Source organism: Nocardioides sp. YJ-D4, from assembly GCF_054031495.1.
The window spans coordinates 5764077-5877069 of record NZ_CM132932.1 but is presented as its reverse complement, the minus strand read 5'-3'; the positions used below and the strand labels follow the sequence as shown (position 1 = coordinate 5877069).

Sequence of the window (112993 nt, the reverse complement as noted above, 5' to 3'; positions counted from 1 at the left end):
ACCCGGGTCCGGCGAACGTGGGCCCGACGGCCGGCAGGCGGGTGAGTTCACTCTCGATGAAGCATTGGTCGACTCCTTCCGATTCAACCTCTCGAGGCAGATCGTCGGTGAGGTCCGCGGCAAGGAGATCTGGGCGATGATCAAGGCAATGGAGTCCGGCACCGGCTCGATCTCCACCACCCACGCCTCGGATGCCGTCGCAGCCGTGCGCAAGCTCGTCACCTGCGCCATGGAGGCCGGCGCCCACGTCACCCAGGAGCTCGCCACCTCGAAGCTCGCGGCAACCGTCGACCTGATCGTCCACCTCTCTCTGCACAGCGAAACCACCGACACCGGCTCCCAGCGCACGCGAAAGGTCGCCGAGATCATCGCCTTGACACCCGGCGAGCGGGAGAACGGCTACGCGACCACGCACGTGTTCACGCCCGATCGAGACGGGACCGCCATCCCGTCCGTGCTTCCCGACGAGTACAGGACCCTCGTCAGGCACGGATTCGATGTGGGTGGCTACCTCGCAGCGCAGCGGCCAGGAGAACGATCATGACGATCCAGCTCATGATCGCTGCGCTCAGCGGCGGGCTCGTCGCTGGTGGACTCGCCAAGCTGATCCCAGAGCTGCGCGGCGTCGAAGTCACCGATCGCCCGCGCCGACGTCACTTTCGAGTCCCGGCCATGTCGCGGCGTACGCGATTCCTTGCCCTCACAGGACTCGGGCTCGGACTCATCGGGGGGCTGGTGACCGGCTGGCCACTCGCCATGGTCATCGCACCGGCCGCGGCGGTGGGCCTCCCCTACCTTCTCTCCGCACCCGATGCCAAGGAGCGAATCGAACGCCTCGAAGCACTGGAGGAGTGGACCCGGTCGCTCTCCGGCGTGCTTACCGTCGGTATCGGTCTGGAACAGGCGCTGATCACCACGCTCCGCTCAACCCCGGAACCGATCTCCGACGAGGTCGCTCTCTTGGTCGCCCGGCTCCGGGCACGCTGGTCGACCGAGGACGCCATCCGCGCATTCGCCGACGACCTCGACGATGCCACCGGCGACCTGGTCGCAGGCAACCTCATCCTCGCCGCACGACGCCGGGGCGCCGGCCTGGCCAACGTGCTCGACGGCCTGGCCGAGTCGGTCGCGGCCGACGTACGCGCCCGGCGCCAGGTCGAAGCAGACCGCGCGAAACCACGCGCAACCGCTCGTTGGGTCACCATCATCAGTGCCGTCGTGCTGGTCGTGCTCGGGCTCACCGGCTCCTACATAGCGCCGTACGGAAGCCCGCTCGGGCAAGTGATTCTCGCCGTGCTTCTGACGGCGTACGTCGCCACCCTGCTGTGGATGCGCCGCATGGCCGAGGGACACAGGCTCCCGCGCATCATCGGCGCCTCCGAGAAAAGCTCTCCGCCGGCGGAACCCGCGATGCTCCGGCCGGTCCCGGGAGGCCAGTCGTGACGACCCTCATGCTCATGATGCTTGCCGGCGGACTGATGGGGTTCGGGGCTGCGATGCTTGTCATCTGGTTCATCCCGGCCGAGCCCGACCTGGCAGATGCGGTGAGGCGTCTCGCGCCCGCGCAGCGCCGAGAGCCCGACACGGGCGTTGGCACCCGATCAGGCAAGGAACGCCTAGGCGTCTGGGCGATGCGTACGCTCCCGGTCGGCGTCTGGGCACGTACCCCGACGCGTGAGCTCGCCCTCCTGCGAGTACCTCTAGCCCGGTTCTACGGAGACAAGATCGTCTACGCCGCGCTGGGCTTCGTCATCCCGATCGGGCTCGCGGCCTTCCTCGCGCTGCTCGGACTCGGGCTGCCGTTCCCGATACCGGTCATCGCCTGCATCGCCCTGGCCATCGTGATGTTCTTCGTGCCCAACTACAACGCGATCGACGACGCCAAGAAGGCGCGCCTCGAGTTCAACCGCGCGCTCGGGGCATACATCGACCTCGTCGCTCTCGAACGGACCAACGGGGCCGGCGTACGCCAGGCCATGGAAACTGCCGCCGGCGTCGGGGACTCCTGGGTCTTCACACGCATCGCCGAAGAGCTCAACCGATCCCGCTGGTCCGGACTACCGCCCTGGGACGCACTGCACACCTTGGCAACGGAGCTCGGCCTGCCCGACCTCGACGACTTCGCCGACATCATGCGCCTCTCCGGCGAGGAAGGAACCGCCACGTACGCCACCCTCCGCGCCCGCTCAGCGGCGATGCGCACCGCGATGCTGAACGACGAACTGACCGAAGCCAACGCCATCGGCGAACGCATGTCCATCCCGGGCTCCCTGCTCGGGGTGATCTTCATGGCGATCTTGCTCGCCCCATCGCTCCTCCGGATGATCCCCGGCTGAAAGGACAACCACCTCATGCTCCGCATCTACACGACCTTCACCGTCGCTTGGTTCGCACTCGGCGAGCGGCTGCTCCGCCCGCCCGGCCGCAGGGACGAGCGCGGCTCGGTCACCGTCGAGAACGTCCTCTGGGCCGTCGCCGTGATCGCGATCGTGGCCATCGTGGTCGCCGCGATCCGCGCCTATGTCACAAGCGAGTCAGGCAAGCTCAGGTAGGCCGCGATGTCGAGGCGAGGACCAGCGCGAGACGAGCGCGGTGCGGTGTCGATCGAGATGGTCGTACTGTTGCCGGCGCTCTTCGTCGTGATGTTCCTCGGTATGCAGGCCGCCCTCTACTACCACGCGCGCACGATCGCCATCGCGGCTGCGCAGGAAGGAGCTCGAGCTGCCGGCGCCACCGGAGCGACGTCCGGTGACGGCACCGCAGCGGCGTACGCCTACCTCGCTGACGCCGGTGACTCCCTCGAGTCCTCCAAGGCATCGACCGAGCGAACTGCGACGACGGCAACGGTCACCGTCCGCGGTCACGCTCTGTCGGTGATCCCTGGTTGGCGACCGGTCATCCAGCAACGCGCACGCGCCGAGGTCGAGCGCCTGACCGCACCGGTTGAGACACGATGACCACTCGAACGCGCGACGAGCGCGGTTCCGCGGCGATCGAAGCGGCGATCGGACTTCCTGCCTTCATCCTCTTCGTCGGGCTGATCATTGCCGGCGGACGCCTTGCCCTCGCCGACCAGGCGCTGCAGTCGGCTGCTGCTGACGCCGCACGAGCCGCGTCGATCGCTCGAAGCGCCAGCGAAGCGGACACCTCGGCAGGACGCGAAGCGGCGGCCAGCCTGAACAACCAGAAGCTCGACTGCCGCAGCATCCAGGTCGTCGTCGACACCAGCGGGTTCCACGTCCCAACCGGGCAGCCAGCCGACGTCACCGTCACCCTGTCCTGCCGCGTCGACCTGGCCGATCTCTCGGTCCCCGGCGTGCCCGGAAGCCGCCTGATACGGGCATCGATGACCAGCCCGATCGACACCTGGCGCGAAAGGGGCCTCCCATGAGAACGCCCTCGCCTCGCCACGACGAACGCGGCTCAGTAACCGTCTGGATGGTTACCGCAGCGTTCGCGATGAGCATCCTTGTCGGCCTCGCTGTCGATCTCGGCGGCCAGGCGCACGCCCAGCAACGAACTCACGACCTCGCCGCCCAAGCCGCACGAACCGGCGCCGAGGAAGTCCTGGCTGCACCCGCGATCGAGGGCAGGTATGCCGCCATCGACACCGCTGCGGCCGGACGAGCAGCACACGCGTACCTGGCTCGGGCAGGAGTCACCGGGACGGTGCGAGTCCGTGGCAACCACATTCAGGTGCGAGCCACGGACAGCTACAGCACTCGGTTCCTCGGCATCATCGGTATCCACTCCGTGCGGGTCCACGGAGACGCCGAAGCCGAGCTCGTGCGCAGCCTCGACGGGGTGGAGCGATGATCGCGATGCGAGTCCGCGGCCTTATTGCCTGCCTCGCCATCCTGGTTCTCCTCGTAGGTGCACCCGTCGCAATGCTCCGCCTCGGCGCTATCCCGAACCTTGATGGCTTCGCGTGGCGTGACCTCCTTCGCCAAGACAATGGCACTCTTGCGCTCCAGGTCATCACGGCCGCCGCTTGGGTCGCCTGGGCCTGGTTCACCACCGCCATCCTGCTCGAGGTAGCGGCCCAGCTTCGCGGACTCCGAACCCCACGCTTCCCCGTCCTTCCCCAAGCGACCGCCGGGCGGCTCGTCGGAGCGGCTATCGCCCTGTTCATCGCGGTACCCATCGCTGCGCCCGCCTCGACACCTGCACCCGCCGCGGCCGCACCGCCACCACCCGAGCCGCAACGGCCGACTCCGGCAGTGGCGCCGGTCGAGGCCGCCCCTGCCAGGTCGACAAGCCATTCGGCCGACCGGACCCCGACCATCACGTACACGGTGACGCGGGGCGACAGCTTGTGGCGGATCGCCGAGAGGCATCTAGGGTCCGGCACTCGATTCACCGAGATCATCGACCTCAACCCAGAGTCCCTGAGCGGAGACGCGGACTTCCTCCCGATCGGGCTGGTGCTGCGCCTCCCCGCGCCGCCGACCGCGGACAAAGACGAGGACAACGAGGCGTACGTCGTGCGCCCAGGCGACACCCTCGCCGACATCGCCGAGAAGGAACTGCATGACGAAGACCGCTACGGTGACATCTTCGAGGCCTCGCGAACGACGATCCAGCCGGACGGAACTCAGCTCACCGATCCCGACATCATCCGCCCCGGCTGGACGCTCACCATCCCCGGCCCAGAATCACCGAAGGTAGGCCCCAGGCCGACAGCTCCGCCAGAGCAGGATGGCCGGCCTCAACACCCTGCGCCGCCCAGCGGACACCGGGATCCCGTGCCGATGACACCGGCACCAGCCCCAACGGTTGACGCTCCGGACACAACACCGGAGCGCCTTGAGGAGGAGTCTGGAGACGAGCCGGACTCCTCGCCGGCATGGCTTGTCCCTGGCCTCGTAGGTGCTGGGGCAGTCTTGGCCGGCGGCCTGATGCTGGTCCTACGCCGGCACCACCGATCGCGACGTCGCTACCGCCTTCCGGGTTATGAGATCACCCCGCCGCCAGCCGAGCTCCGTCCCATCGAGAAGACCATCCGCGCCGAAGGCACGAGCACGGCCGCGCTCATCGAACGTCTCGACGCCGTGCTGCACATGCTTCCTCGAGAGGAGCATCCCCGACTGGTCGCGGCCGAGCTCGGCGACAACCGGATCAGGCTTCACCTCGCTGAGCCAGTGACGCTCCCCCATCCGTGGACCGGCGGCCCAACTGTTTGGACTGCGCCCGCCGACGCCGAGTCTCCGGACGGCAGCCGCATTGCGCCGTATCCCCTCCTCGCCTCCATCGGTCAAACCGACGATGGCCACCTCTGGCTCCTTAACCTCGAGGAACTGGGCGTCATCAACTTGACCGGTCATCGCGAACACGCGGACGCGCTCGTACGTCACCTCGCGGCCGAGCTAACCGTCACCCCGTGGTCGATGCTCGTCCAGGTGGACACCCACGGCATCGCCGGCGAACTTGCACGCATCGATCCTGATCGCCTCCGCCACCATGAAGAGACCGACTTCCTCGCGGACATCACCGCAGAGCTGGACACTGGTGGACGGCTCCCGGGCTTCGATCCTGACCGCTACCGAGCCGTTCTCCTGGCCAAGGACTCGGTCGCTGGCCGTACCGTCCCCGAAGCGATCGCCACCGACGCCGAGCGCACCGGTGCCGCGGTGATCATCCTCGACGCGCTCCCCGACCTCGACGCCGCAGCAATCACCGTCACCCGCGACGGCCACCTCAGCGTGTCCCATCCAGCACTCCAAGACGTACGCATCCGCGCCGCGGGCCTCACATCAGACGAAGCCATAGCGTGCGCCGCGATCGTCGAGGTCACCCGCGAAGCCGAGAAGTGCCCCATGCCCAGGGCACAGTCCGCGACCCACGGCATGGAGGCATTCATCGACGCCGCCGGCGCTCTACGCCCGGAGTACGTATCCCAACGCCCGTCCTCGGATCTGGAGCCAGCCGGTCAGTCCTCGCTACTTCCCGAGCCGACCAAAACGTACGTCGCCCAGTGCGCGACCACCAGTGAGGACGTGCGGGAGTTGGCCCCCATCGTCGACGCCGCAGCTCGTGAAGCCGTCAGTGCTCTGGACCCAACCCTCGACCATGACATCGCCGAGTGGCACTCCCCCGAGTCTCGCCTGCCCAAGCTCACACTCCTCGGCCCCGTCCACCTACGTGCACACGGCTCGGTGCCACCTGCTCGTCGACCCTACTTCGCCGAACTTCTGGCGTACCTCGTGCTCCACCCCGACGGCGTACGCACGGCCGAGTACCTCGAAGCCATCGGCGTCAGCCGCAGCCGTCTCACGATCGATCTGGGGAAACTGCGCAATTGGCTAGGCAAGAACCCACGCACCGGCAAGAGCCACCTCCAAGACGCGCGCAGGACCCCCGCGTCCAAACGTCTCGGCTACCCCGCCTACCAAGCCGAAGACATCCTCGTTGACCTCGATCTCTTCCGCCGGCTCCGTGCCAGAGGCGAGTCACGTGGAGCTGACGGAATCACCGACCTTCACCAGGCCCTCCGCCTCATCACGGGTGAGCCTTTCACGCAGATGCGCGAACGCGGCTGGTCCTGGCTCCTCGACGGCCAGCGCCACGACCACATCGCAGTGTCGATGATCGTCGACACTGCACACCTCGTCGTCAACCGTGCCCTGGCAGAACATGCCTATGAGTCCGCCCGCGAAGCCGCTCAGATCGCGATGAGGGCCGCGCCGTACGACGACGTCCCCCGGCTCGACCATGCCCGTGTGCTGGCCGCGACCGGACACCAGGGCCTCGCCGAACAGCAGCTCGGCGAGGACATCTTCAACCGTGATGACGGAGATGGTCCAACCGAGCCCCCGCAGCGATCCAAGCGAGTGGCCGGGTAAGGCGGCCGACACCCCACGTTGGATCCTCGAGGTTGCCCAAAGATCGAGTCCAGCAACTGCCCGAGTCTTGCGGTCGCCGACCCACCAACGCGCACGTGGTGGGCCAGCGACCCGTTCATGAGGATCGGCACTCATTCGAAAGTCCCGATCAGTTCAGCCGCACGCGCGGCGGCCTCGTCGATGGCGGCTTGGTCTGCCAAACAGACTCGGAGGCAGGATGCAGCGACGATGGCCTCGATGGGCTCGTTGATCCGATGTCCGTTTGAACGCATGCCGATCACGACCTCGACCAACTGGAGGAGCAACGTGCCGAGGAGGTCTGCGTCTGGGGTCATCGCGACCTTCGGACGGACTGCCACCACTTGAGCCCCGAGTCGTGCGTACGCAGCCCGGAGCTCATCGCGGGCGGCCCCGAACGGCTTGAATGCCTCCTTGCGTTGCACCTCCGGCAGCCGGCTGAGGACGCCCGCGTTGCGTGGTGCGGTGGCAAGGGTGCGTACGTCGAGCACGACCAGCAGGTGCAGCAGCACCTCAGGTCCGGCGTCGGACTCGGCTCCGAGGATCTCGATCTTCTCGATTCTGTCGAGCGTGGGCCGGATCGAGCGTTGGAGCAGCTCGGCCAGGATCTCTTCCTTGCCTGAGGGGAAGTGGTAGTAGATCGAGGCCTGTCTGATCCCGACGGATTCGGCGATGTCCCGGGTCGAGGTCGCGGCGAAACCCCGGCCCACGAACAAGCCTGCGGAGACATCGAGGATCTCCTCGCGCGGTTCCATCCACGGCCGCCGTTCACCCGCCATCTGGGGCAGTACGCGTGGGCGACCCGCACGACGTGCGATCAGCTCACCGCGCTGGATCGTCGAACCCTCGGTGCTCCTCATCGGGCCGCCCCAGGACTCAGCCGATAGAGACCGTCGAGGACCGCCTGCAGCAGGTCCCTGTCTTCCACCGAGACCACGAAGCTCTCGGGCTCAGGGATGCAGGACTGCCCGACGATACGTCGTGGCAAGACCGCCGCTCGGTCCGAGATCTCCGCGTCAGCCCGGATGCGGCCGAGGTGGAGAGGCATCGCGTTGCTCATGTCTGCTGACGCTAGATACGTCGGTGCACCCGACGGAACGAAGTTGCTCAAGGTTGCTTGACCTCGGAACAACAGCCGTGCAAGCCTGGGAGCCCGTCGCAACCGATTCAGGGGGACTTCACATGAGTCACGACCCGGGCAACGATGACGACCTCACCGTCTCCTTCTACTGCAAAGACCCCAACTCACAGGGCGATCAGCTCTGTGAGACGTTCTACGAGACCGACCGCGGCTCCTGGATCGTCCAGGCCAAGATCCGTGGAACAGGGGTGCGGGACCAGCTGATCGGGCTCGCACCAGACGAGACGTTCGGTGAGATGTCTGGTCGCACCGTTGACGCCTTCGTCAAGAAATACGCCAAGGAGCGCTATGGAGTTGATCTCGGCTGAGCGCCGCGCCGAGCTTCTGTTCGGGCAGCCCGCCCAGGAGATCCGAAAGCTCGAAATCCACGACCACTACGGCGTAGACCAGGCCCTCTTCGACGCTTGGCGATCAGGCGACCACGAAACGGTCACGAAGACGATGGCGGCACACCGGAACGACAGCCGGCAGCGTGAAGCCAACGGCTTCGCATACCGACGGGTCAGGATCGTCTCCGAGCCCCTGTCTGAATACCAGCGGATGGCGATCGAGATCGCGAACCCCGACGAACAGCTTCGCTGGCTCCCGCGATCCAAGGTGTCGGCGTTGCCGTTGCCCGGAAACGATTGCCTGATCCGCAACGACCTGGTCCTGTTCATCCTCCTGGACGGTGCCAACCAACAGGCCGGCACCCAACTATCGACCGACCCCGCCGTGATCGAGTTCTGTAACGACGCGTTTGAGAAGGCGTGGTCGCTGGGGACTCCGAACGGCGACTACACGGCGCCCTGACAAGCATGTCTGGCGAGCGACCGTCCGAGTCGGCGAAACGAGCCTTTGGGACCCGCCTCAAGGAACTGCGGTTGGACGCCGGACTCAGCGGCGTCGACCTGGCGCACCGCTACGGCTGGAACAAGTCCAAGGTCTCGAAGATCGAGCACGGACTCCAGAGCCCCAGCGACGCCGACATCAGAGCCTGGGCCGATGCCTGCCAGGCAGGCGAGCAGATCGCGGAGCTGATCGCGCTCAGCCGTGAGGTTGAGCAGATGTGGACCGACTACAAGCGTTCACATCGAGCAGGCATGAAGAACATCCAACTCAAGCCGACAGATCTCTTCGCCAGCTCCAAACTCATCCGCGTCTACGAGTCGCTGTTCATCTCCGGCTTCCTGCAGACGCTGGACTACGCAAAGGCCCAGTTCACGATCCATGCCAACCTGCATGGACTCCCGTTGGAAGACGTGGACGAGGCCGCCGAGAACCGCATGGACCGCAAGCGGTTCCTGGGAACGGGCCAGCCGAGGTTCGCGTTCCTCATGGAGGCCTCGGCGCTGTACAACAACACCGGTGGCGCGGAGGTGATGAATCGCCAGCTCGACTACCTCCTGGAGGCAGATGGCCTCCCGTATGTCTCGATCGGCATCTTGCCGCCTGGGCGACAACGGACGCTGTACCCCGGCGAGGGGTTCTACCTGTTCGACGACTCGCTCGTCAGGCAGGAGTTCTGGTCCGGCGCCTTCAAGACCTCGCGGCCCGAGAACGTCGCCTATTTCGTACGTGTCTTCGACGCCCTCCGCGCACAGGCCGTGTTCGGCTCCGCGGCCCACCAGGTGATCAACGAAGCGCGCCGCCACCTTGAGTGAGCGGCCCTTCTCACTTTCCGCAGGAGCATGGGTCTGACCTGCGTTAACGCCGGTTGCTCCCCCGCACGAACACCGATCAGAACCACCAACTCGGCAAGGAACTAGGTAACCGCGCCGACAACAGTCGAGGGCATGAACGACTCGACGACGCACCCATCGCCCCGAGTGGCTACCGCGTTCCGCGATGCTGCTCGTCGCAACGATCTTCCGAGCGCTGCGACCACGCTCGCGCTCGCCGGCGTACCGGTCTTTCCCTGTGTCCGTGGCGACAAGCGGCCGCTGACAGCGCACGGGTTCCACTCCGCGACGAGCGACCCACGCCAGGTGCACCGGTGGTGGTCACGGATGCCAGAGGCGAACATCGGCATACCTACGGGGGCCGTGTCGGGGTTGGTCGTGGTCGACGTCGACGTACACCGCGGTGGAGACGGCTTCCGCAGCTTCTCTCGAGTTACCGAGATGGGCATCACCAGGAGTTGGGCGTGGATGGTGCGTACGCCGTCAGGTGGCATGCACGCATACTTCGCGGCTACCCCCGGGGTCGAACAGCCTTGCTGGTCGGTCCCGTCCAGGCACATCGACTTCCGGGGTGATGGCGGCTATATCGTCGCGCCGCCGTCAGCGGTCACGAGGTCGGACGGGAGCTCGCGGCCCTACTCGCTCACGAGCTTCGGACCTCACCCTGGGACCGTCGACTCGGTCGGGCTGAACCACACCCTCGCACCACCCAGACCGCCAGCCAACCGGAACGGCCCGCCGTTGGGGATGCCTGATGCGGAGGGCTCACCCGAGCGCCTCGCTGCTTGGGTGGCGCGTCGTCCTGAGGGCGGCCGCAACCGCGGACTTTTCTGGGCCGCCTGCGTGATGGCCGAGACCGGACACGACTTCGCACTGACCTCGCAAGTGCTTGGCGACGCCGCCCAGGCCGCAGGCCTCCCGGCCACCGAAGCGTCCCGAACGATCAAGTCGGCGTACAGAACCGCCAGCAGGCTCGGACCGAACAGCGACCCTGCGAGCCGCACGGGCCCTACGACGAAGAATGAAGGAGTAGCGATATGAGCACCGAACCTGCTCAGCAAGGGGACGAGCGCGACAGCGAGCCTGCACCGCTGGCGGTGCACCGCGACCCGTCCAGGCAACTCACGGAGTCGAGGCCGACGCAGATCTCCAAGAGTGGGGTCGCGTGGGTTCGTCCCAGCGATCTCCCCACGCTGCTCGGCGGACGATTGATCGGCCGGGGTCTGGATCTCAAGGCCGATCTCGTACGCCGCGCCAACCGCCGAGCTCAACCGCTGGCGCCGCGGCCGCGCACCAGCAGGACCGCAATCGCCGACACCCAACCACCCTCGATCACACACCGCACCGAAGGGATCTCGCTATGAGCCTGGACTTCACTACGCCCGGTGGCCTCCGGATGCTCCTCACGGAGCTGCATTACGCTGAACCCGGCGCTTGGCGACACGACCCCGATGCCGCGGCGCTGATGGAGTACGCGACCGAAAAGTACGGCAGTCTCGCGACCAAGCACGGCCTTGAACCCGACGACGCCGCGTACGCAGCCTTCAACGTGCTCAGAACCGACGCCGTCCGCCATGCTCACGACCCCTGGGCGGCCACCACCCGAGCCGTGCAGGTCGCCCTCATCTACGACGAGCGCGCCAACGGACTGCTGTGCTCCACCCATCAGGCCCGTCGCGCCGAGATCTCCGCCCACCACGACGCCGAACGATTCGGCGACCACGAGACCTCGCTCCTCGACTACCACCCGGCTTTCCGGGTGCCGGCCGACCTCGACCACATCGACGAGGACGTCGAGGAACGGACAACGACGAGCGTTCATGACGCATTCGAGATGACCGTGGACCTCTTCACCGCCCTCGGCTGGCCCGAGCACGCCATCCGGCACGCGATCACCTACATCTCCTCGCGACTCATGGAGTCAGGCAACCGAGCCACGACCCATGAAGGACTCCGCAAGGACAAGCTCGCACTACGCGCACTCGACCTGACCCAGTCCAGCTGGTCGACCTTGCTCACCACCGTGCTCGGCAACCCTGGGCCCGACTACGAGCACACCCGGCATGGCCACGGTGTCTGGTACCGATTCCTCCTCGGCGAGACTCCGACCGACCTTATCGGCGAGGACGAACTGGTGCGCGCCGTCTCGACCACTGCCCCCACCGTGGATCCGCAAGCTCGCCTGGAGAAGGTCCTTGCCGATGTCTCCTGAAGCCCACACCGAGCGCGCTCTCGAGGCGATCACCGTCGGCGTACGCCACCGCCGAGACCTCGGCGATCTCGATGAGCTCGCCCACTCCATCAGCGAGATCGGCATGCTCCAACCGATCACCGTCACACCCGACGGCATCCTTGTCTGCGGCCATCGCCGCCTCGAGGCCGTACGCAGCCTCGGCTGGCGCACCATCAAGGTCTGGATCCGCTCCGGCATCTCCAACCGCCTTACCGAGCTCCTCGCCCAGCAGGACGAGAACAGCCTCCACAAGCCGCTCTCCCCCACCGAGCAAGCCGACCTCTACGCCGAGTTGAAGTCCCTTTACGCCGAGGACACCCAGCGCCGCCAAGAAGCCAGTCGCTTTGGCGGTGATGGAGAAGCCGTGAGCACCGGTGCGTCCTCGGGCGGAGACAACGGTTCCGGTGACTCACCGGAACCGCCGGCCAACACCCGCGAAGCCCGCTACCAGGCAGCCAAGACGGTCACCGGATCCGGCTCCTATCAACGGCTCGACCACATCAAGTTCCTCCAGGCCGTCGCGGCAGACTCGTTCCAACCGCCGACGGTGCGTGACTTGGCCACCGCCGAGCTTGCGGCCGTCGACGCCGGCGGCCCTGTCGAGCCCGCCTACCGAAAGGTCCAAGCAGCGATCGAGCTCGCCGCCCACCCAACCCCTGAAGGCGACAGCCTCGACCGTCTCGCGGCCGAGGCGCTCGAGCGGGTACAGCAGACCAAGGCACGGCGAGGCACTCGCACGTCACCGAAGCCGGTGGATGAGAGCGGGTCGCCAGATCTGAAACACCGCACGCTCCGCTCCTTCCTCCTCACGTGGGGGGAGCTCGAAGGCTGGTCGGCGCACTACGCCACGGATCGGCTGGCTCGCGATCTCTCTGACGCGGAGTACGCGCGGTTCGACAGCGTGATCGCGGAGTCCGTCGCCTTCCGCGATCGACTGAACGCTGCTCGCCAGGCACTCAACGAGACGGCCTGAGGAGTTCCCCCCAGGCCTCAGATCCGGGCTTGGATCACCGCATGAGTCCCGTCGGTGCGCCAACCCGGTTTGCGCGTCTCCAGGAGTCGGAGGCGATCCTCCGGGATCCCGACGGCCAGGTCGGACTTCAGTGTCCGCAATGCCACCAGAGGCGCCGGGAAGTGCTCGACAAGTTCGGCGAAGCTCGTGGTGGGTGCCCAGCGCCGGTCGCGGACAAGTCGGCGATAGTTGAGGTCGCCCTTGACGATCACGAGATGGGACCTGCTGAGTTCTGCAGCGAGGTCGTCGGGGGTGTCGTGGAAGGTCAGCGGGCTGCACCAGAAGGCATGGGCTTGGATCTCGATCCGCCCATCGGCGATGGCATCCCCGATGCGTACCGCCATGTCGGCCGCTGCACTGGGGCCGGTGCTGAGGTGGGTCAGGATCGTGAGCAGATCGTGGACGGTCGCGTCAGAGACGAAGTAGGGCTGCGGCTTCAGGTGCAGGACCACGCGTGCTGCCCGGCGTGTGGCCAAGAGACGGTCGATGAGGAGAAGGTCGGAGACGAGCTCGCGACCGGCGTTGTCTGCGATCAGGTCCACCCTCGACGCGTCGCGCTCGTCCAGATGAGCCCAGACCTCGCCTGAGTCGTCGACGACGAGCTCGTCGACCGGCGCGGCGTCAGTCGCTTGGGGCTTGGACAGCCGGAACCCGAGGTCGGCCCGGTTCCCCCACAACGAAGCGAGCAGGGCACTGCGCAGCCCATCCGCTTCGGGCGCAGCGACGACGTCCGCAACCTGGGCAAGGTCACGGACGAGCTCGGGCGAGTCGAGCTCAGCATCCTTCTGTGGCTTGAACGGGTCAACACCGGCCCAAGGACCCGCACCGAAGTATTCGGTGGCCTCCAGCAAGAGTCGGTAGAAGTACGATTCCGCCCACAGGAACGGGATCTCTAGCCACGAGCGACCGACGTACGGCGCTGCCCATTCCTCCCACGCGGCTCGGTCTGTGGAAAGCTCTGTGACAGGCGGCACGACATCCTGAATCACCTCGGCAAGCCGGTCGAGATTGCGCTGAACGGCCGGCGGATACGAGACGCTCGAACGCACGTTCGCGATCAGCTCAGGGTGTCGACGCGTCAGGACGCCGTGGCCGAAGGAGTCCGGCTCGAAGGAGTCGATCTCGTCGGCGGTTGCGTTCTCGCGGGTCCCCATGTCGGGTTCCTTCCGTGTCTGGGTCGAGGTTCTTCTCCGGAGTCTCACACCCAAGGAAACAGGATCCGCCTGCGCATGCGCGACGGCGCAGAGAGCACACCTCCCTGCAGACCACTCGGACTGCTAGGAGACTTCGATGCTCGCTCCCCACCTTCCCAAGATCGCCCACCACAAGACAGCGGTGGCGGTTGCCGTGGCCATCGCCGCGCTGTGCGGTGCGGGAACGGCGTTTGCGTTCATCGGCGATGGGACTGATGTCGAACCCCAGCCGCGGCGTCCGACTTCAGGAGATCATGCGGTCAGCTCGCCTCGTGGTGGCACCCTCGAGGACCAGGTCGCCAGGACCGCAGACCCCGACGCGTTCGCGATCTCCGTGGCACAGGTCTTGTTCGCCTGGGACACGACCGCGTCGGTGCCGCTGAACGAGTACGCCGGCCGTCTGCTCGCTGTCGCCGATCCCAGCGGCGAGGAGTCCGCCGGCCTGGCTACGGATCTGACGACGTATCTGCCGTCAGCCGAATCGTGGGAGGACCTCAAGACGTACGAGACCCGACAGTGGATCGACATCGACTCCTATGAGGTCCCTGCCGACTGGAAGAGCGCGGCAAGCGACAGCGGGTCCTCCGAGATTGCTCGCGGCACCACTGCCTACACGATCACCGGACTCCGCCGCCGCTCCGGCATCTGGCAGGGAGAGACCGCAAAGACGGTCGATGAGGTCTCCTTCACCATCTTCATGACCTGCAAGCCGACGTACGAGACCTGCCGCCTGCTTCGCCTCTCACAGCTCAACAACCCCTTGCAATGAGCGGGACAACAGATGCGCAGCGCGATCGTCGCCACCCTGCTCGTGGCCCTGCTTCTCTCCCCCGCTGCATGTCTCTCCAGCATCGCGGTGCTCGTTCGGGCAACAGCTCTTCCAGGCAGCACCTGCAGCGGTGGTCTCGAGATCGGCGACGTTCCCGATCGCCTCGCTACGCGCACGGCCGACGGCATCACCATCACCCTCGACCACACCCAGCTCACTCACGCCGCGACGATCGCCACTGTCGGCAGCCGAACCCCGGGCATCGGCCATGAGGGCGTACGAATCGCCCTCATGGCGGCCCTCACCGAGTCGAGTCTGCGAATGCTGGCCAACACCAGCGCATGGCCCGAATCCACCCGCTTCCCCAACGACGGCAACGGAGGCGACCACGACTCACTCGGCCTGTTCCAGATGCGGCCCCTCGCCGGCTGGGGCACCGTCGCCCAGCTCATGGATTCGACCTACCAGGCGCGCGCCTTCTTCGGCGGTAACAACGGCCCGAACCGTGGATCGCCGCGTGGACTGCTCGACATTCCCGGCTGGCAACAACTCCCACCAGGTGCTGCAGCCCAGGCGGTCGAGGTCTCCGCGTTCCCAGACCGGTACGCCCGCTTCGAGCCGGTCGCCGATGCGATCATCACAGCCCTCGCCCGCCGCAAGGACGATCAGCCGGCGAAGGCCGCTGAGACCAGCGCTGTCGTGTTCCCGCTCCCGAAGGGCACCTGGACCGCAACCAGTCCGTACGGCTGGCGCACCGACCCCGTCACCGGCGCCCGCTCGCAGCACACCGGCAACGACTACGCCGCACCGCTCGGCACCCCGGTCCTTGCCATCGGCGAGGGCACCGTGACTTACGCGGGCGCCCACCCCTCCGGCTACGGCCACCTCATCCTCGTCGACCACATCATCCGCGGCCGCAAGGTCACCTCCGGCTATGCCCATATGTACGGCAACGGCATCCACGTACGCGTCGGCGATCACGTCGCCGCCGGCCAGCACATCGCCGACGTCGGCTCCGACGGCAAGTCCACAGGACCTCACCTCCACTTCGAGATCCGACTCGACGACCGCTCGACCAACCCCACCGGCTGGCTCAACGGCTACAAAGGCCTTCCGGCCGCAGCCGCATCGGCGGGTGGATGCGGGGCAGTCGCGCCTGGACCTGCCAGCGCACCTGACTCCCATGTACTCCCATGAGAACCCCTTGACGACCGTGACGGTCGGTTCACTCCGAATCGACGTCTGGTACTGCGAGGATCGCCGCGACGACGACGGCGGAACGCGGCGCGCATACGGATACCGCATTGCCGACAACGACCCCGCCCACACTGCCTGCGAGCGCACCGACCTCGAGTCCGGAGTCGGATCCGACATCGACGTCCACGCAGCGCTGTCGACGCTGATCACCTTCATGACCGCCGCCGGCGAGGGATATCAGCACGCCATGACCAACCCGGGCTCCGACCCCGAGAGCATGCGCATGTTCCCCATCTGGGTGAACGAGGCGGCGTACTTGAACTCGGATGAACTGGCCATCCTCACGCTCGATTCCAACGACGTCACGATATCCCCGCCAACTGACACCGCGGGCGAACGAAGGCCTGTCCTACGGAGCACCCGGCTCGGAGGACTCGCCTAACCGTCTTCTCACCACCTGCCATGCGGTCATCAGCGATGAGATGATAGTGACACTCATCATGTCACTGTGGATAACTGTGTCATGAGTGTCGGTGCCCGCCGCTAGCGTTGTTCCAGCACGCAGCAATGGGGGGAACCACATTGATCGACTTCGACACCACCAGGCTTCCGTTCACGCTCACCGAATGGGCCGCGTTCATCGCCGCCATCGACAACGCGGCCCCGGAAGACGAATCGGACTGGATCGAGTTCAAGGCCAACCTCGACCTCCATGCCAGGACCGAGCGCCCGGTGCTGGCCAAAGCGATCGTCGCGTTCGCGAACCGCGAGGTCGCACGAGCGGCGCCACACCTTGGCGGGCACGCCGTGATCACCGTCGGGCTGGAGCCGGGTACGGTGATCGATGTTCGCATCGACCCTGCCGACCTGGCGAACTACCTCGAGCCCTACCTGGGCGACCCGGCGCCGCCGTGGTCGCCCCACTACGTCGACTACAAGGGCAAGCGCGTGCTGGTGGTCATCGTGGACGCGCCTCAGGCCGGTGATCCGATCTACTGCATCGCCAAGGCAGGGGGCGACCAGAAAAACGGAGTGCGGGCCGGCGATATATACGTACGCCATCACGGGAAGTCGGAGCTGCAGACGCCAGGCGACCTGCAGATGCTGACGGAGCGGATGCGGTCTCAGCTAGGACCCACGCTCGACCTCAATGTCTGCCCGGTGGTTGACGACGGTGTCCCTGTGGTCGACTTCCCTGCCACATGGCTGGATACCTGGATCTCTGCCGAGCGGCGCCGGCTCATGAAGCCACTCCTGCCCGAGCCCAAATCGACGCCCGATCGGTTCTCCACCCTCGGCAGGCTCGACTCCCTGTCGACGATGAGCCGTATGTCGAACTACCTGTCCGGCCTAGACATGACGAACCCGTTCGAGACGAAGCACGACGAGGACCGAACCGAGGAGGAGTACAAGGCCGAGGTCGCCCAGTACCTCGAGCGGTGCAAGAGCGCGCTCGCCCCGGTGATCGACGATCTCCGGAAGGCAGTGGCGCGACCGGTCGCGTTCAAGGCGCAGAATCTGACCGACGAGAACTTCCACCAGCTCGAGGTTCACCTGCACCTGGAGGGCGATGTCGAGGTCTTCGACGAGTCCCCGTACTTCAAAGGCCTGCACAAGTACGTGCCGGTGGAGGCAGCGCCACGGATGTGGGGCCCTTGGGTGGAGAACAAGCTGGTCCCGAACATTCCAGACATGGGTTACGCCAGGCACGAGATACCAGCCGGGGCGTTCTCCCAAGCCGGGGCGTTCCCCCAAGCAAGCCGTCGGCCGTATCCGCGGATCGTCAACGGCGGCAGCGCCGACATCACCTTTCCGCCCGTCGACCTTCGGCCCCACTCAGAATCGATGCTAGACACCGGTCTGCTCGTCGTTGCGGGTGATGACCTCGATGCCGATGTGACCTGCACCTGGTCGGCAACGGCGACGAATATCAAGGGTCGCACGACGGGATCGTTCACGATCCCGCTCTCACCGCTGCCGATCGATCTGGGGGCGTATCTCGAGTACGGATCACAGCTCAAGGTGAGCTAGGGGTCCGTGGCAGTCCTCGACTCGACACCAGACCGCCGAGACATCGGCGGGTGATGATCAGGCCGGTGCCTCGGGGCCCTGCCGGTCTAGGTGTCGGCGACGTCGAGCCGGCGGAGGATGTTGGCGAGAAGGATGACGGTGTCCGCAGCGATGCCGGCGTCGCGTCGCGTGGAGGTGTGGCGGTGCTTCACAGCCTCGGCGAACTCGGCCGTCTTGCGGACCAGGCCCCGCAGCTTCTCGTTCTCTGCACCCTCGAACTCGACCTCCACGTACCGTCCGATCCTCATATGAGTCCTGGGCACTGGAGGCACCTCTTCGCCCGGCCGAAGATGCCGGGCGGGGTCGTAGACCGTCGCGCTGAGGACTTCCATGAGAGCGATGCAGCGGCGGCCGACGTCGCTGTAATCGGCCGCGTTGGATGCGGACCGGAAGCGGACTCGGATGTCCTCGACAGCGTGATCCACAGCAGACCATCCGGTCTTGCCAGCCGGCGAGACCGGTTCCGCGGCCGCCGCGGCGAACCGCATGTCCTCGATCCGGTGGAGTTCCGCGAAGACGGGTTCGAAGAATCGTTCTAGGATCTCGCGGCGCGCCTGCCAACCGCCAGGCCCCGAGGCGTTCTGCTTGATCCAGTAGGTACGAAATCCATCGTAGTTACGCCACGGAAGATCCAGAGTGATGCCGTGTCGGGCGAGGACTGCGCGCAGCGTACGCAACGTGGCGGCGAGCTCCTCGTTGTCGAGCCGTTGGATCTCAGCCTTGGTGCCGTACTCCATCAGCTCACCGTGCACGAGCTGAGTGAGCGTGAGGGCAGTTTCAAGGTCGTCGTCGCCCGCGAGCGGCTGGGCACGCAGACGTTCGATCACATCGGTGCGCAGCTGGTCGACGTCGTTGAACCACTCGTCGCTCCGCGTCGGGGCGAACAGGTCATACAGATTCACAGGGTCCATCCTGGCGTCCCGGGGGCCGGGCCGCTCCTGATCGCCGCTGATCGCGCCCCTCCTGCCCCTGGTGCGGCGGAGCTGGCGCGGATTGTCAGTAGATGGCGATCGCGTCCAGCACCACGGCTGGACCAGTGATGTAGCCGTAGACGTCGTCCTCGGGCAGTTTGAGGCCCAAGTCGTTGCCGAGTTCTCGGACGATGTCATTGATGTTGAGCATCATGTGCCGCCGGATCAGGTACTCCCACCCGTGGAGCAACCAACGTTCGGCGGAGAGGAACCCTTCGTTGCCCTCGCTGATGAACTGAGTCACGCTTCCGAGCACCCGCAGATCGCCTTCGACCCTGTCGGCGGAGGCCGAGTCGACGAAGTGATCGGGCGCAACGCTGACGTAGACGCGCTGAGGAAGGTTGCTGCCGGTCAGCTCGACCAGGAGGGGTACCGGTACGAGGTGGTTCGACAAGTACGCATCCCTGAGCCCCTCCGCGACGCCAGGGAGATCGTCCAGGTTGAGATCCTCGATCGAAGTCATATCGAGGTCTGCACTTTCCATGGCCTGCCGAAGGATGAAGAACATCTTCCCGGCCAAGCTGGCGGCCGTGACCCGGGTGGTTCCCTCGACCTCGAGGAGGCTGTCCTTCGTCAGCACCGTGTCCGCGTCCGGGTTCGTCGTCACGTCCCCTTGGTGAACCAGCGCATCGATCACCTTGCTGGCGGTAGCCTTCTCACTGGGCTCCATCCGGTACGCCGACTGGAACTCGACATCCTGGCCAGCGTTGCCGCCGAGGCGGACTGGCCCGACGCCGACGCCGCCGGACGCCCCTCGTTTCGTGACCGTCTTCTCGACGATGTCGGCCTGCGTCGGAACCTGGATGCCGTGATACTCCGCCTGAGCCAGCAGTGACTCGCCATCGAGGTAGAGAGGGGATCGCAACGCCATAGCCGAATGCTCCCACGCGCCACCGACAGAACTGCCCAAGCGCGAAGTCGGTCAGACAGGTTTCTTACCTGCATCCCCTATGGGGCATCCGCTGAAGTCTGCGGCCACGGGGAAATGCGCGGCCCAGATCGACCAGGCCGGGGAACTCTCGCTGGTAGATCGCGGCGACCTGGTCGTTGGCGGCCGTCATGGCGAGCTACAACTGGTGCTGGTCGAGGTGCGCTCGGATCGGGCCCGAGACCTGCTGGCGCAGCGCGTGGCCTTGGCCGGCGCCGATGTTCTGAACGGCGTGGTCACTGCCGCGCCACCCGTCGCGGGTGGCGATGAACCCGAGGATGGCGTCGCGCTGCTGGCTCATGTAGTAGCGGCTGGCGGGTCGGTGCACCGACCAGAGCTGGACGAGCACCAGGAGCGGGAGCATGACGGCGCCGGCCACGGTCAGGAAGAGGCAGAAGAGCCGGCTGGCCAGCTGCCGGCGACGCGGAGGCGGCCGCCATGGAAGCGGTCTCGCTGATCGGAGCGTTCGATGAGCTCTGAAATCACCCGTGAGGTACGGCTCGAGGTCGCCTGCGACCTCGAGGACCTGGCCGGGGCCGACGGCCTCAGGCCCCACGATGTGGTCGCCGGGCCACCGCAGGGGTGGGCACGGTGGTTCGGCGACCGCAAACGACTGATCCCACTGCGAAGAAGACGGCCGGGCTGCGCCCGGAGCGACGTCACCAGCTGGTGCCAACAGCCCCACTCCCCCACCTGACGGTGGAATCCCGTGCTCCCGAGGCACCCACGATGACACGGCCGGAGAACCGGGCAAGGGCGGAACATGTCGCCTCCGGCGACCCTTGCCCGAACACTCCGGCCGCATGGGCGGCCTCTATCGGGAGCACGGGGTCCGAGTGGCCAACAGGGCCAGGAACGCCCCGGCTCGCGACCACGAGGTCACTGCCGGCAACCCAAGCGCCCGGTAGGGCCGCAACCAGTAAGGAGTGAAGAGATCATGCCGATCATCGTGTGCTTCGAAGGCCGGCTCGCGGCCGACCCCGAGCTGAACCAGACCCCCAACACCGGAACCTCTGTCGCGGAGGCTGTGGTGCTGATCAACCACGCGAAGAAGAACGGGGAGGAGTGGGTTGAGGGTGAGCCGACCCGGTTCTACCTCAAGGCGTGGAAGCGGCGAGCTGGGGCGCTCGGGTCGCTGGGCAAGGGCGCGAGCGTGGTCGTGGTCGGTCACGTAGAGACAGAGTCCTGGACCACCGACAAGGGAGATCGACGTTGGCGCGACACGGTCGTGGCCGACCACCTGGGCGAGACGGTCAAAGTTGCAGTGGCAGCCTGAACCGGAACAGTCACCTGAGAGCCGCACCTCCCCCAGGGGACCTGCGGCTCTCAAGCGATGAGGATGACCTGACCCTCAGGAGCTATTTCGCCTGCGTGAGTCCGCAGATGGTCGCGAATGGTCAAAGGTTGGTTTCCCGCTCAATAGGCTCAGGAGTTCAATTATCAAGAGAGCAGCAAGAGCCGCGAACCCTATCCCAGCAATAATGGCCGCGGGAGATACAACGGGTTCGTCAAATTCATAGAGAAACACCCCCAGATGGATGGCAGCCCCAACCCCGTATATGTACACCGTTCCCAGGCTGGCCTCAGAACTGGTTGAAATCATTCGCCATGCTTCAATCGCAGCGGAGACGAGAAGGAAGCTGACGACGACGAAGATCACGATCAGTTCGATGATTGATTCGGGCCAGCCGATCACGAGTGCCAACACAAGTGCGGTCCAGAGACGTCCTGCTAGCCCGAAGGACCTCAATAAGCGGTAGGTCCCGGTGTATGGCCATGGTTTTTCCATCATGCACGCACCGGCTTGGACTTCCACGAATATGCGAAGGTCGTCATCTTAAAGAGATACACGATCGCGTACTTTCCGTAGCGCCAGCGGAGCCAACGCTTCACATAGTAGATCGTAAATGGCTGTGTTGTCAGGTAATACTTGTACTTGAGGCGGGTCGACCAAACACCGTTATGGTATCCGTACTGGCGGTACTTTTTATGCTTCCATCGGAACCGAAATCCTAGCTTGACGGCTTCACCCAACCAGGTTCCATAGGTGTTACCGAAGTACCACTGGAGGAAGAGCGCGCTGAAGTCGCTGAACCAATTGTCGTTCAAGGCTTCAGTCCACGTCCTATAGTACTGCCTCCACCAGGACGAGTAGCCCTTTCCTAGGTATACGGACTGGGCGGTGATGAACATTCCAGATGGGTCGGTCTTGTTGATCGGGTCAGAGGGGTAAGAGTATGAGTTTTCAGTCCCGTTCAGGACGCCGTCTGGTGAAAGGAACGACCCGGTGGCGGGGTTGTAGAGGCGCGCCCCCATGAGGACGATGCCGGCAAGGGTGTCCCCACCTGCGGAGCGTTGCTGGGATCCGAGGTAGCCGTAGCGATCCGTGTTGCCCCCTGTGAGAGCACGGCCGAACTCGTCGGTCTCCGAGTACTGCGTAATTCCTGCAGTTACCGGGTCGCTCACGGACGCCACGGTGTCGCCGTGAAGGTTGGTGATCTGCCAGGTCGTGTCGGTCCCGATGACCGAGGCGATCATGCCCAGCCCGGGGACGGCGACGTTCCGTTGCGATGTCCAGGTCTGGCCTCCGTTGCTCGTGGTCGAGATGTTCGAGGGGCTGTCGCTGTCACCTGGGTACTCGTACAGTGTCCTGCTGGTCAGGGTGCCGTTAGTAGTGGCCGTGATGCTCGTGATGCGTCCGGCGGGATCGAGGACGTAGGTGCGGCCGTCGGTGCGGGTTGTCGTGGTGCCGTCTGTGGCGGTGGTTTGGACCTGCTGGGTCATGGCCTTGACCATGTCGTTCGCGCGGTAGGAGATCTGGAGAGGGCCGGTTCCGGAGCTGTCGGCATCCACGGTGGGAACGCTGAGGACTCGGGCGAGGTTGTCGTAGGTGTAGCCAGAGTTGGTGACGCGGTTCGCGCTGTCGTAGCTGCGTGTCCTCGAGTAGTCGGGATTGTCCGTTTGGCATGCTCCAGCGGGGTTGCCGGTGGCTGGGTTGTAGGAGGCGCCGGAGATTCGTTCGGAAGCTGGCGAGAAACCGTAGGTACGGGTGGTGCAACCGTTCTCTCTTGTGTCTTCGGTCTTGGTGAGATGTCCGAAGCTGTCAAAGCTGAACTTCTGGGTCGACGCGGGTGACGCATAACCGATGACTTGGCCGTCGACGTCGGTTGTGGCGGCGAACGCGGCGAGGTCGATGGGGTCGCCGTTGCTGTCCGCGCCGGTGTAGTCAACGGCCACGGCCTTGCGGGTGCCGGGGTCATAGGTATAGGACGCTGCCATGCCGTTGGGATACCGGACTTGGCTGGTGGCTCCAGCGGCGTTGTACTTGAGCTCGAGAGTGTCACTGGCAGCGCTGGTAATGCCTAGGTCGATGGACGTTGGCAAGCCACGATGCTCCCCAGGAGTTCCGTTGTAGGTAGTGGCGTAGGTGCCGGTGCCGTCGTTAAAGGTGGCGACTTGTCCGGTGGCCGTGTACGTGGTCACTGACTGGTTGTCGCCGGCGTCGGTGTAGGTCCAGGGGCGACCCCAGGTGTCGTAGGTGGTGGCGATCTGGGACGAGTCGACGGGGTTAGTTTGAGTCGCGGGGAGCCCAGAGGCTGGGTCGTGACTGATGATGGCTTCGACGGTGTCTGCTTCGGCACCGCTGCCGACAACCTGGGTCTTGGTGCTGGTCGCCCGTCCGAGCTGGTCGTATGACGTTGTCGTTGTGCGGGTCACGTTGCCGGAGGTCTCGACGCTGCTCGTAGGCAAGAGGCTGGTGTTGTAGTCGCTGTTGTAGGTAGCTGGAATGGGTGTGCCGGCGGGCTGCGCAGCTGGCGCGGTCTTGCACGCCAGGCCGTCCCACTGCGCGCGTTCGGGATGACCGGTGATGTTGCAGTCGGGATCGCTGTTGCCGCGGGTGTAGTAGGAGAACACCGTCGAGTGGGCATCGGCACCTGAACCGTCGGCGTTGGCATTTCCCCCGGGCTGGCGGGTCTCGATTTGACGACCGCTGGCGTCGCGGCGGGAGATCTCGATGTCTTGCCAGTTGCCACTCGTGGTCTGTCTCTGGACGCGGGTGGCCGTGCCGGTTTCCCAACCGTTCTCGTCACCGTTGACCAGGGCCGCGTATTCGGTGCGGGTTACTTGCTCGTCGAAGGTTCCAGTGATGTCGGGCGTCGTGGCGTGATCGCGCGTCTCGACGACGAGATCGAAGCTGGTCTTGGTTTCGGTGTAGGTGGGCTTACCGCTGCCGCCGAGGTTGGGGGCTTCGTCGTCGTAGGTGTACGTGGTGGCCGAGCGGTAGGTGCCGGTCGTGCCGTCCTTGAGGGTGGCAATGTGGGCGGGGCCGTAGCTGGCCTCGACGCGCCGGCCGTCGCCGTCTGCAGCGTCGTCGTCACCGTCGTTGTTGTAGACCGTTAGTGACGCGGCATCACGGGCGGCCGTCTGTTGGTTCTCGAGGGTGGTTTCAGCGAGCGCCACGGCACGGCCAACGGCGTCAAGGGCTTGGACGACGTTGCCGTGGTCGTCGTACCAACGGCTATCGACCAGCCATTGGGAAGTGCCGTCGGCATTGCCGTGTACGGCGGTGTTGGTGACTGCACCGGTCTCGTCGGTCCACCACATTCTTGCCCAGTCCAGGTGGCTGGTGTCGCGCGCTGGTGCGTCTGGCCCGAAGACCGCGAACGCCTTGACCGGGAGGTGGTCTTGTCCCCACTTGGCGGCTTCGCTGGCGCTCAGGTTCGGGAGGCCGGTGGTGGTCGGGGCGAGGTCGTAGAGGACAGACCAGACTGCATCGCCGGTGGCGGTGTTGGTGTCTGCGTCATAGGCGCGCTTGACAGTGGTCAGACGGCCGGTGCTGTCATAGCTGTAACGCCAGGCCTTCTGTCCGGGTGGGGTGATCTTGGACAGCAGGACTCGGCCGGCCATGGTGGTGGTGTCGTACTCGTAGTCCGTGCACAGCGGGTTCTGCGAGCCGCTGCCATCGGGGTCGGGTCCACATGCACGGGTCAACAGGCTGATCGAGTCGATGGTCGCGTAGGTGTAGGTCCCCTGGGTTTGGGTGGCGGTAGTGCCATCGGGGTTGACGGTGAGACGGTCGATCTTCGTCACCCGCTTGTTGGCCCCGGTGCCGGTGTAGGAAAGCTTCAGGCCACGGCAACCAGCCTCTTGCGTAGTGGCGGTGCATGTGGTCGAGACGCCAGCCTCGGTCTGGGCGATCCAGGTTGGGTAGGCGCCGTCGGTGTCAAAGGCGACCTCAGTTCCACCACCAGATGAGCCGTCGGGATCAGTCTCTTTCAATGCCCAACCGGCGTCGTTGGGATCGGTCGTGTCCCAGCGCCAGGTGGTGATGGGCCCGTTCTCAGGTCGGGTCAAGGTGATCGTCGCGGGACTCACAGTTGGGTCGAGGACCAGTACCGACCCGTCGTCGAGGCCTGCGGGGATGAAGGTGACCTTGCTGGTGGGGCTGGTGACGTTGGTTCCGGGGGTCTTCGCGGTGAACATCTGTGAGGAGTTTCCAGCGCTGACCAGGACGAGGGTGCCGTCTTGGGTGCGATGGTCGACGATGTCTGCGCTGGTGTCGGCTTCAGACAACAGCTGGGTAGACCAGCCCGGCCCGAATGCGGCAGGTGACCCTTCTTTGAGGGAGGCACCATCGAGCGTGGAATATGTGCGGCCCACACCGGCGGCCTTGTCGACGGCGTCGGGCTCGGCGATCGCGGCCTCGCCGGTGAACAGAGCAAGGTTGGCGCCGCCGAGTTCGGTGGTGGGGAAGTTCCCACCGAATCCGGACGGGACGAGCTCGACGCTGCGTGGGCTCGTGCAGACCTGGGAGGGCGTGCCGGAGTAGGTGAAGCAGGTCCGCAGTTCGATCATCGCCGGGCCGGTGATGAGCTTGTTATCGGTGGCGTCGCCCGGGGTGGCGTCCTGGGCGGTTGCTTCCCAGGTCAGTGCCGGCGTGGTCGAGCCGCCGTTGGCCTGGGTCACCGATCCGTCCCAGGCCGAGCCGGAGGTCGTCGAGAGGTCGTCGCCATCGATGCTGGTCCACGCGTTGTTGTTGGTGGCGTTCGGGTATCGCCACGACACTTCCGCACCCGTCGCCGATGGCGGCCCCGAGGCCTTGAGGGGGAACACGCCCGTGGAACGGGCAAGGTTGGACGGAGAGCTGAAGCCTGCCGCTCCGACGCCGAAACTGAACTCGACTGTGCGACTGTTGCCGGCTGGGTCGCTGGCGGAGACTCTCAGCGTGTGGGGGCCGTCTGCCGGGTGCCACAAGAGGCTGGCGTCACCCGTGCTATTTGCGGGCACCCACGTTCGCCCAACGCCGTCCTCAAGGACACTGTAGGACCTGATCTCGTCCGGTCCCGTGAAGTGGAACGTAGTCGGCGTACCTGGGTTATCGGTACGCCATTGGCCGTCGGTGAACGCAGCAGAGGTGACTGCGAAGGTTGGGGCGGTGACGTCGACCTTGGCGGTCGTGTTGTCTGACCATGGGCCGTAGTCGGTGCCGTCGTAGGCGCGACCTCGGACGGTGTAGCTGTGCCCCTCTACAAGCTTCCCGCTGGGGACGACTGCGCTCACGGTGGAACCGGATGCTTTGGTGCTGGACGCGGTCCACGACCAGATCGACGTGCCTGTTCCTGGAGCGCCTTCCCAGACCTCGTAGTTGCCGCGGACCTGGCCCCCATCGGGGTCTGACAGCACGGTCGACAGAGTCGGCGTTAGGGATGAGGTCAGGCCAGTCCTCGACGGCGTCACGAACAGTGCCTCAGGCTTGTTCGGGAGGCGGTTGTAGGTTACCGACAGCGTGGGGTGCAACGAGGTGGTGGCGTAGTTGGCAGACCGGTATCGGCGCCAGCTGCTGTTGACGGTCTCATTTAGCGCCATCAATCGGAGGCCGTAGTTGGCCGTGCCGTCGGCCCAGGCTTGGACCATCGAGGTCAGATTCCAGGTCACATCGGCTGCGGGGCACGATGCGCTGAAGCCGCGTGCGGTGGAACTATCGGCATACGTGGTGGTGGCGCCGTTGGGCTGGTTGCCCCAGGTCAACCCGGACAGGTCCCAGTTCGAGGTGAGTCGCGAGACGCGGATGGCGGAGCCCGTGCAGGAGCCGGAGTAGAAGTTGCGCAGCCTCAGAGTGGCCGAGGTGATCTGCTTGCCGGCCCACTGGTTGTTCCCGCCGTCGAATTTCAGGTACGACCGTGCCTTGCGGCCGCCGCTGTCGTTGGTGCCGACTCGGAGCTCTTCTGAGGTCACCTGGGAGGTGGTGTAGTCCGGTGTCTGGATCCAGGTGTCCGCGTTCGGGTCGACCGTGAACGACGGGTCAACCGTCACTGGCCCGGCGCCAGCGGCGCTCTCGAGCACTTGGGCGGGGATACCCAGACCGATCACGGACACGCCCGTGGCCTTCCCGCCCTTGGTCACCGTGCGGGCGCTGGTCTTCGCCTTGTGCACGTGCCCTTCCTCGGCCGGCTCCCCTGCTTTGGTTCTCCGCTTCGGGGCCTTCTTGCCGTGTGCCTTCAACGCCTTTGCTGCTGGGTCGAACTCGTCGGGGCCTGCGGTGGTGGCATCCCAGTACAACGGGCCGGGCGCCTGCAGCAGCGACTTGCCCTTCGCGGTCAGGATCCGGATCCCGCCGCTGTCGGTGGTGGTGGCCTCGACTGGGTCGACCTTCGAGCTCTTCTGCGCGGTCACGTCGGTGACCGTCAGGCCGAGGTCGAGATCGGTGATACTTGTTGAGACCTTAACCGCCTGGTCCTCCGTCGACCGGGCTGAAGACGACGTCGACGAGGACGTGGCGGGGGGCTCAACGGGGTTCAGAACCCACCAGTGCTCGAACCCGATCCCCGAAGCCCGGACCACTAGGTCGACGCTCCACGACTCATCGGCGACGATGTCCTTGTAGACAGCGGTGTTCTCCGAGACCACCGGCGTCCCAAACTGGACGGGCTCTCCGTCCCCGGCGCCCGCCCCTGTGCCGCCCTCCGCGAGGTCGCCGTCCAGGCCGAAGCGGAGCTCGTGCCCGCCCTGTGTCATCGAGGCGAACCAGTCGGTTCCACCGGAGGTGAAGGTCTGCTTGGCCACTGCATGGTTAGTCCGCCATCCGCCACCTGCGGCGGCGGGGATCTCGACCAGGGTCGGATCGATCAGGTTCCACCCAGCCGTACCATCGGGCTGGGCAGCGCCATCTTGCACCTGTGTCGGCTCTGAGGTCGTCTCCGAGGTCCAGGTGCCGTCTGGGTTGGCGAACACACGCTCGGACTCACTGCGTTGGGATAGGTCCTCGACCGGCACATCGGCCGTGTGTGCCGTCGACTGTGCCGAGATCGCATCCGGTCGCCCCGGTCTCTCATCTAGGTCCCCCTTTGGCAGGCCCTGCGAGGCCGCCGGCGCCTTCACCGGCGTTGCTTCCGCGGGTTGAAGTGGACCCGTGAGACTGGCGGCGACGGCAACAGAGATGAGCCCCACCAACCCAGCGCGGGACCGTAGCCATGGAGACCGAACGACACTGGAGCGGGGCGAGGACATAGGTAACTCCGATACGAGGTAGGGCGCCAGCCCAGTTGAACCAAGGCGGCGGACACCACCCGTGTTCGCCGGTTGGCAAAGATAGGGATGCGGCACCCTCCCTCGTCGCCGAATCCTTCGATGCGCTTCCTCCGAATTAGGTATGCCCGGCCGCCGCGGCGCGCTCAGCGGCGGAAGTTCTCCTTCTCTATGCGGGGCTTCCGCTCACGTTGTGGGGCCCCACCTCTCTCCCTTTCCCCGAACTGCCCGGCCAGCCCGGTGACGGGGCGATGGGGGCTTGGTGATCGCCTGGCTTGCAGGTCATGCCTGCCAGGGAGAACTGCCAGAACAGCCTCGCTGGCCGAGTGTCTGGCCGTTGACGTCTACGGAAGAAGGTCCCTGACACGCCAGGCGAGCTTGGGTATCGCGTCACTTCTTCGCTTCCTTGCCGCTGCCAGGACCGTTCTTCTGGTCGGGCCGGGCGGCGGCGAGTTCCTCGCAGTGCTGCTTGGCCGCGGCGCCACCTCGGCGCGCTGCTCGGTGAGCCCGGTGCGTACGTCCTCGATGCGCTCGGTGGCGTGCTGGCGCTCGAGCTCGACGTCGGCCTTGGCGGCGTCGCGCTCGGGCCGGGCGGTGGCCTCGGCGCTACGCAGGTCGGCGATCTGGCTCTGCAGCTGGTCGACCTGGGCGCGGGTTGAGTCGGTCACGTAAGCCGGACCCTTCGGAAGGGCGAGGACACCTCTTGTTATGTCGGCACCACCTACAAGAGGACATCCAATGGCCCACCTGGACCCGTCTACCTCCACCACCAGCGGCGTCAACGTCACGCCCAACACCAACGGTCTTCCCGGCATCGCACAGCTCCGCGAGATCGTCGGCGCGATGATGACCGTTGCCCTGATCCTCTCGGTCCTGGCACTGCTCGTCGCCGCGATCGTCTGGGCCCTGGGTGCGAACTCGAGCAACCCACATCTCGCCGGCCGAGGAAAACTCGGCGTCCTGGTTGCGCTAGGGGCCGCGATCGTCACCGGCGCCAGCGTGACCCTGATCAACTTCTTCTGGAACGTCGGACAGTCGGTGTGAGCGATGAGTCTGTGCGACGTACCCGGCATCAGCGAGGTCTGCAACACCGCCGGCGAGCAAGCCGTCAACGTGGCGACCCTGCCCTTCCAATGGCTCGCCGATGCTCTGGCTGCCACCGCGAAGGCCCTGATCGAGACGACCTGGACGGTCATCGACGACACCACGATGGTCGATCTGACCACCGGCCATTTCACCAGGATCTACAACATCGTCTTCGGCATCGCGATCGTGGTGATGCTCGGCTTCTTCCTGCTCCAGATCATGACCGGACTGATCCGCCGCGAACCCGCAGCCTTCACCCGCGCGATCCTTGGCCTGGCCAAGTCGGTCATCGGCTCCTTCCTCGCCGTCGGCCTCCTCGCCACCGCCCTCGAGATCACCGACCAGCTCGCCCGCGGCATCGTGCAAGCAGCAGGCACCAACATGGACCAGATGGGCGAAGAGATGGCCGTCCTCGCGGCGTCGGTCGGCGCGATCAGCACGAAGAACCCCAGCGTCGGGATCATCCTCACCATCATCATGGCCGGCCTCTTCATCGGCGCCACGTTTCTGGTCTGGCTCAGTCTGCTGGCTCGCAAGGCAATGCTCCTGATCGCGGTCGTGCTCGCCCCGTTCGCTCTGGCTGGCGCTTCCTGGGATCACACCCGCACTTGGGTATCCCGCTGGGCATCGTTCGTAATCGCCCTGATCCTGTCCAAGCTCGTCGTCGTGGTGATCTTCCTGCTCGCCACCAGCCAGGTCTCCGCCCCAATCGACGCCGACCTGACCAGCCTCTCCGAGCCGCTTTCCGGCGTCGTACTTCTCCTCATCGCCGGCTTCGCGCCCTACCTGACCTACAAGGCCATCAACTTCATGGGCTTCGACATGTACCACGCCATGTCCGCCGAGCAGGAGACCAAGCACGCCCTCAACCGCCCCCTCCCACTCCCTGTGCGCCAACCCCTCATGCAACCGCAGAGAGTCCTCGCCGGCGGAAGCGGAACTGGAGGTACGCCGCATCCGTCCCCGACGCCATCCGCACCAGCTGGCGGGACGACGCCAGCGGCTAGTACGCAGGGCGGATCCGCTGCCGCGACCTCTGCGACCCCAGTGGCCGCCGGAGCTGCGGCTGGACTCCATGTCGCGAAGGAGGGTGCGACCGCCGGTCCGACGGCAGGAACGTACGTCGGGGCCGCTGCGCAGAGCCAGACGGACTCTGCCCAGGCCTCCGGAACAGATCAGGGTCGCCCCGCACCTGGGGCACCTGACGCGCCGCACCCGCTGAGACCGATTCCTCACGTCGTCGACCCGACGCCGCCTACGAGCCCTCGGGCGCAGCCGTGAGCGCCGACCCAGCGCCGTACGAGCTCGCGCCGGTCCAGTTCTCCCGCCTCGCCAAGCGCGGCATCATCCTCGGCCTCTCCCTGGGCCAGCTGGTCGTACTCGGCATCGGCGTCATCACCCTCGTCATTGCGCTCTACACCACCGGCGGCGCTGGCCTCCTGCTTGCAACACCGGTCGTCGCTACCTGTGCAGCCCTCGCCTGGGGAAGCATCGGCGGACGTCGGATCGTTGCCTGGCTCCCGATCGCCGCGATCTGGATCTGGCGCACCGCCACCGGCCAACTCACCTACAAACGCCGCATCGCGCACCCACGCCCCGCAGGCACCCTCGCGCTGCCCGGCGACGCCGCCTCGCTACGCCAGTGGCACGACGAAGAGACCGCCGCAGTCATGATCCATGACCCGCACGCGGCAACGCTGACGGCGATCATCGGTGTCACCCACCCGGCATTCACCCTCCTCGACCCAGCCGAACAAGCACGGCGCGTCACCGCTTGGGGCCGCGTCCTCGCTACGACCTGCCGCTCAGGCCGCATCGCCTCTCTCCAGGTCCTCGAACGCACCCTGCCCGACTCAGGCCGAGGCCTAGCCGATTGGTGGAACAGTCACGGCGCCCGCGATGACACCTGGGCCTCGAAGACCTACTCCGAACTGATCAGCCAAGCAGGCCCAGCCGGCGAACACCACGCCACCACCATCTCTGTCGCCCTCGATATCAAGGCCGCCAGCCGAGCCATCCGCGCAGCGGGCAACGGCATCCGAGGCGCGGCAGCCGTGCTCCGCCAGGAGATGACGACACTGACCGCGGCTTTGCGCGCCGCCGAGCTCAGTCCTGGAGACTGGCTCTCCCCCGGGGAGCTGGCGCTGATCCTCCGCGCTGCCTATGACCCCGGCATCTCCTCCGCGCTCGAACGCCAAGGAGCTCTCGGCCGCGACCTCGCCTCTGCCGGTCCGGTCGCTGTCAACGAGTCCTGGGGTTCGCTACGCTCCGACTCCGCCCACCACGTGGTCCTCTGGATTAGCGAGTGGCCCAGATCTCAGGTCTACCCCGGCTTCCTCGCACCGCTCGTGCACACCACCGGGGTTCGCCGCGCGATCTCGCTCCACTACAGCCCGATACGTACGGATCTCGCCGCCCGTGACCTACGGCGCAAGAAGACCGAGTACATCTCCGACGCCACCCAACGCCAACGCATCGGCCAGATCGAAGACGCTCAGCAATCCGCCGAGTACGCCGACGTCCTCCACCAAGAAGCCGACCTCACCGCAGGCCACGGCCTCCTTCGTCTCACCGGCCTCCTCACACTTTCGGCCGCCAATGCCGACGAACTCGAGCGTGTCGTTGCTGCCGTCGAGCAGGCAGCCGTACAGGCATCGCTAGAGACACGCCGACTCTGGGGACAGCAGGCCCAAGCTCTCGCCGCTGCAGCTCTTCCGCTGTGTAGACGGATCTGACCGACACCGGCATAGGGCGGTCGGGCGAACGTTGCGACCGGCGGGGGATCGGTCGCAGAGCTCGCCCGAGCCGACGACCTTCCTACCATGCGAAGACGGCTCGAGCACGTATCCCTCTCGTCACCTGAGCGATGGGCACTCGACTCACACCGCTGTGTGGACGGCGGCGCGCACCTTCATCATGTCCGCCCATCCTCAACGGAGAAGCACGATGCCGAACAGCGACTCAAGCACCCACGCAGCCCAAGCACGCGAAAGCCTGCACCGCCTCGCCCACAGCAGCCGAAGAATCGAAGACCCCGGCGAGCTCTACGACCTGCTTGGCGACATCTCGCTCGCACTCAACTCGATGGCGCAGTCCCTCCACCAGATTGCCCGAATCCACGACCACCTCGAGCCCGGCCGCGCCCGCGTCGCAGAAAGCGCTCGCAGCGGACGAGCAACCTCATACGCAGTCTCATGGGAAGTCCACCGATCCGCCGAGATACTGACCCAGGCAGCAAGCGGCATCGACAGGGCATGTCAGAACGAGGCCCGAATCGCGTACGCACCTCCGGATCCGACGCTCAACCAACCCGTCGGCGGTGCTCGCGCCATCGCAGGAACCGGCCTCCAACGATGACCGACCGCGTCCAGTCAGCCACGCTGGTCTCCCCCGAACAGGAGTCACGCCGCGATCGCAAGCGTCGCCGCAGCCTAGCCAAGCGCCTCATTTCTGAGGACCGGACCCAGATGCGCGCACGGAGGCACTCCGAGTCTGAAGCCCTCACAGCAGAGCGCCGCGCGACGCGACCCCTACCTCGGTCCGGCGAGCCGGGCCCGGCGGCCCTACGGACTCCGGGCAGGCTCCGACTCCCCCGCCATCAGGACACCTCTGCGACCCTCGCCGGGGCGTACCCCTTTCTCACCGAAGGTGGGCTCGGTGCCGATGGGGTCTTCGTCGGCACCGACCTCTACTCCGGCTCCTCGTTCGTCTATGACCCTTGGGTCCTCTACGCCCGCGGCCTGATCACCGCCCCCAACCTCGTGCTCGCCGGCATCGTCGGTTCCGGCAAGTCCGCCCTCGCCAAGAGCCTGTACGCCCGGTCGATCCCCTTCGGACGACGCGTGTACGTCCCGGGCGATCCCAAAGGAGAACACACCCCGGTCGCAAAGGCCGTCGGAGGCCAAGCAATCGCTCTCGGGCACGGCATGCCCAACAGACTTAACCCACTCGACGAGGGCCACCGGCCCGGCGGCATGGACGACAGCCAATGGGCCATCCAGGTCGCCGCTCGACGCCGCGACCTCGTCGGCGCACTGACTGAAACCATGCTCAACCGACCGCTGACGCCACTGGAACACACCGCGATCGACACCGCTCTCGCAGCAGTCGTCCGTTCCTACGAAGTCCCCGTCCTCCCCCTCGTGGTCGACAGGCTGCTCTCCCCCGACCGCGCCGACGACCGTGACGGCCGGCTAACCGAGGACGGCCGCCTGGCGGGCCACGGTCTGCGCCGGCTCGTGGCCGGTGACCTCGCCGGACTCTTCGACGGCCCCTCGACAGTACGGTTCGACCCGACCCTCCCGATGGTCTCCCTCGACCTCTCCCGGGTCACCGAGAACTCCACCCTGATCTCGGTTCTGATGACCTGCGCCTCAGCCTGGATGGAGTCCGCCCTCCTCGATCCGAACGGCGGGCAGCGATGGGTCGTGTACGACGAGGCATGGCGACTCATGCAACACCCCGCGCTCCTGCGACGCATGGACGCGCATTGGCGCCTCGCCCGTCACTACGGCATCGCCAATATGCTGATCTTCCATAAGCTCACCGACCTCGAGAACGTTGGCGACCAAGGCTCCGCCGCTCGCGGCCTTGCCTCTTCGTTGCTCGCCAACGCTGAGACCCGCGTCGTCTACCGTCAGGAGGCCGACCAACTCGGAGCGACTGCCGAATCATTGGGACTCACCGGCACGGAACGCTCCCTACTTCCAACCCTCGGCACCGGGCAAGGCCTGTGGCGGATCAAGGACCGCTCCTTCGCGGTACAACACCAGTTGCACCCCTCCGAACTCGCCATGTACGACACCTCAGCCCGCGCAAGCGCGCTCGACACGCCCCTCCGCGAGCACGCCGGATCGCGCCACTCACCTCATGGCCATGAGCCGGCATGACGAACCCAACCTCGTCCTCGCAGACACGATTCGCCGGGCCTGCTCTGTATTGGGACGCCCCCGTTGTCGAGGCGCTCGACAGGATCGAAACTCTGGCTGGCTTCTCACCGGGCCGCGTCGAATGGGACAACTATCGATTCTGGTCCCACGGAACGCACGACGATGAGCCGCGTGTTCATCTACGCCTATCCCATCGCTACACCGCTGCATGGCATTCGGTTCGGCGTGGACGACGACCGGTTCACAGGCTCGAAGTGCTCCGATGGCCAGGCGCGTGAGCTGACGGTTCGCGAGATCGCCCGACACCTGGACGTCCCCGTCGATAGCGCCAACCAGGCGAGCGCAGCACTTGGTACGGCGCTCGCGCAAGCACTAGCCAGGTACAACCACGCACACAGCGCAGAGCCCAAGGCACGCCGAGCGCGCTCCGCGCCACGGCCGACGGCCTCCTACCCGCCCTCCACCGACCGAGTTGATGCACGTCGGCCTGACGCGATGGGCTGGTAGAGGCCACCCTTCACCAGGACCCTGAGCGGCGCGTATCGGTACCTTGAGAAGTTGATCTCCGTGAGCGTCCGGCGGTGCGCACCTCACTCACATGGCATGGAACCAGGACGACGCACCGCCAACGAGGCATTCCGACCACAAGGCGCAGGCCCGGGCGAAACGTCAGGTACAGCTTGAGGTAATGCACGAGCGGTTGGTCGGCGAGGTCGAGCGGCTGGTCACCGGCGATGACTGGCGCCGAACGCTGGAGTTCGCGACCAGATTCAGAAGCAGGAGCTTCCACAACGTCCTCCTGATCCACAAGGCACACGAAGACAACTACGCACAAGGGTTGGTAGCGACGCCGGCACCGACCTACGTCGCCGGGTTCCGCCAATGGCAGAGCCTCGGGCGATCCGTGATGAAGGGACAGCCAGGCACTCAGATCATGGCGCCAGTCAAGGTCCGGGTCGCGTCGAAGACGCCCGAAGATCCCAGCACGTGGCGGCGGCTCGCAAGTGGCGAGCAGGCCAAGCCTGGAGAGTCGACGAGATACAAGATGGCCGGTCTACGGCCGGCGTACGTCTGGGACATCTCCCAGACCGAGGGAGACCCGATTCCAGAGCCGCCCAAGCCGAAGCTGCTCGAAGGTGCTGCCCCCGACGGATTGTGGGAGGCCCTGGCCGAGCACATCACCGAGCGCGGATTCGATCTACGGCTGGTGTCGAACGCGACCGCTATCGGCGGCACGAACGGGCTGACCGACTTCATGACTCGCTCGGTCTCGGTCCGTGTGGATATGGACGACGCCGCGATGGTCCGCACACTCGCACACGAGGCCGGCCACGTACTCCTGCACAGCCCTATCGACATGCAGCAAGACGCTGCGCGACACCGCGGCATCAAGGAGGTCGAGGCCGAAGGGGTGTCGATGATGGTCACCGGGGCGCATGGGATGGACAGCAGCCAGTACACCGTCCCGTACGTGTCGACCTGGGCCTCACAGGTCCCGGGCACCGATCCAGTGCAAGTCGTCCAGGACACCGCCGCCCGGGTGCGCGGCGCGGCGGTCAGCATCCTGAACAACCTCGACACCGAGAAGGTCCCTGACGGCACACCACCAGGGCTGGATCGCAACGATCCCGCTCGCTCGCCCACCATGGTCGACCAGAGTCACCCGGCGCGAGATGCCAGCTCGGTCGAGAGCCCGGGGCTGTGATGACCGGCCGCGCGGAGACCGGTATCCCGATCGTCCTGCCGACCGTCCGGATCCAGGTCAGTGCGGACGGAGGGCTCACTGTCACCATCGACAAAGAGCCGTACGACGTCCCACTCGGGTTCGCTCGCGACCAGGTACCAGGGCTGCTCCAAGACTTGGTCAGTGACCTCGGCCCGATCCGCGTCGAGATCACCGAGTCCAACGGCGAGAAGTACATCGACATCCAGACGCCCAACGATCACAACCCAGCACCTCTCAGGCCGTCTCCGACCCAGCCTTCGACGCCCGGGATCCGCGGCCAGTTCGATTCGGGCGAGCACGTCATGGTCGCGGTCGTGGTGGCACGGCGAACCGCAGAGTCCGACGGCACCGTGGCCGTAGGCCTGCCTCCCTCGCTCCTTCAGCGATACGGCGATGGTGTGCTCCTCATCGGGCAGACCGGGGACACGCCTGCCATCTTCGTGGATGACGGCCAAGGCGCCGGTTCATGAACCCCAGTCCGCGTCCGGTCGACGACGAGCTGGTCAATGTCGGTCTCGTCGTCGTACTCGGCGGTGCTGTCGTCCTCGGGTTGCTCCGGCTGGCCGGCTCGATCGCGGCACGGATCACTGGAACCGCCAGACCCCGACACGGACTCGACGGCGCCCTGGGTGTGATCGCCGATCCTCCCGATCCAGGTGCCGCGCTCGGCTCGCCAGGTCTCTCGCCTATCGCCTACTGGCTCGTCGTCGCGACCCTCTTCACCTTCGTTGCGGCCATCGGCTGGCCAACCTGGCAGGCGCTCGGCCACGTGCGGGAGACATCGAATCGAGACGTACGTCGCGTCGACGGCGTCGCGACTCGACGCGACGTCACGCGCGTCGCCTCAGAGAGGTCACTACTCAAGCGCGCTCACAACCTCCGCCCTAGCCTCAACAAACCAGTCGCAGCCGACGTCGGGTACCCCCTCGGCCACGCCCGCGGACGCAGCATCTGGAGCTCGGTCGAGGACTCCACGCTCGTGCTCGGTCCACCGCGCTCCGGCAAGGGCCTGCACCTGGTCGTCAACGCGATCCTCGACGCACCCGGGGCGGTCGTCACCACCGCCACCCGGCCCGACAACATCACCATCACGATCGAGGCCCGTCGAGAACGCGGACCGGTCGCCATCTTCGACCCGCAACACCTCGCCGAAGGACTCCCCAGCGGCCTGCGTTGGTCGCCCGTACGTGGCTGCGAAGACCCATTCACCGCGATGATCCGCGCCACCGGGCTCGCCTCAGGTACCGGACTCTCAGCCGGCGGCGTCGAGAGCGGCGGGTTCTGGGAAGGAAAGACCCGCACCGCCCTCCAAGCACTCCTCCACGCCGCGGCCCTCGACCGGCGTACGCCCGCCGAGCTACTCTCCTGGACCCTCTCCCCCTCCGCAGCCGCCGACGCGGTGGCCATCCTTGCCGGCCGACCAGACGCCGCAACCGGGTGGGCGGAGTCACTGGACTCGATGATCGAGTCCGACCCACGTACCCGCGACTCGATCTGGATGGGCGTCTCCCTCGCCCTGGCCGCACTCGCCGACCCACGCGTCCTCGATGCCGTCAGCCCCGCTGATGACGAAGCGTTCGACCCTACGAGGTTCCTCGAGGACAACGGCACGCTCTACCTGCTCGCCACCGGAGCCGGCGCCGGCGCATCCTGGCCACTCGTTGCCGCACTCATCGAGGACCTCGTCGAGACCGCAAGACACCTCGCCGCCCGCTCCCCCGGCGCCCGCCTCGACCCACCCCTGCTCCTCGCCCTCGACGAGATCGGCAACCTCGCCCCGCTCCCATCACTCCCCACCCTGATGGCCGAAGGCGGCGGCACCGGCATCACCACGATGCCCGTCCTCCAGTCCCTCTCCCAGGCCCGAGACAGGTGGGGCGACCACGCCGCCACCGCCATCTGGGACGCCGCCATCGTCAAGGTCATCCTCGGCGGCACCGCAGCCGCCCGCGACCTCCAAGACCTCTCCACCCTCATCGGCGAACGCGATGAACAGACCGACACCATCACCATCGGCGACCACGGCTCCCGCGGACTGCAACGCTCCACCCGCCGCGTACCCATCCTCCCGCCCGACACGATCCGCACCCTCCCCTTTGGCACCGGCCTCGTCCTGCTCCGATCCACCCCGCCAATAGTCACCGACCTGCGCCCCTGGACCCGCCGCCCAGACGGCCACATGCTCGCCCAACTCCGTGCGGCGACGGAGCAACAGCTGGGACATCGCCCGCTGCCACCAGGCGGTTAAGCCGCCCTCCAGCGGGGCTTCGACCGCCTCGCCGGCGGCTTCTCCGCATCGACGGGCCACACATGCTCCGGGTTCATCCAACGCTGATAGACCCACAAGTCCTGAGTGCTCGTAGGTGATGGCTCGCTCGCCGAAATCACCAAGCACTGCCAGTCCGACTCTCTCCGGGTGCCTGGCCCGGACTCAGACGTACGCCGCCACGCCAGCACAAGCCCTGGATCACTCCTGAGCCCAAACTGACCGGACGAATCCACCCAGGCGTGTATTGGCAGCAAGCGTCGGGACGACGCCTGATTCGTGTGGTGCTTCCGTTGCTGCATGGAAGGTTTCTCGGCCGCGATCGGCCGCACATGTGCTGGGTTCATCCAATGCTGATAGACCCACAGGCCCTCACGGTTGGCCGGTGTCGTCGTTCCCGCGGAGATGACCAGACACTGCCACTCGGACTCCTTCCGGATCTTCAGCCCGGACTCAGGCCTACGCCGCCACGCCAGCAGAAGCCCCGGACCGCTGTTGAGACCGAACTGACCGGACGAGTCCACCCAGGTGTGAAACGGCGGCGTACGCGGCAAGTCGTCCTCCATATCGTTGCGAGAATCGACCCTCGAGACTGATCGTATATCGAACATGTGAGCGATCCCGATCGAGGCCTGTTGCCACTGCGTCCTGTCGACGCGCCCAAGCGGGCCCGAAGGCAGGGGCAGCCGAGCACGGTTCTCTGGCATTCGGGTGGCCGTGTGCACCTGACTTCCGAGAGCGACACCGACAAGCGGTGTCGTGCGATCGGGAGGCAGGTCATGTCGATCCCCACCCACCTCAGCCTGCACGGCTACATCGCGACCGCCCCGGAACTGACGAAGACCCGCGACCGCAGTCCACGGTTCCATGCCCGTTTCGGGGTGGAGCAGTTCCGAAAGGAACCCGACGGCTCCTTCACCAAGCTCGACTCCGTCCATGGCGACCTCATCGCGTACGACACCGCGGCCAAGCGCGCCTTCGAGCAGTTCCGCGTCGGAGACTCGTTCGTCGCCGCCGGCTACGTCAACGAGTACGAAGTAGACCGCGACGGCGAGAAGGTCCCCCGCGAGGAGTTCGTAGCGCGGAGAATCGGCCACGACCTCACCCGCACGAGCTACGAGGTCCAGTGCCGCAACACCGCTGGCGCAGCGCCGGCGCCAGTCGCAACGACCGAGGCGATCGACCACGCGCTAGGCATCTGAGGGCAGCGATGGCCACGACGTACGAAGGCGGCGCCACCAGCGAGATCCTCCGGCCGATCAACTGGAACCTACTCACCGCCGAGGAAGCCGAGAGCGAATGGCTCGACCTGAACGCCTGGGTCGACTGGCTCCGATACGCCTACGGTCTCCAACCAGCCATAGTCCCTCCCTTCTGGCATCGGCACGACGAGCTCGTCTGGGAACTCTCCGCGCTGCACACCGCCTGGCTCAACGCCTACGACCCCGAAGCACCACCAGGGGCCCCGCTTGCCTGGCACCGCGAGTTCGCCGAAGCCCGACATCGACTACGCGACTGGGTGACCACCAACGGCACCAAGCTCGACCGCGACCGACCGACCCGGCAGGCGGCCTGGCCGGGCGAACCACCGGGGGCCGCACCTATCGAGCGGGCGATCGAGAACCGGGACGCCGATTTTCAGGAGTTCGTACGCGAAGACCTCACCACGCGCCGTCGCCTCGAGGACGAGGTTGCCCACGAGCGCACCCAGGACCTCATGGATCGTCTCGGCGGGGCCAGCGACCGCTCTCAGTGGCGCTTCGGTTCGCAGCTGTCCACAGACGTCTGATTCCGCAGCGCCAATCGCAGCGGGCGCTGGGAGCGTCACCAGGAAGGCATCGCTCATTCGAAGGAGTCCGAATCATGCTTCTCGCCCACGCCATCGTCATCGCTGAGGTGCGCTCCTACATCGCTGCACTCGCCGACACCGCGACCACCGTCCTCGGCTCAGTCGCCTACGACCGCGCACTGATCTACCTCGACTCCGTCCACGGAAACTCGGTTCCGGGGCTCACTGATGTCCCTGTCGGCGATCCCCCAACCCTCTATCGGTTGGCGCTGCAGGCGGTCACCGATCTCGGAACGTTCGGCCTCGACCCACTACACATCGAGCTCGCAAACGCCTACCTCGCTGACGCATGGGCCGTCGACCAGGGCGCCGGCGAACAGGGCGTACGCGTGTTGCCCGCCTGGATCGACCCGACGGAGCCGTCGTGACTTACGGGGAGAACGGCGGCGTCATCCGCGCCGGACTGACCACGCTGTTACGCCAGCATCGTGTCCAACAGCAGCTCAGGGACAACCGCGGACTGGACACGTCCCCCGCCAGCGAGCGGCGCGAGGAGTACGGCGCGCAGATTCGTCGCTACCGACAGGGCGTCCTGACCTGGTGCCGACAAGCTGTGATCGCGGCGGATCCGTACCTCGGCTCCAACGAGTTCTTCGATCACCACCACACCAAGCGTGCCGACGCACCGTACGATCTCCTGCGGGCCAGCCTCGAGCGAGCCATCGACGCCTCGACCGCACCGCTCCCACCGCTGGAGGAGCTGAGCAGGCCCCACGAGATCGAGCTTGTGGAGTCCTGGCGACAGATAGCCGCTGCAGCAGCCATAGGCGAGCACGACTTCCATGCCGGCGCCGGCCACGGCCTGCTCGACGCCGCCCAATGTCACACCGTACTCAAGGACGTCGCCGCGGTCGTCCAAGCGCTGGTCATCCTCGACCGCCGCTACACCCGCACTCCCGGTTGGGAGAAACTCCTCAACCGCGACCGGCTCGGCTGGAGCGCCCTGGCCACCGGTCTTGAAGCCAGCATCGGCCCACCCGACTACACCGTCGACCACCGCGGTTGGCGCCCACCGCTGAGATTCATCCGCGGCCCAGCCCGCCCCGGCATCCTCGGCGTCCTCCAAGCCGAGCAGAACCTCCTCGTACGCCTCCCCGCATCAGCCGCACCGATCAACCTCCGCCTTGCGGCGTCATCCCAGATGGCCGTATCGGCAGAACTCGCGGCTCGAACCACCAACGTCGACCTCCAGCGCCGTTGGCAGACCAGAGCGGAGACATACAGGCTGATCGGGCACGCACTCCGCGACGTCCATCCGGGTCCTGCCAGCCATGGCGCCGCAGCGGCCGAAGAGTCCAACAACCTCATTGCCCGAACCGTCACCCTGCCTGCCGACCTGACGCTCGACGACAAGATGCTCGCAGCCTTCGACAAACGATTCACCGCCGTCGACGCCCGCCTAGCCGACCTCATCGAGAACGGAGTCCGAAACAACGTCATCCTCAGACGAACGAGTCTCCCTCGCATCGACACCGACAGCCCCGCACTGGTCAAACCACCACGCGGGCGCTTTGCCCCCATCGAGAAAGTTGGCGACTCCGAGCTACTTGCGATCATCGGCACTCGTCTGAGGCACGACCCAGGTTCCATCGCACCACCGTCCAACGCCGCCCGTAGTCGCGCCGACCTCTACGCCGCAATCGTTACCGAGGTTCCCTCCGGGATCAGTACACGCACGCGGACGCCGTCCGCAGCGCGCACCGAAGGTCATCCACCTTCGCTCTGATGTCGTTCGGGCCAGGCCGCGTCAGTTCGCCCACTGTGACGTGACGATCGCCAGTATGCGTTCGCCGTCTGCCGACGCCGGGGTCGAACTCAACGTCTTGCCTGCCAACTCGGGATTGACCGCGCTGGTCGAGCGCCCAGGCTCGTGGCCCGTCAGGTACCTCTCTAGTGGCTCGCCTTGGCCCGACGCCGCTCGGCGCCGTACTCTGCTCGAACATCGTCGTAGCGCTGGTCTGAGAGCGACGCCAAGTAGGAAAGTGCGTCGCCCGACCAGACGTGCGTAGCGCCATTGCTGTGCTTCCAGGCGTACATTGAGTTCTCGCGCAGAGATTCCTTCCAGCAAATCGCCTGGATGTCGTAACTCGTTAGGTCCCGCCCGTTTCGCTTCGCATTCACCTTGTTTAGCAACTCCGTTGCGCTATACGGGTGGGTCTGATTCGGATCGGTCTTCCGGACGACCACTTGGCCATCGGCCGTCGGCGACACCGCCACCACGAGGTCCGCGCTCGACATCTTCTTCACGGACTGCATGTTGATGTCGTAGACTGTTGCGACTCGCGCCATATCACCGCCCGAGTTCTCCGCAGAATCCATCAATTCGCGCAATTCATTGATGAACTCTTCGACCTCGACGACCATTGTGGCGTTACGGTCGACTCTCATGAACTGCACGGCGTCAGAAGGCGCGGTTGCGCCAAGCGGCAGCAGTTGCCACGTCATGGAGTCGGCCAGGTCCTTCTTGAACTTGGCAAGCATGAAGTCCCGATAGTTCAGCACGTTTTGCTGCAGGAAGGGATAGATCACCGCGCCCAGACCCTGCGCGTTGTAGAGATGGATGGCGCGGTCGCGGTACTCCGTGAGTGCCTTGATGTTCGCAGTCACGGGGCCACCGTCCAGGCCGGCCGGCCATAGATTGTTTGCGCTGATTCTGCCGAGGGCGTCATCGATCCCGATCGACCGGTAACGTTCGCCACGCTGTTTGGGATAGAAGATCGAGCGGTTCTTCTGCCGGAGCGTCGCCTTCAGGGCCAGCTCCCAGGCATTCACGACGAGCATCACTGTCACCTCGTCGCGGTAGGTCATCTGTGGTTTGTTGTAGACCTCTACCGCCGAGAGCATTGCTGCAAGCGAGTTGTCGGCGAGCCGCTTTATCGAAACATATGGCGCGCCCACTGTGCTAATTCCCCTCGTCGATCGGTCCCGGCCACCACACTCTGCACCTAGCCACCGACATACGTCACGATCCCGCGCCGATCATACCGAAGTCGCCGTCATGCAGTCGGCACTCGCCGGGAACGAACCCAGGTAAGTGCCGAGCACGGCGTGATCGTCAACTAGGTCGGTGCTCGGCGCCGAGAGGTAGTCCTCTGGGGCCTTGGACTGCGGCGTGCTTGGCTCGACGACTGCTTGAGCAACGTCGAACCCGCGTCCTTTGTGGTCACTGGTCCACGGACCGTACAGAATCGACCCCATGGTCACGGTGTTCGATCGCGAGTTTGTCCACGTCAGTGAAGAAGTTCAGCAGGAGTTGCGCTCGCTCGCGGAGGAGGGGGTCATCTACCAATACATGTTCCTCGAGGATGACGATCCAACTCCAACCTACGTGCGGATTCGCTTGCACCCCGCCGAAATGGTCCGCTACGTCTCAGGCGCATGGGCACACGAGCAGTTCCTCGGCGAAATCAACCGCGGACTAGCTGCCGATGTGGCATTGGATACCGTCGACGACCAAAGGATCGCGACTGAGGTGCGGCAATACAACGTCTGGGCCTCGGCTGCGGGACAGGGTTCACTTTACTGCCTCGCCGCATTTCTCGGCTCCGAGTTAGAAAACCTGCTGTGCAGCGCGATCCCAGGGCGATTCGACGTGATTGGTCGCACGTACGAGCACGACCGTCGGCATTTGTTACGCGACATCGTTGCAGCTCTGCCGGAAGCAGTGAACCACCTGAGCCGGACGGCTCGACAAGGCTTGTCCGGCTTGGAGTTCTCGGCTGAGGAGCAGGTCCGCGACCTCCTCTTCTGCATGCTGCGAGGAGTCTTCCCCGACGCGCAACTCGAAGACCCAACAGAGAAGCAGGCCGGGCGCTCGAAGCGTATCGACGTTGTTCTCCGCACTATCTCAACGGTTATCGAACTCAAGTTCGTGCGGGAGAGCAATCACGGCTCGATTGGCGACGAGCTGCGGATCGACATCGAGAGTTACCCGAGACACTCGGCTGCCAAGACTCTCTTGTGTGTCGTATGGGACCCGAACCGGGCGCTGCGCGATCGACACACCTTGGTTCACGACCTTTCAGGTCGCCGAACACGAGATGGCCGCGAGTTTGCCGTGGAGGTCATCGTCGTGCCTTGATCGAGTCCCAGGTAGCAAGGTGCGTCACACCGCCGCTTCAGGGGCAGAATCTGCACTCGAGGGGATCGCCGTCGACACGATCAGGTCCTGACCCCGGTTCGCCAAACGTGAGGCCCGCGGTTTGGCTATCGTGCGGGGATGGCTGCCGATGACACATCCGCCCTGGCGCTTGCGCTGGTAGCCGGGGGATTCTCGGCTTTCGGAGTGCTCGCGAAGATCGCTTATGACGCCGTTGTGGACCGACGGAACCGGAGGGCGCACGGGATCGAGCGATTCGCCGACGAACGCCGGGCGGCGTACGACGACTTCCTGGCTGCAGTCGAGCGCCAGCGCAGGTACGTCCATGCACTCCATGCGCTTGGGGAACGGGCTCAGGCGGGCGAGACGGAGTTGAGCGACGAGGAGCGCGGCGCGTTCCCCCTGTCTGCGATGCCGGACCTGATTGCAGCACTGGACTGTGTCCGCCGCCTGGCGCGGGGGTACACCGTCGTGACATCGGCCGAGGCCTTGGTCCGCCTATTCGGTGACATTGCCAGCGCCGAGCGCGCGGCATTGCACACTCCCGGACCCGACGACGAGATCACATGGTTCCTCCTCCAACGGTTCGTCGAGGATCGAATGAGTGAGTTCCTGCATGCCTACCGGGACGACTTGGGGCTCGGTCCGCCATCCGGAGCGCCCAAACGGTGGCCGGTCGTGGAACGCGCGCGCCCAATGCCGTTGGAGGATTCCGAGCGCGTGCTACGCGCGATCCTCAAGGCGCGGCAGCCAACTGACCCCGAGAAGGAGGAGTCGTCCTAGCTGAGGATGGAGCGCGAGGGCCTGAGGAACCCGACCCCCCATATGCATGCGACCGGCGAGCGCACCATGTCGGCACGCTCGCCTTCCCTCAGCGGCCGTTCGTCCTCCGGGAGACATCGGCCATCTGTTCGAGGGCGAGGCCGAGTTAGTTCGCATCGATGAATTCCGCGAACAACGTGATGTCCTCGGCAAGAAATCCGGTCGGCCAACCGGATCAGGAGGCTGTGCGATGGCCCGGCAATCTCCTCGTCGTGCGAACGATCCATCCGAACCTCCTGTTCGAGTCGCCGCGGCAAGGCATAAGCGAACCAGCGTCACACCGCCGCGTATGCGCGCCGGCCGCGAGGTCCGTTGATGAGTCGGCAGCGGGTTCATCTCGCAGGACGGAAACCGAGGGTTCGAGAAACCCGGCCACCCGTCTGCATGCGGCCAGCGAGCGCAACCATATCGGCACGCCCATCCTCCGCTAGTGGCCGTTCGTCCTCGGCCAAGACATCGGCCATCTGTTCGAGCGCCAGGCCGAGCTCGTTCGCGTCGATGAAATCCGCTGACCGCACATCACATTCGCCTGCACCTACGCGCCGACGCCCGCTCGAAGATCCATGGGCGTCCCCGCGCACCTGACCCATATGCCCAACTCCAAGACGATCAACATCTCTCAACGCGCGCCGCGGGTCCAGGAGAGCGCGTCGGAGGAGATGGCCTCCGACCCGTTCTTCAACACGGAGGACGCCTCCGGCTATCTCGGCGTTCCTAAGGCCACGTTGCTGACGTGGCGCGTTCGCCGGCCGGGTTACGGCCCGCGCGCGGTCAAGGCTGGCGGCCGGCTCAAGTACCGACTCTCCGAGCTCGACCGATGGCTGCGGGCCCATGAGGATTCCTTCCCAGAGGACGAGGACATCGACAACGACCCCTCGCCTCAGCCTCAGAAATCAGTCCGCACCCGTCGCCGCACCAGTCGCTTGCGAGGGGCTGCCCTGCGGGCGACTGGCCCCGACGAGGTCGCCTGAGGTCGAAAGGAGAAAAGAATGGCAAGACAACGACTGATGGTCGGCACCTACGGTGAGATCAGTTGCGTCCGGTTGAAGAACGGGTCGTGGCAGGCGCGCGCTAGATTCTGCGACGTCGATGGTGTGGTGCGTCAGTACCGCAAGAACGGTGAGACCAAGATCAAGGCGAGGGCCAACCTCAAGGCGTTCTTCGTCGACCACACCGGCACTTTCGGCGACGGCACGCTCGCGCCCGACGACACCGTTCAGAATCTTCTCGACCTCTGGTTCAAGAAGATGGAGCAGGCGGACGGCGGTCCCAGCACGGAGACCTTGGGGTACTACCGCTCGCACATCCGCTGGGTCCTGGACAGCGACAAGACCGATCAGCCGCTCGGCGCGTACCAACTCCGGCACGTACGGCCGGTGATCATCCAAGCCGCGCTGGACAGCTCGAGGGTCTCGGCTGACATGCGTAAGCGCATTCGCAGCGTCTTAGTGCGCGCCTTCGACATGGCGATCTTCCACGAGGCGATCAACGGCAATCCGGCTGCCGCTGTCCCCTCGGTCCCGGTGCCGCGGCACAAGAAGAAAGCGGTCCCTGTGGAAGATCTTGATGCCGTGCGAATGGCCATCCGCGAGTGGGCCAGTGCCGACAAGCGGAACGGACCCAAGAGCGTCGACCTGCCCGACATCGTCGAGATGCTGGTCGCCACCGGCATGCGCATCGGTGAACTGCTGGCGCTGCGTTGGTCCGACGTCGAGCTCATTGCCCCACCTGAGCGTCGCGACGACGAAGGCTGGTTCCCGTGGCTGATGGTCAACGGCCAGATCACCTCGAAGGGAAAGCGAATCGACTACGGCAAGACCGACGCAGCGATCCGCCCGATCGCGCTACCCGACTGGGCGGCGGCGCTGCTGCGGCGCCGGAAGGTTGCCCAGACGCCCAACGACCTGGACGCGGTGTTCATTACTCGGAACGGCACCTGGCACTACCCCACCAACATCCAAGGCCGCTTGCGCCACATTCGCCTGCTCGACGACTACGCCGACCTCACGGTCCTCCAGGGCGTCACGCCCCACTCTTTCCGCCGCACCGTAGCGACACAGATCGACGAGGTCTACGACGCCGAGGCCGCCATGAACCAGCTCGGCCACACCTCCAAGACGGTAACCGAGCGGCACTACATCAACCGCAAACTCGTCGTGCCCGACTACCGTTCAGCTACCGAGCGCCTCGCACCTGGCTCCGAGACAAGCGACGGCCCAGCGGCCGGGCTCTGAGAGCCCTCGGGGACCACGAACGACTCCGCGCCCCATCCCGTAGACGCGCTCAGCGACCGTCTACGGGATGTTCTGCGCGCTCCCATACCGTCGCGGCCGCGGACGCGCGCGAGGTTGCCCAGACGCTTGAGCTGGGCTCGCTTGCGAAACCGAGCCCAAAGTGAGCCTTAAGGCCCGTTCTAGGAGATCGACCGCGAAGTCTCGAATCGAATCACTGCTGTTCAGAGCCGGTTTTCGATAGCAATGCAACGCATTCGATGTGATGCGTCATCGGGAAAAGGTCGAAGGCGCGCAGCGTACGCAGCCGGTAGCCGTGCTCGGCGAAGATCGCGACGTCGCGGGCCAGCGCGGCGGGGTCGCAGGCGACGTACGCGACCTTCCGAGGCGAACGCGCGACGACGGCCTCGACGACCTTCCGGCGGGCGCCCTCGCGGGGCGGGTCGAGGACGACGAGGTCGAAGGGGCCGTCCTCGAGACGGCCCAGGACGGTGGCGACGTCGCCGGCGCTCACCTCGGCGGCGGGGACGTTGCCGACCGAGAGCGCAGAGGCGGTGGGGTCGCCCTCGACGGCGACGACGCGGCCGGTGGGGCCCACCCGGTCGGCGAGGAAGGCGGAGAAGAGGCCGACGCCGGCGTAGAGGTCCAGGACGGTGTCTCCCGGGGCGGGTGAGAGGGCGGACAGCACCGCGGAGACCAGGGCCGCGGGCGCGCCCGGATGGACCTGCCAGAAGCCGTCGGCGGAGACCTCGAAGGAGTGCTCCGCTCCCCCGACCTCCACCGTCTCGACGACCGTCCCGGCGCCCGGCTCGCGGGCGTCGGCGGTGGCGATCAGGCAGTCGTCGACGGGGATGACGTCGTGGGAGCGGTACTTCCGCATTCCTCGGCCGCCGCCCGGGGCGGTGGTGTAGCGCTGACGGGTCCGCCAGCGCAGCCCGTCCTCGTCGCCGGGGACGGCCTCGACGACCAGGCCGGCGACCAGCGGGTCCTCGGCGGACAGGCCGCCGAGGCGGACCAGCTGCTCGCGCACCACCGTCGCCTTCAGCTCGCGCTGAGCGGCCACCGAGACGTGCTGGAAGTCGCAGCCGCCGCAGAGGCCGGGACCGGCGTACGGACACGGCGGAACGACCCGTTCCGTTGCGGCCGAGACCACCGAGACGGCGTCCGCGCGCCAGAACCGGTCTCCGGCCGTGCCCTCGGTGATCTCGATGACCACCTGCTCACCGGGGAGGGCGTGGCGTACGAAGACCACCCGAGATGCGTCGTCGAGCGGGACGCGGGCGACGAAGTGGCCGCCGTGGGCGACCGGGCCGACCTCGACCTCGAAGCGCCGCCCGACGTACGACTCGCCCTTGGACGCCTTCGGACGGGTTCGACGCCCGCCCTGCGGCGCCGGCCGCCGACGCCCGCTCATCGGCGTCCGCTTCCGCGGCGCAGACCGGGCGCGAGCCAGTATTCCTCGCGCAGCTCCTCGGCACGCTCCTTGCCGGAGGCGAGCTGGTAGGGCACGGAGATGACCATGACGCCCGGGGTGAACAGCAGCCGGCCCTTGAGCCGCAGCGCCGTCTGGTTGTGGAGCAGCTGCTCCCACCAGCGGCCGACGACGTACTCGGGGATGTAGACGGCCACGACGCCACGCGGGTTGGCGTCACGGATCGCCGAGGCGTACTCGACGACGGGGCGGATCAGCTCGCGGTAGGGCGAGTGGAGCACCTTCAGCGGCATCGGCAGGTTGCGCTCATCCCACTGCTTCAGCAGCTCGGCGGTGTCGGAGTCGGAGGTCGACACCGTCACGGCCTCGAGCGCGTTGGGCCGGGTCGCCTGGGCGAAGGCCAGCGCTCGCAGCGTCGGCTTGTGGAGCTTGGAGACCAGCACGATCGCGTGGACCCGGGTCGGCATGACCTTGTCCTGCTCGTCGGCGGCCAGCTCGCGAGCGACGTTGTCGTAGTGGCGCCTGATCCCCAGCATGACCACGTAGAAGAAGCCCATCGCCAGGATCGTGATCCACGCACCGGCGAGGAACTTGGTGATCAGCACGATCACCAGCACGACCGAGGTCATCCCGAGGCCGAAGGTGTTGATCGCCCGCGAACGCTGCATCCGGCGCCGCTCGCTGGGGTCCCGCTCGGTGGCCAGGTGGCGGGTCCAGTGGCGGATCATGCCCAGCTGGCTGAGGTTGAAGGAGACGAAGACGCCGACGATGTAGAGCTGGATCAGCTTGGTGGTCTGCGCGTCGAAGATGACGATCAGGGCGATCGCCAGCACTGCCAGGAACACGATGCCGTTGCTGTAGGCGAGCCGGTCGCCGCGCGCGCCCAGGGACCGGGGCGCGAAGCCGTCCTTGGCCAGGATCGAGCCGAGCACCGGGAAGCCGTTGAAGGCGGTGTTGGCGGCCAGGACCAGGATGATGCCTGTGACGGTGATGACGAAGTAGAAGCCCGGCGGGAAGTCGGTGAACACGCCAGCCGCGATCTGGGAGATCACCGGGTGCTGCTCGTAGCCGGCCGGCACGGCGTCGCCGGCGGCGGTGCGGAGGTTGTCGAGAGCGTGCGGGTCGACGTAGCGGATGCTCATCTGGTTGGCGAGCACGATGATGCTCATCATCATCGTGATCGCGATCAGGCCGAGCAGCAGCAGCGTGGTGGCGGCGTTCTTGCTCTTCGGCCGCTGGAAGGCGGGTACGCCGTTGGAGATCGCCTCGACACCGGTCAGCGCCGCACACCCGGAGGAGAACGCGCGGGCGAGCAGGAAGATCAGCGCCACCTGGTTGAGCGTGCCCTCCCAGCCCTCCTCGGGACGGATCTGGAGCGAGGCGCTCTCCGCCTCGGGCAGGTTGCCGTTCACCAGCAGCAACAGGCCGTAGAGGCCCATCCCGAGGATGGCGAACATGAACAGGTAGGTCGGGACCGCGAAGAACGTCCCGGACTCGCGTACGCCGCGCAGGTTCATCGCGGTGAGCAGCACGATCGCGATCGAGGCGACCAGCACCTCGTGGCCGATCAGGCTGGGGATCGCGCTGGCGGCGTACTGCGCGGCGTTGGAGATCGACACCGCCACCGTCAGCACGTAGTCGACCAGCAGGGCGCTGGCCACGGTGACGCCAGCCTTGCGCCCCAGGTTGACCGTCGCGACCTCGTAGTCGCCACCGCCGCTCGGGTAGGCGTGCACCGTCTGCCGGTAGGAGGTGACCACGGTCAGCATCACCAGGGCGACGACCAGGCCGATCTTCCAGGACCAGGCGTACGCCGAGGCTCCCGCGACCGCCAGCATGATGAAGATCTCGTCGGGCGCGTAGGCCACCGAGGAGAGGGCGTCGCTGGCGAAAACGGGTAGCGCGATGCGCTTCGGCAGCAGCGTCTCGCCGAGCTGAGAGCTACGGAGCTTGCGACCGATCAGGATCCGCTTGGAGACATCACCAACACCCACAACCGCAGACGCTACGGCACATCGCCGCTTCCTCGCGCTTCCGGATCGCTACGCGCATCCGAACACGCCAACTTCGAGGGCGTACGCGACGCGCGGCCCGGGCGAGTGCAATCATGACACGGTGCACGTAGTGATCATGGGCTGTGGCCGCGTCGGCTCGACCCTGGCCAGGAGCCTCGAGGACCGCAACCACACGGTCTCGGTCATCGACCAGAACTCCGATGCGTTCCGTCGGCTGGGACCGGGCTTCAACGGCGACAAGGTCGCCGGGATGGGCTTCGACCGCGAGGTGCTGCTCAAGGCCGGCATCAAGCGCGCCGAGGCGTTCGCGGCGGTCTCCAGCGGTGACAACTCCAACATCATCTCCGCCCGGGTGGCGCGCGAGGAGTTCGGCATCCAGCAGGTCGTGGCCCGCATCTACGACCCCGGCCGCGCCGAGGTCTACCAGCGCCTCGGGATCAGCACGGTCGCGACGGTGAAGTGGACCGCCGACCAGGTGCTCCGCCGGCTGCTGCCGGCCGGCGCCGAGCCCGACTTCCGCGACATGTCGGGCAACATCCGCATCGACCAGGTCATCATGCCCGAGCCCTGGGTCGGCGAGCGGACCATCAAGTTCCAGCGCCAGTCCGGCAGCCGCATCGCCTGGATCGACCGGCTCGGCGAGGGGATCATCCCCGTCCGCGAGAGCGTCATCCAGGAGGGCGACGTGCTCCACATCGTCATGCGCGAGGAGAACACCGCGCAGGCGTACAAGACCATCAAGAACGGCCCCGAGGAAGATTAGTGGTCACTCCTGCCGCACCAGGCCCTGCTGCGCGTCGCTCGGCACGCACGCTGGCGGCGTTGCCGCCGCTCGACAGACAACCCCGGTATGCCTTCGCGGCGGCGCCTTGCCAGCGCACGCACCGAGCGACGCTCGCGACGGCCCTGGACGACAGGAGTGACCACTGATGCGCGTCGCAATCGCCGGGGCCGGAGCCGTCGGCCGGTCCATCGCACGTGAGCTGATCACCAACGGCCACGAGGTGCTCCTCATCGACAAGAACCCGGGCTCGATCAAGCCCGAGCGGGTCGCCGACGCGGAGTGGCTGCTCGCCGACGCGTGCGAGCTCTCCTCGCTCGAGGAGGCCAGGCTCGACAACTGCGACGTGGTGATCGCCGCGACCGGTGACGACAAGGCCAACCTGGTCTGCTCGCTGCTGGCCAAGACCGAGTTCGGCGTGCCGCGCACCGTGGGCCGGGTCAACCACCCCAACAACGAGTGGCTCTTCACCGAGGCCTGGGGCGTCGACGTCAACGTCTCCACCCCGCGGATCATGTCCGCGCTCGTCGAGGAGGCCGTCACCGTCGGCGACCTGGTGCGGCTGTTCACCTTCCGGCAGGGCCAGGCCAACCTGGTCGAGATCACCCTGCCTGCCGACTCCCCCTACGTCGGCAAGCCCACCGGCCTCGTGCCGTTCCCGGAGAACTGCGCACTCGTCACGCTCCTGCGCGACGGCCAGGTCTACGTGCCCACTCCCGAGCAGCCTCTCGAGCAGGGCGACGAGCTCCTCTTCGTCGTGCCCACCGAGAAGGAGGACGAGCTCGAGCGTCTGCTCGCCCCCACCGGCCACGGCGGCTGACGCCGAAGATCTCGTACGCAGCAACCCCTCGATCTCGGCAGGACAACAGTTGGCTCGCTCCCCCCTCCTCCAGACGCTTCGTCCTGTCCGGGGAAGGCTGATCGCCAGCCTGGTGCTGATGGTCGTCTCGACCGTCGCCGGGCTGGTGCCGCTGGTCGGGATCGTCGAGCTCGCCCGGATCCTGCTGCCCGCGGCGTCCGGCGCCGATGTCGATGCCGACCGCGCGTGGGTCGTGGTCTGGGTGAGCGTGGCGGCGCTGCTGGTGCGCCTGGCGACGGTGCTCGGCTCGTCGTGGCTCTCCCACGTCGCCGACCTCGACCTCTCCATCCACCTGCGCCGGCTGCTGGTCGCCCGGCTCGGCCGGGTGCCGCTGGCGTGGTTCACCGAACGCAACTCCGGCACGGTGAAGAAGGCGGTGCAGGACGACGTCGCCGCGCTGCACCACCTGGTCGCCCACTCGGTCATGGAGCTCACCGCGGCGATCACGCTGCCTGCCGTGGTGGCCTGCTATCTCTTCATCGTCTCCCCGCCGCTCGCCCTGGTCACCCTGGTCCCGCTCGCGCTCGGGCTGGTCGGGTTCCGGACCTCGATGCGGGGCGCCGCAGCGCTCTACCGTGACTACGACGCCGGACTGGCCGAGCTGGCGGCGGCCACGGTCGAGAACACCGGCGGGATCGCGGAGATCAAGACCTTCGGCGCCACCGGGCAGGCGCATCGCCGCCTGGCCGAGGTCGCCACCCGGTTCGGCGGGTTCAACCGCGCCTGGATGCGACACTCCGCCCTGGGGATGCTGCTGATGGAGCTCGCGCTGACACCGGCGCTGACCCTCATGCTCGTCCTCGGCGCCGGGGTCTGGATGCTCCGCGCGAACTGGATCACCGGGCCCGACCTGGTTCCCTTCCTCGTCCTCGGCCTGGCCATGACCGCGCCGGTCACCGTCGCCGGCTATGCCGCCCGCGAGCTGCGCGAGGCCACCGAGGCCGCCCGGCGCATCCAGCGCCTGCTGGCCGAGCCCGAGCTCCCGGAGCCGGCGGCCCCGTGCCCGGCCCCGGACTCCTCCCGGGTCGAGCTGCACGGTGTCTCCTTCGCCTACTCGCCCGGCGCGCCGCCGGTGCTCCACGACATCGACCTGGTCCTCGAACCAGGCACCGTGACCGCGCTCGTGGGCCACTCCGGCTCTGGCAAGTCGACCCTGGCCAAGCTGCTGCCCCGCTTCGCGGACCCCACCGCCGGCCGGATCACGATCGCCGGGGTGGACCTGCGCGAGATGACGAGCGCACAGCTCTACGAGCAGGTCTCCTTCGTCTTCCAGGACACCGGGCTGCTGCGTACCTCGATCCGGGACAACATCCGGCTCGCTCATCCCGAGGCACCGGACGAGGACGTACGCCGCGCGGCCGAGGCCGCGCAGATCGCGGGCCGCATCGACGAGCTCGCGCGAGGCTACGACTCGGTCGTCGGTGAGGACGCCCAGCTCTCTGGCGGCGAGCGGCAGCGGGTCGCGATCGCCCGCGCCCTCCTCTCCGACACCCCGATCCTCGTCCTCGACGAGGCCACCGCGGCAGCCGATCCCGAGTCGGAGGCGCTCGTCCAGCGGGCACTGTCGCGCCTCGTCGCCGGACGTACGCTGCTGGTGATCGCGCACCGGCTCTCGACGGTCACCGCGGCCGACCAGATCGTGGTCCTCGACGAGGGCCGGGTCGCCGAGCGCGGCACCCACGAGGAGCTCCTCGCCCGGGGCGGGCGCTACGCCCGGCTCTGGGCCGCCGACCAGCGCGCCCACCCGGTCGGCGGCTGGGTCCAGGAGGAGCCGGCATGATCACCATCGTCCGCCTGCTCGCCGACCTCCTCGATCACGCTCATCGGCGCCAGCTCGCCCGCGTCGTGGCGATGTTCGTCACCACCGGCGTACTCCAGGGCCTGGCCTTCGCCTGTGTGGTGCCGGTCCTGGACGCCGCCCTGCGCCAGGACTGGGACGCCGCATCCACCTGGCTGGGCGTGCTCGCCGGCCTCTTCGTGGCCCACCATGTGGCGCTGACGGTGGGCAACCTGGACGGCTACGACCTCGCCTGCGACCTGCTCGACATCACCCTGACCCGGCTCGGCGACCACACCGTACGGCTGCCACTGGGCTGGTACGACCAGGACCGCACCGGGCAGCTCTCCCGGATGGCGTCCAAGGGCGCCACCGACATCGCCTCGGTGCCAGGACATCTGCTGCGGCCGCTGATCGCCGCCGTCGTCAGCCCGGTCACGGTGGTCGTCGCGATGGCGTTCCTGGAGTGGCGCCTGGCGCTCGCGCTCTTTGTCGGAGTCGTCGCGGTGCTGGCCACCACCCGGCTCCTGGCGGCGATCGTCGGCCGCGGCGAGGGCGCCTACGACGCCGCGATGGCGGAGGGCTCGGCGCGCGTGGTCGAGTTCGCGCTCAACCAGCCGGCCCTGCGGGTCTTCGGCCGCACCGTGCACGGCAACGAGCTGGTCGAGAACGCGCTGCGGGAGCAGAAGCGGGCGTCGCGACGGCTGCTGGTGACCGGGTTCGGCGGCCTGGGGATCCAGCTGCTCTCCATCCAGGCGCTGCTCACCCTGGTGATCGCGCTGGCCGTCCACCTCAGTCTCGGTGGCACACTCGCGCCGGCCACGGCGATCGGGCTCCTCGTCCTCACCGTGCGGTTCGTGGAGTCGCTCATCGACTACGGCGAGCTCTCCAGCGCGCTGCGGATCGCCGAGGGCTCGTTGCGACGTGTCCTCGACGTGCTCGACCTCGAGCCGCTCCCCGAGCCGTCCACGCCGGCCGAGCCGGCCGACAGCGGCATCGAGCTGCGCGACGTGACCTTCTCTTACAACGGCACCACCCGGGTCCTCGACGAGGTCTCCCTCACCGCGCCGCCACGCTCGCTGACCGCCGTGGTCGGACCATCGGGCTCCGGGAAGAGCACCCTGCTGCGCCTGGTCGCCCGGTTCCACGACGTGACGTCGGGCTCGGTGATGCTCGGTGGGGTCGACGTACGCGATCTGGGCACCGAGGCGCTGATGCGGCGCGTCTCGATCGTCTTCCAGGACGTCTACCTCTTCGAGGGCACCCTGCGGGACAACGTGATGATGTCGCGGCCCGACGCCACCGAGGGCGAGCTGCGCGAGGCCGCGCGGCTGGCCCGGGTCGACGACATCGTCGACCGTCTCCCCCACGGCTGGCAGACCCGGATCGGCGAGGCCGGCTCCACGCTCTCGGGCGGTGAGAAGCAACGGGTCTCGATCGCCCGCGCGCTGCTGAAGGACGCCCCCGTCGTCCTGCTGGACGAGGCGACCGCCGCCCTCGACGCCGAGAACGAGGCCGCGGTCCAGGCGGCGCTCACCGCGCTCTCCGCCGACCGTACGGTCATCGTCATCGCCCACCGCCTCCAGACCGTCGTCGCCGCGGACCAGATCGTCGTCCTCGACGGCGGCCGGATCGTGGAGCGCGGCTCCCACGCCGAGCTGCTGGCTCACGGCGGGCGCTATCTGGACTTCTGGCGCGAACGTACGCAGGCCGAGGGCTGGCGGCTTCTCGCCCGCGAGTAGACCTGGACAGCCGGCTGCCGGGACGTCCCCCGAGGACGACCCGGCAGACGGCGTCGATCAGGGTCAGAACGCGTCGGGGTGCAGACCCTCCGCGATCGTCCGCACCGCGGTGACGTTGCCGAGCGTGCCCGGGAACGTGTCCGGGGTGCGCAGGGCGATGAAGCGGTCCTCCTTGACGGCGGTGACGTCGGGGAAGGTCTTGCGCAGGTACGCCTCGACCCGCCCCGCCTCGGACGGCTCCCGGACGGCGAACACGATGGCGTCGGGGTTGCGCGCGGCGACCTCCTCCGGGGAGACGACCGCGGAGAAGAACTGGGCGAAGAGCTCCTCGTCCGGGCTGAAGACGTTCTCGCCGCCGGCGCGCTCGATCATGTCGTACTCCACCCCGGCGCCGATCGCGGAGAGCGTCTTGCCCTCGACGAAGAGCTGGGCGACCGTGGGCCGCGGGCGGTCCTGGACGGCCTTCTCGACCGCCTCGAGGTCGCCCCGGGTCTCGGCGACCAGCTCGTCGGCGGCGCCCGACACCCCGAAGATGCTGCCGAGTGCCTCCAGGTCGGTGAACAGGTCGGTGACCTCACCGGTGGAACGGCGCTCGGGGCAGCCGCCGGCGGCGACGTAGGTGGTCACCCCGGCGTCGGTCAGCTGGTCGATGGTGGCGAAACCCTGCTCGGCGGTGAACTCGTACTCGGTCGGGGCGACGACCGCGTCGGGCCGTACGTCGAGGAGCTGCTCGCGGGCCGGCGGCGCGTCCGTGCTCAGCTCGGGCACATCGCTCGCGTCCGCCGCGACGTCCGCGGGGAGCTCGTGCATGGCTGTCTGCGCCTGGCCGACGAGCCGGTCGGCGACCCCGAGGCGTACGAGCAGCTCGGTCTGGGCCGGGCTGAGCCCGACGATGCGCTTCGGAGCCGACTCGACCGTGATCTCGCGGCCACAGTTCTCCACGGTCACCGGATAGCCCTCGGCGGCCTCGCCTCTCGCCGCGGCGTCACTCTGGACGCCGGTGCCGCCGCATCCGGTCGCTGCCAGGAGCGTGAGCGCTGCCACCGGGACGGTGCGCAGCAGTGGGGTGGTGTTCATGTGTTCCTCTCTCGAACCCGCGCGGACGTCCCGCGCAGGAGCAGGTGTGGGGTGCCGGCCTCGGGATCGGTGATCCGGCTCGCCTCCACACCGAAGACCTCGCGCACCAGCTCGGGCGTGAGGATGTCCGCGGGCTTCCCGAGCGCGACGACATGTCCGCGGTCGAGCACCGCGACCCGGTCGCAGTACGCCAGCGCCAGGTCGAGCTCGTGCAGCGCGACCACGGTGGTGATCCCGAGCTCCGCGACGGTGTGCATCAGCTCGAACCGGTAGGAGACGTCGAGATGGTTGGTCGGCTCGTCGAGCAGCAGCAGCTCGGCCTCCTGGGCGATCGCCCGGGCGAGCAACGTACGTTGCCGCTCACCGCCCGAGAGCCGGTGGACCGGCCGGTCGGCCAGCGTGGAGACGCCCGCCAGCTCCATCGCCCGGCTCACCACCCGCCAGTCCTCGGGGCTGTCGCGACCGAGCACCCCGCGGTGCGGCGTACGTCCCAGCAGCACGCTCTCGGCGACGGTGAGCCCGAACTCGTCCGGCGGCTCCTGGGCCATCACCGCGACCCGGCACGCGATCTCGCGCCGGCTCATCGTGGCGACGTCGGTCCCGTCGAGACGGACCTGGCCCGAGGCCGGCCGGAGGGCGCCGAAGCAGGCTCGAAGGATGGTCGACTTGCCGCTGCCGTTGGCGCCGAGCAGGCCGAGGACCTCCCCCGGCTCGACCACGACCGAGGCCGCGGTGACGACCTCGCGGCTGCCCCGGTGCAGGGTGAGGTCCAGGGTCTCGAGCCTCATCGCGCCATCCCCTGCTCGTCGGCGGCCCGTCCGCGCATCAGCCACAGGAAGAACGGCACCCCGATCAGCGCGGTGATGATGCCCAGCGCCACCTCGGCGGGTGCCGATACGGTCCGGGCGATCAGGTCCGCGCCGCACAGGAACAGGGCTCCGCCGAACACCGCCACCGGAACGATCCGCCGGTGGTCGGAGCCGACCAGTACCCGGGCGATGTGCGGGACCACCAGACCGACGAAGCCGATGCCGCCGGCGACCGAGACGACGGTGCCGGTCAGCAGCGCGGCGGCGAGCAGCAGGACCGACCGCAGCCGGTTGACCCGGACCCCCAGCGCCGTGGCCGTCTCGTCGCCGACCTGGAGCGCGTTCACGGCTCGCCCGGTCGTGATCGAGACGCCGAGCGCAACCACCAGGGCAACCAGCGGACCGGCCAGATCGGTCATCGTCGCGGCGGAGACCGAGCCGAGCAGGAAGAACATCACGCTGAAGACGTTCTGCGCCTCGGTCGTGAGCGTGAGATAGCTGGTGATAGCGCTGAAGAACGTGCCCAGCGCGACCCCGGTCAGCACCAGGCGCTGCGGGGCGATGCTGCCGTTCTTGTACGCCACCCAGAACACCGCCGCGGTGGCGACCGCGGCTCCCAGGAACGCCGCGGTGCCGATCCAGGCCCCGACCGCCGTCGCTCCCAGGACGACCACGGAGACCGCGCCCACACCGGCTCCCGAGGAGACGCCGATGATCGCCGGCTCGGCCAGCGGGTTGCGTACGACTGCCTGGATGAAGACCCCGGCCAGGCTCAGCGCCGCTCCGGCCAGGGCCGCCAGCAACGCACGTGGCAGCCGGAACTGCCACACCACCTGGTCCTGCAGCACGGTGTAGGTGCCGTCGCTCATCCACGGCATCCCGGGCAGCAGGTGCCCGGTGACGAGCCTGGCGGCGTCGAGCGCGCTCAGGTCGACGGTGCCCGACGACGCGGACAGCGCGATGACGACGAGGAGGGCGGCCGCGAGCCCGATGGTCAGGACCCGGGCGCGCCATCTGCGCCGGGCGATCGAGGCGGGCACCGGGATGGGGCCGGGCCGCGAGAGCACCGGTGGCGAGATGTCGTCGGTGGTCACGGAGGTATCGGTGGGGGTCATCACACTCCTGTGGAGACGTGGGTTGAGTCGAGGGCGAAGTCGAGGACAGAGGCGGCGAAGTCGTGCACGGCGTCGAGGTGGTTGCCGCCGTGGCCCATCCGGGGGCGGTGGCTGCGTACGACCTCCGCGCCGCGAGCCGTCAGCGCCGCCGCGAGCCGGTCGGTGGGCGCCGCCGCGACCCGGGAGTCCTCGGCGAAGGTGGTCAGCAGGAAGCGGGGCCAGCGTCCGCCCGGGAACCGACGGGCACGCTCGAACGGCGAGTAGTCGTCCATGGCGGCGCGCACCGCCGCGTCGCTCGGGTCCCCGAACTCCTCGACCCAGTGCCGCGCGCCCGGGTGCTCGCCGATGCGGTGCGGGTCGAGCGGCGCGGCCGTGCAGGCGACCCCGGCGACGAGGCCCGGCTCGGCGAGCGCCGCGGAGACGGCGACCAGTCCGCCGAGCGAGGCCCCGGCGAGCACCAGCTGTTCCGGCCGGGTCAGGCCGAGGCGGACGAGCTCGCGGGCGACGGTGACGGCGTCGGCGACCGTACGCGTCTTGCCCGCGCCCTGCCCCGAGGTGTGCCACGTCGTGCCCACCCCGCCTCCGCCGCGCAGCCGGGCGGTCACGTGCAGCCCGCCGAGGTCGCACCAGGCGGCGGCCGACGGCTCGAAGGCTGGGAGATCGACGATCCCGAACCCGCCGTAGACCTCCAGGAGGGTCGGGCCGCCGGGCTCTCCGGTCAGGATCAGCTCGATCTCGGCCCCGTCCTCCGCGGTCACGGTGGTCAGCCGCGACCGTGGGCCTTCGCTCGTCGAGCGTGCCGCCTGCTCGAGCGGCATCACCCGCGGCGCCGCAGCCGGTGACTCGATCCGCACCCAGGCGCGGTCCTGCGTCCAGGAGAGGCCGGAGACGGTACGTACGTCCTGCTGCTCCGAGATGGCGACGGTCTGCGTCGGCGCGAGGACTCCGGCATCGGCGGCGAGGCGGACGACCACGGAGTGCCCGTCCCGGACCAGGTGGACCAGGCAGCCGCCGGGAACCGCCTGGGCGTGGACCGGGACTCCGGGCAGGGTCTCCAGCCGACATCGTGCTGGTGCCCCTCCAGGCTCCCGGAGACTCACCAGCTCGTCGCCGGTCACCGCGAGCAACGTGGCCGCCGCGGCGCTGACGCTCCGGACCCTGGGGAGCTCGAGGATCTCCGAGCCATCGATGCCGACCAGCCGGGTCCGCGCCTCGTCGGTCCGGGCGACGAGCATCGTACCGCCGACGCCGACCGGCGTCGCGCGCTCGCCGGCAGCGGTGGTGAACAGCGTCCGTGGCGGCTCGCCACGCCGTACCTGCAGGCAGCGGCCGAGGGTGTCGACGAGAAACAGGTCCCTACCGGCCCAGGCCATCCGCGTGTGCCGCACCGTCACGGCGTCGAGCTCGGTCGAGGTCCGCGAGGACGTGTCCACGACGACCACGCGCCCGTTCTCGGAGCCGTCGTCGCTGACCTCGAGAGCGACCAGGTGCCCGTCCGGCGACGGCGCGAAGCCCTGGATCCTGACGCCCGGGTCGAAGACGAGCCCGCCGTCCTCGTCGACCAGGACCGCAAGCAGGTCCCCGGAGCGCCGGGAGAGCCGGAAGCGGCCCAGCGGCAGTCCGGGACGACCGGACCGATCGGCACGACGCAGCGCGTCGCGCACGCTCGCGCGTCTCACCGTCCCACCCCGTCGACCCAGGTCTCGGGCGGCCTGATGACGGCCAGGTGCCCGCCCTCGTCACAGGGGGTTCCCAGGTCGACGGTCGACTCGATGCCCGAGCGGCGGACGAGGTGGAGCTCCCCGTCGCCTCCGCGAGTGACCGCGGCCAGGCCGCTGGATACCAGCGCCAACGCCCGCCGTTGTGCGGACCTGTCCCCGACGGGATCCCATGGCGCGACACCGGGACGCGGGGCCGCGCTCATCGGCGGGAGCTCGACCTCGGTGAGCCGGCCGTCGGTGAGCATCGCCAGCCGGTCGCCGTCGGGATGCACGACCGTCCAGGCGACCGTTCCACCGGTGGCGTCGGGCCGGAACACCAACCCGTCACCGGTCCGGGTCACCTCGGCCGCTCCGTCCAGGCTCCAGCGCACCAGATGGTTCGTCCAGGTGTGCCACCGCTCGGCGTCGGAATCGGCTCCACGTACGGAGCAGACGATCCCCAGCGCCGGGTCGAGCCGGAGGAAGTACGCCCGTCCGGGCACCGGCCACGGCCAGGTCTTCAGGCGCTCAGGCCGACCATCAGTGACCCGGAGTCGTTCGATGCCCACCTCGGTGGACAGGTGGACGACTCCGGACCGCTGGTCGGCGGCGTCGCCGTGCCCGAGGTCGCCCTCGAGCTCGAGGCGCTCGCCGCGTACGACCGGGCAGTGCGGCCCGGCCCGGAGCAGGTCGCGCAGCGGGATGACCTCCGCCTCCCCGGGTTCGCGGTGACGCAGCACGACCATCGGCTCTCCTGTTCCGGCATCCGGAACGATCACGACGCCCGGTTCGCCGGTGCGGACCCGCACCCGCACGGCGGTGGTGCCGCTCGGGTCGGCCAGGTCCACGACCGTGACCAGATCGCTCCACGGATCCCAGGACGCGCCCAGGCCGGTGGTGACGACGACGTAGCGCCCCGTGGGGTCGCAGGCCAGGTGCTCGGCGGGGATCGCGATCGGCACTCTCCGCGCCTGACCTGCGCCGTCGATCACCACGAGCGTGCCGACCGCGTCGTCCGCGAACACCGTCCGGGCCCCGCCCGGGGCGCCCGCCGGGAGGGTGAGGACGCCCGCGTGCTCGGCCAGCGTCGCCGTCGACCACGGGCCGGGCGCATCACCGGGTTGGGAGGTCTGCCAGCGGCCGGCGCGATGGTCTGCCAGGACGAGTGTGGGGCTCATGGTCGGACACACTACTGGTATTGGGAATGATTCTCATATACGTTTTGCCGCTGTCCGCACCAGCGGGCCCCGGCGACGCCGGGCCGAACGATCCGACAGAGGAGACGACCGATGAACAACGACATCGTGAGCGAGATCGAGGACACCGAGCAGCTGGCGCACCTTTCCGCCACCCACTCCAACGCGCTGGTCGAGAACCCCTTCGACTGATCGCCGACGGGTGAGCACTCAGTGCCGTTCGGGCGACCTGGCCACCGTCTGATCGCGGGGGTGCCGGGCTGACGAGCCCGGCGCCCCCGGCCCTGTCCGAACCATGACCACCGAGCAGCCAGGAGACCCGATGTACCCCAGACACGACTGGCGCCCACTCCCCGCCGCCCGCGGCGAGGTCCGCCTCTCGACCGACATGCCGGCGCTGCGTACCGGCTCCGGCGACTTCCTCAGGCTGCACGACCTACCCGGCCCAGGCCGGGTGCCGACCTACCGCTACCTGCTCCGGGTACGCCGCGCCGCGCTCGAGCGCGACCGGAGAGCCCTGGCCTCACGATGGCCCGAGGGCCGGCGCCGCATCCTCGTCCTCGGCCGCGGACGGCTCGGCCGGGCACTCGCCGCCGAGCTCGCGCGCTCGGGCGCCGAGGTCGTCCGCGACGACGGGGCGCGTACGCCTCCGCACACCGATGCCGTCGTGGACGTACGCGAGGTCCCGCAGCGCCAGGACGCCGAGCTCGACGAGCTTCTCGAGCACCTCCTGGCCGGCGGAGCAGTGCTGCTGCGCGGCCGGCGCGAAGGCGGCCGGATGCTGATCTTCCCGCTCGTCGTAGACGGCAGCGAGGCGACCCCGGACCAGGTCGACCGCCGCCGGCTGGCCGCCTCCCCCGCCGCCCCCGAGCTCTCCTCGTGGCTCGCGAGCGGCCACCGCGACCCACGGCCGCTCCGCCGCGCGACGCTGACCCTCACGGTCGCTCGCTGCCTGGCCATCCTGGAGGACTGGGCCGCCGACGACCCCGCACTCGTCGAGCACCGACGCCTGCTGCGCGTCGTCGGCGACGGCCTGCGCGAACGCACCCACACCGTCCTCGGCTTCGACGAACCGGCGCCGCGCCCGCAGGCCGCGCGGTGACCGACTCGCAGGCCAGACCCTTCCCGGTCACCACCCGCGACGGCGTCGTCCTCGGCGGCTGGCTGGTCCGCTCGGCCGGCGCCGCACGTGCGGTCGTGCTCGTGCGGACGCCGTACGACGCCCGCGCGCACCTGCCGCTGGCCAGATCGCTGGCGCGTCGCGGCTTCGACTGCCTGGTCCAGGACGTACGCGGCCGCTACTCCTCCGCCGGCACCTGGCGGCCCTATGTCGCCGAGGCCCGCGACGGGTCGGACACGGTCGATGCTCTGCACCAGCGCTGCCCGCAAACACCCGTAGTGACCTACGGCGCCTCCTATGCCGCCCACACCGCCCTCGAGACCGCTCGCACGGATGCTCGGGTGAGCCGCGTGGTCGCCGTGGTGCCGGCCCTCGGGGCGTACGAGACCGCCTACTCGGCCGACGGGATCCCGCAGCATCTGGACCGGCTCGGCTGGTGGGCGATCCACGGGTTCGCGCGCGAGGACGAGACGGCGTTGGACCCGTCCGCCCTGCGGGCCGCGGCCGCGGTCGCCGACCGCGAGGGACCGATGGCAGCCGCGGCCCGTCTCGGCTGGGACCCGGCAGGTCTCGACGCGTTCCGCGAGCTGTGGACCACCCCGCCGCTCGATCTTCCCGACCACTTCGGGGACGTCACCGCGCCGCTGCTGGTCGTCACCGGCGACGCCGACCCGTTCGACGCGTACGCCCGCCGGCTGGCCGCCGGGTGGGGTGCCCGCAGCGGGGGCGGCAGCGCCCTGGTCAGCGGCCCCTGGGGCCACGACCTCGGCATCGGTACCACGGACCCCGCCCTGCGGGCGGCGTACGACGCTGCCGGCTCCCCCGGCCGGATGATCCTGCGCTGGCTGACCCACGCCGAGCCCGCTCCCGGGCAGGAGCTACGGCTCGATGTCGCCGCCCGGGCCTGGTCCGAGCGGCGGCTCGCCACGACCGTGCCGACAACCGAGAGAGGACACGCATGACCAGGTCAGCGATGCCACCGCTGGACGTCGAGCGTCTGGTCGACAAGGAGACCGGACTGATCCGGCAAGTGCGGGAGGTGCTGCGCCCCGAACGGGCGCCGTTGCGCTACACCTCGCTGACCGCCGAGGTCTCCGATGCGCGCTGGCTCGGCGACTGGCCGGCCGACCGGGTCTCGCTCGGCACCACCTTCGGCGATGTCGCGGGTGCCCGGATCGCGGCGATCGCGGAGGGGGTGGAGCGCTACTGCGGCAACTTCATCCCCGACCGGCTCGACCCCGCCGACCACCGGACCGGCACCGCGGCCGAGCTGCGGGAGAAGGGCCTGCGCGTCATCGAGCTCGACGACCTCCCTCGCTGGAGCACGGCGCAGCTGACCCGGCCCGACTTCCCCTATCGCGCGCTCGACGACGAGCTGCCGACGCTGTGGAGCCGTTGCCAGGAACAGCCGGCCGAGGGCTGGGCCGATCCGGCGACCGACATCTGGATGCCGCACGCCCTCATCGGGCTCAACTGGCGCCAGCGGCGGTTCGCCCACCTGGACCGCGTCTTCCACCTCAACTACGCCGGCATCGCCACCGGCCAGGGCGCCGCCGACGCCCACGACCGTGGTCTTCTCGAGGTCGTGGAGCGCGACGCCCTCGAGGTGTGGTGGCACCACGGCGGACCGGCCCAGGGGATCGACCCCGGCTCGGTCCCGGGACTGAGCGCCGATCTGGAGGGCGCGCCGCTCGACGTACACGTCGTCCGGATGCCCACCGAGCTCGCACCGGCGATGGCCGCCCTCGTGCGCGACCGGGACACGGGCGTCTACGCCGCCGGCTTCTCGGCGTCCACCGACCCGGTCCGGGCCGCGCGCAAGGCGGTGCTGGAGGCGGTCCACACGTGGATCTACACGCTCGGCTGCCGTGACGCCGACGGCTGGGTCTTCCAAGCCGTACGTGCCGGGCTGATGGCTCCGGGCCTCTACCTCGACCATCGCGAGGACCGCCGCTACCTGGACTCGGCGGGGCCTGACTTCGCCCGAGTACGCGATCTCGGTGCCCATGTCCAGGTCTGGCTCGATCCGCGGGTGCACCGGCTCGCCGATCGGTTCACGGCGCCCACGCTGGGCACCGTCCCGATCTCCGAGGTCGCCGCCACCGACGTCGCCGAGGTGCGCCGCCGGCTGCACGAGGGCGGTCATCGGGTCATCACCCGGGATCTCACGACACGGGATGTGGCACAGACTCCGCTGCGAGTCGTACGCACCTTCGTCACCGGACTGGTGCCCAACGCCCCGGCTGCCTTCCGCTACCTCGGGATGCCGCGCTTCGGCGAGGCCGCCCGGCGCCGCGGCTGGGACCCGGTCGATCTCGATGAGCCGCTGGCCCTGTGCCCGCCGCCCCACATGTGATCCGGAGACGCGACATGACCTCGAGCGCCGCGCTCCTCGCGACGGCATTCTCGCCCGACCTCCCGGGCGAGCCGCTGCCTCCCGGTCCCCGCGCGAACCGCTGGCCCGGCGAGCTCGTCGAGATCAGCGGCACGGCAGCGACGGCCATCCACCGGCTGTGGCGGGCACGCGGTCGCCATCCGCGCGCCGACGGGACCCCGACGACGCTCCCGCGCCGGGCGGTCCCCTCGGCGGGTGGCGCCTATCCAGTGCAGTGGCACCTGGTGGTGCCTCCTGGCCACGGGCGGCCGCTCGGCGACGGCCGCTATGTCTACGACCCGTCGGCCGAGACGCTCGTCCGTCGCTCCGATCCGCGAGGACCGAGCGGGCTCGCACCGGACGAGGTCGAGATCGTCCTCACGGTCCAGCCGGGACGCACCTTCGGCCGCTACCGTCACCGGGCATGGCCGCTGTGGGTCGCTGATGCGGCGTACGCGCTGGAGGCGCTGCTCCTGCTGGTCCCGGATGCCAGCCTGCCCGAGGACTGGTCCGACCTCGCCGCCGCCCGTCGCGCCCTCGGCCTGCCCCGAGCGGCGCAGGCCGCATGGTGGCTCGAGCGCGGCCTCGTGCCCGAGATCGCCCTGGCGCGGATCCGACTGCCGCGCGACCCGCACCTCGACGAGCTCGCCTCCGCCGCCCTCTGCTCGCGGCGCAGCCCTGGGCTGGATCGCTTCCAGGAGCGCCGCGCCCAGACCTCCGGAACCCCGCCCGGCACCCAGGTCGCGCGGCAGAGCGGCCAGTCCTGGGTGCTCGGCGCCGACCGCGTCATCGGCTGGCCGCGTCCGCCACGGCTCGACGCCACCGGCTACACCCGGCTGTGGCAGATCCATCGCCAGGCCGCCCGCCACACCTATTCCTTGACCGCCCGAGGCCATGGCGTCCGCGCCGTCTCCGGGTTCTGCACACCCCCGATGGCCGCGCAGCCGCTGGTCCATGCCATCGCCATCCTCGAGAACGGAGCCGCCACATGATGGTGGACACGCTGCTTCTGCGCACCGCGCTGCGACACCCGGCCCCGGCCGCGGCCACCGTCGGGCTGCAGGTCCTGATGACCGCGACCTACCTCCCGCAGGCCTATGCCCTGGCCCAGGGACTCCTCGCGGTGGTCGATCACGACGACGACCGTGCGGTCACGGCAGCGCTGTGGATCGCAGGGATCGTGGCGGTGCGCTGGCTGATGTCCTGGGTGCAGGCGACCGCCGCGGCGCGGCTGGGTGAGGACGTACGCCTCGGGGTGCGGGACGAGGCGCTGCGAGGCGTGCTGGTCCCTGAGGCCCTGCACGACCCCGGCCGGCGAGACGGGGGTCTGAGGACGGCGCTCGTCGACGGGGTCGACGGGGTCGACGCGTACGTCACCCGCTACCTGCCGGCGCTCGCCCAGGCCTTCGTGCTGATCCCGGTGGTGACGGTCCTGCTGATCCTCGTGCATCCGCTCGCCGGGCTCGCTGCCGGAATGGCCGCGGCCGGCGCGCTGACCGCGCCGCTGCTGTGGAAGCGCCTCATGCGACGACGCTCGGACGACCACTGGGACACCTACGAGGGCCTCGGCTCCGACCTGCTCGAGGCCCTGCGCGGGATGGCGACCCTGCGCCTGCTCGGGCGGGTCGCGGAGACCCGTGCCCGGATGGCCCGCCGGAGCGAGGAGCTGCACCGCGCGACGGTGCGGGTGATGCGTACCTCGCTGCTCGACACGGCGCTCATCGACCTCGCCGTCCAGGGCGGCACCGTCGCCGCTGCCGGTCTCGCGCTGGTCGCGAGCGTGACCGGGACGGGGGTGCCGCCGGCCGAGCTCTACCTGGCGCTCATGCTGGTGAGCGAGGTCTTCCGGCCCATCCGGGACCTCTCCGGCGCTTGGCACGCGGGCTATCTCGGGACCTCCGCCGTCCCGGCGCTCCGCAGGCTCGGCGTCGGCGAGCACCACGACAGCCCGGGCACCAGCCCGGCCGGGGCGGACCGGACCGCGTCGCCCACCGCGGCGCTCGTCCTCGACGACGTCTCGTTCGCCTACCCCGACGGGCCGCCGATCCTCGAGGACGTCCGGGAGCGCTTCGAGCCCGGCACCGTCACCGCAGTCGTGGGCCCGAGCGGCGCCGGGAAGACCACCCTCCTCGACCTGGTCCTCACCCACCTCACCCCCACCGGCGGCCAGGTCCTGCTCGACGGTCGCCCGGTGCGTACGTCCGACGTGGCGGTGGTCTCGCAGAGACCCGTGCTCTTCGAGGGAACCGTGCGCGAGAACCTCCGCGTCGCCCGCCCGGACGCGAGCGAGACCGACCTGTGGGAGGCGTGCGCGGCCGCCGGCATCGACCAGGAGGTACGCACCCTCCCCACCGGTCTCGACACGCCGATCGCCAGCGCCGGAGCGAGCCTCTCGGGTGGTCAGCGCCAGCGGATCGCGCTGGCCCGGGCGGTCCTCTCGGACCGCCCCGTCCTCCTCGCCGACGAGCCCACCAGCGCCCTCGACCCGGCCTCGGCACGCACCGTCACCGCAACGCTCGCACGGCTCTCCGCCGACCGCATCGTCATCGTCGTCGCCCACCGCGAGGAGTCGCTCGACGGGGTCGAGCGGATCCTCGAGCTCAGCCACGGCCGACTGACACCGCTGCTCGACGGGAGCCACGTATGACCGCGCCGGCCCCCGCTCGGCCGCTCACCGGGCTGCTCCGTCATCTCGGCGGCGAGCGCCGCGCCATCGTCGCCACGACCGTGCTGGTGGTCGTCAGCCAGGTGTGCCTGGGGGCGATCTCGGTGCTGCTCGCCGCCGCCGTCGGGCGCGCCGTCGTCCTCCGCGACGCCCCGCCGGGCTGGTTCTGGGCCCTGCTGGCCGGCCTGGTGATCCTCCGAGCGCTGCTGACCTGGGGCGAGATGGATGCCTCCCACGCGCTCGCGTTCCGCGTGCTCGCCCGGCTCCGGATGGCGCTCTTCGACCGCTACGCGGTCGCGTTGCCGACCAGGCGCCGCGAGAACGTCGGCCGAGCCGCCTCGACCGCGATGGCCGATACCGAGCGCCTGGAGTTCTTCTACGCCCACACCGTGGCTCAGCTCGTGGCGGCGGCGGTCAACGCGCTTCTCGGACTGGTCCTCCTCACCGTCGTGGAGCCCGTGCTCGCGCTGGTCACCCTCGCAGCGCTCGCGCTCGTGCTCGCGACCGTCCCGCTCGGCCGGCGCCGCCTGGAAGCCCTCGGACACGAGGTCGTCGAGGCGACCGGCGCCCTCTCCGACCGTGTCGTCGACGTGCTCGGCGGCCTCCGCGAGGTGCTGGGCTACGGCATCCACGAACCGGTCCGCCGCCAGATCAGGGAGACCGGTGCCGAGGCCGCCCGGGCCGCTGGCCGGCTCGAGACCACCCATCGCCTGCTCGCCGGAGCACGCGAGGCGGCGGTGACGCTCGCCGGTGTGGGCGTGCTGGTCAGCGTGCTCGGCCGTGAGCTCGCGGCCGAGCACGTCGCCGCCCTGGTCGTCCTCGCGCTCGCGACCGTCGCCCCGGTGGCCGAGGCCGCGGCGACCTGCGCCCGCCTGCCCGCGCTGCGCGCGGCCGCCGCCCGGGTCGGCACCGAGCTCGCCCGCCGGTCCGTGCTCACCCGCGACACCCCGCAGGCGCCCCTTCCCGAGGGGCCGCTCGGCCTCAGGATGAGCGAGGTGGGCTTCGGCTACGACGACCGGCGGGTGCTGGACGGGTTCGGCATCACCCTCGCGCCAGGGGAGCACGTCGGGCTCCGCGGGCCCTCGGGCGCGGGCAAGTCCACCGTCGTGGCGCTGGCCAGCCGGCTCTGGGACCCCGACACCGGGACCGTCGAGCTCACCGACCCGGCCGGCGGCCGCGTACCGATCTCGGCCGTCGATGACGCCGCGCTTCGGGCCGCGCTGGCCACGGTCGAGCAGGACGGCGCACTCTTCTCGGGCACCGTACGCGACGCGATCGCCGGTCCCGCGACGACCGACGCCGAGATCGAGGCCTTGCTGGCCCGGCTCGGTCTCGCCGACACGGTCACGGCGGAGAGTCACATCGGCGAGGGCGGACTCCGCCTCAGCGGTGGACAGCGGGCACGACTGCGGCTGGCGCGCGCCGTTCTGCAGCGTCCGCGGATCCTGGTGCTGGACGAGCCCACCGCCGACCTCGACGAGGCCTCCGCGCGGCAGGTCACCGACCTGCTCGGCACCCTTCCGGCCACGATGCTGGTCGTCTCCCACCGTCCGCAGACTCTCGCCCGGATGGACCGGGTGGTCGAGATGAGCTCCCGCGAGGCCTCAGAAGGCGCTCCGAACCCCCGCAGAGCCCGTAACCACGCGGAACACGCGGCGCGTGAAGGTTGAAGATCCGTAGGACTGGCCTACGCTGGCGACGAGCCGCATCTCGTCAACCTTTGCGGCTCTGATCAACGATTAAAGGAGATCGCATGAACCGCACCGACCTGGTGAGCGAAATCGCCAAGCAGGCCGAGATCACCCAGACGCAGGCTTCCGCCGCCCTGGGTGCCGCCATCGAGGCGATCAGCGCGGCCGTTGCCAACGGCGACAAGGTCACGCTGCCCGGCTTCGGTACGTTCGAGTCGCGCGAGCGCTCGGCTCGCACCGGCCGCAACCCGCAGACCGGCGCCGAGATCAAGATCCCGGCCTCGAAGGGCCCGGCGTTCAAGGCCGGCTCCGCTTTCAAGGAGCGGGTCGCCAAGGGCTGAGTCCCTGGACACCTAAGAAAGGCCGGGTCGTCATGACCCGGCCTTTCCCTTATTTGACGACTGCTCTCGGAGGATCGTCCTCAGCGGAGCGCTCTCAGAGCGCGACCTCCCGGTCCGCGACGGCAGCCGACAGGTCGGTGTCGTGGGTGACCAGCAGCAGCGCGGCCCCGCTCTCGTCGATCTCACTCATCAGCGCGTCGACGGTCTGCTCCTGGGTGACCAGGTCGAGCCGCGAGGTGGCCTCGTCGGCGAAGACGAGCGCAGGACGCGTCAGCATCGCCCGCACCACCGCGATCCGCTGCAGCTCACCGCCGGAGACCTGCCCCGGCCGGCGGCGCAGGATCTCGTACGGCAGACCGAGCCGCTCCAGCGACGCACGCACCTCCGCCTCGCCGACACCATGGCGACGCATCACGTCGCCGAGCGCCTTCTTCAGGCTCACCTGCTGCGGGAAGGAGAGCGCCGGGTCCTGATAGAGCTTCTGCAGCCTTCCCCGGCCCACCCCTTCTCCGTACGTCACCGACCCCGCGTCGAGCCGGGTCAGCCCGAGCAGCGCGTTGCCGAGCGTCGTCTTGCCCGCACCGCTGGGCCCGGTGATCGCGACCCGCTCACCGGCCCTGATCTCGAGGTCGAGGCCCTCGAAGACCGGCCCGTGGGCGTACGCCTTCGCGAGGCCCGAGGCGCCGACCAGGAGCTCGCTCCCGCCGGGCGCCCGCGACCGCATCCAGGGGTGGTCCCAGCGCGAGGGCTCGGCGGCCAGCAGGCGCCGGGTGTAGTCGCCTGTGGGCGCGACCAGCACCTCCTCAGCCGGCCCGGACTCGACCACGGCCGCCTCGCGCATCACCATCACCTCTCCCCCGAGCCGGCGGGCCAGGCGCAGGTCGTGGGTGATGGTGAGAAGCAGGCCGCCCTCGTCGATGTGGCCGAGCAGCAGGTCGGCGAGCTGGTCGACCGAGGCCCGGTCGAGACCCTTGGACGGCTCGTCGAGGATCAGCAGCCTGGCCCCGCCGATGGTCGCCGCGGCGTACGCCACCCGCTGGGCCATGCCGCCCGAGAGGGTGTGCGGGTAGGCACCGCCCGAGCCGGCCAGCCCGACCTGGCCCAGCCGGTGATCAGCCGCCTGCGCTGCGGAGACGCTGCGGGGCGACCAGCCCGGCGCGCCCTCGGCGACCTGGGCGCGTACCCGCATGGTCGGGTCGAGCGCGAGCGCGGGCTCCTGCGGAAGCAGAGCGACCTCGCGACCCCACAGCTTCCGCCGGCCACCCCGGTCAACCCGGTCGGCGAGGTCGAAGGACTCGTCCCCGATTGTCAGCGACCCGACCGCAGCCAGCTCGGGCGGCAGCGTACCCATGAGCGCGTGGGCGAGCACCGACTTGCCCGAGCCGCTCTCGCCGACGATCGAGAGCGCACGCCCGGCCTCGATCCGCACCTCGGGTACGTCGGCGAGGACCAGCGATCCGGTCCGTACGACCACTCCGGTGGCTTTCAGGTTCATCGCCCCTCCTCCGGGGATCGCAGTCCGAGCAGGCAGACGGTGAGCAGGAACAGGACCCCGACCGGGGCCAGCGGCATCCACGGCGCCGCGTCGTAGAACGGGAACGACTCGGTGATCATCAGGCCCAGCTCCGCGCGTGGCGGCTGGAGACCGACCTTGACGAAGCCGAGCGTCGACATCGCCAGGATCGAGGTGACCATGCCGAGCGAGGCCAGCGTCACGAGCAGCGGGCGCAGCGCCGGCCACAGGTGGCGGCGGACGACGTGGGTCCAGCCGAGCTGCAGCAAACCCGCCGCCTCCACCGCGGGTGAGCCGAGCACCAGTGCGCTGCGTGCCCGCACCACCCGGAAGAACTCCACCCACTGCACCAGCGCGAGCCCCACATAGAGCGCCACCATGCTCCCGGGCGCGGCGAGCGCCGAGACCAACAGCACCACGAGGAGCGCCGGTACCGCCACGAAGGCCTCCGAGACCGAGCGCAGCAGCGCGTCGACCCAGCCGCCGAACCAGGCCGAGGCGACCCCGGCGACACAGCCGAGCACCAGCGCGGTCGCCACGCACACGAGCGCGAGCAGCAGCGAGACCCTGGTGGCGTGCGCCACCCGGGAGGCGACGCTACGCCCGTAGTCGTCGGTCCCGAGCGGGTCCGACAGCGACGGCGGCTGCAGGTAGCGAGCCAGGTCCTGGCTCGCGGGGTCGGGCAGCACCAGCGGCCCGACCAGCGCGAACACACCGATCAGGACGAGCCCGCCGACAGCGGCGATCCGGCTCCACGACCGCTGCGGCCGCTTCCCGATCGTCTGTTCCAGCATCAGCATGCTCATGCCATCACCGCCCGTCCCCGCGGCCGCGGGTCGAGCCAGGCGACGGCCAGGTCGACCAGCGTGTTGACCAGGACGATCAGCAGCGCCAGCACCAGCGCGGACGCCTGCAGCACCGGGATGTCACGCCAGAAGACGGCGTGGACCAGCGAGTGGCCCAGCCCGTCCCAGGCGAAGAGGCTCTCCACGACGACGACTCCTTCGATCAGCACGACAAACTGCACCCCGAGGTACGGCACCAGCACGACCGCCGCGTTGCGCACCACGTGTCTGACCAGCACCCACCTCTCGGCCAGTCCCTTGGTCTGGGCGAACTCCACGTACGCCGAGCCGCGGACCTCCACGACGGCGTCCCTGGTCACTCGCGCGATGAGCCCGGAGAGTCCGAGCCCCAGGGTCAGCGCGGGCAGCACGATGCTCCCGCCGCCGTGCCCGACCGCCGGGAAGAGTCCCAGCTGCGCGGAGAGCACGATCATCAGCAGCAGCCCGAGCAGGAACGGTGGTACGGCACGTACGCCGGCGACCCACAGCGACGCGAACCGGTCGGCGATCCCGCCCGGCCGGCGGGCGGCCACGACCCCGATCCCGGCACCCAGGACGACTGCGATGACGATCGCGAGCCCGGCGAGCTGCAGCGTGCCCGCCAGGTAGAACCCGACCTCCTCGAGCACTGGCTGGGAGGTGACCAGCGACCGGCCCAGGTCGAGCTGGAGGAGGTCGACCACCCACGCGCCGAGCTGCTGCCACAACGGCTGGTCGAGCCCCAGCTCGTCGCGCACCTGGGCTGCCGCGGCCGCGTCGACCATGTCGTAGCCGTAGCGCCCCGCCGCGATCCGGTAGGCGATGTCCCCCGGCAACCGCTGGGTGATCACGAAGCAGAGCGCCGATACGCCGACCGCCACCGTGACGGCCTGCGCCGCCCGCCGGACGAGGACGCCCCCGACGACCCGCGCCCTCACGACGCCAGCTCGACGTCGGTGATCCGCCAGGTGGTCTCGAGGGAGTCCAGGACGAACCCGTCGACCCGGTCGCTGACCGCGGCGTTCATCCGGTACCACGCGACCGGGACCAGCGGCAGCTGCTCCTGAGCCGCCCGCACGATCGTCTCGCGGTGGGCGGCGCCCTCGGAACCTTCGGCTCCCGTCGTCAGCGCGGCCACGGCCTCCGCGACGGCGGGGTCGCTCCAGCCCATCGCACCCCAGTCGGACCCACCCTCGCCGAAGGTGTCGGCGACGGTCGGCAGCGGGTCGGTGACCAACGCGAAGAACTGGGCGACGAGCGCCATCTGAAGGGTGCCGTCGGCGTGCTTGGCCGGGATCTCGCTGGAGTTGGAGACCTCGACGTCCACCTGCACGCCGACCTTGGCGAGCTCGGCCTGGATGGCGGTGGCCAGCGCCGGCAGCTCGGGCCGGTCGGGGTAGGTCAGCAGCTCGAGCCGCAGCGGATCGCCGTTCTTCGTGAGCGTGCCGTCGACGCCGGCCTTCCAGCCCGCCTGGGCCAGCAGCGCCTTGGCACCGTCGGTGTCGTAGGTCAGCGGGTCGAGGTCGGCATCCCAGTCCTTCAGGGTCGGCGGCATCAGCTGGGTCGCGGCGAGCTCCTTCTCCCTCAGCACCGCCTCGGCGATCGCCTCCCGGTCCAGCGCCATGCTGATCGCCTGCCGGACGCGTACGTCCTTCAGCGCCGGGTCACCGGCGTTCATCTTCATGTGGATCGTGCGGGGCTGCAGGGTCGAGATCATGTCCACGCCGTCGGTCTTCTCGACCCGCTCGCGACCGGCCGGTTCGAGCCCGAAGACCACGTCGGCCTGGTCGCTGGTGGCCATCACCGCGCGGCTCTCGGCGCGGCCGACGGCCTGGAAGGAGACCTTCTCCACGTCGGGCTCCTCGCCTCGCCAGTCGGCGACACGTACGGTCTCGATGCGGGAGGGCATCTGGATCGTCTCGATCCGGTAGGGCCCGGTGCCGATGACGTCCTCGACCTTCCCCTCCTCGTCGTAGGCCGAGGGGGCCAGGATCGCGGTGCTGTAGTGGCTGAGCACCGCGGGCAGGGAGACGTAGGAGTCAGCGAGCTCGATCACCACCGAGCCGCCCTCCGCGCGGATCGCCTCGACGCCGACGTCGGCCAGCGGGCTGGCGGCCTCGGCCTCGACCTTCTCGAGAACGGCGACGACGTTCTCGGCGGTCATCGGCTCGCCGTCGTGGAACTCGGCGCCCTCGACCAGGTCGAAGGTCCAGGTCCGGTTGTCGTCCTCGGCTGTCCACGCCGTGGCCAGGCCGGGTGCGAGCGCACCGTCGATGTCGGCGGTCACCAGGGTCTCGGTGACCTGGAGCCGGGTGAAGAAGTAGCCGTCCGCGGACGACTCGAGGCTGTGCAGCTCGAACGGTCCGGCGATGCGCAGCGTGTCGGCCGGGCTCTCGGATCGCGAGCCACAGGAGGTCGCGGCGAGGACGACGGCCGCGAGGACCGCGACGCCTCGCAGGTGGGGGCGGATGTGCATGTTTGCTGCCTTCCAGTCAGGTGACGTCGAACCCTAAATGAGAATGATTCCCATCTGCAACTTGGCTGGCGGAGACCCCACAGACAGACGTCGACCCCGCAGCTCACGGAGCGGCGGGGCCGACGTTCAGGGCGAGCCGGACTCAGCCCTGGCGCGCCTTGAGGCGCGGGTTGCGCTTGTTGATGACGTAGACCCGGCCGCGGCGGCGTACGACCTGTGAGCCGGGCTGGTTCTTCAGCGACCGGATGGAGTTGACGACCTTCACGGGGATCTATCCCTTCGTGCTCGTATAGGGCAGCAGCGCGACCTCGCGGGCGTTCTTGATCGCCTTGGTCACCGCGCGCTGCTGCTGCGGGGTGAGTCCGGTGACTCGGCGTGAGCGGATCTTGCCGCGGTCGGAGATGAACGTACGCAGCAGCTGCACGTCCTTGTAGTCGACGTAGGTCACGTCCGGCGCCAGCAACGGCTTGCGCCGCTTGCGGACGGGGGACGGCGGGCGCTTCGGCATGCGGGTGGTTCCTTTCAGCGGAGCTTGGCGGGGTCGAGGTAGCCGCGCTGGACCGCGCGGACCAGGCGGCGGGGCACGTCGTAGCTCTGGCCGTCGACGGCCACCGGCACGAGCGCGACCGGGGTCGCCTTCCAGCTCGACCGGCGGTGGCGGGTGTTGCTGCGCGACATCTTGCGCTTGGGTACGGCCATGGCGGCCTCCTTCGGGGTGGTGGATGCGATTCAGGCGGCGCGGCCGATGGGGCCGAGCCAGTCCTCGAGCCCGTCCCAGGACTCCTCCCAGATCTGGCCGCGCTGGGCGATCTCCCGGTCGGTGAGCAGGGCACGCTCGAAGGCCCGCGGGATCTCGTCGGCCTCGTCGTCGATGCCGATCACGACGATCCGGGTGAGCCGCTCGGTGCGACCCCACTTCTGGGTCGAGCCCACGCTCGCCTGGCCACCGGCCCCGTCCCAGACACAGATGTCGTCGGGGCGCGTCGGCACCCAGAAGCAGCCGCGCGAACGGCGCGGGCCACCGCCGAGGAGCTCGAGCTCCTCCTGGAACCGGACCGGGTGGATCGGGCGCTCCGAGCGCAGGTCGAGCCGCCAGGCGCCACCTTCGGGCAGCGGCGGCAGCGGGTTGCGCCGCACCTCCGCGACCCAGGCCTCGACCGCGTGGGGGCGATGCACTCCGGCGACCAGGCCGGCGGCGTCCAGGAGCGAGGGGTCGGTCACCACCGGCGTACCCGGCCGGGCGAGCGTCGCGACCAGCGACTCCTCCTCGGGATCGGGGACCTCGGTGATGCTGACGACGTCGGCGTACTCGACGATCGCGCTGGCGACCTCGGCGACACCGCGCCGGTCGTCCTCGGAGGTGGCCAGCCCACGCTCGTCGAGGAGGTCGGGGCCGAGCAGGTCCTCGGCAACGGTCGCACCCTCGAGCGCCGCGACGACGGCCGCGATCGAGATGTGCGGAGCCATCCGCGGCGCCCACGCGAGCACCCGGCAGACCTGGATCGCCTCGGCGGCGACCGGCAGGCAGGCCACGATGCTCCCCCAACGGCCTTGGGCCGCCAGGCGCTCGAGCGTCGGCACGATGTCCTCGCGGATCGCACAGGCCACGCAGGCGTGGGCGAGGTTGATCTCCTCGTGCTCGATCACGCCGGTCAGGTCACTGACGACGCGGGTGAGGAGCTGGCGCTCGGGGTCGATGACGTGGCGCACCATGACGGTGTCGGGGAGGCCGAACTGGAGCGAGATGGTCGCCGAGAGCATCGCACCCTCGTCGACACCGCTCACCAAGATCACCGGTGTCTTCGGACGGGAGAGGTTGCGGGGCGACCGCGGACGGGGCGCGCTCATCTCAGCCCCGCCCGTAGCGACGCTTGAACCGCTCGACCCGTCCCTCGGTGTCGACGACGCGGCCGCGGCCGGTCCAGAACGGGTGGCTGGCGCTGGAGACGTCGACGTCGACGACGGGGTAGCTCTCGCCGTTCTCCCAGGTGACCCGCTCGTGGTCGTCAGCGAGACGCTCGAGGATCGTCGACTGCATCAGGAAGAGCTTGTCCGCCGAGCGGTCGCGGAAGACGACCGGCCCGGAGACGGGGTGGATGCCTTGCTTCATGGGGACCTCCCGCTGTGGTTAATGATAACGGTTCTCATTCTACACACAGCTTCACGCCTCGCTCACATCGAGGCGAGACTCACCCCTCGGCGGTGTGGGTGTGCATGCGTACGCCGTCGCTGTTGAAAATGCTCAGCACCTGCGCCGGGCGGGACCCGGTCGCGAAGATCGCGTGCGGCACCCGGGTGTCGAACTCGGCCGCCTCACCGCGGGTCAGGACCAGGTCGCGGTCGCCCAGCAGCAGCCGCAGCTTGCCGGAGATGACGTAGAGCCACTCGTAACCGTCGTGGACCCGCGGCTCCGGCACCTCGGTCACCGGCTCGTAGGTGATCTTGAAGGTGTGGACCGGCGAGCCCTCCGGCGTCAGTGGCGCGATCTCCATCCCGTCACGGCGGATCACCGGCCGGCGCACCCTCGGATCCGGGACCGACGGCGTCACCAGGCTGTCGAGACCCACGCCGAGGTGGCGGGTCAGCGGGATCAGCAGCTCCAGGCTCGCCTGCCGCTTGCCCGACTCGAGCCGGGACAGCGTGCTCGGCGACATCTCCGCCATCGCGGCCAGCTGGTCCAGGGTCCAACCCTTGCTGTGCCGGATCGCCCGGATCCGCGGGCCGACCTGCTTGAGCTCGTCGATCATGTGCTCCATCTCCTATTTGCCATTTCCGCAAGAACCCTTGCCGTTCCTTCATTCTGCCACTGAACTGGAGGCATGACCCAACACACCGAACACTTCGACGCAATCGTCATCGGCGGCGGTGCCGCCGGCCTCTCCGCGGCTCTCATGCTCGGCCGCTCCCGCCGCCGGACCCTCGTGGTCGACTCCGGCCTCCCCCGCAACCGCTTCGCGGCCCACATGCACGGCGTACTCGGCCACGAGGGCATCGACCCCACCGACCTGCTGCGCAAGGGACGCGAGGAGCTGGCTGCGTACGACGTGGGCATCCGTCCCGGGCGCGTTGCCCGCCTCGACGAGACCGAGCACGGCGTGAGTGTCCTCCTGGAGGACGGCGAGCGACTCACCGGCCGGATCGCGATCGTCGCCACCGGCGTCACCGACGAGCTTCCCGACATCCCGGGCCTGGCCGAGCGCTGGGGCGCCACCGTCCTGCACTGCCCCTACTGCCACGGCTGGGAGGTGCGCGATCGGCGGATCGGCGTCCTGACCACCTCACCGCTCGGGATGCACCAGGCGCAGCTCATCCGGCAGTGGAGCGACGACGTCGTCGTCTTCACCGCCGGACTCGGCCCGCTCGAGGAGGCCGACGAGCAGCGGCTGCTGTCGCGCGGGATCACCCTCGTGACGTCTACGGTCACCGAGGTTCTCGGCGAGGGCGACCAGGTCACCGCGGTCCGCACGGCCGACGGCAAGGTCACCGAGGTCGGCGCCATCTTCACCGCCGGCACCCTGCGCCCCCACGACGGCTTCCTGACCCACCTCGGCCTCGACCGCTCCGACTCACCGGTGGGCAGCTTCCTCGCCGTCGACGCGACCGGCAAGACCAGCAGCGACCGGATCTGGGCGGTCGGCAACGTCTCCAACCCGATGGCCAACGTCCCGATCAGCATGAGCGCCGGCACCATGGCCGGCAGCGTCGTGAACATGACCCTGGTCACCGACGACTTCGACCGTGCCCAGGCAGGTCCCGCCGCGGTGGACTTCTGGCAGGAGAGGTACGCCGGCAGCGACCGGATCTGGTCCGGCAAGGTCAACACGGTGCTCGGTGACATCGCCGCGGGCCTCGAGCCCGGGACGGCGCTCGACCTGGGCTCCGGGGAGGGCGCCGACGTGATCTGGCTGGCGCAACAGGGCTGGCGAGCCACCGGCATCGACATCTCCGAGAACGCCATCACCCGCGGACGCGAGGCGGCGCGGGCTGCCGGCCTGAGCGAGGATCAGGCGAGGTTCGTCGTTTCCGACCTCTCCTCGCCGGCCGACCTCGACGGGAGCTACGACCTGGTCACCGCCAGCTTCTTCCACTCCCCTGTCGAGCTGCCGCGCACCGACATCCTGCGGCGTGCGGCCGAGCTGGTGGCCCCGGGCGGGCACCTCCTGGTCACCTCCCACGCAGCCGCACCGCCGTGGGCCGACGCCGCGGCGCACGAGCACCGCTTCCTCGACGCCAAGGAGGAGCTGGCCGAGCTCGGCCTGCCCGAGGAGAGCTGGGAGACCGTCGTCCTCGAGCACCGGCACCGTCCCGTGACCACCCCGTCCGGCGAGGAGTCCTCCCTGGAGGACGCCGTGGTCCTGCTCCGTCGCCGGTGACTCGGCCTGTATCGCAGTGGTGCATTTTCCCGCCATGGCGGGAATCTGCGGCCTCCCCCGGAGCGCAGCCCCCGCAGAACCCCGCCATGGCGGGGTTCTGCCGGTCAGCTACGCCGCGCCGCAGCTCTCGGTGAGGAACTCGCCGAGGCGCTCGTAGGCGAGGTTCTGGGCCTCGCCGCGCTCCAGCGGGTCCTCACCACGGCCGGTGCGCAGAGCGTCCTCGATCATCATCCGTACGCCCTCGACGGCTGCCGCCGGCGTACCTTCGGGAACGCCCATCGACTGCAGGCTCGTCGCGGCCAGACCGAGCGCGGTCTCGTTCTCGTCGTTCGGGGTGGACATCTGGGTCGCGTGGGCGTTCGCCATGGTCTGTACGGCGCCGCAGAACTCCTCCAAGGACGCGACCGGGCCAGCCGCGACCGGAGCGGCCGACGAGGTCGCGGCCGAGGGGGCGGAGGCCGCTGGCGCGTCTCCACCGCCGAGGTCGCGGGTGAGCACCACGACGCCGATCGCGACCGCGATGAGCGCGCCGACGATCAGAGCACGCGGCGGATGCGGGAGCCGGTCGCGCCAGGTCGGCTCACGCTGTGCCTCAGCGCGGCGGGCGGGGTTGCCCGAGCGTCGTGGGTCGCCCATCGTGCTCACTGGTAGGTGTTGGCCGGCGCCTCGCGCGGCTCGACGGAGGCGGCCTCGATGGCCGTCTCCGACTTGCCGCCCGGCGCGGTGCCCTCGACCCAGCGACCGGTGACCGCGACCCACGAGTCGCGCTCCGGGGCGTCGTCGTAGTCCTCCACCCGCACCCGCGAGGCGCTCGCGTCGGCGGCGCAGCAGGCGATGGCGATGCGGGTGACGTACCAGTTGCCGTTCTCGTCGGTGCTGACGAAGCCGGTGAGGCGTACGTCGCGGTCCTTGATCGTCGCGCCGTCCTCGACCCCGGCACGCCACATGAACTCGGCGACCTCGACGTCGACCGGCCCGTCGGAGGCGGGCAGCGGCAGGATCTCGGCATCGGGGGCAGCGGCGACCGGGTCGTCGGCACGTCGCTCGGCGAGGTAGGCGCCCAGGGACGGCGGGCTGGCCACGAAGACGATCACGCCGGGCACGATCGCCAGCCAGGTCATCGCGGGAACCTTGTGGTCGTGGGCCTCGTGGTCGTGGTCGCCGCCTTCGCCGTCATGCTCGTCCGGCGCCGGGCGCAGCAGCATCCACACGGTCAGCCCGAGCAGCACCACGCCGGTGGCGACCAGCGGCCACTTCATCCAGCCGGTGACGTACCTCAGATAGCCGTCGCCGAGCGAGAGCCGCAGCAGGACGGCGCCGAGGAAGCCGACGACCAGAGCCTGAGTTGTACGAGTCACGCGGTCACCTCCGTAGCGCAAGCGCCATCGTACGGACGCGACCGCGCGTTGATTGTCTGGTTCATTCGCTGACGCTCGCTCACAGAAGCCACCATCCGATGCCGACGGCGGAGGCGACCGCCGTGATGATCACCAGGGGTACGAAGCGAAGCGCGAAGCCCATGCCGAACTGGCCGGCCTCCATCGAGGCGAGCTTGATGTCCATCGCCGGGCCGACGACGAGGAAGACCAGCTTCGCGGTGTCGGAGAAGGCGGTGAACGAGGCTGCGACGAAGGCGTCGGACTCCGAGCAGAGCGCCACGATGAACGCGAACAGCGCCAGCGTGGCGATCCCCAGCACCGCCTGACCGGCGACGGTGTTGACCACCGAGCGGGGTACGAAGGTGTTGACCGCCGCGGCCAGCATCGCGCCGAGCACCAGGAAGCCGGAGGCGTGCAGGAAGTCGTGGCTGACGTTGCCGAGGAACGAACGCCCGTGGGCGTGCTCGTCGCGGCCCAGGTTGGTCAGCCGCTCGAGCAGCAGCTTGCCGCGGGCGAGCATGATCCAGCCGACCGCCACCGCGGTGATCAGCGACGCCAGGAAGCGCGCCAGCACCATCACCGGCTGGCCGGGGAAGGCGACCGCGGTCGAGACGAGCACCGCCGGGTTGACCGCGGGCGCGGCCAGCAGGAACGTCAGCGCGACCGCCGGCGCCACCCCGCGGCGGATCAGCGAGTTGGTCACCGGCACCGCCGCGCACTCGCAGCCCGGCAGCCCGATCCCGGCCAGGCCGGCGACCGGGACGCCGAGCGCCGGGCTCTTGGGCACGATCTTGCTCAGCGCCTTCTCCGAGAGGAAGGTCGAGATGACGGCGCTGAGCAGCACGCCACCGAGCAGGAACGGAGCCGACTGCACCACGATGGCGACGAAGATGGTGCCCCAGGTGTTGAACAGGTCATGGTCCAACAGCGGCAGCAGCCAGCGCTGAGAGAGCAGGATGACGAGCAGGACGATCGCCACGACCTCGGTCTGCCCCAGCCTGAACCCAGACTTCTCGGCTGCCCGCACTGGGGTCTTCGTACTCATGCCGCCGCCTCCGTCGAAGGGAAGGAATGGTACGGACGCGGCGGCCTGAGGCCTACCGTCGCTCGCTTGCGCTCGCTCATGGAGCGTGTGTTTAGCACAGCCCGATGACGCCCGGGTTGCGCCTCGCCGACTCGGAACGATTCTCGTTAGGAACTCACCAGCTCGACTTGGTGATCCCCGGCAGATGGCCCTTGTGCGCGAGTTCGCGGAACCGGATCCGGGACACCCCGGCCTTGCGCAGATAGCCCCGCGGCCGGCCGTCGACCTGGTCGCGGTTGCGCAGGCGTACGGGTGAGGAGTCGCGCGGCAGGCGAGACAGGGCGCGGACGGCCTCGGCCTGTTCGGCCGAGCCCGGCTCGGCGGTGCGGATGCGCTCCTTGATCTCGGCCCGGCGTGCTGCGTACCGCTCCACGATCTCGCGGCGCTTGGCCTCGGCCGCGATCTTGGACTTCTTGGCCATCAGACCTTCTCCCCTCGGGCGAGCATCTCGGCGACGACGGCGTCGATGCCGCGTACGTCGATCCGCTTGATCGCGTTGGTGCCGAGCCGCAGCGTGACCTTCCGGCCCAGACTGGGGACGTAGTAGGTCTTCTTCTGCAGGTTCACCTCCCAGCGTCGCCGGGTCGCCTTCTTGGACCAGGGGCGGTTGTTGCCGAAGCCAGGGCGGGCTCCGGTGACCTGACACGTGCGGGACATGGCAGCCTTTCGTCTTATTGGGAATCGTTCCCATTATGGCACAGGTGCCGGATGCGGTGTCATCGACCGCCCTGCTGGACACGGGATCCATACCGATACCGACTAACATGGCGCCCATGGCACCAACCCAGCAGGTCAAGCGGCGCGCAACCAACCAGGGCGCCGCGGTGAAGGAGGCTCTCGCCGCCGAGGACACCTTCCGCAGCGCTCAGGACGTCTACGCCACGCTGCGAGCCAACGGCGAGAAGATCGGCCTCTCCACGGTCTACCGCCACCTGCAGATCTTCGTCGACGACGGACTCGCCGACGTGATCCACAAGCCCGACGGTGAGTCCACCTACCGGCTGTGCGGCGACGCCTCCACGACCCATCACCACCACCTGGTGTGCCGCAGCTGCGGCAAGGCCGTGGAGATCGAGGGTCCGGCCGTGGAGACCTGGGCCGACAAGGTGGCGGCGCAGAACGGCTTCACCGACGTCAACCACACCGTGGAGATCTTCGGCCTCTGCGCCGCCTGCGCCGCCTCCTGACTCAGCTGCGCCGACGCACCGCGCCCAGCGCGGCGTCGATCACGCAGAACGCGACCAGGCTGATCCCCAGCAGCGGGACGAACCAGCCGACGAGCGCGGTCGCCGCGATGCCGGCCACGAGCACGGGCACCGGCAGCCGGCGCCAGGCGCCGCGCGGCACCGGCCGGCCGAACCGCAGCCGGCTCGCGCCGCGCGGACGCCGCAGCCACCACATCCGGTAGCCCAGCACGGTCATCACGATCAGGCCGATCGCCAGTGCCGCCAGCACGATCTGGTTGACGATGCCGAACAGGATGCCCATGTGTGCGCCGATGACCCAGTCGGTCAGCTTGGCCATGACCGGCCAGTCGGCGAAGTCGACCCGGTCCAGCATCGTGCCCGTGGTGGGGTCCACGCTGATCGCGTCGTAGCGGGTCGGCCAGTCACGTTTGTTCTCCGCCGCCGTCCACGCGCTGGCGCCGTCGGCCGGCGGGACCAGGTAGAGCGGATCGCCCAGCCCAGCCTCCCGCGCGGTGGCGAGGACCCCGTCGACGCCCACCCCGTCGGAGAAGACCGCATCCGGGTCACCGGAGTCTGCCGTGGCCCCCGAGGCGCCGTGGTGCGCGTGCTCGTCCGCGGCGCCGCCGGTGTGCAGCGAGGTCGCCGGTGTCGGCTCGGTCCACGACAGCGCCGTGCGCACCTCGCCGATGTTCGCCCCGGCGAAGCGGGACCAGGTCAGTCCCGAGACCGACAGGGCCAGTACGCCCAGCAGGACCCACGCGCCGATGACGGCGTGCCACGACATCACCCGGGAGCGTCCGGTGGCCGTGGGGTCGGGCACGAGCAGCCGGCGCGCCCGCCGCTCGCGGCGTCCTCTGCCGATCCACAGCATCAGCCCGCCGAGGGCGACCACCCACAACCAGCTCGCGGCGAGCTCGCTGTAGTGACGCCCGAAGGCACCCAGGTGGAGGTTGCGGTGCAGCTCGTCGAGCCAGGCGCGGAAGCCGAGCCACTGCCCGTAGCTTCGTACCTGACCCTCCACGCCGGCGGTGTAGGGGTTGACGAAGACCGACATGGCGTAGTCGTCGGGCACGGTCTCGTCGGTGAAGACCACCCGGGTGCTGCGGTCGGCGGCGGGCGGCACGTCGACGCGGAGGATGTCGCCGTCGGGGTGGCTCGCCCGGGCGGCGGCGACCTGCTCGGCGAGCGTCACCCGATCGCCTGACGGGGTGACGTGGGTCAGGTCGTGGTAGGCGATCTGCTCGACCTGCGGGGCGATCGTGTAGAGCAGCCCGGTCAACGAGGCGACCAGGATGAACGGGGCGACCAGCACCCCGGCGTAGAAGTGCAGCCGCAGCACGAGCGGGCGGATCATCGGCCACCAGCCGAGCCTGGCGCCGGGCGCCTGCGTCTGTGGCCCGGCCGGCGGTGCGGTCTGGAACTGGGTCGGAACTGACATTCGAGGTTTCTCTTCTCGCGAATCTTCGGGTACGCAAGACAGCCACCGGGACTCGCCCGGTGGTGCTCGCAGAGGGATCTCAGAGGCCGGCCGGCCTCGGCGGTCCCCTTCGCGGAGAGACGTGGGCCCACAGGGCCGGCCGTGGAACGAGCTGCTCAGCCTCGGCGAGCAGGCGGCCGGCGACCGCGACCCGCGGCATCGGGAGGCTGCGTACGGCAACGGCGAGGGCCCTGCGGTGCAGCACCCAGACGACGACGGAGAGCACGGCGGCGCAGCCGTGGGCCAGGAGCATCGCGGCGCCGTCTGCGGAACCGAGCGAGGTGCCGACGGCGTGATGGTGCTCGGCGCCGGGCACCGCGGCGAACGCCACGAAGACCTCGTGGAGACCTAGTTGGGACAGCCCGGCCAGGACAGCACCGGTGAGGAGCCCGACCCGGCGCTGCAGCACCACGACGCCGGTGCCGAAGACGGCCACGGCCGCCGCGGCCAGCCAGCCGGCGCTCGGCAGCGCACCGCCCGCGGCCAAGTGGGCCAGGGCCGCACCGGTCATGATCTCGAGCGTGGCGAGCAGGGAGAGCCACACGCTTCCGCGTGTCGGTCTCACCACTCGCAGCTCCACGCGCAGCACCGTATCCCGACCGCGCGCTCAGAGCTCGTTGGCCGCGCCCTCGACGAGGAAGGTCGGATACTGACCCTGGTCCTCGTCGTCGGTCGGAATCACCGGGCTCACCGGCTTGCACGTGAGGGTCCGCACCTCGCAGGTGACGACCTGCTGGGCGCGCAGCACGTTGAGGGCGTTCGGGTCGATGCGCTGCGCGACGCCGAAGAACGTGTCCTCATCACTCCACCCGGCCAGCGTGAAATGTCCCCAGGGCGCGTCGATCGGGCGTTGGTCCCCGGTGGCTTTGTCGTACGCGACGGCCCGGGTGGGCCACTCGCTGGTGTCGAAGATCGTGCTGCGGTCCGGCGAGAGCAGCCCCACCCCGGATAGCCACGTGTCGGCTACCTCCCGGCGCCGGCCCTCGCCTTCGAGATAGACGTGGAAGCCATCCGGGAAGAGGGTCTCGGCAAAACCTTCGTAGACCTCCCCGTCTGGGCCGTCGGTCGCCTGCGTCGTGGAGCCGTCCTCGAGATCGATGGTGGTTCGGTCGAAGAAGAGGCGCTCGTCGCTCACCCCGATCAGCAGGGGCATGATCTCGCCGTAGAGATCTGCCAGATCGGCGCCGCCGTCGGGCTCCTGGTCGGGAGTTCGGTAGAGCTGCTCACCGGTGCGGGTGTCGAACACCGCCACCTGGAGCACATGGGTGCCGAACTCGTCGGTCGGGCCGCGCGACTGGTCCACGGTCGCGAAGACCGAGCGATCCGCCGACACCGCCAGGTTGCCCCAACCGACCTTCTCGACCTTCTCGGTCTCGCCCTCAGCGCTGGTGAACCACAGCGTCTGGCCACGCATCCAATAGGCGCCGGTCGCGCCCAGCACGAACTGGTCCACGCGATCACCGAGCTCGACGCTCCGCTCCCCCACGTGCAGCGTGCCGTCGGCGTACCAGGCCGGAGCGGTGGCATCCCACTCGGTCGGCCCAACGGGCAGCGAGAAGGGCTCCTTGCCGCCGCCGCTCACGGTCGGGCTCCCGCATCCTGCCAGCGAGAGCGAGACGAGAGCGCCGGCGATGACGGCCCCGCGCAGGTTCATCGAGCCTGCTGGACCGGCGTGTGGTTGCGGGCGAGAAGCCAGATCATGGTGCCGTAGCAGGCGATCCGCAGCGCCCAGCCGAGGCCGGTGCGGAGGATGCCGAGGGCGAGGATCGCCCAGTCGCGGTCGATCGCACCGCTCCAGGCCAGGAACCAGATCGGGCCCTGGATGGCCGCGCCGATCGCTCCGGGAGCCAGGAACAGCCAGGTCAGCCGCGTGCACAGCTTCACGATCTGCTTGTCCTGGTGCCACTCGAGCGGATCGCCGCTGGCGACGCCGATGAAGAAGCCGAAGATCGGCCAGCCGATCAGGCACAGGCCGCCCACCACGACGGTGTAGCCCAGGCTGATCAGGATGCCGGGCAGGAAGTAGGCCAGCGCCTGCTCCTCGGCCGAGCCGCCCATGGACTGGGCCAGCCGCACCACCGCGAAGCCGATGAGGATGCCGAAGATGGCGTTGCCGACGTACTGCAGGCTCGAGCGCTGGACGAGCCGGACGAGCAGGAAGACCGCCGCAGTCACCGCCGAGGCGATCAGCGCGACCTTGAGGTCCTTGAACACCAGCCAGGCGATGGTGAAGACCAGCCCGGGCACACCGGCCTCGAGCATCCCGCGCACACCGCCCAGCCCGGCGGACATCTGGCGGCGTACGACCGCCTCGACGGTGTCGACCGTCGGATGGTTGTGGTCGTGCTCGTCGCCCTGGCCGTCGGCAGGGGTCTCAGAGGTGGGGCTCACGTGTGGTTGGCTCACTCGTTGGGGTCCGGTATCAGCTCGTAGCGGGGGTTGAACATGATGCGCTGGCCATCGGTACGGCCGATGCGGCCCTGCACCTGCAGAGACCGGCCCGGGCTGATCCCGGCGATGCGCCGGCGTCCCAGCCAGATGATCGTCAGGGTGCCGGAGCCGTCGAACAGCTCGGCCTCCAGGGCGGGGACACCGCCACGGGGCCGTAGTGTGATCGTACGCAACGTCCCCCGCAGACGCACCGGCTCACGGTCGGGCGCGTCGGCGATCGAGGCGACATCCTTGGCGACGTAGGCCGCCCGGATCTCGCTCGCGTCGATCGAGGCGGTGTTCGCCCACTCGCTGAGCTTCGCGCGCAGCCGACCCTTGGACACTACCGGCTCACTTCTCCACGCGACGCGCGTTGGGCGGCAGCTTCACCTCGAGCGCCTCGCCCTTGGGCTTGGCCCCCTCACCGCGGCGCACGACGACCCGCTCGAGGAGCTTCTCCCACTCCTTGCCGGCGGTCGGCTCCATCGCGGGACGGCCCATCATGGTGGCGCGGAGCATCCAGCGCGGTCCGTTGACGCCGATGATGCGGGTCTGCTGCACGGCCGGCTGGCCGTCGGGCAGCTTGACCTTCATCTGGGTGATCAGCTCGGTGCCCCACGGGCCCTCCAGGTCGGCGGTCGCACCGCCGCGCTGCTGGACGTCCTCGCGCAGCATCGGCAGCGACTCGGTCCACAGGTCGCCGTTGCGGGGCGCGGCGAAGGCACGCAGCTCCATGGCGCCATCCTCGGCGGTCAGCATCACGGCCGCGATCTGCCCGGACTTCTCGTCCACCTGCAGGCGCAGCTCCTTGCCCGGCGCGGGGGCGAGCATCATCGAGCCGAGGTCCACCCAGTCGCCGGTGATCAGCCCGTCGGGGACGGAGTCGATGTCGAACGGCCCGATCTCGGGAGCCGCCGGCACCGGCCGCTCGGGGGCCATCGGCCCGTCCTCGACCGGTGCAGATGGCTCTCCCCGGTGGGAGGGCGTGGACTTGCGACGGAACTTCACGACCATCTGCTTTCAGGTTGCGGTGATTCTCTGAGGAGACTTATCTAACACTGATCCCTCAGCTGTTGGAGAAGCCCCCGGTAGAACCGTATCCCCCATCTCCACGAACGGACTCGGGCAATTCGGAGACCTCGACGAACCGAGCCTGCTCGACTCGCTGGATCACCAGCTGGGCGATCCGGTCGCCGCGACGCAGCTCGATCGCCTCGACAGGGTCCAGGTTGACCAGGGCCACCTTCACCTCGCCGCGGTAGCCGGCGTCGACGGTGCCGGGGGCGTTGACGATGGACAGCCCGTGCTTGGCGGCCAGCCCGGAGCGCGGGTGCACCAGGCCGACGTACCCCTCCGGCAGCGCCATCGCGATCCCGGTCGGCACCAGAGCGCGCTCCCCCGGCTTCAGGCTCACGTCCACGGTCGTCCGCAGGTCCGCTCCGGCATCGCCCGGGTGGGAGTACGCAGGCGGCGGCAGCTCCGCGTCGAGACGGACCAGGGCTACTTCGAGATCAGACACAACCCGCACCTTAGATGCTCTACGGCTCACCCGATTCGTGACTCCCTTGACCGACGTGAAAAACTCACGATTCGTGAGCACCCCGGCGTACGACGAGCGACTGACCGTGCCGCTGCGGTGGTGGGTCCAGGGCGTGATGCTGCTGGCCTTCATCTGGTTCATCACCGTCTTCTGGGTGGGACCGACCCTCGCCTCCGGGATCACGGCCGCCGGCTGCGCCCTGTTCGTCTTGGCGATGGTCGCCTACGGCAACGCAAAGATCACGGTGGCCGAGGGCGAGCTGCAGGCCGGCACGGCCCGGATCGAGGCCCGCTTCCTCGGCGAGGCCGTCGCCCTCGACGAGACCGACGCCCGTCACCTCGCCGGCCGCGACGCCGACGCCCGGGCGTACCTGCTCCTTCGTCCCTACCTCAAGCGCGCGGTTCGGGTCACCATCGACGACCCGGCCGACCCGACGCCCTACTGGCTGCTCTTCACCCGGCACCCGGTGGCGCTCGCGAAGACCGTGAACGCTCTCCGAGCGAGTCTCTGAGCGGCAACCTCCCGGCCATGGCCTAGGCTCGAGGTATGTCCAAGTCCACCAAGGCTGACAAAGCCGACAAGGCTGACAAGGTCTGGGCGATCATGGCCCTCGTCAGCGGAATCGGGGCCGCCAAGGTCACCAACAAGGTCCTCTCCACCGGCTGGAAGGCGTCCACCGGACGCAAGCCACCGGCGAACCCCGCCGACCCCGACGTACGCCTCGTGGAGGCCGTGCTCTGGTCGGCTGCGACCGGCGCCACCGTTGCGCTCGCGCGGATGTTCGCCCAGCGGCGCGCGGCCAACTACTACGTGAAGTCGGTCGGTCGGTTGCCGAAGCAGCTGGAGAAGGACGAGAAGTAACAGCGAAGGCCGTACGGGATCCGTACGGCCTTCGCTTGTTGGCCCGGCTTGCGTCGGGCTTTCCGCCGAGTCGGCTCGTTTGTACAGAGCGCTTGCTAGCGCAAGCTATACAAACGAGCCGACTCGGCGGTTTTTCGCTGCGCTCAAGCGCAGTCGAAGCAGATCATCTTCTTCTCGTCAGCCAGCTGGCTGCGGTGGTGGACCAGGAAGCAGCTCATACAGGTGAACTCGTCCTCCTGCTTCGGCTTGACCTCGACCGCGAGCTCCTCGTGGCTGAGGTCGGCTCCCGGGAGCTCGAACGACTCGGCTGCCTCGGCCTCGTCCTCGTCAACCTTGCCCGAGTTCTTGTCGTGACGACGAGCCTTGAGCTCTTCGATGCTCTCCTCGGACTGGTCCTCTTCATTTTTACGCGGTGCGTCGTAGTCCGTCGCCATTTGCGCCACTCCCCTTCTCACTCATCTTCAGTCCCCCCGCGCGCCCCCGAGGGCAGCGGCACGGCCCGTGATTGTGCACTATCAACGCGGATTTCGCACACTCAACCGGATCCGCGTCGCCGAAACGTTCTGTCATCTGGCGGTATTCCCTATCACGGGTATAGATGAGCATCGAGTTTCGGGTGGGTGAACGCGGCTGTACCGACGGGGCTCCGGGACCTTCCCGGCCCCCGGCCGGTCATAGATCTACATCAACCAGCGGCTTTCAGTCGGGTACGACACCCGGGAGCGAGTCAACTGGCAGAAAACCGGCCTGAACTGCCGCTTTCCGTAGTTCATCGTAGCCGTGGGCTGGTGCCACGATGACGAACCGGCGACCGCCGACGCCCGTGGTCGCCTCCCAGCGAGCACCGGCCGCTTCCGCGACCAGGCCGGCCGCGGCGTGATCCCACAGGTGTAGCCCCTCCTCGAGGTAGCCGTCGAGCGTTCCCTCGGCCACCCCGCAGATGTCCAGGGCCGCTGATCCGATGCGACGAACGTCACGTACGACCGGCAGCAGCCGCACCAGTGCTTCGGCCTGGACTCGGCGGAGCTCGGCGTCGTAGGAGAACCCGGTGGCGATCAGCCGCTGCCCGAGCTCGGCGGGCTGACGTACGCGGATGGGCTCGCCGTCCTTGACCGCGGCGACCGATCCGTCGGGCTGCCGGAAGGCGGCGTAGAGGGTGCCGCGGGGCACGTCCACGACCGCGCCGGCGACGACCTCGCCGGCGTACTCGGCCGCGATCGAGACCGCGTAGCTCGGCAGACCGTAGAGGAAGTTGACGGTGCCGTCGATCGGGTCGACGATCCAGCGTACGCCGCTGGTACCCATGGTCTCCTCGCCCTCCTCACCGAAGAAGGCGTCCTCCGGACGCTCCTGGGAGATCAGCCGTCGGATCAGCGCCTCGGTGTCCCGGTCGGCCTCGGTGACCACATCGGTCGCGGTCGACTTCGTGGCCGCCACCTCGACCACGCCGGCGGCCCGCTGGCGAACGAGATCGGCGGCCGCGCGGGCGGTCGCCACCGCGAGCGCGAGCAGGTCTCCGGCCTTGGGAATCGGGCGCTGCGGTGCGGGCTGAGCCGGCGCTGGATGCTCTGTCATGGGGCCGACCCTATGCCGCGGCTGATCGGCCGATCACGCGGAGTACTGGGGTGAGTCCTCTCCGGACAGGGTCGGCAGCTGCGAGCGCTGGTTGAAGCAGCAGCCTGCGGGGCAGCGGTCGGGCCCGGGGCCCAGGTCGCCCACGGTAGGCCGCTCAGGGGCCTCCCCACGCTCCGCAGCGGCACGCTCGAGCAACAGCTCACGTACGGCGGCCACGAAACGCGGGTCCTCCCCCGCGGTCGGGCTGCGGCGGGCGTGGATCCCGAGCTTGTCGGCGGTGGCCATGGCCTCGGTGTCGAGGTCGTAGACGACCTCCATGTGGTCGGAGACGAAGCCGACCGGGCACATCACGACGGCCCTCGTGTCCTCCTCGGCCAGCTCCTCGAGGCGGTCGTTCACGTCCGGCTCGAGCCACGGGATGTGCGGGGCGCCGGAGCGGCTGCAGTAGACGAGGTCCCACTCGTGGGTGACCCCGCGCCGCTGCGCGACCTGCTCGGCGATCACCTCGGCGACGTCGAGGTGCTGGGCGACGTACGCATTGCCGTCGGGGCCGGCGTTGTCGTTCATCGAGGTCGGGATCGAGTGGGTCACGAAGAGGATCCGCGCGCCGTCACGCTCGCCCTCGGGCAGGTCCTCGAGGGAGGCGATCACACCGTCGACGACCGGTGCCACGAAGCCAGGATGGTTGTAGTAGCGCCGCAGCTTGTCGAGCACCGGCGCGCTCTCGACGTCTCCGCTCTTGTCGCACGCCTCGAAGAGGTTCTCGCGGTACTGCCGGCACGAGGAGTAGGACGAGTAGGCGCTGGTCGCGAAGACCGCTGCCCGCTTGATCCCGTCCGCCCGCATCTGCGCGACCGTGTCGCTCAGGTAGGGATCCCAGTTGCGGTTGCCCCAGTAGACCGGCAGGTCGATCCCGTTCTCCGCCAGGTCGCTGCGCAGCGCTGCCAGGAAGGCCCGGTTCTGGTCGTTGATCGGCGACTTCCCGCCGCGATCGAAGTAGTGCTGCCCCACCTCGACCAGCCGCTCCCGCGGGATCCCCCGCCCCCGGGTCACGTTCTCCAGGAACGGCACCACGTCCTCGGTCTTCTCCGGCCCCCCGAAAGAGACGAACAGCAGAGCATCGTAAGGAGAGACATCCACCCGGCCATCATATTGATCGCCCCCGCTGGTCGAGCCGCGAGGCCGCCTGCGGCCGAGCGTGTCGAGACCAACACGGTCCCATCAAGCGCGACGGCGCACTGTGTTGGTCTCGACACGCCTACGCCTAGCGGCTCCGGCGGCTCGACCGGCGGGCTACTCGACCACCGATGAATACGCGACGACACCGCGCTTGAGCAGGTCCATGGTCTGCCGGGCCGTACGACGAAGCGGAACATCGCCGGCGGCGTCGGCGACCTGGCCGCAGAGGTCGATGAGCTGCTTGACCCAGCGGACGAAGTCGCCGGCGGCGAGCTCGACCTCGCTGAGGACGTCGTCGAGCTCGTCACCCTCGGTCCAGCGGTAGGCGGCCCAGGCGAAGCCGAGGTCGGGCTGGCGGAGGAAGTCGAGCTTGTGGTCGCGCTCGAGGGCGTCGAGCTGACCCCACAGCCGCACGGTCTCGGCGATGACGTCCTTGACCCGGCCACCGGGGAGGCGGGGCGGGGTGGCGTCGTCGGCGCGGCGGGCCTCGTAGACCAGCACCGAGAGGGCGGCGGCGAGCTCGGAGGGGGTCAGGTCGTCCCACAGCCCCTCGCGCAGCGCCTCGGCGGCGACCAGGTCCATCTCGGAGTAGAGCCGCATCAGGTGGGTGCCGCGCTCGGTGACCGTCTCACCCTCGAGGTAGTCGAGGGCAACCAGCACCTCGCAGACCCGGTCGAAGGTGCGCGCGACGGTGTTCGTACGCGCCTCCACCCGGCGGCGCAGGGTGTCGGTGTCGCGCGAGAGCTTGAACCAGCGCTCGGCCCAGCGGGCGTGGTCCTCGCGGTCGGGGCAGTCGTGGCAGGGATGCATCTTCAGCTCGCGCCGCAGCTCGGAGATCTGGGTCTCCACCGAGCTCTTGCGCTCCTTGCGAGCGGTCGGCGAACCCTCGTAGGGCACCGGACGCAGGTCGCGGGTCTTCTCCCGCAGCCGAGAGGCCATGTCGCGGCGCATCTGCGGGTTGCGGCCGTTGAACGACTTCGGCACCCGCAGCCGGGTCTGGGCGACGATCGGCACGTTGAAGTCCATCATCGCCAGGCGCCGGGCCTGCCGGTCCTGGGTGATCACGTAGGGACGCGGGCCGTCGGGGTCGAAGCCCGGGTCGACGATGACCGCGTAGCCGGCGAACTTGCCGGTCGGCACGTCGATCACGTCGCCGATCTTCAGCTTCGAGAGCGACTCGATGATCTCGTCGCGGCGGTCGGCACGCCGCTCGCGGGAGGAGGACTTCTCGACGTCGGAGATCTTGCGGCGGATCGCGGCATACTCCATGAAGTCGCCGCGGTCGCAGGTCGCAGCCTCCTGGTAGCCCTCGAGCGCGTCCTCCGCCTTGCGCACCTGCCGGGCCAGCCCGACGACCGCCTTGTCGGCCTGGAACTGGGCGAACGACTGCTCCAGCAGCTCGCGCGAGCGCGCCCGGCCGAACTGGTGCACCAGGTTGACCGCCATGTTGTACGACGGCCTGAAGCTCGACCGCAGCGGATAGGTGCGCGTCGAGGCGAGACCGGCGAGCTCACGCGGGTTGAGCCCCTGCTGCCAGAGCACCACGCCGTGGCCCTCGACGTCGAGACCGCGACGGCCGGCACGGCCGACGAGCTGGGTGTACTCCCCCGGCGAGAGGTTGACGTGGGCCTCGCCGTTCCACTTCGAGAGCTTCTCGATGACCACCGTGCGGGCGGGCATGTTGATGCCCAGCGCGAGCGTCTCGGTGGCGAAGACGGCCTTCACCAGGCCGCGCAGGAACAGCTCCTCGACGACCTGCTTGAACGCTGGCAGCAGCCCGGCGTGGTGGGCGGCGACGCCGCGGGAGAGCCCGTCGATCCAGTCGTGGTAGCCGAGGACGTGGCGGTCCTCGTCGGGCAGGTCGGCGCAGGCCTCCTCGACGTAGGCGAAGATCTCGTCGCGCTCGTCTGGCGTGGTCAGCCGCAGGTTGGCCTGGATGCACTGGCCGACCGCGGCGTCGCAGCCGACCCGGGAGAAGACGAAATTGATCGCGGGGAGCAGGTTGTCGCGCTGCAGGGCGGTGATGACCTCGACGCGCGACGGGATCCAGACCCGCCGCCCGTTCCCCACGCGCCGGTTGCCGTTGCCCTTGCGCTTGTCCTTGGGCGTACGCCGGTCGGTCATCCGTCCGGCCGCCCAGTCGTCGCGCGCCAGCTTCATCAGCTCGCCGTTGACCGGGGCGCCCTCCTTGACGAACCCGGCCGCAGCGTCGACGTCGGAGGAGGCGAACAGGTCCATGATCCGCCGGCCCGCCATCACGTGCTGGTAGAGCGGCACCGGCCGCTTCTCCTCGATGATCGTGGTGGTCTCACCGCGCACGGTGGTGAGCCACTCGCCGAACTCCTCGGCGTTGGAGACGGTCGCGCTCAGCGAGACGACGGAGACCGACTCGGGCAGGTGGATGATGACCTCCTCCCAGACCGCGCCGCGGGAGCGGTCGGCGAGGTAGTGGACCTCGTCCATGACCACGAACCCGAGACCCATCAGGGTGTGCGAGCCCGCGTAGAGCATGTTGCGCAGCACCTCGGTGGTCATCACCACGACCGGCGCCTCGCCGTTGACGACGTTGTCGCCGGTCAGCAGGCCGACCTGGTCTGGACCGTAGCGCTTGACCAGGTCGTTGTACTTCTGGTTGGAGAGCGCCTTGATCGGGGTCGTGTAGAACGCCTTGCGGCCGGTCGCAAGCGCCAGGTGGATGGCGAACTCACCGACGATCGTCTTGCCCGACCCGGTCGGCGCGGCGACCAGGACGCCCTTGCCCTCCTCGATCTGCTTGCACGCCTCGACCTGGAAGTCGTCGAGCCCGAAGTCGTAGAGCGAGGCAAAGTCCCGGAAGACGGGGTAGTCCTTGTCACGCTTGAAAGCGGCGTACTTCTCCGCTGGCGAGGCGTCCATGGTGCCGAGCCTATCGACCGACACCGACAGTCAGTCGCGCGGCGGCACCAGTACGCCGAGAGCGGAAGGGACGCACTCGACGTCGAGCGGCAGCGGCCCGAGCCGCTCCCCGTCACTGTAGGCGATCACGCCGGGGGCGGAGGCCTTGATCCGGCGGGCACGGATGCGCTCGAAAGCCGGATGCGTGAGGTGCTTGGCCTGGCGTACGCCTGGGAAGACGCGCAGGAACTCCAGCCGCGAGACCGGCTTGATGAGGATGGCGTCCAGCAGGCCGTCGGCGGGGTCGCAGTCCGCCGCGATCCGCAGACCTCCCCCGTAGGACTCCGTGTTGGCGATCGCCAGCAGCATCGCCTCCTGCTCGCGGACCGTGGTCGCGCCGGTCGCGTCCTCGATCTCGAGCCGGTAGGGCACCGGCTTCCAGCTGCGGATCACCGACAGCGCGGCGAGCGTGTAGCGGAGGTCGCCGTGGGGCCACCTCATCGCGTTGGCCCGCTCGTTGACCGCCGCGTCGAACCCGGCGGCCAGGACGGTGGCGAACCAGGTCTCGCCAGTTCGGCCCAGGTCGATGCGGCGAGAGTGGTTGCGGACGACCACGTCGGCGGCGGCCAGCGGGTCTCCGGCCGGGATCCCGAGCGCACGTGCGAAGTCGTTGCCGGTCCCGAGCGGGACGACGCCGAGGCTGACCTCGGTCTCGGCCAGTGCCTGGACCGCGACGTGGACCATGCCGTCGCCGCCGAGGGTCACGACCGTGTCGACCCCGTCGGCAGCTGCCTTCCGGGCCAGCTCGAGAGCGTGCTCGGCGTCGTCGCCGATCAGGTGCTCGACGACAGCCCCCGAGGCGGCCAGCCTGGCGGTGACCGCATCGAGGATCTGGTCGGCGTGGCCACGGCCGGCGGTGGGGTTGGCGAGCAGGGCGATCTGACGCGTCACCCGGTGAAGACTAGTGGTCAGATCACCGACGGGACGTCAGGATCCCCGATCATGTCCTTGCGCTTGCTGGCCTTGCGCTTGTCGTGCGCCCGGGCGATGACCTCGGAGATCCCGAAGAGGACGACCATCGGGCCGGCCATGATCGTCATCGTGAACGGGTCACCCGACGGGGTCGCGACGGCGGCGAAGACGAAGGAGCCGACGATGATCCAGGCGCGGTACTTGCCCAGGGCGGCACCGGGCAGGACGCCGATCCGGTTGAGCAGGATCACGAAGACCGGGATCTCGAAGGCGATGCCGAAGACCAGCAGCGTACGGCTCAGGAAGCTGAGGTACTCGCTGAACTCGACGATGTTCGTCAGGCCGTCGGGGACGAAGGCGAACAGGATCTCCAGACCCTTGGGCAGGGTGAGGTAGCCGAGCAGGACACCGAGGAGGAAGAGCGGGCCGGCGACGGCCACGAAGATCCTCGACATCTTCTTCTCATGCGGGTGCAGGCCGGGCATCAGGAACGCCCAGATCTGGTAGAGCCAGATCGGCGCGGTGCCGATGAACGCCGCCAGGCCGCACAGCTTCAGGTAGAGCATGAAGCCGCCCGCGGCGCCGTTGACGGAGCTCAGCGAGGCGGCACCGCCCTCCTGGTCCATCATCTTGACGGCCTGGAGGTAGGGGTCCATGACGAGGTTGAAGAGCTGCTCGAAGAAGAACAGCGCGACGACGAACCCGACGACCAGGGCCAGGGATGCCTTGATCACCCGCGCGCGGAGCTCACGCAGGTGGTCGGAGAGCGCCATCCGGCCGTCGTCGCCGATGGGGTGCTTGGGGGTGCCGCGGAAGATCGCGACAACACCGGCGATGGACAAGGTCGGCCTCAGTTGCCGGAGAGGCGCTCGCGCTCGGCCTTGATCTCGGCCTCACGACGCTCGAGCTCGGCGATCCGCTCCTGCTCGGAGGCAGTGAGCTCGGCCGGCTTCTCGGCCTTGTCGCCCTTCTCCTTCTCGTCCTCGTCGCGCAGGCCCTTGGTCTCGGTCTTGAAGATGCGCAGCGCCTGACCGGTGCCGCGGGCGAGCTCAGGAAGCTTGGCAGCGCCGAAGACGAGGATCACGATCGCCAAGATGATGAGCCACTCGGCTCCCTGCGGCATACCGATCAATGGAGTGAACATGAACTACCTCATCTACGTCTTAGGGGGAACGTCAGAAGTCTACGCGTCCGAACGGTACAGGCCGAGAGCCAGCCGTGCAGTCGCCGCAAACGATTCGGTGAACGTTTGCTCGTCGAGGACCTCGGCGAAGGGCGCCAGCCGGAGCAGGAAGCGGGTCAGCCAGCGCTGGTCGTAGACCCGCAGCCCCACCTCGAGCCCGCCGTCGGGCAGCTCGACCGGGTCGATCACCGAATAGTATTCACCGACCCAGCGGGCCTCGGGAGCCAGCCGCACCCGGACGACCGTGCCGTAGTCCGTACGCTCCAGCAGCCCAGCCGCGTCCTCGGCGCTCGCGCCGTCCTCGGGGTCGGTGGCCACCGGGGTGTCGAGCACCTCGGCGCCCCTGATCCGGTCGAGGCGGAAGCTGCGCGGCGCCTCGGCGGTGTGGCACCAGGCGTCGAGGTACTCGATGTCGCGGATCGAGACCAGCGCGCGTGGATCGATGACCCGTGAGGACTCCTCGTCGCGCGCCGGCACCCAGTAGTCGATGCGTACCTGACGGCCCTGGTCGATCGCGGTCGCGATCGCGGCGTGGATCTGGACGAGCGAGGTGTCGACCAGCTCCTCGCCGGGGTCGACGCTCGCGGCGGCGCCCTCGGCGGCCGCCTGCTCGAGCTTCGCCAGCGTACGGTCGACGACCTCCTTGGTCTCGGCGGCCACCGCGCCTCCCCGCAGCGCACGCAGCGCGACGATCACGGCCGTGGCCTCGATCGGGGTCAGCCGCAGCTGGCGATCGAGGTAGTCGGCGTTGGAGATCCGGATGACCCGGTCGCCGTCGGGCTCGGTCAGCGCGTCGATGTCGACGTCGATCAGGTCGTCGGGGTAGCCACCGGGCAGGCCGCACATGAAGAGCACCTGCAGGTCCTTGACCAGCTGCTTCTCCTCGACACCGAGGTCGGCAGCCGCCTTGTCGAGGCGTACGTCGTCCGCTTGGGAGTAGAGGTAGGGCACCAGCGTCAGCAGCCGCCCGACCTGCCCCTTGGCACCCGTCGCGCCTGACGCACCCGTCGCGCTCATCGTGCGGCTCCGTCCAGGCGCGCCACCAGCTGCTCCAGCCGCGTACCGACCTCGCGGCGGAGGTCCTCGGGCTCCTCGACGTAGGCGTCGGGGCCGTGGCCCAGCACCGCTCCGACCAGGTCGGCGGGCACCCGGGTCAGCACCACGCGGTCCCAGTCGTCGCTACCGTCGGGTCCGGTCACCCCGGACTCGGTGGAGTCGGCCGCCCTGCGGAGGGTGTAGCCGCTCCCCTGCCGCAGCAGCAGGACCGCCTTCCCGGTGGGCGGTGCCGGCGCCAGGGTCCGTGCGATATCGCGTACGTCGACCTCGGCCGGCACCTCGAAGGCGTCGAACTCGCCGACCGCCCGAGCCTCCCCCAGGACGCGGGAGAGCCGGAAGATGCGGGTGTCGTCGCGGTCGACGTCATGGCCGACGGCGTACCAACGGCCCGAGTAGCGCACCACGCCCCACGGCTGCAGCCGCCGGTGGGACGGCTCGGCCGCCCGTGACCCGCGGTAGTCGAACTCGACGACCTGCCGGTCCTGGGTGGCGGCCACGAAGACGTCGAAGGAGCCCTCCTCCGCAGCCAGCCGCGGCTGCACGATCTCCAGCGCCGAGACGTCGGTCTCGAGCCCGGCGGCGTTGAGCTTGCGTACGGCCTCTGTGGTCGCCTCCGCCATCGAGGCGTTCTCCCAGACCTTGGTGGCCAGGGCGACCACGGCGAGCTCGTCGGCCTCGAGGGTGATCGGCGGCAGCGCGAACTGCTCGGGGCTGACCCGGTAGCCGATCTCGTCCTCGAAGAAGGAGTCGATCACCCCGGTCTCGATCGGCACACCGAGGCTGCGCAGCTCCTCCTTGTCGCGCTCGAACATCTTCTCGAACGCCTCACCGTGGGACGACGGGTAGAGGACCTCACGGATCCGCTCCTTCGACACGTTGTCACGCTGCACGAGCAGCATGATGAGCAGGTTCATCAACCGCTCAGTCTTACCCGCCGCCACGGTGTTCTCCCCCTAGAGACTCTTCTACTGCGGCGCCGGGGTGTCTTCGGCCTTGACGACGTCGATGACGAAGTAGAGCGTGCTGTTGGCCGGGATTCCCGGCGTGCCGCCCTGGCCCGGCTTCTCCTCTGCACCGTAGCCCAGCTCCGGCGGGATCTGCAGCAGAACACGGCTGCCGACCTTGACGCCCTCCAGGCCGTTGGTCCAGCCCGCGACCACCTGGTTGAGGGCGAACGGCACGGCCTCCTTGCTGAAGCTCTCGTCGAAGGGCTTCTTGGCGCCGTAGGTCATGCCGAGGTAGTTGGCGGTGACCGTCTGGTCGGTGGTGATCTCCTCGCCGTCGCCCTCGGTGACGATGGCCCGCTTGAGCCCGTCGTCGGCCTTCGGCTTGGCGATGCCGGTGAAGTCGAACCCGGTCGGCTTGCCGTTCTTCTCGACGACCTTCGGGAGCTCGGAGGCGTCGACGTCCTTCGGCGTCTTGTCGGCGGCGGGCTTCACCACGTCGACGACGACCAGCAGGGTGTCGTGGTTGCCGATGCCCATCTGCGGGTTGCCGCCTTCGCCGAGCAGGTCGGCCGAGCCGACGATGGCCTCGATGCGGTCGCCGACCTTGGCGCCCTTCAGGATGGTGCTCCACGGCTTCTCGGCCGGGAGCTCCTCACCCTCGGGCGCCTGGCTCTCGTAGGCCCACTCCTTGTCCAGGGTGGTGGCGTTGCCGATGTAGATCTTGGCGAAGACGCCGCGGCCCTCCGGGATCTCCTCACCCTCGCCCTCGGTCAGCGTCTTGACCTTGGGGTCCTTGGGATAGGCGATCGCGGACTCCCACTTCAGCGTGGGTGCCTTGTCGACCGCGGCCGAGACCGTGACGCCGTCGAAGCCGGAGACGGTCTCGTCGCCGTACCCCGTCTTCTCCTCGCCGCCGCAGGCGACCAGAGCCGGGATGAGCAGGGTGACGGCCAGCGCGCTCAGCGCGTGGCGCAGACGAGGCCGAGGAGCAGTGGGCACAGTGCAAACCTTCGTGACGTGAAATGGAGACAGACGACAGCGGAGGACACCATATCCGCCCGGTGGTTACCCCGCAGCGAAGCCACCCCACAGTGTTTCGAGGCGGTTGGTCCTCACATCCCGTCGATGAGCCGCTGGACGCGCTCGTCGTACGCCTTGAGCGGGTCCTTGCACAGCACGGTGCGCTGGGCCTGGTCGTTGAGCTTGAGGTGGACCCAGTCGACGGTGAAGTCGCGGCGGCGCTCCTGCGCCTTCTTGATGAACTCGCCACGGAGCCGGGCGCGGGTGGTCTGCGGCGGCACCGACTTGGCCTCGAAGATCTTCAGGTCGGTGGTCGCGCGCTTGACCGCGCCCTTCTTCTCCAGCAGGTAGTAGAGGCCGCGGTTGCGGTGGATGTCGTGGTAGGCGAGGTCGAGCTGGGCGACCCGCGCGTGGCCCAGCGGAAGGCCATGCTTGGCGCGGTAGCGGTCGATCAGCTTCCACTTGATCACCCAGTCGATCTCGCGGTCGACCAGGGAGAGGTCGTCGGACTCGATCGCCTTCAGGCCGCGCTCCCACAGGTCGAGGGCGGCGATCATGGTCGGGTCGGTGATCTCGCGGCGGTCGACGAACTCGCGCGCCTTGGAGAGGTATTCGTTCTGGATGTCCAGGGCGCTGGCCTCGCGGCCGTTGGCCAGCCGCACCTTGCGCCGGCCGGTGAGGTCGTGGGCGATCTCGCGGATGGCGCGGATCGGGTTCTCCATCGTCATGTCCCGCATGACGACGCCCTCCTCGATCATCCGCAGCACCAGGTGGCAGCTCGCGATCTTGAGCATCGTGGTGGTCTCGGACATGTTCGAGTCACCGACGATGACGTGGAGTCGCCGGTACTTCTCGGCGTCCGCGTGCGGCTCGTCGCGGGTGTTGATGATCGGCCGGGACCGCGTCGTCGCCGACGAGACGCCCTCCCAGATGTGCTCGGCGCGCTGCGAGACCGCGAACCCGGCGCCCCGAGGGGTGTGGGTGACCTTGCCGGCGCCGACGATCAGCTGGCGGGTGACCAGGAACGGGATGAGCACGTCGGCGAGCTTGGAGAACTCCCCGGCGCGGCTGACCATGTAGTTCTCGTGGCAGCCGTAGGAGTTTCCGGCCGAGTCGGTGTTGTTCTTGAACAGGTAGATGTCGCCGGCGATGCCCTCGTCGTGCAGCCGCTGCTCGGCGTCGAGGAGCAGCCCCTCCAGGATCCGCTCCCCCGCCTTGTCGTGGGTGACGACCGAGATCACGTCGTCGCACTCGGGCGTGGCGTACTCGGGGTGGGAGCCGACGTCGAGGTAGAGCCTCGCGCCGTTCCTGAGGAACACGTTCGAGCTGCGGCCCCAGCTCACGACCTTGCGGAAGAGATAGCGAGCCACCTCGTCCGGGCTCAGCCGCCGCTGGCCGCGGAACGTGCAGGTCACGCCGTACTCGTTCTCGATGCCGAAGATGCGCCTGTCCATACCTGAAACCCTAGACGGTCGACGGTCACTGCGGAGGCGTTCAGAGGTACGACACGGCGGGGCGCGCCGTCCACCGGCACGGCGACCGCGAGCCGGCGCCGGACGGGTCGAACCTCACACCGCTCACAAAGCCGACGAGGAGTGCGGCCAGCCCTAGGATTGCGGCTCGTGCCCTCACCCCTGCCTTCGTCCTCCGCCAGCACCGAACCGGGCGTCCTCGCGGCGCTGCGTTCGCCGCGGCTGCTGCGTACGGAGGTACTGGCAGGTCTCGTCGTCGCACTCGCGCTGATCCCCGAGGCGATCTCGTTCTCGATCATCGCCGGGGTCGATCCGCGGGTCGGGCTGTTCGCGTCCTTCACCATGGCCGTCGCGATCTCGTTCCTCGGCGGACGGCCCGCGATGATCTCCGCGGCCACCGGCGCTGTCGCGCTGGTGATCGCCCCGGTGATGCGGGACCACGGCTACGACTACCTGATCGCGACGGTGCTGCTGGGCGGCCTGATCCAGATCGGGCTGGCACTGGCCGGGGTGGCCAGGCTGATGCGCTTCCTCCCCCGCTCGGTGATGGTCGGCTTCGTCAACGCGCTCGCGATCCTCGTCCTCGAGGCGCAGATCGTTCACATGGTCGACGTGCCCTGGGCGGTCTACCCGATGATCGCCGTGGGTATCGCCGTCATCGTGGGGTTCCCGCGGATCAACAAGGTCATCCCTGCGCCGCTGGTCGCGATCGTCGCGCTCACCGCCTTCACCGTCATCGGCGCGGTCGACGTGCCGAACGTCGGCGACCAGGGCGAGCTGCCCGACAGCCTGCCGACCTGGTTCCTCCCCGACGTACCCCTCACTCTCGACACGCTGGAGATCATCGCCCCCTACGCCCTCGGCATGGCGCTGGTCGGGCTGCTCGAGTCGCTGCTGACCGCCAAGCTCGTCGACGACATCACCGACACCCACTCCGACAAGACCCGCGAGGCCGGCGCGCAGGGTCTCGCGAACCTGATCACCGGCTTCTTCGGCGGCATGGGCGGCTGCGCGGTGGTCGGTCAGACGATGATCAACGTGAAGGTCTCCGGCGCCCGTACGCGCCTGTCCACCTTCCTCGCGGGCGTCTTCCTGCTCGTCCTGGTCGTCGGCTTCGGCGACACCGTGGCGCTGATCCCGATGGCCGCCCTGGTCGCGGTGATGATCATGGTCTCGGTCAGCGCCTTCGACTGGCACTCGGTCCGGCCCGCCACCCTGCGGCGGATGCCGCTCTCGGAGACGGTGGTCATGCTCACGACCGTCGCGGTCACTGTCGCGACCCGCAACCTCGCGATCGGCGTCATCGTCGGGGTCCTGGTCGCGATGACCCTCTTCGCGCGCCGGGTCGCCCACCTGACCCGCACGCACCGGGAGCTCGTCGAGGACGCCGACGGGAGCATGAGGGCCGTCTACCGGGTCACCGGCGAGCTCTTCTTCGCCTCCAGCAACGACCTCTACACCCAGTTCGAGTACGCCGACGACCCCGACGAGATCGTCATCGACCTCTCCGACTCCCACATCTGGGACGCCTCCACGGTCGCGACGCTCGACGCGATCACCCACAAGTACGAGACCAAGAACAAGTCCGTACGCATCGTCGGTCTCAACGCGTCCAGTGCCGACCGGCACGAGCGGCTGACCGGTCAGCTCAGCGGTCACTGACCCTCGGCGCGACGAAACTCGTGTCGCCGACCATGTAGAGATCGGCGCGCCGGCCTCGTTCTCTCGTCGAAAGCACCCGCCACAACGACGAGCAGAGTACGAGGATGGCAGTCATGACACACCTGTTGAGGTTCGACCACGTCGGGATCACCGTCGCCGACATCGACCTGGTCACGGAGTTCTTCGTCGGCCTGGGCCTGGAGATCGAAGGACGTACGTTCGTCGAGGGCGAGTTCATCGACACCGTCTGCGGGATCCCCGGGGCACGTTGCGAGGTCGTGATGCTCCGCCCGCCGGGTGGCGACACCACCCTCGAGCTCTCCCGGTTCGTACGTCCCGACCACGTGCCCGGCACGCCTGACGCGATGGCCAACACGCTGGGCCTGCGCAACGTCTGCTTCCAGGTCGACGATCTCGACGCTGTCCTCGCAGCCCTGGCGGAGGACGGCTACGGGCTGGTCGGCGGAGTCGGCGTCTACGAGGGCATCGTGCGGATGGCGTACGTCCGCGGCCCCGAGGGCATCGTCGTCTCGCTCTCGGACCAGATCGGCTGACACAGGGCATCACGCGAGACAGCGGGTCCGGGCCTCGGGCCTGTGGCAGACTTCGGGCCATGACTTCGAAGCATCTCGGCCTGCTTCCGCCGCCGGTTGCCTGACCGGAGCGGCCTCGCCGATCTGCCGCTGAGAGCGCGGATCGGCTCTCTTGTGGCGTGCTCCAGACGCTGCCCATCCGTCTTGTCGAACCTGGAGCACCTCTTCGATGTCCTCTCTCTCCGCCCGTCTCGGGCTCGTTCAGATCTGCCTCGCCGGGGTCCTGTGGGGCACCGGCGGCCTCGTCCTACAGATCGTCCGCGCGACCACGCCGATGTCGGTGCTCACCGTGAGCGCATACCGCATGCTGATCGCCGCAGTCGTACTGCTCGCCGTCCTCGCCCTCGTCGGCCGGCTGCGCGACCTTCGCCTCGACCTCCGCACGGTGGTCGTCGGCGTCGCGACCGGCCTCTACCAAGCGCTCTACTTCGCCTCCGTGGTCGCCGTCGGAGTGACCGTGTCCACCGTCGTCAGCCTCGGGATCGCTCCGGCGATTCTGCTCGCCGGCGAGGCCATCGCGTCACGTCAGCGGCCGAGCGGCCGGCAGCTCGTGGTGCTGGCGACCGCACTGACCGGGCTGGTCCTGGCCTCGGCATACGCCGGCAGCGGGGCCGGCGGCGACCGGCCGGTGACCGGGGTGCTGCTCGCGACCGCGTCCGGATCTGCGTACGCGCTCACCACTGCCGTCGGGCGCCCGCTCGCTCAGCAGCGCAGCCCCCTGCTGGTGACGGCCGGCGCCACCGGCGTCGGGGCCCTTGCCCTCACTCCGTTGGCGCTGCTTGGCGGCGGGTCGCTCGTCTCGTCCTCGGCGACAGTGTGGGCCTGGCTGGTGTACCTGGGCGTGGCGACGATGGCGCTCGCGTACGGCCTGCTCTATGCCGGGCTGCGCACCACGCGCAGCAGCGCGGCCACCGTGGCCAGCTTGATGGAGCCGGTCGCCGCGTCCGTCGCTGCCGCAGCGGTCCTCGGCGAACGCCTCGCCGCGCCAGCGGTCGCCGGGGTCGTGCTGATCCTGGTCGCCGTCGCCGGTCTCGCGTAGATCGGACACGGAGCGAAGCCGGGGAGTCTCAGGCGCACCGGGTGCGCCTGAGACTCCCCGGCTTCTGGGCTCAGTCGAGCGGCGGGGCGATCGGCGGCTCTCCGTCGTCGTCGGGCGGCGGAGCGAGCGGCGCGTCGCTGACCGGCTTCTCAGCCGGCTTCTCCGCCGGCTTGTCGGCGGGCGGCTCGACGGCGGCCGGCTTGGCCGGCTCGACCTCTGGGGTTGCGACGGCCGAGCCGAGGATCTCGAGCAGCGTCGCCGGCCGAATCCTGCGGAACTTGCGCGGCTGGGTGCGGTTGCGGTCGAGAACCGCGACCTCGAGGTCCTTGGCGGCGATCTCGCGGTCGTCGGTGTCGGTGTGGCCGAGCGCGGCGACCGCCAGCTTGATGGCGTCCTCGAGCGAGGCGCCCTCGGTGTAGCGCTCCTTGAGGTAGCCACCCACGGCCTCGGCGGCACCACCGATGGCGGCGAACCCGTGCTCGTCGACGACCTGGCCGTCGTAGGTGAGCCGGTAGAGCTGGTCGTCCTCGGCGGAGTCACCGATCTCACCGACGAACAGCTCGACCTCGTAGGGCTTCTCCCCGCCCGAGGAGAAGATCGTGCCGAGGGTCTGCGCATAGGCGTTGGCCAGGCCGCGCCCGGTGACGTCGCGCCGGTCGTAGGCGTAGCCGCGCATGTCGGCCAGCCGCACCCCGGCGATGCGGAGATTCTCGAACTCGTTGTAGCGCCCGACCGCCGCGAAGGCGATCCGGTCATAGATCTCGCTCACCTTGTGCAGGGCCGCCGAGGGGTTCTCGGAGGCGAACACGATGCCGTCGGCGTACTGCAGCGAGACCAGCGCCCGACCCCGGGAGATGCCCTTGCGCGCGAAGTCCGCGCGGTCGCGCATCAGCTGCTCGGGAGAGACATAGAACGGAGTGCTCATCGGCCACCCTCCAGCTCGGCGATGGGACCGTCGGGCCGCTGCAGCCTCCCGGTGATGACGGCCTCGGCAACAGCCGCGACCTCGGCGTCGGGCAGCGTGCGCCCGCCGTCGGCGGTGATCACGTGGACCAGCGGGAACAGCTTGCGGGACAGGTCCGGCCCGCCGGTGGCCGAGTCGTCGTCGGCCGCGTCGTAGAGCGCCTGGACCAGCACCGCGACCAGGGTGGCCTCGTCGAGGTCGGGCCGGTAGAGCTTCTTGAGGGCGCCCTTGGCGAACAGCGAGCCGGACCCGACGCCGGAGTATCCGGTCTGCTCGTAGCGGCCGCCGGTCGGGTCGTACCCATAGATCTTCCCCTTGCCGGAATCAGGGTCGAAACCGACGAAGAGCGGCACCACCACCAGGCCCTGCATGGCCATCGGGAGGTTGCCCCGCACCAGGGCGGAGAGCCGGCTGGCCTTGCCCTCGATCGAGAGCGTGGTGCCCTCGATCTTCTCGTAGTGCTCCAGCTCGGTCTGGAAGAGCTTGACCAGCTCGACCGCGAGCCCCGCGGAGCCGGCGATGCCGACCGCGGAGTATTCGTCGGACGGGAAGACCTTGCGCATGTCGCGCTCGGCGATCAGGTTGCCCTGCGTCGCCCGCCGGTCACCGGCGATGATCACGCCACCGGGGAAGGTGGCCGCGACGATCGTGGTGCCGTGCGGGGCGATGTCGCTCAGACTGCCCACAGCCGCGTCGCGTCGCGGGAGGAGCTCCGGGGACTGAGCCGTCAGGAAATCGGCAAAGGACGAGGTGCCCGGCGTCATGTAGGCAGCCGGGATACGGGATTCGGACATCTACTACTGCCCGCCCTTCTGGATGAAGGACTTCACGAAGTCCTCGGCGTTGGTCTCCAGGACGTCGTCGATCTCGTCCAGGATGTCGTCGACGTCGGAGTCAAGCGCTTCCTTGCGCTCGTTCACATCGGTCTCGGGCGCGGTCTCGACGGACTCCTCCGTCTCGGAGGACTTCTTCGGCTGCTTCTGCTCCTGTGCCATGTCTTCAACCTATCCACTAGCACCGACAAACCTGAGGAAACAATGCCCGATTTCGCTACGGGAGGAAGCAGAAGTCGAACGTTGGGCCGAGATGTGGCACGAGTCGCGATCGACGCTCAGGAACCGGTCAGCCGGTTGAACAGGTCGACGGCGGTCTCGGAGGAGTCGAGCAAGCCACCGACGTGCTTCTTCGTGCCGCGCAGCGGGTCGATGGTCGGCACCCGCTGCAGCGACTCGCGCCCGGGCAGGTCGAAGATGACCGAGTCCCAGCTGGCCGCGGCGACGTTCTCGGAGTACTTCTCCAGGCAGCGGCCGCGGAAGTAGGCCCGGGTGTCGCTCGGCGGCTCGTGCATCGCCTTCTCCACCAGGTCGTCGGTCATCAGGCGCTGGATCCGCCCGGCGCGGACGAGACGGTGGTAGAGGCCCTTCTCGGGGCGGATGTCGGCGTACTGCAGGTCGATCAGGTGGAGCTTGGGGTCGTCCCACTCCAGGCCGTCACGGTCGCGGTAGCCGAGGAGGAGCTTGTACTTGGCCACCCAGTCGAGCTCGGTGGCGCACTCCATCGGGTCGCGCTCGAGGCGGTCGAGCACCGACTCCCAGCGCTCCAGGACGTCCTTGGTCTGGTAGTCGGCGTCGGAGCCGTAGCGCTCCTCGACGAACTTCTTGGCCAGGTCCAGATACTCCATCTGCAGCTGGACACCGGTCAGCTTGCGACCGTCCTTGAGCGTGATCAGCTGCTTCAGCGACGGGTCGTGAGAGACCGCGCGCAGCGCCGAGACCGGGCCGTCGACACTGAGGTCACGGGTGATGTAGCCGTCCTCGATCATGGCGAGCACCAGCGACGTACTCCCGACCTTGAGGTACGTCGAGATCTCGGCGAGGTTGGCGTCGCCCAGGATCACGTGGAGGCGGCGGTACTTCTCCGGGTCGGCGTGGGGCTCGTCGCGGGTGTTGATGATCGGCCGCTTGAGCGTGGTCTCCAGCCCGACCTCGACCTCGAAGAAGTCGGCGCGCTGGGAGATCTGGAAACCGTGCTTGGGGCGCTCCTGGCCGATCCCGACCCGCCCGGCGCCGGCGAAGACCTGCCGGGAGACGAAGAACGGGGTCAGGTGCTTGACGATGTCGGCGAACGCGGTCGAGCGGCGCATGAGGAAGTTCTCGTGCGCACCGTAGGAGACACCCTTGTTGTCGGTGTTGTTCTTGTAGAGGTGGATCTGCGGGTTGCCCGGCAGCCGCGCGGCCGCACGGGAGGCGTCGAGCATCACCTGCTCGCCGGCCTTGTCCCAGCGCACCGCGTCCAGCGGGTTGGTCACCTCGGGGCAGGAGAACTCCGGGTGGGCGTGGTCGACGTAGAGCCGGGCGCCGTTGGTGAGGATGACGTTGGCGAGCCCGAGATCCTCGTCGGTGAGCTGGCTGGGATCGGCCACCTGCCGCGACATGTCGAAGCCGCGCGCGTCGCGCAGCGGCGACTCCTCCTCGAAGTCCCAGCGCGCTCTCCTCGCCTTGAGAGTCGAGGATGCGTACGCATTGACGACCTGCGAGGACGCCACCATCGGGTTGGCCTGGGGCTGTCCGGCCACGGAAATTCCGTATTCGACCTCCGTGCCCATCACCCGTCGTACGCTCATGCCTGCAAGGCTACCGGCCACGTGCACGAAGGCACGTGAGCATCCACACGCCACGCTGAGGTTGCCCGGCGTTGTTCGGCTGGGCGGCACCAGGAGGAGACCTAGTGAAGGGAGCGTGGCAGCGGTCATGGTGAGGTTGGGCCATGGGAACTCCTGAGATCCGGCGGGCCACTGCCGACGACCTCGACGACCTCTACTCGATCTGCCTGCTCACCGGGGCCTCGGGCGAGGACGCCACCGAGTTCTACGACGACCCCCGATTGCTGGGGAACGTCTACGCCGCTCCCTACATCGTGCTGCGTCTCGGGCTCGGGTTCGTGGCGGTCGACTCCGAGGGCGTGGTGGGCTACGTCGTCGGCACCCCGTTCACCCGCGCCTTCGAGAAGGAGTGCGAGGAGGACTGGTGGCCCGCGCTCCGCGTCGTCAACCCCGATCCGGGGCCCGATCACGACCGGAACGACTGGAACGCCCGGCTCCGCTCCCAGATCCACCGCCCGCCGCGGATGCTGGGCGAGATCCTCAGCGAGTTCCCGGCACACCTGCACATCAACCTGCTCCCCCGCGCCCAGGGCCAGGGCGTCGGAAAGGAGCTGATCGGGATGATGCTCGGCGCCTTCCACGTCGCCGGCGTACGCGGTGCACACCTCGGCGTCGCCGCCGGCAACACCCGTGCGATCGGGTTCTACCGGCGCGTCGGCTTCACCACGCTCGTCGAGGGCGAGGACTCGATGCTGCTCGGTGTCCAATGGACCGGCGAGATGGAAGAGTGAGCTCCCATGGGACTCTGGGAAGCGCGGGTGGTGCCACACATCGTGGACCGCACCTGCGGGATCAAGCAGCTCGAGCCGCTGCGCCGGCAAGCCTGTGACGGTCTCCGCGGCCAGGTCGTCGAGATCGGCTTCGGCAGCGGGGGCAACATCGGTCTTTATCCCGCCGAGGTCACCGAGATCGTCGCCGTCGAGCCCTCCGACGTCGCCTGGCAGCTCTCGGCCTCGCGCCGTACGGGCTCATCGGTCCAGGTGAGCCGCGTCGGCCTCGACGGCGCCCGGCTACCGCTCGCCGACGCCTCGGTCGACACCGGGCTGGTCACCTTCTCGCTGTGCACCATCCCCGACGTCGCCGGCGCCCTGTCCGAGATGCGCCGCGTCCTGCGTCCCGGCGGCTCCATCGGCTTCGTCGAGCACGGCCTCTCCCCCGACCCCGGCGTCGCCCGCTGGCAGCACCGCCTGGACGGCCTCCAGCAGCGTCTCTTCGGCGGCTGCCACCTCGCCCGCGACATCCCGCGGCTCGTCGAGGCCGCCGGCTTCGCCCTCGACCGGCTGGAGCAGTCCTACCTCCCCGGGCCGTCGTTCTCGCGGCCGTGGGGGTATCTCTCGGTCGGGCGGGCGGTTCCTTCGTAGAGACCGCCGCCCAGCCCTCAGCGCTTACGCGTACGCAGCGCGTGAGCGACGTTGACGCCGACGAGGCCGACCCAGGAGATCACCAGGGCGCCGAGGTTGTCGGTGACGCCGAGGGTGATGCTGATCGGGATGCCGGCGACCGCCGAACCTGCGCCCAGGACGAACTGGAAGACCGACGTACGCGACTCGTTGCGCTCGGCGAGGGTGCGGGCGGCCGCGGTGGCGCCGACCCGCTCCTGGACGGTCTTCTCGATACGGTCGGCAAAGCCGGCTACCAGTTCGGCGTCGAACGCGTCCCCCAGCTCATGACGGGTCTCCAGACCTGCCTCGATGTCCTTGCGCGCCATCTCGTCTGCCACGTCGTTCAACCTTAGAGGATCAGATGCCGGGGTCGATGTCCCCGACGTTGTGCTGAATGTTGGTTCGCTCGGCCCGACCGGACAGCACTACGACGAGGGCTATGACAGCGACCACGACGACGACCGCGACGACCGCGACCGCTCCGGCCAGGATCAGCAATTCCGCTGCCATCTGGCTCCCCCATTCTCACCGGACCGCGAACGCTCAAACACTAGCCCCGCGCGACGCCGCCCGCAGCCGAATACACCCGCCACAGGTTCGGCGCCCGTCAGACGACCACGACGAGCTTTCCACGAGCCGCGCCATCCTCCATCCGCTGGTGAGCCTCGCGGATCCTGTCGAGGTCGTACGTCGTGTCGATCGGCACCACTGCATGACCGGCCGCCACGTCGTCGAGGAAGCCCTGAAGAACGTCGGCCGGGAGATTCTCGGCCTCACCTGCGTAGGCGGTGAGGCGAACACCTGTGGGGAGATAGTCGATGGGGTAGAACTCCTCGACGGTCCACACGTTCGAGAGCATCCCGGTGAAACACACCGTGCCGTGGACGCGGGTGGAACGCAGCGTGTCGGGCAGTGTCGGCGTCCCGATCAGCTCGATCGCGCCATCGACCCCTTCAGGAAGCAGCCGCCGCACCTGGGCCGCGACGTCGCCGTCGTCGACCAAGACGTCATCGACCCCGATCGTCTCGAGCGCCTCGGCCTTGGCCGCACTCCGGGTCGTGGCGAGAACGCGGACACCGCTCCGCTTGGCGAGCACCGCTGCCGCCATTCCGACCGACGAGGTGCCGCCTCGGATGAGAAGACTCTGACCAGGCTCGATGTCGACTCCGACGGTCAAGGAGCCGTACGCGGTCTGCAGCATCTCCGGCACGGCCCCCAACGTCGCCCAGTCGAGGTCGGAGCGGAACGGGATGACCTGGCTCGCGGGAACGCAGGTGTACTCGGCGTAGCCACCATCGAAGGTCCGCCCCATCCCACCCATCATCGTCATCACCTGCTGCCCCGGCTCGAACTCGCCGCCTGGCGCAAGATCCACGACGCCGGTGGCCTCGATGCCCAGCACCCGCGGGTACGTCACCGAGTCCCCGGCGAAGCCAAGACGGGTGTGCAGCTCGGAGCGGTTGAGCCCGAACGCCTTGACGCGGATCCGCACCCAGCCCCGCTCTGGCTCCGGGACCTGCAGGTCACGAACCTGCAGGGCCTCCACCGGCCCGGGCGCCTCCAGCACGACAGCTCGCATGGTCTCGCTCGAGTTCACGAGTCGATCTCCTCTCTGATCCAGGCCCGCTCGGCGGCACTGGTGGCTCGGGCGGTCAGCAGCAGCCCGCGGCGGTAGGGGTCGACGACCTCTTCGGCCCGGATCGGGCGGTCGCCGTCATAGAAGAAGCTCGCCGGCGTCTCCAGGAACTCCAGTCGCCGGCGCAGGACCGCATGCTGGTCGGAACGGTGCGGCAGCAGCGACAGGAAGGTGAGCACGACGAAGAACCGGCTCGCGTCGGTGATGTCGTGGCCGTCTGCGGTGCGAATCGCTTCGAGCAGATGAGCGCGCCCTGCATCGGTGAGGGTTAGCGTGTGCCGGCCGGCTCGGCCGCGCCCGGGCTCGGACGTCTTGAACACATGGCCGTTGCGTTCGAGTCGGTCGGTCGCCGGATAGAGCGTGCCGTCGCTGATGCGGCGGGTGTGGCCGTACAGCTGCTCGATCTTCCGGCGCAGCTCGTAGCCGTGCTGGGGTCTTTCAGCCAGGAAGCCGAGGACCATGACGTCGATGATGCTCACGTCACCGAACAATACCTCGATTCGAGGTATAGCCCCGCTCGCATGGCCAGCAGACAGCAATCGGCCCGCCACCCTTTTCGCAGGTGGCGGGCCGATTGTTCGGTCGGCACAGGTTACAGATACTGACCCGTGTTGGAGACCTGCTCGATCGAACGGCCGGGCTCGGTGCCCTGCTTGCCGGTGATGAGCGTGCGGATGAAGACGATCCGCTCGCCCTTCTTGCCGGAGATGCGGGCCCAGTCGTCGGGGTTGGTGGTGTTGGGGAGGTCCTCGTTCTCCTTGAACTCGTCCACGCAGGCCTGGAGCAGGTGCTGCACCCGCAGGCCCTTCTGGCCGGAGTCCTCGCCGGAGTCCAAGAACGACTTGATGGCCATCTTCTTGGCCCGGTCGACGATGTTCTGGATCATCGCACCGGAGTTGAAGTCCTTGAAGTAGAGGATCTCCTTGTCACCGTTGGCGTAGGTGACCTCCAGGAAGCGGTTCTCCTCGGACTCCGTGTACATCCGCTCGACGACCGTGCGGATCAACTCGTCGACGGTGGCCTGCTTGTCGCCGTTGAACTCGCCCACGTCGGTCGGGTGCAGCGGCAGGTCGGGGACCAGGTACTTCGAGAAGATGTCACGAGCACCCTCGGCATCGGGACGCTCGATCTTGATCTTCACGTCCAGACGGCCCGGGCGCAGGATCGCCGGGTCGATCATGTCCTCACGGTTGGAGGCACCGATCACCAGCACGTTCTCCAGAGCCTCGACACCGTCGATCTCGGAGAGGAGCTGCGGGACGATGGTGTTCTCCACGTCGGAGGAGACACCGGTGCCACGCGTACGGAACAGCGAGTCCATCTCGTCGAAGAAGACGATCACCGGGGTGCCGGCCGCGGCCTTCTCACGAGCCCGCTGGAAGACCAGGCGGATGTGGCGCTCGGTCTCAC

116 protein-coding genes (2 of these 116 only partly in view) are annotated in these 112993 nt (G+C 68.6%); 57 read left to right on the top strand and 59 right to left on the bottom strand.

The features are described from left to right. The 8 genes in view from ACW14X_RS28105 to ACW14X_RS28070 are tightly spaced (at most 45 nt apart) and all read left to right on the top strand, a layout consistent with a single transcriptional unit that may run on beyond the window. Nucleotides 1-544, top strand: the 3' end of a protein-coding gene (locus ACW14X_RS28105; protein ID WP_457164058.1) for a CpaF family protein. 671 nt of this gene lie to the left of the window's left edge; 544 of the gene's 1215 nt are visible here — the last part of the coding sequence; its start codon lies off the left edge, out of view; its stop codon occupies nt 542-544. Next, nucleotides 541-1443 carry a type II secretion system F family protein gene (locus ACW14X_RS28100; RefSeq protein WP_457164057.1) on the top strand — a complete coding sequence of 301 codons (903 nt, stop codon included), beginning with the start codon at nt 541-543 and terminating at the stop codon, nt 1441-1443. Before ACW14X_RS28105 ends, ACW14X_RS28100 begins: the two co-directional genes overlap by 4 nt. Further along, nucleotides 1440-2336: a type II secretion system F family protein gene (locus ACW14X_RS28095; RefSeq protein ID WP_457164056.1), complete on the top strand. Its 897-nt coding sequence runs from the start codon at nt 1440-1442 to the stop codon at nt 2334-2336. Before ACW14X_RS28100 ends, ACW14X_RS28095 begins: the two co-directional genes overlap by 4 nt. 15 nt (nt 2337-2351) lie before the next feature. Then, nucleotides 2352-2552, top strand: coding sequence for a hypothetical protein (locus ACW14X_RS28090; RefSeq protein WP_457164055.1), 201 nt, complete (start codon nt 2352-2354; stop codon nt 2550-2552). A 45-nt stretch (nt 2553-2597) separates the two neighbouring features. Beyond that, nucleotides 2598-2957, top strand: a complete 360-nt coding sequence (locus ACW14X_RS28085; RefSeq protein WP_457164054.1) for a TadE/TadG family type IV pilus assembly protein — start codon at nt 2598-2600, stop codon at nt 2955-2957. Beyond that, a complete protein-coding gene (locus ACW14X_RS28080; protein WP_457164053.1) occupies nt 2954-3391 on the top strand; it encodes a TadE/TadG family type IV pilus assembly protein in 438 nt (145 codons plus the stop codon). The genes ACW14X_RS28085 and ACW14X_RS28080 overlap by 4 nt, the downstream gene beginning before the upstream one ends. Then, on the top strand, nt 3388-3816 hold the full coding sequence (locus ACW14X_RS28075; protein ID WP_457164052.1) for a pilus assembly protein TadG-related protein: 429 nt from the start codon (nt 3388-3390) through the stop codon (nt 3814-3816). The genes ACW14X_RS28080 and ACW14X_RS28075 overlap by 4 nt, the downstream gene beginning before the upstream one ends. Beyond that, nucleotides 3813-6842, top strand: a complete 3030-nt coding sequence (locus ACW14X_RS28070) for a LysM peptidoglycan-binding domain-containing protein (RefSeq protein WP_457164051.1) — start codon at nt 3813-3815, stop codon at nt 6840-6842. The genes ACW14X_RS28075 and ACW14X_RS28070 overlap by 4 nt, the downstream gene beginning before the upstream one ends. A gap of 131 nt (nt 6843-6973) precedes the next feature. On the opposite strand, the gene ACW14X_RS28065 is transcribed toward ACW14X_RS28070, so the two are convergent. Further along, a complete protein-coding gene (locus tag ACW14X_RS28065; RefSeq protein WP_457164050.1) occupies nt 6974-7720 on the bottom strand; it encodes a helix-turn-helix domain-containing protein in 747 nt (248 codons plus the stop codon). After that, on the bottom strand, nt 7717-7920 hold the full coding sequence (locus ACW14X_RS28060) for a hypothetical protein (RefSeq protein WP_457164049.1): 204 nt from the start codon (nt 7918-7920) through the stop codon (nt 7717-7719). The genes ACW14X_RS28065 and ACW14X_RS28060 overlap by 4 nt, the downstream gene beginning before the upstream one ends. A gap of 122 nt (nt 7921-8042) precedes the next feature. Between ACW14X_RS28060 and ACW14X_RS28055 the strand changes: the two genes are divergently transcribed. The 7 genes from ACW14X_RS28055 to ACW14X_RS28025 all read left to right on the top strand — a co-directional run bounded on the left by ACW14X_RS28055 (nt 8043) and on the right by ACW14X_RS28025 (nt 12868). Then, the gene (locus tag ACW14X_RS28055; protein WP_457164048.1) at nt 8043-8309 is read left to right on the top strand and encodes a hypothetical protein; all 267 of its coding nucleotides are present in this window, start codon (nt 8043-8045) and stop codon (nt 8307-8309) included. After that, a complete protein-coding gene (locus ACW14X_RS28050) occupies nt 8290-8793 on the top strand; it encodes a DUF6879 family protein (protein WP_457164047.1) in 504 nt (167 codons plus the stop codon). Before ACW14X_RS28055 ends, ACW14X_RS28050 begins: the two co-directional genes overlap by 20 nt. Before the next feature lie 5 nt (nt 8794-8798). Then, on the top strand, nt 8799-9644 hold the full coding sequence (locus ACW14X_RS28045; RefSeq protein ID WP_457164046.1) for a helix-turn-helix domain-containing protein: 846 nt from the start codon (nt 8799-8801) through the stop codon (nt 9642-9644). Between the two features lie 132 nt (nt 9645-9776). Then, nucleotides 9777-10703 (top strand): bifunctional DNA primase/polymerase, encoded by a 927-nt coding sequence (locus ACW14X_RS28040; protein ID WP_457164045.1) that lies wholly within the window; start codon nt 9777-9779, stop codon nt 10701-10703. Further along, nucleotides 10700-11026 carry a hypothetical protein gene (locus ACW14X_RS28035; protein ID WP_457164044.1) on the top strand — a complete coding sequence of 109 codons (327 nt, stop codon included), beginning with the start codon at nt 10700-10702 and terminating at the stop codon, nt 11024-11026. Before ACW14X_RS28040 ends, ACW14X_RS28035 begins: the two co-directional genes overlap by 4 nt. Then, nucleotides 11023-11874, top strand: coding sequence for a serine/arginine repetitive matrix protein 2 (locus tag ACW14X_RS28030; protein ID WP_457164043.1), 852 nt, complete (start codon nt 11023-11025; stop codon nt 11872-11874). The genes ACW14X_RS28035 and ACW14X_RS28030 overlap by 4 nt, the downstream gene beginning before the upstream one ends. Continuing rightward, on the top strand, nt 11864-12868 hold the full coding sequence (locus ACW14X_RS28025) for a ParB N-terminal domain-containing protein (protein WP_457164042.1): 1005 nt from the start codon (nt 11864-11866) through the stop codon (nt 12866-12868). The genes ACW14X_RS28030 and ACW14X_RS28025 overlap by 11 nt, the downstream gene beginning before the upstream one ends. A gap of 17 nt (nt 12869-12885) precedes the next feature. Here ACW14X_RS28025 and ACW14X_RS28020 read toward each other — a convergent pair whose 3' ends face one another. Beyond that, nucleotides 12886-14061: a damage-control phosphatase ARMT1 family protein gene (locus tag ACW14X_RS28020; RefSeq protein WP_457164041.1), complete on the bottom strand. Its 1176-nt coding sequence runs from the start codon at nt 14059-14061 to the stop codon at nt 12886-12888. 136 nt (nt 14062-14197) lie between these two features. On the opposite strand from ACW14X_RS28020, the gene ACW14X_RS28015 reads away from it, so the two are divergent. From ACW14X_RS28015 to ACW14X_RS28000, 4 genes are all read left to right on the top strand, one after another. Next, nucleotides 14198-14869, top strand: coding sequence for a cell wall protein (locus ACW14X_RS28015; RefSeq protein WP_457164040.1), 672 nt, complete (start codon nt 14198-14200; stop codon nt 14867-14869). Nucleotides 14870-14881: 12 nt separating this feature from the next. After that, nucleotides 14882-16066, top strand: coding sequence for a M23 family metallopeptidase (locus ACW14X_RS28010; RefSeq protein ID WP_457164039.1), 1185 nt, complete (start codon nt 14882-14884; stop codon nt 16064-16066). Between the two features lie 7 nt (nt 16067-16073). Further along, complete coding sequence (locus ACW14X_RS28005; RefSeq protein WP_457164038.1) at nt 16074-16508, top strand: hypothetical protein; 435 nt, start codon at nt 16074-16076, stop codon at nt 16506-16508. 140 nt (nt 16509-16648) lie between these two features. Then, on the top strand, nt 16649-18097 hold the full coding sequence (locus ACW14X_RS28000) for an AlbA family DNA-binding domain-containing protein (protein ID WP_457164037.1): 1449 nt from the start codon (nt 16649-16651) through the stop codon (nt 18095-18097). 86 nt (nt 18098-18183) lie between these two features. Here ACW14X_RS28000 and ACW14X_RS27995 read toward each other — a convergent pair whose 3' ends face one another. The 3 genes from ACW14X_RS27995 to ACW14X_RS27985 form a co-directional block, all read right to left on the bottom strand. Beyond that, on the bottom strand, nt 18184-19038 hold the full coding sequence (locus ACW14X_RS27995) for a hypothetical protein (protein ID WP_457164036.1): 855 nt from the start codon (nt 19036-19038) through the stop codon (nt 18184-18186). A gap of 94 nt (nt 19039-19132) precedes the next feature. Next, the gene (locus ACW14X_RS27990) at nt 19133-19978 is read right to left on the bottom strand and encodes a hypothetical protein (RefSeq protein ID WP_457164035.1); all 846 of its coding nucleotides are present in this window, start codon (nt 19976-19978) and stop codon (nt 19133-19135) included. A 196-nt stretch (nt 19979-20174) separates the two neighbouring features. Continuing rightward, on the bottom strand, nt 20175-20414 hold the full coding sequence (locus ACW14X_RS27985) for a hypothetical protein (RefSeq protein WP_457164034.1): 240 nt from the start codon (nt 20412-20414) through the stop codon (nt 20175-20177). A gap of 90 nt (nt 20415-20504) precedes the next feature. Between ACW14X_RS27985 and ACW14X_RS27980 the strand changes: the two genes are divergently transcribed. Next, nucleotides 20505-20732 carry a hypothetical protein gene (locus ACW14X_RS27980; RefSeq protein WP_457164033.1) on the top strand — a complete coding sequence of 76 codons (228 nt, stop codon included), beginning with the start codon at nt 20505-20507 and terminating at the stop codon, nt 20730-20732. Between the two features lie 240 nt (nt 20733-20972). Further along, complete coding sequence (locus ACW14X_RS27975; RefSeq protein WP_457164032.1) at nt 20973-21311, top strand: single-stranded DNA-binding protein; 339 nt, start codon at nt 20973-20975, stop codon at nt 21309-21311. A gap of 75 nt (nt 21312-21386) precedes the next feature. Here the strand turns inward: ACW14X_RS27975 and ACW14X_RS27970 are convergent, their stop codons facing one another. The 3 genes from ACW14X_RS27970 to ACW14X_RS27960 all read right to left on the bottom strand — a co-directional run bounded on the left by ACW14X_RS27970 (nt 21387) and on the right by ACW14X_RS27960 (nt 29229). After that, nucleotides 21387-21740 (bottom strand): hypothetical protein, encoded by a 354-nt coding sequence (locus tag ACW14X_RS27970; protein WP_457164031.1) that lies wholly within the window; start codon nt 21738-21740, stop codon nt 21387-21389. 83 nt (nt 21741-21823) lie between these two features. Next, nucleotides 21824-28309: a DNRLRE domain-containing protein gene (locus ACW14X_RS27965; RefSeq protein WP_457164030.1), complete on the bottom strand. Its 6486-nt coding sequence runs from the start codon at nt 28307-28309 to the stop codon at nt 21824-21826. A 596-nt stretch (nt 28310-28905) separates the two neighbouring features. Further along, the gene (locus ACW14X_RS27960; protein ID WP_457164029.1) at nt 28906-29229 is read right to left on the bottom strand and encodes a hypothetical protein; all 324 of its coding nucleotides are present in this window, start codon (nt 29227-29229) and stop codon (nt 28906-28908) included. Nucleotides 29230-29299: 70 nt separating this feature from the next. Between ACW14X_RS27960 and ACW14X_RS27955 the strand changes: the two genes are divergently transcribed. The 11 genes from ACW14X_RS27955 (at nt 29300) to ACW14X_RS27905 (ending at nt 42103) form a co-directional block, all read left to right on the top strand. Further along, entirely contained in the window at nt 29300-29605 is a 306-nt protein-coding gene (locus tag ACW14X_RS27955; RefSeq protein ID WP_457164028.1) for a DUF6112 family protein, read from the top strand. Nucleotides 29606-29608: 3 nt separating this feature from the next. Continuing rightward, on the top strand, nt 29609-30928 hold the full coding sequence (locus ACW14X_RS27950; RefSeq protein WP_457164027.1) for a type IV secretion system protein: 1320 nt from the start codon (nt 29609-29611) through the stop codon (nt 30926-30928). Continuing rightward, the gene (locus ACW14X_RS27945) at nt 30925-32382 is read left to right on the top strand and encodes an SCO6880 family protein (RefSeq protein WP_457164026.1); all 1458 of its coding nucleotides are present in this window, start codon (nt 30925-30927) and stop codon (nt 32380-32382) included. Before ACW14X_RS27950 ends, ACW14X_RS27945 begins: the two co-directional genes overlap by 4 nt. Nucleotides 32383-33408: 1026 nt before the next feature. Next, nucleotides 33409-34536: an ATP-binding protein gene (locus tag ACW14X_RS27940; RefSeq protein ID WP_457164025.1), complete on the top strand. Its 1128-nt coding sequence runs from the start codon at nt 33409-33411 to the stop codon at nt 34534-34536. Between the two features lie 598 nt (nt 34537-35134). Beyond that, complete coding sequence (locus ACW14X_RS27935) at nt 35135-36241, top strand: ArdC-like ssDNA-binding domain-containing protein (RefSeq protein ID WP_457164024.1); 1107 nt, start codon at nt 35135-35137, stop codon at nt 36239-36241. Continuing rightward, nucleotides 36241-36732 carry a hypothetical protein gene (locus ACW14X_RS27930; RefSeq protein WP_457164023.1) on the top strand — a complete coding sequence of 164 codons (492 nt, stop codon included), beginning with the start codon at nt 36241-36243 and terminating at the stop codon, nt 36730-36732. The genes ACW14X_RS27935 and ACW14X_RS27930 overlap by 1 nt, the downstream gene beginning before the upstream one ends. Beyond that, complete coding sequence (locus ACW14X_RS27925; RefSeq protein WP_457164022.1) at nt 36729-38510, top strand: type IV secretory system conjugative DNA transfer family protein; 1782 nt, start codon at nt 36729-36731, stop codon at nt 38508-38510. The genes ACW14X_RS27930 and ACW14X_RS27925 overlap by 4 nt, the downstream gene beginning before the upstream one ends. Before the next feature lie 797 nt (nt 38511-39307). Continuing rightward, nucleotides 39308-39730 (top strand): single-stranded DNA-binding protein, encoded by a 423-nt coding sequence (locus ACW14X_RS27920; RefSeq protein WP_457164021.1) that lies wholly within the window; start codon nt 39308-39310, stop codon nt 39728-39730. Nucleotides 39731-39738: 8 nt separating this feature from the next. After that, nucleotides 39739-40317, top strand: coding sequence for a hypothetical protein (locus ACW14X_RS27915; RefSeq protein WP_457164020.1), 579 nt, complete (start codon nt 39739-39741; stop codon nt 40315-40317). A 74-nt stretch (nt 40318-40391) separates the two neighbouring features. Next, nucleotides 40392-40745: a hypothetical protein gene (locus tag ACW14X_RS27910; protein WP_457164019.1), complete on the top strand. Its 354-nt coding sequence runs from the start codon at nt 40392-40394 to the stop codon at nt 40743-40745. 185 nt (nt 40746-40930) lie between these two features. Next, on the top strand, nt 40931-42103 hold the full coding sequence (locus ACW14X_RS27905) for a hypothetical protein (RefSeq protein ID WP_457164018.1): 1173 nt from the start codon (nt 40931-40933) through the stop codon (nt 42101-42103). 164 nt (nt 42104-42267) lie between these two features. Here ACW14X_RS27905 and ACW14X_RS27900 read toward each other — a convergent pair whose 3' ends face one another. Continuing rightward, a complete protein-coding gene (locus ACW14X_RS27900; protein WP_457164017.1) occupies nt 42268-43275 on the bottom strand; it encodes a DUF3644 domain-containing protein in 1008 nt (335 codons plus the stop codon). A gap of 298 nt (nt 43276-43573) precedes the next feature. Between ACW14X_RS27900 and ACW14X_RS27895 the strand changes: the two genes are divergently transcribed. The 4 genes from ACW14X_RS27895 to ACW14X_RS27880 all read left to right on the top strand — a co-directional run bounded on the left by ACW14X_RS27895 (nt 43574) and on the right by ACW14X_RS27880 (nt 47532). Continuing rightward, entirely contained in the window at nt 43574-44458 is an 885-nt protein-coding gene (locus tag ACW14X_RS27895) for a PD-(D/E)XK nuclease domain-containing protein (RefSeq protein ID WP_457164016.1), read from the top strand. A gap of 138 nt (nt 44459-44596) precedes the next feature. After that, a complete protein-coding gene (locus ACW14X_RS27890; RefSeq protein WP_457164015.1) occupies nt 44597-45259 on the top strand; it encodes a hypothetical protein in 663 nt (220 codons plus the stop codon). Between the two features lie 602 nt (nt 45260-45861). Then, the gene (locus ACW14X_RS27885) at nt 45862-46269 is read left to right on the top strand and encodes a helix-turn-helix transcriptional regulator (protein ID WP_457164014.1); all 408 of its coding nucleotides are present in this window, start codon (nt 45862-45864) and stop codon (nt 46267-46269) included. A gap of 36 nt (nt 46270-46305) precedes the next feature. Further along, entirely contained in the window at nt 46306-47532 is a 1227-nt protein-coding gene (locus tag ACW14X_RS27880; RefSeq protein ID WP_457164013.1) for a tyrosine-type recombinase/integrase, read from the top strand. Between the two features lie 211 nt (nt 47533-47743). Here the strand turns inward: ACW14X_RS27880 and ACW14X_RS27875 are convergent, their stop codons facing one another. Beyond that, nucleotides 47744-48943, bottom strand: a complete 1200-nt coding sequence (locus ACW14X_RS27875) for a class I SAM-dependent RNA methyltransferase (protein ID WP_457164012.1) — start codon at nt 48941-48943, stop codon at nt 47744-47746. Further along, complete coding sequence (locus ACW14X_RS27870) at nt 48940-50955, bottom strand: APC family permease (RefSeq protein ID WP_160023112.1); 2016 nt, start codon at nt 50953-50955, stop codon at nt 48940-48942. The genes ACW14X_RS27875 and ACW14X_RS27870 overlap by 4 nt, the downstream gene beginning before the upstream one ends. Before the next feature lie 121 nt (nt 50956-51076). On the opposite strand from ACW14X_RS27870, the gene ACW14X_RS27865 reads away from it, so the two are divergent. The 4 genes from ACW14X_RS27865 to ACW14X_RS27850 all read left to right on the top strand — a co-directional run bounded on the left by ACW14X_RS27865 (nt 51077) and on the right by ACW14X_RS27850 (nt 56135). Further along, complete coding sequence (locus ACW14X_RS27865) at nt 51077-51739, top strand: potassium channel family protein (protein WP_160023110.1); 663 nt, start codon at nt 51077-51079, stop codon at nt 51737-51739. A 166-nt stretch (nt 51740-51905) separates the two neighbouring features. Next, nucleotides 51906-52577: a potassium channel family protein gene (locus ACW14X_RS27860; RefSeq protein ID WP_091041412.1), complete on the top strand. Its 672-nt coding sequence runs from the start codon at nt 51906-51908 to the stop codon at nt 52575-52577. A 118-nt stretch (nt 52578-52695) separates the two neighbouring features. Continuing rightward, the gene (locus tag ACW14X_RS27855; protein ID WP_457164011.1) at nt 52696-54396 is read left to right on the top strand and encodes an ABC transporter ATP-binding protein; all 1701 of its coding nucleotides are present in this window, start codon (nt 52696-52698) and stop codon (nt 54394-54396) included. Continuing rightward, nucleotides 54393-56135: an ABC transporter ATP-binding protein gene (locus tag ACW14X_RS27850; RefSeq protein ID WP_457164010.1), complete on the top strand. Its 1743-nt coding sequence runs from the start codon at nt 54393-54395 to the stop codon at nt 56133-56135. The genes ACW14X_RS27855 and ACW14X_RS27850 overlap by 4 nt, the downstream gene beginning before the upstream one ends. Nucleotides 56136-56198: 63 nt before the next feature. On the opposite strand, the gene ACW14X_RS27845 is transcribed toward ACW14X_RS27850, so the two are convergent. From ACW14X_RS27845 to ACW14X_RS27825, 5 genes are read right to left on the bottom strand one after another with little or no spacing between them, the layout of a single operon-like run. Continuing rightward, complete coding sequence (locus ACW14X_RS27845; RefSeq protein WP_457164009.1) at nt 56199-57212, bottom strand: ABC transporter substrate-binding protein; 1014 nt, start codon at nt 57210-57212, stop codon at nt 56199-56201. Continuing rightward, complete coding sequence (locus ACW14X_RS27840; RefSeq protein ID WP_457164008.1) at nt 57209-58000, bottom strand: ABC transporter ATP-binding protein; 792 nt, start codon at nt 57998-58000, stop codon at nt 57209-57211. Before ACW14X_RS27840 ends, ACW14X_RS27845 begins: the two co-directional genes overlap by 4 nt. Further along, nucleotides 57997-59136: a FecCD family ABC transporter permease gene (locus tag ACW14X_RS27835; protein WP_457164007.1), complete on the bottom strand. Its 1140-nt coding sequence runs from the start codon at nt 59134-59136 to the stop codon at nt 57997-57999. Before ACW14X_RS27835 ends, ACW14X_RS27840 begins: the two co-directional genes overlap by 4 nt. Next, nucleotides 59136-60815 (bottom strand): prolyl oligopeptidase family serine peptidase, encoded by a 1680-nt coding sequence (locus ACW14X_RS27830; protein ID WP_457164006.1) that lies wholly within the window; start codon nt 60813-60815, stop codon nt 59136-59138. The genes ACW14X_RS27835 and ACW14X_RS27830 overlap by 1 nt, the downstream gene beginning before the upstream one ends. Further along, complete coding sequence (locus ACW14X_RS27825) at nt 60812-62014, bottom strand: hypothetical protein (RefSeq protein WP_457164005.1); 1203 nt, start codon at nt 62012-62014, stop codon at nt 60812-60814. The genes ACW14X_RS27830 and ACW14X_RS27825 overlap by 4 nt, the downstream gene beginning before the upstream one ends. Nucleotides 62015-62125: 111 nt before the next feature. Here ACW14X_RS27825 and amiA point away from each other — a divergent pair, with 111 nt between their 5' ends. The 8 genes from amiA to ACW14X_RS27785 all read left to right on the top strand — a co-directional run bounded on the left by amiA (nt 62126) and on the right by ACW14X_RS27785 (nt 70223). Continuing rightward, nucleotides 62126-62224 (top strand): streptamidine family RiPP, encoded by a 99-nt coding sequence (amiA, locus tag ACW14X_RS27820; protein WP_241248494.1) that lies wholly within the window; start codon nt 62126-62128, stop codon nt 62222-62224. A gap of 130 nt (nt 62225-62354) precedes the next feature. After that, a complete protein-coding gene (locus tag ACW14X_RS27815; RefSeq protein ID WP_457164004.1) occupies nt 62355-63134 on the top strand; it encodes a hypothetical protein in 780 nt (259 codons plus the stop codon). Further along, nucleotides 63131-64114, top strand: a complete 984-nt coding sequence (locus ACW14X_RS27810) for a CocE/NonD family hydrolase (protein WP_457164003.1) — start codon at nt 63131-63133, stop codon at nt 64112-64114. Before ACW14X_RS27815 ends, ACW14X_RS27810 begins: the two co-directional genes overlap by 4 nt. Then, a complete protein-coding gene (locus ACW14X_RS27805; protein WP_457164002.1) occupies nt 64111-65508 on the top strand; it encodes a YcaO-like family protein in 1398 nt (465 codons plus the stop codon). Before ACW14X_RS27810 ends, ACW14X_RS27805 begins: the two co-directional genes overlap by 4 nt. Before the next feature lie 14 nt (nt 65509-65522). Continuing rightward, nucleotides 65523-66518: a hypothetical protein gene (locus ACW14X_RS27800; RefSeq protein ID WP_457164001.1), complete on the top strand. Its 996-nt coding sequence runs from the start codon at nt 65523-65525 to the stop codon at nt 66516-66518. After that, the gene (locus ACW14X_RS27795; RefSeq protein ID WP_457164000.1) at nt 66515-68173 is read left to right on the top strand and encodes an ABC transporter ATP-binding protein/permease; all 1659 of its coding nucleotides are present in this window, start codon (nt 66515-66517) and stop codon (nt 68171-68173) included. The genes ACW14X_RS27800 and ACW14X_RS27795 overlap by 4 nt, the downstream gene beginning before the upstream one ends. Further along, nucleotides 68170-69861, top strand: a complete 1692-nt coding sequence (locus ACW14X_RS27790; protein ID WP_457163999.1) for an ATP-binding cassette domain-containing protein — start codon at nt 68170-68172, stop codon at nt 69859-69861. The genes ACW14X_RS27795 and ACW14X_RS27790 overlap by 4 nt, the downstream gene beginning before the upstream one ends. 83 nt (nt 69862-69944) lie before the next feature. After that, nucleotides 69945-70223, top strand: a complete 279-nt coding sequence (locus ACW14X_RS27785; protein WP_160023086.1) for an HU family DNA-binding protein — start codon at nt 69945-69947, stop codon at nt 70221-70223. Between the two features lie 94 nt (nt 70224-70317). Here the strand turns inward: ACW14X_RS27785 and ACW14X_RS27780 are convergent, their stop codons facing one another. From ACW14X_RS27780 to ACW14X_RS27735, 10 genes are all read right to left on the bottom strand, one after another. After that, complete coding sequence (locus ACW14X_RS27780; RefSeq protein WP_457163998.1) at nt 70318-71718, bottom strand: ABC transporter ATP-binding protein; 1401 nt, start codon at nt 71716-71718, stop codon at nt 70318-70320. After that, nucleotides 71715-72542: an ABC transporter permease gene (locus tag ACW14X_RS27775; protein WP_457163997.1), complete on the bottom strand. Its 828-nt coding sequence runs from the start codon at nt 72540-72542 to the stop codon at nt 71715-71717. The genes ACW14X_RS27780 and ACW14X_RS27775 overlap by 4 nt, the downstream gene beginning before the upstream one ends. Next, nucleotides 72539-73498: an ABC transporter permease gene (locus tag ACW14X_RS27770; protein WP_201451002.1), complete on the bottom strand. Its 960-nt coding sequence runs from the start codon at nt 73496-73498 to the stop codon at nt 72539-72541. The genes ACW14X_RS27775 and ACW14X_RS27770 overlap by 4 nt, the downstream gene beginning before the upstream one ends. Further along, on the bottom strand, nt 73495-75036 hold the full coding sequence (locus tag ACW14X_RS27765; protein ID WP_457163996.1) for an ABC transporter substrate-binding protein: 1542 nt from the start codon (nt 75034-75036) through the stop codon (nt 73495-73497). Before ACW14X_RS27765 ends, ACW14X_RS27770 begins: the two co-directional genes overlap by 4 nt. Nucleotides 75037-75178: 142 nt before the next feature. Beyond that, a complete protein-coding gene (gene ykgO / locus ACW14X_RS27760; protein WP_160023080.1) occupies nt 75179-75301 on the bottom strand; it encodes a type B 50S ribosomal protein L36 in 123 nt (40 codons plus the stop codon). A gap of 6 nt (nt 75302-75307) precedes the next feature. After that, entirely contained in the window at nt 75308-75544 is a 237-nt protein-coding gene (rpsR, locus tag ACW14X_RS27755; protein WP_141804807.1) for a 30S ribosomal protein S18, read from the bottom strand. A 14-nt stretch (nt 75545-75558) separates the two neighbouring features. Next, nucleotides 75559-75735 carry a 50S ribosomal protein L32 gene (rpmF, locus tag ACW14X_RS27750; RefSeq protein ID WP_160023078.1) on the bottom strand — a complete coding sequence of 59 codons (177 nt, stop codon included), beginning with the start codon at nt 75733-75735 and terminating at the stop codon, nt 75559-75561. A 30-nt stretch (nt 75736-75765) separates the two neighbouring features. Beyond that, nucleotides 75766-76884: a CobW family GTP-binding protein gene (locus ACW14X_RS27745; RefSeq protein ID WP_457163995.1), complete on the bottom strand. Its 1119-nt coding sequence runs from the start codon at nt 76882-76884 to the stop codon at nt 75766-75768. 1 nt (nt 76885) lies between these two features. Then, nucleotides 76886-77146: a type B 50S ribosomal protein L31 gene (locus ACW14X_RS27740; RefSeq protein ID WP_160023074.1), complete on the bottom strand. Its 261-nt coding sequence runs from the start codon at nt 77144-77146 to the stop codon at nt 76886-76888. 79 nt (nt 77147-77225) lie between these two features. Continuing rightward, nucleotides 77226-77783, bottom strand: a complete 558-nt coding sequence (locus ACW14X_RS27735; protein ID WP_350720321.1) for a helix-turn-helix domain-containing protein — start codon at nt 77781-77783, stop codon at nt 77226-77228. 72 nt (nt 77784-77855) lie between these two features. On the opposite strand from ACW14X_RS27735, the gene ACW14X_RS27730 reads away from it, so the two are divergent. Further along, nucleotides 77856-79409, top strand: coding sequence for an FAD-dependent oxidoreductase (locus ACW14X_RS27730; RefSeq protein WP_457163994.1), 1554 nt, complete (start codon nt 77856-77858; stop codon nt 79407-79409). A 108-nt stretch (nt 79410-79517) separates the two neighbouring features. Here ACW14X_RS27730 and ACW14X_RS27725 read toward each other — a convergent pair whose 3' ends face one another. The 5 genes from ACW14X_RS27725 to rpmB all read right to left on the bottom strand — a co-directional run bounded on the left by ACW14X_RS27725 (nt 79518) and on the right by rpmB (nt 82529). Then, complete coding sequence (locus ACW14X_RS27725) at nt 79518-80045, bottom strand: hypothetical protein (protein WP_160023068.1); 528 nt, start codon at nt 80043-80045, stop codon at nt 79518-79520. 5 nt (nt 80046-80050) lie between these two features. Continuing rightward, nucleotides 80051-80767 (bottom strand): TIGR03943 family putative permease subunit, encoded by a 717-nt coding sequence (locus ACW14X_RS27720; RefSeq protein ID WP_160023066.1) that lies wholly within the window; start codon nt 80765-80767, stop codon nt 80051-80053. A gap of 79 nt (nt 80768-80846) precedes the next feature. Further along, entirely contained in the window at nt 80847-81833 is a 987-nt protein-coding gene (locus ACW14X_RS27715; RefSeq protein WP_160023064.1) for a permease, read from the bottom strand. Between the two features lie 154 nt (nt 81834-81987). Beyond that, nucleotides 81988-82293, bottom strand: coding sequence for a 30S ribosomal protein S14 (gene rpsN / locus ACW14X_RS27710; protein ID WP_160023062.1), 306 nt, complete (start codon nt 82291-82293; stop codon nt 81988-81990). Then, nucleotides 82293-82529, bottom strand: coding sequence for a 50S ribosomal protein L28 (rpmB, locus tag ACW14X_RS27705; protein WP_457163993.1), 237 nt, complete (start codon nt 82527-82529; stop codon nt 82293-82295). The genes rpsN and rpmB overlap by 1 nt, the downstream gene beginning before the upstream one ends. A gap of 116 nt (nt 82530-82645) precedes the next feature. Between rpmB and ACW14X_RS27700 the strand changes: the two genes are divergently transcribed. Continuing rightward, nucleotides 82646-83059 carry a Fur family transcriptional regulator gene (locus ACW14X_RS27700; RefSeq protein WP_160023058.1) on the top strand — a complete coding sequence of 138 codons (414 nt, stop codon included), beginning with the start codon at nt 82646-82648 and terminating at the stop codon, nt 83057-83059. Nucleotide 83060: 1 nt separating this feature from the next. Here the strand turns inward: ACW14X_RS27700 and ACW14X_RS27695 are convergent, their stop codons facing one another. The 7 genes from ACW14X_RS27695 to dut all read right to left on the bottom strand — a co-directional run bounded on the left by ACW14X_RS27695 (nt 83061) and on the right by dut (nt 88485). Then, nucleotides 83061-84497: a PepSY-associated TM helix domain-containing protein gene (locus ACW14X_RS27695; RefSeq protein ID WP_457163992.1), complete on the bottom strand. Its 1437-nt coding sequence runs from the start codon at nt 84495-84497 to the stop codon at nt 83061-83063. A 79-nt stretch (nt 84498-84576) separates the two neighbouring features. After that, complete coding sequence (locus tag ACW14X_RS27690; RefSeq protein ID WP_457163991.1) at nt 84577-85101, bottom strand: cell division protein FtsQ; 525 nt, start codon at nt 85099-85101, stop codon at nt 84577-84579. A gap of 42 nt (nt 85102-85143) precedes the next feature. After that, on the bottom strand, nt 85144-86190 hold the full coding sequence (locus tag ACW14X_RS27685; protein ID WP_457163990.1) for a hypothetical protein: 1047 nt from the start codon (nt 86188-86190) through the stop codon (nt 85144-85146). Beyond that, the gene (locus tag ACW14X_RS27680; protein WP_350839348.1) at nt 86187-86927 is read right to left on the bottom strand and encodes a DUF3159 domain-containing protein; all 741 of its coding nucleotides are present in this window, start codon (nt 86925-86927) and stop codon (nt 86187-86189) included. The genes ACW14X_RS27685 and ACW14X_RS27680 overlap by 4 nt, the downstream gene beginning before the upstream one ends. 11 nt (nt 86928-86938) lie before the next feature. After that, nucleotides 86939-87310 carry an OB-fold nucleic acid binding domain-containing protein gene (locus tag ACW14X_RS27675; RefSeq protein WP_160023048.1) on the bottom strand — a complete coding sequence of 124 codons (372 nt, stop codon included), beginning with the start codon at nt 87308-87310 and terminating at the stop codon, nt 86939-86941. Nucleotides 87311-87317: 7 nt separating this feature from the next. Continuing rightward, on the bottom strand, nt 87318-87980 hold the full coding sequence (locus tag ACW14X_RS27670; protein WP_160023046.1) for a DUF3710 domain-containing protein: 663 nt from the start codon (nt 87978-87980) through the stop codon (nt 87318-87320). A gap of 52 nt (nt 87981-88032) precedes the next feature. After that, nucleotides 88033-88485: a dUTP diphosphatase gene (dut, locus tag ACW14X_RS27665; RefSeq protein ID WP_160023044.1), complete on the bottom strand. Its 453-nt coding sequence runs from the start codon at nt 88483-88485 to the stop codon at nt 88033-88035. A 73-nt stretch (nt 88486-88558) separates the two neighbouring features. On the opposite strand from dut, the gene ACW14X_RS27660 reads away from it, so the two are divergent. Then, nucleotides 88559-89017 (top strand): DUF3093 domain-containing protein, encoded by a 459-nt coding sequence (locus ACW14X_RS27660; protein WP_160023042.1) that lies wholly within the window; start codon nt 88559-88561, stop codon nt 89015-89017. A 35-nt stretch (nt 89018-89052) separates the two neighbouring features. Next, nucleotides 89053-89367, top strand: a complete 315-nt coding sequence (locus tag ACW14X_RS27655; RefSeq protein WP_160023040.1) for a DUF4235 domain-containing protein — start codon at nt 89053-89055, stop codon at nt 89365-89367. Between the two features lie 143 nt (nt 89368-89510). Here ACW14X_RS27655 and ACW14X_RS27650 read toward each other — a convergent pair whose 3' ends face one another. From ACW14X_RS27650 to pafA, 11 genes are all read right to left on the bottom strand, one after another. After that, a complete protein-coding gene (locus tag ACW14X_RS27650; protein ID WP_040755057.1) occupies nt 89511-89801 on the bottom strand; it encodes a DUF4193 domain-containing protein in 291 nt (96 codons plus the stop codon). A 265-nt stretch (nt 89802-90066) separates the two neighbouring features. After that, nucleotides 90067-90942, bottom strand: coding sequence for an inositol monophosphatase family protein (locus tag ACW14X_RS27645; RefSeq protein WP_457163989.1), 876 nt, complete (start codon nt 90940-90942; stop codon nt 90067-90069). 33 nt (nt 90943-90975) lie between these two features. Then, nucleotides 90976-92082: a ferrochelatase gene (locus ACW14X_RS27640; protein ID WP_457163988.1), complete on the bottom strand. Its 1107-nt coding sequence runs from the start codon at nt 92080-92082 to the stop codon at nt 90976-90978. Between the two features lie 153 nt (nt 92083-92235). Then, on the bottom strand, nt 92236-95016 hold the full coding sequence (locus tag ACW14X_RS27635) for a DEAD/DEAH box helicase (protein WP_160023034.1): 2781 nt from the start codon (nt 95014-95016) through the stop codon (nt 92236-92238). Between the two features lie 30 nt (nt 95017-95046). Then, a complete protein-coding gene (locus tag ACW14X_RS27630) occupies nt 95047-95946 on the bottom strand; it encodes a diacylglycerol/lipid kinase family protein (protein ID WP_457163987.1) in 900 nt (299 codons plus the stop codon). Between the two features lie 17 nt (nt 95947-95963). Continuing rightward, nucleotides 95964-96809, bottom strand: coding sequence for a twin-arginine translocase subunit TatC (tatC, locus tag ACW14X_RS27625; protein ID WP_350839361.1), 846 nt, complete (start codon nt 96807-96809; stop codon nt 95964-95966). Nucleotides 96810-96817: 8 nt separating this feature from the next. Beyond that, on the bottom strand, nt 96818-97111 hold the full coding sequence (gene tatA, locus ACW14X_RS27620) for a twin-arginine translocase TatA/TatE family subunit (RefSeq protein ID WP_141804833.1): 294 nt from the start codon (nt 97109-97111) through the stop codon (nt 96818-96820). Between the two features lie 39 nt (nt 97112-97150). Then, nucleotides 97151-98167, bottom strand: a complete 1017-nt coding sequence (locus ACW14X_RS27615) for a helix-turn-helix transcriptional regulator (RefSeq protein WP_350839363.1) — start codon at nt 98165-98167, stop codon at nt 97151-97153. Continuing rightward, nucleotides 98164-99120 carry a helix-turn-helix transcriptional regulator gene (locus ACW14X_RS27610; protein ID WP_457163986.1) on the bottom strand — a complete coding sequence of 319 codons (957 nt, stop codon included), beginning with the start codon at nt 99118-99120 and terminating at the stop codon, nt 98164-98166. Before ACW14X_RS27610 ends, ACW14X_RS27615 begins: the two co-directional genes overlap by 4 nt. Nucleotides 99121-99171: 51 nt before the next feature. Continuing rightward, nucleotides 99172-100152: an FKBP-type peptidyl-prolyl cis-trans isomerase gene (locus ACW14X_RS27605; protein WP_457163985.1), complete on the bottom strand. Its 981-nt coding sequence runs from the start codon at nt 100150-100152 to the stop codon at nt 99172-99174. A gap of 113 nt (nt 100153-100265) precedes the next feature. Beyond that, nucleotides 100266-101627, bottom strand: coding sequence for a Pup--protein ligase (gene pafA, locus ACW14X_RS27600; protein WP_141804837.1), 1362 nt, complete (start codon nt 101625-101627; stop codon nt 100266-100268). Between the two features lie 168 nt (nt 101628-101795). Between pafA and ACW14X_RS27595 the strand changes: the two genes are divergently transcribed. The 3 genes from ACW14X_RS27595 (at nt 101796) to ACW14X_RS27585 (ending at nt 104939) form a co-directional block, all read left to right on the top strand. Further along, complete coding sequence (locus ACW14X_RS27595) at nt 101796-103307, top strand: SulP family inorganic anion transporter (protein ID WP_457163984.1); 1512 nt, start codon at nt 101796-101798, stop codon at nt 103305-103307. Between the two features lie 113 nt (nt 103308-103420). Then, nucleotides 103421-103861, top strand: coding sequence for a VOC family protein (locus ACW14X_RS27590; RefSeq protein ID WP_457163983.1), 441 nt, complete (start codon nt 103421-103423; stop codon nt 103859-103861). 208 nt (nt 103862-104069) lie between these two features. Then, nucleotides 104070-104939: a DMT family transporter gene (locus ACW14X_RS27585; RefSeq protein WP_457163982.1), complete on the top strand. Its 870-nt coding sequence runs from the start codon at nt 104070-104072 to the stop codon at nt 104937-104939. 70 nt (nt 104940-105009) lie between these two features. Here ACW14X_RS27585 and prcA read toward each other — a convergent pair whose 3' ends face one another. The 4 genes from prcA to dop all read right to left on the bottom strand — a co-directional run bounded on the left by prcA (nt 105010) and on the right by dop (nt 108526). Beyond that, nucleotides 105010-105864, bottom strand: a complete 855-nt coding sequence (gene prcA, locus ACW14X_RS27580) for a proteasome subunit alpha (protein WP_160023019.1) — start codon at nt 105862-105864, stop codon at nt 105010-105012. Next, complete coding sequence (prcB, locus tag ACW14X_RS27575; RefSeq protein WP_457163981.1) at nt 105861-106697, bottom strand: proteasome subunit beta; 837 nt, start codon at nt 106695-106697, stop codon at nt 105861-105863. The genes prcA and prcB overlap by 4 nt, the downstream gene beginning before the upstream one ends. Nucleotides 106698-106700: 3 nt before the next feature. After that, nucleotides 106701-106898, bottom strand: coding sequence for a ubiquitin-like protein Pup (locus tag ACW14X_RS27570; protein WP_008356645.1), 198 nt, complete (start codon nt 106896-106898; stop codon nt 106701-106703). Nucleotides 106899-107014: 116 nt separating this feature from the next. Continuing rightward, entirely contained in the window at nt 107015-108526 is a 1512-nt protein-coding gene (gene dop, locus ACW14X_RS27565; RefSeq protein ID WP_160023015.1) for a depupylase/deamidase Dop, read from the bottom strand. Between the two features lie 143 nt (nt 108527-108669). Here dop and ACW14X_RS27560 point away from each other — a divergent pair, with 143 nt between their 5' ends. Both ACW14X_RS27560 and ACW14X_RS27555 read left to right on the top strand, forming a co-directional pair. Then, a complete protein-coding gene (locus tag ACW14X_RS27560) occupies nt 108670-109296 on the top strand; it encodes a GNAT family N-acetyltransferase (RefSeq protein WP_160023013.1) in 627 nt (208 codons plus the stop codon). Between the two features lie 6 nt (nt 109297-109302). After that, nucleotides 109303-109926, top strand: coding sequence for a class I SAM-dependent methyltransferase (locus tag ACW14X_RS27555; protein ID WP_457163980.1), 624 nt, complete (start codon nt 109303-109305; stop codon nt 109924-109926). A gap of 17 nt (nt 109927-109943) precedes the next feature. Here ACW14X_RS27555 and ACW14X_RS27550 read toward each other — a convergent pair whose 3' ends face one another. From ACW14X_RS27550 to arc, 5 genes are all read right to left on the bottom strand, one after another. Beyond that, a complete protein-coding gene (locus ACW14X_RS27550; RefSeq protein WP_160023009.1) occupies nt 109944-110285 on the bottom strand; it encodes a hypothetical protein in 342 nt (113 codons plus the stop codon). 19 nt (nt 110286-110304) lie between these two features. After that, complete coding sequence (locus ACW14X_RS27545; protein WP_457163979.1) at nt 110305-110457, bottom strand: hypothetical protein; 153 nt, start codon at nt 110455-110457, stop codon at nt 110305-110307. A 97-nt stretch (nt 110458-110554) separates the two neighbouring features. Then, nucleotides 110555-111544 carry a zinc-binding dehydrogenase gene (locus tag ACW14X_RS27540; protein WP_457163978.1) on the bottom strand — a complete coding sequence of 330 codons (990 nt, stop codon included), beginning with the start codon at nt 111542-111544 and terminating at the stop codon, nt 110555-110557. Continuing rightward, a complete protein-coding gene (locus ACW14X_RS27535; RefSeq protein WP_457163977.1) occupies nt 111541-112062 on the bottom strand; it encodes a PadR family transcriptional regulator in 522 nt (173 codons plus the stop codon). Before ACW14X_RS27535 ends, ACW14X_RS27540 begins: the two co-directional genes overlap by 4 nt. Before the next feature lie 113 nt (nt 112063-112175). Next, on the bottom strand, nt 112176-112993 hold the 3' portion of the coding sequence (arc, locus tag ACW14X_RS27530) for a proteasome ATPase (protein ID WP_091041342.1). The gene runs 946 nt beyond the window's last position; only the last 818 of its 1764 coding nucleotides appear in the window; the start codon falls outside the window, past its right edge; the stop codon is at nt 112176-112178.

Coding starts and splice junctions, on each gene's coding strand:
- ACW14X_RS27695 (WP_457163992.1), bottom strand. CDS start 84,497: ATGTCAGTTCCGACCCAGTTCCAGACCGCACCGCCGGCCGGGCCACAG.
- ACW14X_RS27570 (WP_008356645.1), bottom strand. CDS start 106,898: ATGGCACAGGAGCAGAAGCAGCCGAAGAAGTCCTCCGAGACGGAGGAG.
- rpmB (WP_457163993.1), bottom strand. CDS start 82,529: ATGTCCCGCACGTGTCAGGTCACCGGAGCCCGCCCTGGCTTCGGCAAC.
- rpmF (WP_160023078.1), bottom strand. CDS start 75,735: ATGGCCGTACCCAAGCGCAAGATGTCGCGCAGCAACACCCGCCACCGC.
- ACW14X_RS27670 (WP_160023046.1), bottom strand. CDS start 87,980: ATGGTCGTGAAGTTCCGTCGCAAGTCCACGCCCTCCCACCGGGGAGAG.
- ACW14X_RS27785 (WP_160023086.1), top strand. CDS start 69,945: ATGAACCGCACCGACCTGGTGAGCGAAATCGCCAAGCAGGCCGAGATC.
- ACW14X_RS28065 (WP_457164050.1), bottom strand. CDS start 7,720: ATGAGGAGCACCGAGGGTTCGACGATCCAGCGCGGTGAGCTGATCGCA.
- ACW14X_RS27715 (WP_160023064.1), bottom strand. CDS start 81,833: ATGAGTACGAAGACCCCAGTGCGGGCAGCCGAGAAGTCTGGGTTCAGG.
- amiA (WP_241248494.1), top strand. CDS start 62,126: ATGAACAACGACATCGTGAGCGAGATCGAGGACACCGAGCAGCTGGCG.
- ACW14X_RS28080 (WP_457164053.1), top strand. CDS start 2,954: ATGACCACTCGAACGCGCGACGAGCGCGGTTCCGCGGCGATCGAAGCG.
- ACW14X_RS27855 (WP_457164011.1), top strand. CDS start 52,696: ATGGTCGTCTCGACCGTCGCCGGGCTGGTGCCGCTGGTCGGGATCGTC.
- ACW14X_RS27730 (WP_457163994.1), top strand. CDS start 77,856: ATGACCCAACACACCGAACACTTCGACGCAATCGTCATCGGCGGCGGT.
- rpsN (WP_160023062.1), bottom strand. CDS start 82,293: ATGGCCAAGAAGTCCAAGATCGCGGCCGAGGCCAAGCGCCGCGAGATC.
- ACW14X_RS27860 (WP_091041412.1), top strand. CDS start 51,906: ATGCGCGTCGCAATCGCCGGGGCCGGAGCCGTCGGCCGGTCCATCGCA.
- ACW14X_RS27910 (WP_457164019.1), top strand. CDS start 40,392: ATGCTTCTCGCCCACGCCATCGTCATCGCTGAGGTGCGCTCCTACATC.
- ACW14X_RS27955 (WP_457164028.1), top strand. CDS start 29,300: ATGGCCCACCTGGACCCGTCTACCTCCACCACCAGCGGCGTCAACGTC.
- ACW14X_RS27635 (WP_160023034.1), bottom strand. CDS start 95,016: ATGGACGCCTCGCCAGCGGAGAAGTACGCCGCTTTCAAGCGTGACAAG.
- ACW14X_RS28030 (WP_457164043.1), top strand. CDS start 11,023: ATGAGCCTGGACTTCACTACGCCCGGTGGCCTCCGGATGCTCCTCACG.
- ACW14X_RS27920 (WP_457164021.1), top strand. CDS start 39,308: ATGTCGATCCCCACCCACCTCAGCCTGCACGGCTACATCGCGACCGCC.
- rpsR (WP_141804807.1), bottom strand. CDS start 75,544: ATGCCGAAGCGCCCGCCGTCCCCCGTCCGCAAGCGGCGCAAGCCGTTG.
- ACW14X_RS27650 (WP_040755057.1), bottom strand. CDS start 89,801: ATGGCGACGGACTACGACGCACCGCGTAAAAATGAAGAGGACCAGTCC.
- ACW14X_RS27560 (WP_160023013.1), top strand. CDS start 108,670: ATGGGAACTCCTGAGATCCGGCGGGCCACTGCCGACGACCTCGACGAC.
- ACW14X_RS28060 (WP_457164049.1), bottom strand. CDS start 7,920: ATGAGCAACGCGATGCCTCTCCACCTCGGCCGCATCCGGGCTGACGCG.
- ACW14X_RS28040 (WP_457164045.1), top strand. CDS start 9,777: ATGAACGACTCGACGACGCACCCATCGCCCCGAGTGGCTACCGCGTTC.
- ACW14X_RS27885 (WP_457164014.1), top strand. CDS start 45,862: ATGGGCGTCCCCGCGCACCTGACCCATATGCCCAACTCCAAGACGATC.
- ACW14X_RS28100 (WP_457164057.1), top strand. CDS start 541: ATGACGATCCAGCTCATGATCGCTGCGCTCAGCGGCGGGCTCGTCGCT.
- ACW14X_RS28035 (WP_457164044.1), top strand. CDS start 10,700: ATGAGCACCGAACCTGCTCAGCAAGGGGACGAGCGCGACAGCGAGCCT.
- ACW14X_RS27740 (WP_160023074.1), bottom strand. CDS start 77,146: ATGAAGCAAGGCATCCACCCCGTCTCCGGGCCGGTCGTCTTCCGCGAC.
- ACW14X_RS28055 (WP_457164048.1), top strand. CDS start 8,043: ATGAGTCACGACCCGGGCAACGATGACGACCTCACCGTCTCCTTCTAC.
- ACW14X_RS27850 (WP_457164010.1), top strand. CDS start 54,393: ATGATCACCATCGTCCGCCTGCTCGCCGACCTCCTCGATCACGCTCAT.
- ACW14X_RS27890 (WP_457164015.1), top strand. CDS start 44,597: ATGGCTGCCGATGACACATCCGCCCTGGCGCTTGCGCTGGTAGCCGGG.
- ACW14X_RS27800 (WP_457164001.1), top strand. CDS start 65,523: ATGACCTCGAGCGCCGCGCTCCTCGCGACGGCATTCTCGCCCGACCTC.
- ACW14X_RS27735 (WP_350720321.1), bottom strand. CDS start 77,783: ATGATCGACGAGCTCAAGCAGGTCGGCCCGCGGATCCGGGCGATCCGG.
- ACW14X_RS27610 (WP_457163986.1), bottom strand. CDS start 99,120: ATGAACCTGCTCATCATGCTGCTCGTGCAGCGTGACAACGTGTCGAAG.
- ACW14X_RS27980 (WP_457164033.1), top strand. CDS start 20,505: ATGAGCTCTGAAATCACCCGTGAGGTACGGCTCGAGGTCGCCTGCGAC.
- ACW14X_RS27685 (WP_457163990.1), bottom strand. CDS start 86,190: ATGAACCTGCGCGGGGCCGTCATCGCCGGCGCTCTCGTCTCGCTCTCG.
- ACW14X_RS27925 (WP_457164022.1), top strand. CDS start 36,729: ATGAACCCCAGTCCGCGTCCGGTCGACGACGAGCTGGTCAATGTCGGT.
- ACW14X_RS27950 (WP_457164027.1), top strand. CDS start 29,609: ATGAGTCTGTGCGACGTACCCGGCATCAGCGAGGTCTGCAACACCGCC.
- ACW14X_RS28010 (WP_457164039.1), top strand. CDS start 14,882: ATGCGCAGCGCGATCGTCGCCACCCTGCTCGTGGCCCTGCTTCTCTCC.
- ACW14X_RS27765 (WP_457163996.1), bottom strand. CDS start 75,036: ATGCACATCCGCCCCCACCTGCGAGGCGTCGCGGTCCTCGCGGCCGTC.
- ACW14X_RS27615 (WP_350839363.1), bottom strand. CDS start 98,167: ATGAGCGCGACGGGTGCGTCAGGCGCGACGGGTGCCAAGGGGCAGGTC.
- ACW14X_RS27915 (WP_457164020.1), top strand. CDS start 39,739: ATGGCCACGACGTACGAAGGCGGCGCCACCAGCGAGATCCTCCGGCCG.
- ACW14X_RS27775 (WP_457163997.1), bottom strand. CDS start 72,542: ATGAGCATGCTGATGCTGGAACAGACGATCGGGAAGCGGCCGCAGCGG.
- ACW14X_RS27745 (WP_457163995.1), bottom strand. CDS start 76,884: ATGAGCGCGCCCCGTCCGCGGTCGCCCCGCAACCTCTCCCGTCCGAAG.
- ACW14X_RS27590 (WP_457163983.1), top strand. CDS start 103,421: ATGACACACCTGTTGAGGTTCGACCACGTCGGGATCACCGTCGCCGAC.
- ACW14X_RS27545 (WP_457163979.1), bottom strand. CDS start 110,457: ATGGCAGCGGAATTGCTGATCCTGGCCGGAGCGGTCGCGGTCGTCGCG.
- ACW14X_RS27555 (WP_457163980.1), top strand. CDS start 109,303: ATGGGACTCTGGGAAGCGCGGGTGGTGCCACACATCGTGGACCGCACC.
- ACW14X_RS27845 (WP_457164009.1), bottom strand. CDS start 57,212: ATGAACACCACCCCACTGCTGCGCACCGTCCCGGTGGCAGCGCTCACG.
- ACW14X_RS27655 (WP_160023040.1), top strand. CDS start 89,053: ATGTCCAAGTCCACCAAGGCTGACAAAGCCGACAAGGCTGACAAGGTC.
- ACW14X_RS27780 (WP_457163998.1), bottom strand. CDS start 71,718: ATGAACCTGAAAGCCACCGGAGTGGTCGTACGGACCGGATCGCTGGTC.
- dop (WP_160023015.1), bottom strand. CDS start 108,526: ATGAGCGTACGACGGGTGATGGGCACGGAGGTCGAATACGGAATTTCC.
- ACW14X_RS27935 (WP_457164024.1), top strand. CDS start 35,135: ATGGCATGGAACCAGGACGACGCACCGCCAACGAGGCATTCCGACCAC.
- ACW14X_RS28045 (WP_457164046.1), top strand. CDS start 8,799: ATGTCTGGCGAGCGACCGTCCGAGTCGGCGAAACGAGCCTTTGGGACC.
- ACW14X_RS27815 (WP_457164004.1), top strand. CDS start 62,355: ATGTACCCCAGACACGACTGGCGCCCACTCCCCGCCGCCCGCGGCGAG.
- ACW14X_RS27805 (WP_457164002.1), top strand. CDS start 64,111: ATGACCAGGTCAGCGATGCCACCGCTGGACGTCGAGCGTCTGGTCGAC.
- ACW14X_RS27585 (WP_457163982.1), top strand. CDS start 104,070: ATGTCCTCTCTCTCCGCCCGTCTCGGGCTCGTTCAGATCTGCCTCGCC.
- ACW14X_RS27795 (WP_457164000.1), top strand. CDS start 66,515: ATGATGGTGGACACGCTGCTTCTGCGCACCGCGCTGCGACACCCGGCC.
- ACW14X_RS28025 (WP_457164042.1), top strand. CDS start 11,864: ATGTCTCCTGAAGCCCACACCGAGCGCGCTCTCGAGGCGATCACCGTC.
- pafA (WP_141804837.1), bottom strand. CDS start 101,627: ATGGACAGGCGCATCTTCGGCATCGAGAACGAGTACGGCGTGACCTGC.
- ACW14X_RS27880 (WP_457164013.1), top strand. CDS start 46,306: ATGGTCGGCACCTACGGTGAGATCAGTTGCGTCCGGTTGAAGAACGGG.
- ACW14X_RS28015 (WP_457164040.1), top strand. CDS start 14,198: ATGCTCGCTCCCCACCTTCCCAAGATCGCCCACCACAAGACAGCGGTG.
- ACW14X_RS27930 (WP_457164023.1), top strand. CDS start 36,241: ATGACCGGCCGCGCGGAGACCGGTATCCCGATCGTCCTGCCGACCGTC.
- ACW14X_RS27835 (WP_457164007.1), bottom strand. CDS start 59,136: ATGACCCCCACCGATACCTCCGTGACCACCGACGACATCTCGCCACCG.
- prcA (WP_160023019.1), bottom strand. CDS start 105,864: ATGAGCACTCCGTTCTATGTCTCTCCCGAGCAGCTGATGCGCGACCGC.
- ACW14X_RS28075 (WP_457164052.1), top strand. CDS start 3,388: ATGAGAACGCCCTCGCCTCGCCACGACGAACGCGGCTCAGTAACCGTC.
- ACW14X_RS27875 (WP_457164012.1), bottom strand. CDS start 48,943: ATGAGCGGGCGTCGGCGGCCGGCGCCGCAGGGCGGGCGTCGAACCCGT.
- ACW14X_RS27825 (WP_457164005.1), bottom strand. CDS start 62,014: ATGAGCCCCACACTCGTCCTGGCAGACCATCGCGCCGGCCGCTGGCAG.
- ACW14X_RS28020 (WP_457164041.1), bottom strand. CDS start 14,061: ATGGGGACCCGCGAGAACGCAACCGCCGACGAGATCGACTCCTTCGAG.
- ACW14X_RS27790 (WP_457163999.1), top strand. CDS start 68,170: ATGACCGCGCCGGCCCCCGCTCGGCCGCTCACCGGGCTGCTCCGTCAT.
- ACW14X_RS27990 (WP_457164035.1), bottom strand. CDS start 19,978: ATGGCGTTGCGATCCCCTCTCTACCTCGATGGCGAGTCACTGCTGGCT.
- ACW14X_RS28050 (WP_457164047.1), top strand. CDS start 8,290: ATGGAGTTGATCTCGGCTGAGCGCCGCGCCGAGCTTCTGTTCGGGCAG.
- prcB (WP_457163981.1), bottom strand. CDS start 106,697: ATGTCCGAATCCCGTATCCCGGCTGCCTACATGACGCCGGGCACCTCG.
- tatA (WP_141804833.1), bottom strand. CDS start 97,111: ATGTTCACTCCATTGATCGGTATGCCGCAGGGAGCCGAGTGGCTCATC.
- ACW14X_RS27700 (WP_160023058.1), top strand. CDS start 82,646: ATGGCACCAACCCAGCAGGTCAAGCGGCGCGCAACCAACCAGGGCGCC.
- ACW14X_RS27975 (WP_457164032.1), top strand. CDS start 20,973: ATGCCGATCATCGTGTGCTTCGAAGGCCGGCTCGCGGCCGACCCCGAG.
- ACW14X_RS27840 (WP_457164008.1), bottom strand. CDS start 58,000: ATGAGGCTCGAGACCCTGGACCTCACCCTGCACCGGGGCAGCCGCGAG.
- ACW14X_RS27895 (WP_457164016.1), top strand. CDS start 43,574: ATGGTCACGGTGTTCGATCGCGAGTTTGTCCACGTCAGTGAAGAAGTT.
- ACW14X_RS28070 (WP_457164051.1), top strand. CDS start 3,813: ATGATCGCGATGCGAGTCCGCGGCCTTATTGCCTGCCTCGCCATCCTG.
- ACW14X_RS27725 (WP_160023068.1), bottom strand. CDS start 80,045: ATGGGCGACCCACGACGCTCGGGCAACCCCGCCCGCCGCGCTGAGGCA.
- ACW14X_RS27645 (WP_457163989.1), bottom strand. CDS start 90,942: ATGACAGAGCATCCAGCGCCGGCTCAGCCCGCACCGCAGCGCCCGATT.
- ACW14X_RS28090 (WP_457164055.1), top strand. CDS start 2,352: ATGCTCCGCATCTACACGACCTTCACCGTCGCTTGGTTCGCACTCGGC.